This window comes from Mesorhizobium humile (assembly GCF_033977215.1).
Classification (GTDB): Bacteria; Pseudomonadota; Alphaproteobacteria; order Rhizobiales; family Rhizobiaceae; genus Mesorhizobium; species Mesorhizobium humile.
The window spans coordinates 1-108,461 of record NZ_JAVIIV010000018.1; the positions used below are offsets into that span (position 1 = coordinate 1).

Here is a 108,461-nt window from a genome sequence, read left to right on the forward strand (position 1 = left end):
ACAAAGACATGCTTAAAATCAAACACTTAAAGCAGGTCGCGTGAATCCTTTTTCACGCGACCTGCTTTAAGGATTCCCGCTTGGGGCATTTTCGGCGCTTTAGACCCACCGGGGATCAGGCATAGGTTCCGCAAACTCGCCAGTCACTTGGGTTCGACGAAGGCATAGTGCCGGGTCGTTACCTCTCCCCTGTCGACACGCCGCGGATGAACGCCGTCGCACTCAAGTGGCTGACATGCGGCCCAATCTCATATCTCCCCGAAGTAGCGGGCGCGGGCATGATCGTCTGACGGAGCTTCGGGGCCTAAGCCCAATGCATCCGGAATGCGTGAGGAATCGCGGGCAAAGAGCGCGAAGGCGTGGTCGCGCCGCCGGTCAGCCGCATCTCCGCGTTCGAACAGTAGCGTGGTTTGCATCTCCTCCAATCGTCGCATCCTGCCGTAAAAATCATCGTGGTCGCTCGCGTATGCCTCCGCGGCCAATCGCCAATCGGAACTCTCCAGCAATCGGTCTCTCAGCAGCCGAACGTCCCGAAGCGTCCGCGACAGGCCCCTGCCCCAGGCGGGGTCGGTAGCAGCCGCCGCATCACCGATGAGGACGACGCCATCTCGATAAGGGCTGCCGACCCATCGATGCGAACCGTCGAAACTGGCGAATGGACCTGCCTGCCTTGCTCCGTCGAACCAATGGCTGGGTGCCCCCACCTCCTGAAGTTGCCGTATCATCTCCTCAACAGAATGGCGACCTGACAGGCGCTTCGGCAGGACATCTTTGTGGTAGACGAGATAGACGCGATTGCGCTTGGGCGCGATGCGCATCGCGATCACCATGCGCCCGCCCTTGGGGTCATAGAAGAGATTGACCGTGTTTGCCGGTGTCCGCGCCTCGTCGGCGAGGAACTCCGAATAGTTGATGTCACCCTCCATGATCATGCCCGCCGTGAACAGCTGGCACTCGTCGTGCCGCACCTCGAAGCCGAGAAGCGAGCGCAGCCGTGAATCTCGGCCGTCCGCTAGAACGACCAGGCGGGCAGAGAGTCCTCTGATGTCGTCGCCTATGTGGACCCGTGGCACCTCTCCAGAAGTCACACCAGACGCCAAATGTCCGCGCCTGACCTCGGCTCCGAGCGCCTCGGCTTGCTTCAAGAGAACCGCTTGCATTTCCGAATGGGGAAACGTCATGCAGCAGGTGGCAGCCGGGGTCGTCGCGCGCAGATCCCGAATCGCAGGTGGCGAGCCATTGGTAAATGTCGAAAAGTAGGCTGTCTCGATGGCGCAGTCCTTAAGAAGCAGATCGTAAATACCCAAGCCCTTCGCCTCGAGGCTGCCCCATGGCATGAGGACTTCGCCGCGAATGCGGTCCCTGAACTCCTCTTGCTGCTCGAGAATGAGGGTTCGGATGCCGCGGCCAGCAAGGGCGATGGCCAGCGACGAACCTGCAAGCCCGCCACCAACGACGATCAGATCGTAGTCAGCACCGCCGTTTGACAATAGAGTCCCGCTGGTTTTCCCGTGTGACGTGGCTCGCAGTCGATGAATATTTGTATTTTCTAATATAATGAGCTTACATCGGTCTTAAGTCAAATCCCGGGACTTGGTGCGGTGGCTGTTGCTGATTGGCACGGAGCCGCTTCATTGCCGGCGCCGTTGGTCGACCATCCCGTCAACAGCCATGTGATGTCGGTCGATGTTGACCGCCTGCGCAAGGCGCCGATCCGCATCCTCACCTCCGGCGGCGCCGAGAAGACCGAGGCGTTGCTCGGCGCCATGAACCTGATCGCGCCGACCATCCTGATCACCGACGAGGAAAGTGCGCGGCGCATGCTGGCCGCGCATGAGGCCTAGCCAGCGGGCATAAATTCGCCGCGCACGGTTCGTGATGCCTTCGCGGGGGATTTCAAGGATTTAATGGTCGGAGTGGCCGGATTCGAACCGACGACCCCTTGACCCCCAGTCAAGTGCGCTACCGGGCTGCGCTACACTCCGGACCGCGCAAAGCCCTATATTCTCAAAGGGTGGAGTGCAAGGGCCAGTCGGGCAAAATCCTCGAAATTGTAGGCTGACCAGCCAGACCTGATCTGTTGGGCGTCGGTGGAAATCGGTAAGCTTTCCTGATCTCTCGGAGAAAACCTCAGTGTCGTTGGCGAATGGCGCCGTACCGGGAATTCCTGATCGCGCAGACGGCGCTCAGAGCGTGATTGCTCGGTTTCGCCCGCACTGGGCGCAGATGGGGATTACCAGGGTCGCCAATGTGACCGGGCTTGATCGCATAGGCATACCGGTGGTGATGGTGTGCCGCCCCAACGCCCGATCGCTGGCTGTTTCACAAGGCAAGGGCATCGACCTGGAATCGGCCACGGCTTCGGGCCTCATGGAAGCGGCGGAACTTTACCATGCGGAGCACATCGAGCGCCCGCTGAAACTCGGCAGCATGGCTGAGCTCTCCCAATCGCATCGGTTCGCCGAGATTGGGAGGCTGGCTCGCATCACCGGCAGGGCATTCACGAAGGACATTGTGACGCTGTGGATTGAAGGCCAGGAGATGATCTCCGGCGGGAAGCGCTGGCTGCCATACGAGTCGGTGCGGGCCAACTTCACTGTGCCACCGCCTCCTGGAAGCGGCTTCTTCGATTGCAGCAGCAATGGGCTCGCCTCGGGAAATACAGCCGATGAAGCGATCCACCACGGGGTTTGCGAAATCATCGAACGCGACGCGACTGCCTTGTGGAACCGGATACCGTCCGCCAGCCGCCGGCGCACCGGCGTCGACCTCGGCAGTGCGCCGGACGGCCCGTGTCGCGAAGTGTTGAAGAAACTGGAAGGCGCGGACTTCGACGTCGCGGCGTGGGAAACGACCTCCGACATCGGCGTGCCGGCCTTTTTCTGCCTGATCGCGGATCGCCGGGACCGCAACAGCCACTATGGCATAGGCGCGGCAGCACACCCGCTGCCGGAGACCGCCTTGCTGAAGGCGCTTATCGAGGCCGCTCAGGTGCGAACGACCTACGTATCGGCGGCACGAGACGATCTGACCGCCGAGGAATATAGCGAAGCCTACCGGGACAAACGCCGCCGGCAGGCAGAGAGATTGCTGGCCGAACGATCCAGCACGAGGCGACTTGGCTCTGCCGGGGAGAGGGCTGCACACGGGATTGCCCGCAATGTGGCCTGGCTGGTCGAAAGGCTGCAGGCGGCAGGCGTAAGCGAGATCATCGCCGTCGATCTGTCCAAGGAGGATATCGGCCTGCCTGTGGTTCGCGTTGTGATACCTGGCCTCGAAGGCCCCGACGACCATGACGCCTATATGCCGGGCAAACGAGCCCGCCGAATGTCGGATGGCGGACCGTGAATCCGATCGTCTTTTGCGGCCCAAGCCTGCGCGCGCATGACATCGCGTCTTACGACGGATTCGAATTCCGCCCTCCCGTGCGACAGGGAGATCTTTATGCCGCCACGCGCGACCGCCCCAGGGCAATCGGCGTCATCGACGGTTATTTCGACGGTCAGCCGGCTGTCTTGCACAAGGAGATACTTTGGGCCTTGACGCAAGGGATCGCCATATTCGGCGCGTCCAGCATGGGCGCGCTCCGCGCCGCGGAATTGCACTCGTTCGGCATGCGCGGCGTCGGGCGTATTTTCGAAGCCTATCGCGACGGCGAGCTCACCGACGACGACGAGGTCGCGCTCATTCATGGTCCGCCGGAGACCGGCTACATCCATCTGAGCGAGCCGATGGTCAATATCCGCGCGACGCTCGAGCAGGCGGTTGCAGAAGGTATCATCGACAGACCGACAGGGGCGCGCCTTGCGGCTTCGTCAAAGGCACGCTTCTACCGGGAAAGAACCTGGCCTGACGTGCTGGCGGACATCGGCGATCACCGTACGGAGCAGGAATTGGCGACCTGGCTGCGAACGGGCAAGGTCGACAGGAAGCGCCAAGACGGGCTGGAGCTGCTGAAGGAGATGGACGCATTTATCCGCAGTGGGGCTGCGCAGGGGCCTCCCGACTTCCATTTCGAATGGACGGAGAATTGGCACAATGCGTCCTGGCGCAACGAAACCGCGCAGCCGGGCGGAACGGCTGAAGAGGCTGCCATTCTCGATGAGCTTCGGTTGCGTGGCGACTATGCGCAATTGCGCCGCGAGGCGCTGCTTCGTCTGCTGGCCCGCGGCGAGCAGGCGGCACCGGATCGCCAGGCGGTCAAGCGTGCGATGGGCGATTTTCGCTCGCGGCGCGGGCTTATGCGGCAGACGGACGTCGTCGACTGGGCGCGCGACAATGGAATGGATCTTCCCGGTCTTGATCGCATGATCGAGGATGATGCGGCCGTCGAGACGCTCGCGCGAGATCGCGATGCCGAACTGCACCGAGCCATCCTAGACCGACTGCGCGAACTGGGTCTCTACCCCGACTATCGAGACAAGGCTCTGGCCAGGCAGCGGGCACCGTCGCTGTCCGCGCCGGTGCCGCGTGCCCTGCTCGCAGCCTGGTTTTTCGAGAAACGACTCGGCCGCGCCGTGCCTCGAGACATTGACGACTATGCCATCTCCATCGGATTGCCTGGCATCGAGGAATTCTACGACCTGCTGGCGCATGAGTATGCTTTCATGGTCGGCCGCGGCTCGTCCGATGACTCTGGCCTGACCGATGAAAACGGGCTAACTTGAAACCGCATTCGCCGACGATATCGCAGCCAGTTTGACGTGCATGCCTTTGTCCATGCGAGGGGACAAGCGTGACATCTGGAGAGGAAGGCTCTGTATTCAAGAACGGGACGCGCTTCCGGCTATTCGCCCAGGCGCCGTTCCTGGAAGCTTTTCGTCGGCCCGAAATCGTGCTCGTGTCTTCGCCGGCGGGGTCGGTCGGCCCTGGCCCGGGCGACGGGCGCATGTATGTCGTCGACCCTATTGGCAAGGCGTTTGCCTACGGTCTTGCGGAAAATGTCCGCGGCGACCCGCTCTATCTGATGCCACCTTGGCGTGGCGACGTCTTTCCCCCGGCGTTTCCCGATCTCGACGGGCATTTCGATCACATCGGCCCGGACGATCCGACATTCGAGGCGGCGCATCTGTTCGGCTCGGTGCGTTTCACGCTGGACGTGTGGGAGAAATATTTCGGCCATCCCATCAGATGGCATTTCCGGCGCGACCTCGACCGCCTGGAACTGGTGATACAGCGCAATCTGCACGAAAACGCCTTCATGGGTTACGGCTTTCTGGAGGTCGGCATCCACGAGACGCCGGATGGCCAGGTGGAGCCGTTCACCCTCAACTTCGACGTTGTCGCCCACGAGGTCGGCCACTGCGTCATCTATTCCATCATCGGCGTGCCCGACCTCGGGACGGCCAGCGCGGAATATTACGGCTTTCACGAATCCTCGGCCGACCTCGCTGCGCTCATCACCGCCCTGCATTTCGATTCAGTCATAGATGAGCTGTTGGAAACCAGTCACGGCAATCTCTACACGCACAATCTCGTCAACCGCATCGCCGAGTTATCCTCCAACAGCCAGATCAGGCTCGCGGCCAACCCGCTGTCGATGCTGGATTTCGTCCAGGGCTGGAGCGACGAGCATGCTCTCGCCCAGCCGCTCACTGGCGCGATGTTCGACATTTTTGTCGACCTTTTCCACGAAGAGCTGGTCGCGAGGGGTCTGATCACCCAAAGCCAGGAAGATCTGTCCGACCGGCTGGAGGACAGTCCCGACTATTTTCGCGCCATCCAGCCGATGTTCGACGAAGCCTATGCGGCGTCGCCTTTGGCGTTTCGCGAAGCACTGGTCGCTTCGCGCGACGAGCTCGGCATGCTTCTCGCCGAAACCTGGCGGCGGCTTTCGCCGGACGATCTCAGCTACGCGGAAGTCGGATACACGTTGCGCGCCGTTGACAGGCTGATGACAGGCGGACGCTGGCGCACGATCATCGACGTCAACCTCAACCGTCGCGCGATCGGTTTTGTAAGCGCCGGCCCCAAGATCAAGCCGTTTGGGCCCAAAAGCCACTTCGGTTTGCCGAGGGTGTTCGTGCCGGCACGTCATGGCGCTTGTTGTGCACGGCATCTGCGTGTTGCGAGACAGACGGGAACGCGAGACAGACTGGCAAGAAGCAGGGCCGGCGTTCTTTGAGTCAGATGAGGAGGAATGCTCAATGCCTTACGTCGTGACGGAAATCATGGACGACATTGAATTGTTGCAGGCTCATGTAGACAGCATATCCAAAAAGCGAGGCAGGATCGTAAGCGTATTATGGCGTGAAAGCGATCGCACTTATGTTGTGACGCATGAGGTGGAAGGGACTGAGAAACAAAATAGAAGCCAAAAGGCCGCATGATGCCAAGAAATCATACTGTTTGACACTAGATATATGATCCAGGAACCGGAGGGTTGCGGCTATGGTAGAGAGCCTTCTTAGCGTGTCGGGTATTAATCTATTCGGCCATTTTGTAATCGATCTGCAGGTTGTGAACCCACTTCTGAATCCTATCGTGGCGCAGGTGGCGACCGCCAAGAACATACCGGCATTGACTGGCAACAAGGTCGTGAATGGTGTGCGTCTGGCGGATAAGAGCAAGATTGTTGTCTGGAAACAGAAGGTCCTGGATCAGATCGGCGTGTACACGGTAGGCGGCGCTGACGGTCGGTGGACCAAGGATGACACGCCGGCCGGTGCAATAATCCAGGTGACCGGCGGGAATAGCTTCGTCGGCTATTTCATGAAGCTTGAGGGCGGGTTCGAATTCATCGGGCGCCGCCCGGGCGCCGCAAACCGAAGCGGGAAGAACAGGCTCCTTGAGGACCAACTGCAAAACGGCAGGTTTGCAAGGATATATGGCTTCAGTTTTGAGGGCAGCTACTACGACCTGCCAAGGCCCATAATATTCCTTGTGCACGGTGATGGAGAACTCGTCGCGGAAGATCTCGGCACGTTCAGTCCCGCCCGTTCACCCAGTCCGACCGGACTGACGGGCCTCGCGGCAGCCGACTTCGATTTCGCCGATGGCTTGCGCGTCTGGTCCTACGACAAGGCCGACTACACAGTGCGCATGGATGTCGAGACAGGCATGTTCGAGGATGTGCTGCTTGCGGCGACACTCGGCGGCGGCGGACCGGGCGGCATGGACAGTGCCGGCATGAGCGCACGCGGGATGAGTGCAAGGGGAATGAGCGCGCGTGGCATGAGCGCAAGGGGAATGAGCGCGCGCGGCATGAGCGCCCGCGGCGGTGGCAACAGCGATTGACCTGCATGCAATGAATGCCTGACGGAGCGGGGCTTCTTCACGGTGCCAAGGGTTGGCCGCGGCTAGCGATCAACCAGGCGGAGCTCTTCCGCACCCGGATCGCGCGTGCGTTGCATTAGAAGCAGCTAATTCCTTTAAATCTCAGCAATATTCCTTTGAGCACGTCCTTCTTTCTCGGCTGCTGTTAGCGATTTCAGCGTGCTATGCTGCAGTGCCCGGTGGTTGCTGGGAACGCCGGCGGGAAGAGCAATGGTCACAAGCCGATTCGAGCTGCTTAATCGAAAGCTGTCGGCGATCGTCTATGCGGACGTGCACGGCTACAGCCGCCTTATGGATCAGGATGAGGCAGGGACGGTTGTCCGCCTGACCCAATCGCTCAGCTTCATCCGCGGCCTGGTTGGCGATTATGGCGGTTCAGTTGTCGATACTGCCGGCGACGGCGTGGTGGCTTTGTTCCCTAGCCCGACCCTGGCATTGCATTTCGCGGTCGAGATGCAGCGGGAACTGTCCAACGAGACCGTGTGGTCAGGCGGCGAGGATCCCATCGCCTACCGGATCGGCATTACCGTTGGAGACACGATCGCAAGCGATGGTGAGATCTATGGCCACAGCATCAATTTGGCCGCTCGAATCCAGTCGCTGGCGGAGCCGCGCGGCATATGCATCGCCGAATCCGTTCGCCAATTCGTTCGCGGTGAGGCGGAGTGTTCGTTCCGGTCGCTGGGCAAGCAAAAGCTGAAGAACATTGCTGAAGAGGTCGAGGTCTTCGCGGTCGACTTCGAATTGGCACATGCGGAGCCAAGGGAGTCGGCGCCACACTTTGTCCCTGCGACTGAGCGTTTCGTGCCGGAGAGTTCACTGGCGGTCTTGCCGCTTGAGAACGTTTCGGGTGACCCAGCGGACCTTCATTTGTGCCAGGGTGTCGTCGCGGACCTCATTTCCAACCTGTGCCGGTTCCGTAACTTGATGGTGATTGCTCGGCACTCGACATTGGCCGTCGTCACGCAGACACGATCGCTGCGCGAGATCGCCAATCAACTGGGTGTTCGCTATCTCCTGACGGGAAGCCTGCGCCGTGCGGGCACTCGTCTCCGGGTTGCGATGGACCTGGTTGAGGCGCAAACCGAGCATACAATCTGGTCGGAACGCTACGACGGTAGCATTGAGGATATCTTCGCCTTCCAGGACGACGTTACCGCGACGACCGCTTCGCGGCTGGCCGTGCATATCGACATGGCTGAGAGACGGCGGCTGATGTCGCAAAATCATCCCAACATTCATGCCTACGGCATGATCCTGCGCGGGCAGGATCTCAGCTTCCGCTTCCGACCGGAGAGCAATTGGCATGCCAGGCGGCTTTATGAGCAGGCGAGGTCGCTCGATCCTCGCTATGCCCGCAGCTATGCAGCGCTGTCACGGACGTTCAACGTCGAATGGCGCTATGCGTGGACCAATGATCCGGAAGCTGCGCTGAACGAGGCGTTGAAGCTCGCGAGTCTGGCCGTGCTGCACGATGACCTCGATGCACGCGGTTACTCGGAGATGGGCCTGGCCCACCTCTACAAGAAAGAGCACGATCCAGCGATCGCCGCCTACGAACGTGCTCTGCAGCTCAATCCCAACGACGCCGACCTGCTGGCCGAGATGGGCGACTGCCTTGTCTATGTTCGGCAGGCGGAGCGGTCCGTGAAGCTGCTGGAGCGGGCGATGCGGCTGAACCCTTACTACCCCGACGCTTATCTTTGGTATCTGGGCGACGCCTATTTTCAGCTGGGCGAATATGAAAAAACGATAGAGACGCTGCAAAAGATGCGGGATGGCTCCGAGAGCCATCGGCTTATGGCGGCGAGCCATGCCTATCTCGGGAACACCCAGGAAGCGGAAAGGCATGCCCGTGCGCTGCTGGAGGTGCACCCGAATTTCACCACCGAGCAATGGCGGAAAGTTCCTCCGCACAAATATCCCGAGGACACTGAGCTGCTTGTCGATGGCCTGCGCAAAGCAGGGTTAAAATAGCGCGGCGACAGGAGCGTGCCGCGCGATAGACGCCGCGGCCGCTGCCGGAACGGGAACTCGCGCCAGCCTCAATTCCCGTTGGTGCCGATACTCCAGAGCGATGGCGCCCCAGACCAGCCCGAGCAGCAGGTAGAGATGGCGCCAGTGGTCGATGTCGATGAAGGTGCCTAGCCCGATATTGCCGAGATAGGCGACATAGGCGCAAAGCAGATAGGGCTGCCATGGCCGGTCGCGCAACAGGATGCGGAAGCCGGCGCCGATCGTCCAGAGCGTCAGCGTCAGGAACGAGACGAAGCCAAGCCAGCCGTAATCCATCAGCGCCTTCAGCCAGATGTCGTGCGTGTCCTCGCCGTAGATCGTGCCGAAAACCAGCGGACCGATGCCGAACGGGTGTTCCATCGCCAGCTGGAAGCCGATCGCGTAGCGGGCGAAGCGACCGAGCCGTGCCGAGTCGTAGCTCTGCTCGAGCTGCGCGCGCTGGGTGAACATATCCGACACGCCGGGCAGTTGCAGGATGACCAGGAAGGCGATGATCAGCAGCGCCACGGCCGCGATCGTCATCACCACGACCCGCAACCGGAACTTGCCGCTGGCGCTCTGCAGGAAGAGGCACGCGGTGAGCAGCACCGCCGACACCGCGAACATGCCCCAGGCGCCGCGCGAGAAGGAGAAGAAGATGCCGGCGGTGATGATGAGCAGCGGCAAGGCGAGCAGCGGCATGCGCGACACCGGGCCGGTCAAGAGCAGGTAGAGCAGGTAAGTGCCGGGCAGCACCAGGAACGGCCCGAACACGTTCGGGTCCTGGAAGGCGCCGGCGGCTCGGTCGTATTTGGTGAACATTTCCGCGCCGGGAAAGGCATGGAAATAACCGGCGATGCCAAGCAGCGACGTCGCCACCGCCGATACGACATAGGCGATGAAGATCAGCCGGTAGAGGCTCGGTTGAACCGAGGTCACCGAGGCAAAGAACACCGCGCTGAAGGCGAGAAACAGCGAGACGGCGAGATAGAGCGGCGTGTTGGCGAGATCCGCCATCTGCGTCATGGCAATCATGCCGCCGATGTTCATCGCCACCAGCAGCACCAGCAGCGGAACGATCGCGCGCGAGATTCGAAGACCGAAGAGCGCCCAGACCGCGATCAGCCCGGCCATGTAGATTTCGTAAGGCGCGGGTTCACTGATGACGAAGCCGGAGAGCAGGATGCCGATGCCGATCGCGGCCGACGCGATCAGAGAAATCAGCTTGGCGTTGACCGCTGACGCCGGCAACTCATGGGCGATGGCGCTCAATAGGCATTTTCCGTGTTGAGCAGGCGGATCGGCGTGAGGAACAGGATGCGCAGGTCGAACAGCATCGACCAGTTCTCGATGTAATAGAGGTCGTATTCGGTGCGCATGCGGATCTTTTCGTTGGTGTCCATCTCGCCGCGCCAGCCGTTGATCTGCGCCCAGCCGGTGACGCCGGGCTTGACCTTGTGGCGGGCGAAGTAGCCGTCGACCACCTCGTTGTAGAGCAGATTGTGCGACTGCGCGGCGATGGCATGCGGGCGCGGCCCGACCAGCGACAGCGAGCCGAGCAACGAATTGAAGAACTGCGGCAGCTCGTCGATCGAGGTCTTGCGGATGAAGCGGCCGACACGGGTGACGCGCGGATCGTTCTTGGTCACCGTCTGCTTGGCGGTCGGATCCGACCGGTCGGCATACATCGAGCGGAACTTGTAGACCTCGATGATCTCGTTGTTGAAGCCGTGCCGCTTCTGCTTGAACAGCACCGGGCCCTTGCTGTCGAGCTTGATGGCGATCGCGGTGGCGAGCATCACCGGCGAAAAGAGGATGATGCCGACGAGCGAGAAGACGATGTCGAAGGCGCGCTTGGCGACCGAATCCCAGTCGTTGATCGGCTTGTCGAAGATGTCGAGCATCGGCACCGAGCCGATATAGGAGTAGGCGCGCGGCCGGAACTGTAGCGCGTTGGAATGCGCCGAAAGCCGGATGTCGACCGGCAGCACCCAGAGTTTCTTCAGAAGCTGCAAGACGCGCGATTCGGCGGTCAGCGGCAGCGACACGATCAGCATGTCGATGCGAGCGATGCGGGCGAATTCGATGAGCTCCGAGATCGTGCCGAGCTTGGGATAGCCGGCGACGATCGGCGGCGAGCGCTTGTCGTTGCGGTCGTCGAAGATGCCGCAGATGCGGATGTCGTTGTAGGGCTGCTTCTCGACCGAGCGTATCAGCTGTTCGGCCGCCTTGCCGCCGCCGACGATCAAGGCGCGGCGCTCCATCCGGCCGTCACGCGCCCAGCGCCGGATCAGGCTGGACATCACGAGTCTCAGGCCGAAGATCAACACGAAGCCGACCGCGAACCAGGTGCCGAACAGCAGGCGCGAATAGTCTTCCGACGCCTTGATGGCGAAGGCGGTGAGCGCCATCAGCGCGAAGCTGCCGGCCCAGACCAGCAGCACGCGGCCGAAATTGGCGAGCGGGCGCATCAGCGCCGCGATCTGATAGCAGTCGGTCACGTCGAGCAGCACCACGGCCAGGAACGACGTCGCCGCGATCGCCAGCGGATATTGCCAGGCCAGATAGTTGAAGAAACCGACATAGTAGAAATAGACGCCGAGACCCGACAGGAACAGCATGGCGAACTCGACCATGCGCAGCACGCCGCTGACCATGATCGGCGACATGGTATCGCGCCGGTATTGCGAGGCGACCTGGCGCGCCACATCATTGATGCCGCCAGGCTTTTCGCTTCCGGCGGGAGCGTCGTGGTTGCGCACCGCATCTATGGAAAAGCGGTGCGCGGGGTCGATTTCATTCATGGGAACTGTCCGCGAGCTTCGCGCAACTGCATAGCAAAAGAGAGCTAAGAAAGCCTTGAAACAACCGGTGGTTTTGGAGCCGTTCGGGCGGCCGCAAGCCTATCTGTTCAGCGCGGAGAAATAGGCCTTCTCGATTTCGGCCGCCATCACATCGGCTCCGAAGCGGGCTTTGAGCTCGTCCGTCTGCGGCATCTGTCCGCGATAGGCGTCGAAATCGCCGAGCGCCGTCTGCATCTTGGCCGCGAGTTGCGAGGGGTCGGGGCGGATCAGGGCAGGGGAGTTTTCGCCGAAGATTTCCGGAATGCCGCCGACCGCCGTCGCGATCATCGGCATGCCGGCAGCGAGAGCCTCGAGCACGATGTAGGGCATCGCCTCCGCGCGAGACGGCACGACGATCGACTCGGCCAGCGCGAAAGCGTCTCTTGCCGGCATGGGCGGCAGGAATCGGACGTGGTTTTTGAGGCCGAGCCGCTCGACCTGCGCATGGTAGCGCGGCAGGTCGTCGCCGTCGCCGACCATCACGGCGCTCAGCGGACGGCCCGACTCGCTGCCGGCCAAAGCCAGCGAATCGATGAAGATATCGGGACCTTTCAGGTCGCGCATCATGCCGATGTACAGGAAATCTGCGGCATTCGCCGCGGTCGCCACCGGTTCGAATTCGGCGGCGCGCAGGCCGTTATAGACCAGCCGGTTGGGTATGGGCGGCTCGCCGACCTTGCGGCGATAGGTGTTGCGCTCGTAGTCGGAAACGAACAGCAGGCAGTCGGTGAAGCGCGCCATGAAGCGCTCCAGGCCGAAGAACAGTTTTCCTGTCGCCGTCGTCTCGTCATAGTGGAGGGAGCCGCCATGCGGCGAATAGAGGCGGGCAACGCGAAACCTTGATACCCGCAACAATGAGCCGAACAGCCGGGCATAGGCGCCACCCTTGGCGCCATGTCCGTGCAGCACGTCCGGCCGCAATTCCTGGATGATTCGATAGGTGCGCCAGGCCGAGGCGAGGTCGCCCGGACCGACATGCCGTTGCATCGGCGTGCGATGGATGCCAAGCGCGAGGCTGTCCTTCATCGCCTCGAACAAGCGTTCCTCATAGTCGCCGCCGGTGGTCGAGTCGCAGACGATTCCCACCGCGTGGCCGGCGGCGACCTGCGCCTCGGCCAGGTCGCGCACGTGCCGGAAGATTCCTCCGACAGGTGAGCGAAAGCAGTGGACGATCCTGAGGTTCACCGCCACGACGGGTTTTTCAGAACAGGCGTTCGCGAACGTATATGGTGTCGCCGGGCAGGAGCGGATCGGATGTCAGCACCCGTCCGGTCATCACCTTGCCGTTGATGTCGCGGGTGATGTCGACGCTCCCCTGATTGGCGCGCGGCGTGAAGCCGCCGGCGATGGCGACCGCCTTTTGCACCGTGAGTCCCGGCACATAGGAATACTGGCCGGCAGCGCCCACTTCGCCCATGACGAAGATCGGCCGGTAGCGGTCGATCTCGACCGAGACGTCGGGATCGCGCAGATAGCCTTGGCGCAGCTTGTCGGCGATCTCCTTTTCCAACTGCTGCGCGGTGTGGCCGCGCGCCGGCACAGAGCCGACCAGCGGGAAGGAGAGATAGCCGGACTGGTCGACGCTGTAGGTGTTGGTCAAACCGTCTTGCTCGAACACCGTGACACGGACGCGGTCGCCGGCGCCGAGCCGATAAGGCTGGTCGAGCACTTCATGGAAGGCGGCGGGTGTCGGGCGGTAGCTCGAGCAGCCGGTGAGCAGCGACAGGGCAAGCAAAGCGCGAAAGAGGGAAGCATTGCTTTTCATGACCGGCCAGGAACCTTCATCGCTCTTGCCGCAAGCCGCGGCCAACCCCAGGAAAGTGCGACCGTTATCATCCTGTTAGGGTTAATGGGCGGTAAAGGAGTGTGCTGCGGGAGAGCGGAGATCGGCAAAAAGCCCAATTGTTCTATTGCTTTCGCCCAATCTTCTTTGAGTGCTCTCTAATAAGCATCCATTCTGATCTTAACGGGTGAGTTACCATAGTTGTTTACGGTCCGTCCTCGACTCAAAGTTCGGAGCAGGATGCATGTCCGTTCAGTCCGCGGCCGCAGACGTCGATGTCGATCTGAGACAGCTCTTTGCCAGTCTGGCGAGGAACTGGGTGCGCATTGTCTTCGTGACGCTTCTGGTCACCGGGCTGGCCTTTGCCTTCGCCTGGCTCGCGACGCCCTATTACAAGGCGACAGCCAAGCTGGAGATCGGCTCGCGCGAATCGGAATACACCCGGCCGCCAGGCACCAACGATGACGAAAAGCCGATTCTCGACGAGCAGGGCGTCGCGACCCAGGTCCAGATCATTTCCTCGCCCGACATCCTCAAGCAGGTGGCGACCAAGCTCAACCTGGACAAGCTGCCGGAGTTCGACGAAACGCTGAAGATGTCGACGCTCGGGCGCATGCTCGTTCTTGTCGGCTTGAAAAGCGATCCCTTCGATATTCCGCCGGAAGAGCGCGTGCTGAATGCCATGCACGACAAGCTCAACGTCTACGCCGTTGAGAAGACGCGCGCGATCGCCATCGAGTTCGCCTCGAAGGATCCCAAGCTTGCCGCCGACATCGCGAACGGCATCGCCAACGCCTATATCGCCTCGAAGGGCGACGCCAAGCTCGAATCGAATGCCGCCGCTACCGACTTCCTGGCGCCGGAAATCGCGGACCTGCAGAATCGCGTCAAGGACGCCGAGGCCAAGGTCGCGGCGTTCCGCGCCCAGTCCGACCTTTTGATGGGTGGCAACAATGCGGTGCTTCCGACCCAGCAGCTCGCCGAGCTGTCGAGCGAGTTGTCGCGCGTGCGCGCCAGCCGCGCCGCCGCCGAAGCGAGCGCCGAAAGCGTGCGCCGGGCGCTGCAGAATGGCGGTTCGCTGGACAGCGTGCCGGAAGTCCTGTCTTCCGATCTGATCCAGCGCCTGCGTGAGCGCCAGGTGGAACTCAGGGCTAATATCGCCGACCTTTCCACGACCCTGCTGGACAACCACCCGCGCATCCGGGCGCTGAAGTCGCAACTGGCCGATCTCGACGGCCAGATTGGCAACGAGGCGCAAAAGATCATCCGTGGCCTGGCCGCCCAGGCCCAGACGGCCAAGGCCCGCGAGGATCAGCTGGTCGCGGACGTCAACACGCTGAAAGCCGCGTCGGCCCGCGCCGGCGAGCAGCAGGTGCAGCTGGACGCCTTGCAGCGCGACGCGAATGTTCAGCGCCAACAGCTTGAATCCTATATGACAAGCTACAATGCGGTGGCCTCGCGCAAGGATCGCAAATACTCGCCTGTCGCGGCGAGCCTGATTGCCAGCGCCCAGGTGCCGTCCCAGCCCTATTTCCCGAAGATCGGGCCGATCACCGGTGCCGCCGCCGCCGCTTCGCTGCTGCTGATGGCGATCGGCACGCTGCTTGGCGAGCTGTTCTCGGGCCGCGCCATGCGTCCGGCCGCCGGTGCCCGCTTCGCCGATATCGAGCAGGTGGCGATGCCCGTGGCCAGAGTGGAACCGACGGTCGTTGAGGCTCACGACGGAGGTCGGGCCTTTGCGCCTTACGAGGAAGCTGCGGCGGGGCATTCGATTGCGGATTCGGAACTCCCGAGGCCGGCCGAGCGCGATCTGGCGGAGGCTCGCGCTGCGGCTGTCAAGCAGGCTGGGCCCAGCGAATTGACCCCGGAACCAAGGCAATCCAGGCTCGGCGAGATCGATGTCGACAAGGCCGCGGAGAAGCTGATCGCTTCCGGCGCCGCGCGCGCGATCTTCGTGTCGCCGGAAGGCGACGAGGCGGCCGCGTCCGCCGTGCTCGTGGCGCGCGAAGTATCCGACGCCGGTCTGCGTGTGCTGCTGCTCGATCTCACCGCATCGGGCGCGGCGTCGCTGCCGATGCTGGACACGAGCCTGTTCCCCGGCATAACCAATCTGCTTGCGTCCGAAGCGCAGTTCAGCGACGTCATCCATCCCGATCTCTATTCGGATGCGCATGTCATTCCGGTCGGCACCGCCGACCCTGTCCGCGCCATGCGCGCCGCCGACCGGCTGCCGATCATCATGCAGTCGCTCACCACGGCCTATGATCTCGTCGTGGTCGAGTGCGGCCCGGCCGACGCGCAAGGCATTGGCCGCCTGGTCGGCGACGGCACCGAAGTCTTCCTGTCGATGCTGGAGGCCGACGACCAGGTGACGCAGGCCGCGGTCAAGCTGATCGAGAACGGCTACCCGAACCTGACGCTGGTCACGCCGGTCGGCCACGAACCGCCGGGAACCCCGGTGCCGGGACGCCGCTCGGCGGCTTGAACGCCGCGCGAAAACGCGACGGGGTGTCGAAGCAACCGTGCGTCCGATTAAAGCGTGGTGATCAGTTGTCGTCTTCGGCTGGGACGGGCGCGGCCTGACCGGCCGCCTTGCGGCGCAGCATCTTGGTCAGCTTCCAGACCGTCGGGTTGTTCTTGATGAAGGCCTTGGCGCGCGCGCCTTGCCGCATCGTCGTCGCCAATGCGCGGCCTTTCAGCGTCAACGGCGCAAGCACCTCGAAATGCTGGATCTCGATATCGCACCAGAGCCGTTTGTAAGGCTCGTCGCCGACCGAGAAGTCATACACCTCGAAGCCGAGCTCGGAGGCTTCCTGGATGTTGTCGAAGAACAGGAAATCGCCGGGGCTGGCGAAGGCGAGGTCGTCCTCGGCGATGGCGCCGAACTCGCAGATCAGCCGCTTGCCAGAGCGGCTGGAGCCAGTGACCGCACGCAGTTTTCCCGCCACGTCCAGGCCGTGCAGCAGGAAGGAGGGATTTTCCTCGCTCAGCGCATCGGTAAACAGCGCCCGGAAGAAGTCGCGCACTTGCCTGTCGCCGAAGACATCGGCGATGCCCATCTTGGCGAAGCGTACTTCCTTCATATCGAGGAAGGCGTCGAGCAGCCTGTCGACCTCCTCGCTGGTGCCTGCCTCGATCCGGCGGAAGGGGCCGACAGCCTCGAACTTGCGTGTCTGCGAGCGGTGCTTCTTGCGCTTGCGCTTACCGCTCGCGCGCGACAAGAGCGCGTCGAACCCGCCGTCGAGGTCGACCGCGAGCGCGAGGTTCGGACTTGGAAAGCCGGGCAGCGCGGCGAGCGGGTTGGCAACGCCATCGAGGTCGGGCAGCAGCCTTTCCAGCGAGATCAGGTCGATGTCCGGCCGCGTTTGCACGATCGCCTTGAACGCCGAGCGGATCGCCTGGCCGTCGATGACAGGCAGGAAACGTGGATCGGCGGCGGCGAAATTGCCGTTGGCGTGGCGCCCGCCGGCGAAACGGGCAACCTTGAACGGGCCGCGTCTTACGATCTCCAGGGCCAGGGATAGCGCCGGGCGGCCATCGCAGGCCAGCGTCGCAAAAACCATGTCGGCGCCGGTTGCGGTCGCCCAGTTGCCCACCCAGGATGCGCTTTGCGCCGGCGCGAACAGCGCCGAGGTGCAGAATTGAACATAGTCGGCAAGCCCGGCGCCGTCCCTTGCGGTCGCAGTCCACCGACCCTGATCGGCTCGCATGGGGCGCGCGGAAATCTCATTGGTCGCGACCCGGTTGCCGTCAAATGACGCGGTGGCGTCAACCATACCTCAATCCTTAAGACGTATTGGTTCCGGCTTGGGGGTTCGCATAGGCGCAATTCGTGCTTGCATGAGCCTAGGCGCAAAAGGTGAAGGAATGATCGACGGGGGCGAGGCAATCCGGAAACTGGCGTTGAACCTTGCCCGCTACTCCGGTCTCGCGCCCCTGGCGCGGCCGTTTGTCGGCGGCATCGGCGCTATCCTGATGCTGCACCGTGTCACCGCGACGCCGGAAAAGCCGAACAGCGTCAATCGGCACCTGAACATCGCTCCGGCCTTCCTCGACAGGCTGATCGTTGACATGAAGGGGCGGGGTTATACCTTTGTTTCCCTTGATGAAGCGATCGAACGCATCAAGACGGGCGGCAAGGGCGGCCAGTTCGCAACGATCACCGCCGACGACGCCTATCGCGACAACATGACCGAGGCGCTTCCGGTGCTGCAAAAGCACGCCGCGCCGATCACCATCTATGTCGCCCCCGGCTTGATCGACGGCGCCGTCGATCTCTGGTGGGACGTGATCGAGGACATTGTCGACACCAGTTCGCGCCTGACGCTGACCAGGGGGGGCAAGCCGACGCTGATCGATTGCTCGACGCCAGGCAGGAAGATCCAAGCCATTGCCCGGCTGAACGCCTGGCTGACCCTGGAAGTCTCCGAGGAAAAGCAGGGCGCCGCGCTGCGCGAGCTAGCCCGTTCGAACGGGCTCGAATTCGGCTCGGGCCGCCCATGCGCCTTGATGAATTGGGATGAACTTCGCAGCATGGCAGCGCACCCGCTGGTGACCATCGGCGCGCACACCATCAACCATCGGAACTTGAAGCGACTGTCCGAAGCCGATGCGCGCCATGAGATCGGCGACGTCCGCCGCATCCTTAAGGAAAGGCTCGGCGAGGAGCCGCGTCATCTGGCTTACCCGTATGGCTATGCGAGCGCCGTCGGCTGCCGCGAGGTGGGCTTCGCCCGCGGCGCAGGCTATGCCTCGGCGGTGACCACGCGGCATGGTGTGCTGCGCGCCGAGCATGCCGGCTTCCTGCACGCGCTGCCGCGCATCTCCGTCAATGGCCGCTATCAGAGCGTGGCGCATATCCGCACGATGCTGTCCGGCATCACGACGCCGCTCGCCAATGCGGGCAAGATGGTGGTGACCATCTAAGGCTGCGTCAGCCCTTCGGGCCGGGCTCCAGTATCAGCCATTTGATGATGCCCATGGCAGGCAGCACCCACAACAGGCCGCTGAACAGGAAGAACAACAGATGCGCGACAGGGCCGTATTCGGCGAGCCTGGTGACCGCGACGGCCGACGCGATCAGCGCGTAGATGATGACCAGCGCCACCAGCAATATGGTTCCGATCAGCTTTTTCAGGCGAATGGGCATGTCGCGGTTCCGTTGACCCGCTTCGCTTAGGCCGAATGAAGAGGGCGCGCAACCGTCGCGGCCCGGCGCGACGGCGTGCCGCGCTGTCCAGTCTTGCCAGTTGGGCGACCTTGGTCCACCAATCGCGCGTTTCAACCGCCGGGAAAGCGAAATGGCTGCCATCACCGCCACGGCCCCCTATGCCGCACGCGACCGCGACCTGCATAACCGCGCCCTGGTGCGCGGCTGGCTCTACGCCGTGCTGCTTGTGCTGTTCGCCCTGGTGCTGGTCGGCGGTTCCACGCGTCTCACCGGCTCGGGGCTGTCGATCACTGAGTGGCAGCCGATCCACGGCGTCATCCCGCCGCTCAACGACGCCGAATGGCAGGAAGAGTTCCAGCGTTACCAGCAGATCCCGCAATATACCGAGATCAACAAGGGTATGAGCGTCGACGACTTCAAGTCGATCTTCTGGTGGGAGTGGGCGCACCGCATCCTGGCGCGCAGCGTCGGCGTCGTCTTTGCCTTGCCGCTGCTGTTCTTCTGGGCGACACGCCGCATCGAACGTGGCCTCGGGCTGAAGCTCGTCGGCATCCTGGCGCTCGGCGGGTTGCAAGGCGCCATCGGCTGGTGGATGGTGGCTTCCGGCCTGGCGGACCGCGTCTCGGTCAGTCAATACCGGCTGGCGACACACCTGACGCTTGCCGCGCTCATCTTCACAGCCACCATGGTGGTCGCGCGCGGGCTGGCGCCGCATTCGGAGCCCGCCGCCGACCGGCCGACGCAGCGGCTTGCCGGCTTCATCGTGCTTTTGGCGCTGGTCCAGATCTATCTTGGCGGATTGGTCGCCGGGCTCCACGCGGGGCTTAGCTACAACACATGGCCGCTGATGGACGGAAAGCTGATCCCGTCCGACCTGCTTCTCCTGAAACCCGCCTGGCTGAACTTCTTCGAAAATCCGAAAACGGTTCAGTTCGTCCACCGGCTCGGCGCCTATACGGTCCTTGTCGTGGCGCTCTGGCACATGATCGCGACGTGGCGGCGCCAGCCCGGCACCACCCATGCCCGCCGGGCCACGCTTCTGTTCGCGCTGGTGGTCGTCCAGGCCTCGATCGGCATCGGCACGCTCTTGATGCAGGTGCCGCTGCACATGGCGTTGACGCATCAGGCGATCGCGCTTGTGTTGCTCGGCTTCGCTGCCGCGCACTGGCGCGGCACCAAGGGCGCCTATCCGCTTCCGACCGAAATTGCCGTCAGAGGCTGAGGCGAACCTTTCGAACTGCTTCAGCGACGGCTAGCTCGCGTTTTTCGTCGACCGCGTTCTTGTCCTCGCGATGCCAAGCGGCCGACAGGCAGCCATAGGCGATCGCATGGTCGAGGATGGCGCGTGGCGACTGTCCGAGCGTCTTTCCAAACACGTCGGCCATATGCGCGATCCGGCGCGGATCGAGGCAGAGGTCGTCGCGGTCGAGCGGGTTGTAGAAGATGTTCGCCGCGTCGAAGCCGGGATCGCCGAGCACGCCCTTTGGGTCGATCGCCAGCCAGCCGCGCGGCCCGAACAGGATGTTGTCGTGGTGCAGGTCGCCATGCAGCGGGCGCACGGCATGCGGGTCGGCAAGCAACCGCTCGGCTATATTGGCAGCGTCGACATAGAGGCTGTGCCGCCCGGCTTCCTGATCGGTCTTGGCCGCTCGAAACAAGCTGACATACCGTTCCCGCAAGGGCTGCAGGTCGGCCGGAGGCGTGTGCTCGGAGGGCGACAGCAGCTTCCCCATAATGTCGGCGGCAATCGCCGTCGCGACATCGTCGCCATATTCCGCAAGATGCTCGGAAAGCAGTCGGTCGCCGGCATATTCGAGCAGCATGCGATTGCCGTCACGGCCGAGCAGGCGCACGGCGCCTTCGCCGCCCCGCCAGGCAAGGTAATGCTCGCCGCGCAGCTCGTCGGCGACGTCGTCGAAGGGTTTCAGGTCCTTGACGATTGCCGGCGAACCATCCTCGCGCGTCACCTTCCAGATCCGGCTGGAAAACGTCTCTTCAATGAGTTCGGGAGCGCTGAGCTTCCAGCGCTCGGGAAACGCTTGCATTGCCGCTCAGTGCTTGATGCCGAGCATCAGGTCGAGGTTCTGCACCGCGGCGCCCGACGCGCCCTTGCCGAGATTGTCGTAGACGGCCATCAGCAGCGCCTGCGCCCGCTCGTCATTGGCGAACACGTAGACCTTCATCCGGTTGGTGCCGTTGTAGACCTCCGGGTCGATCTCCGGCATGCGCTCCATGTGCGTGTAGGGCGCGACCTCGACCACGCCGCCGTCGATCGAGGCATAATGGTCGGCGATCGCCGCATGAAGCTCCGCCCCTGTCGGCACGCGGTCGAGACCGCCGAGCTGCAGCGGCACCACGGTGATCATGCCTTGCGCGAAATTGCCCACTGCTGGCTGCATGATCGGGTCGTGCGACAGCTTCGCATAGGTTCTGAGCTCCGGCACATGCTTATGCTGCAGCGTCAGACCGTAAGGCAGGAACTCGGGCGCGTCCTCGCCCTTGCCGACATAGTCCTCGATCATCGGCCGGCCGCCGCCGGAATAGCCGGAGATGCCGTTGACGGTGACCGGGAAGTCGGCAGGCAGCAGGCCGGCCGCAACCAGCGGCCGCAGCGTCGCGATCGGCCCTTGCGGCCAGCAGCCGGGATTGGCGATGCGCTTCGCGCTGGCTATCTTCTTCGCCTGGTCCTTGTCCATTTCGGCGAAGCCATATTCCCAGCCCTCCGCCACGCGATGCGCGGTCGAGGCGTCAATCACCTTCGTGGTGTCGTTCGTGATCAGCGACACGCTTTCCTTGGCCGCCGCATCCGGCAGGCAAAGGATCGCGACATCGGCCGCGTTGAGGAACTCGGCGCGGGCGGCGGCCTCTTTGCGGCGCTCCGTCGGGATGGAGATGATCTCCAGGTCGCCGCGGTCGGCCAGCAGCGCCCTGATCTGCAGGCCCGTCGTGCCGTGTTCGCCGTCAATGAAGATTTTCGGTTTCATCGCTTGCCAGATTCCTTGCGATTCCAATGCTATATGCCGTTGGCATGATTTATTGCGGCATGATTGCCGTTGCTCAGTTCGTCAAGCCGCGCCTTTCGCTCCGCCAACAGGCCGAGATAATGCATGGCGATGATCGATCCGGCGATCGCCGTTATATCGGCATGATCATAGGCCGGCGCAACCTCGACGACGTCGGCGCCGACGATGTCGATCTGGCCGAGCTGGCGCAGCGTCGACAGCATCTTGGCCGAAGACGGGCCGCCTGCCACCGGCGTGCCGGTGCCGGGCGCGAAGGCCGGATCGAGGCAGTCGATATCGAAGGTGAGATAGGTCTTCTTGCCGCCGGTGCGCTCGACGATCGCGTAGGCGATGTCGGAGGCGCGCATTTCCTCGACCTCGTGGCCATAGAGGATTTTTATACCGAACGTGTCCGGCGCATGGGTGCGGATGCCGATCTGGATCGAGCGATCGGGGTCGATGATGCCTTCATTCACCGCGCGGGCGACGAAGGAGCCATGGTCGATGCGCTTGCCGTCGTCGGGCCAGGTGTCCTGGTGCGCGTCGAACTGCACCAGCGCCATCGGCCCGTGGATCGCGGCATGCGCCTTGAGCAGCGGCCAGGTGACGAAATGGTCGCCGCCGAGCGTCAAAAGGAACGCGCCTGATTTCAGGATCTTGGCCGCCTCGCGCTCGATCGTGCCGGGGGTCTTCTGGTGATTGCCGCTGTCGAGCAGGCAATCGCCATAGTCCACCACTGAAAGGTGCTCGAACAGGTCGCGCGAGAACGGGTACTGCGGGTCGTTGTCGAGGATCGCAGAGGCGCGGCGAATAGCCTGCGGCCCGAAGCGGGCGCCGGGCCGGTTGGTGACGGCGGCGTCGAAGGGAATGCCCCACACGACGGCGTCCGCGTCCTTCACGTCCTTCGCGTATTTGCGCCGCATGAACGACAGCGCGCCGGCATAGGTCGGCTCGAGCGACGCGCCCGTTTTGGAACGGGCGGTGAAGGCGTGGTCGATCTCATTGTTCGCCATTAGGAATCCTCGGTTTTCATCGGGGCAGCCACAACTACAGAACCGGCACGCAACATGCCAGTCACAGCTTGCGGAATGGAAGCGGCGCTCGGCGAGTGCCACGCCAACACAGGATCTGTATCATTATGGCTGAGACGGCTCTGCTCAATCTTGCGTCCGCACCCACGGCGACCCGTGTCGGCACGACCGCCGGCGAGCGCTTCCTGGTGCTGGATTCCTGGCGCGGCATCTGCGCGCTGCTGGTGGCGCTGTTCCACTTCCCGACGACCTCGATGATTTCGCAGAGCGCCTTTGTCGGGGGCTCCTACCTGTTCGTCGATTTCTTCTTCGTGCTGTCCGGCTTCGTCATCGCCAGCGCCTACGGCAGTCGCTTGAACAAGGAGGACGACCTTGCCCGCTTCGCGCTGGTGCGCTTCGGCCGCATCTATCCGTTGCATCTCCTGATGCTTGCCGCTTTCGCAGGCTTCGAGGCGCTGCGGCTCGTGCTGCCGGCACTGCACGGAACCGGTCCCGCGCCCTTCACCGCCGGTTTCGACCTGAAAAGCCTCATCGCCAACCTCTTCCTTGTGCAGGGCATGGGCGTCGAGGATCATCTGAGCTGGAACGCGCCGAGCTGGAGCATCTCGGCCGAGTTCTTCACCTATCTGCTTTTTGCCGCCGTCGTCTTCACCACCGGCCAGCGCGCCTGGATATGGTTCGTCGCCGCCGCGGTGACGGCGCCCCTTTTCCTGCTTGCGGTCTCGACGCGTCATATGGACGTGTCCTTCGATTTCGGCTTCATCCGCTGCCTTTACGGCTTCTCGCTCGGTGCGTTGCTTGCCTGGTTTCAGCACGATTCCATTGCAGAGGCGCGACAGGCGCTGAGCGGCGGGGCAGGGCGCCTCGCCTGGACGCTGGCCGAACTGGCGATGATCGCGGGGATCGCCTTGTTCGTCTCCACTGCCGGCACCAACGACCTTGGCATTGCGGCGCCGGTCGTCTTCGCGCTGGCGCTTTATCTTTTTGCCCATGAAGGCGGCTTGGTCAGCGCCGTGCTGCGCAGCCGGCCGATGCTGCTGTTCGGCTCGCTCTCCTATTCGATCTACATGGTCCACATCTTCGTCCAGGCGCGCATGATCAATGTCGGCGGCCTGATCGAACGCAAGCTCGGGCTCGGCATCGTCGGCGACCTGATGCTGCGCGGCGACCATGCGACCGGCTTCGGCGCCGGCTCGCCCTGGATCGGCTTCGCGGCCCTGATCGCCATGTTGATCGCGGTCATCGTCGCGTCGTGGTTCACCTGGCGCTTCGTCGAAATGCCTGCGCTTGCCTGGTTCCGCCGCCTTTCCAGGCGGATTTGACGAACTTTGATGCGAAACAGCTAGCCGGCTTCGTTCACCGCCCTGTCATGGGCATCGCTTAACCGGGTCGCGACCCGGAACGGAGCGATTCCCCCGATGCGAACACTCTGGATGAGCCTTGCCTTTTCCGCCGCCCTTGCCACCATTGCCGGACAAAGCTTAGCCGGCGAGACACGCGCTGCCCAAATCCTCGACCGCTTCGAGCATGCCAACCAGTGGCGCGATCATGTGATGATCGCTGCGCACCGTGCCGGCAGCATGCAGGCCGGCAAGACGCTTTACGCAGAGAATTCGCTTGCCGCGGTCGAAGGCTCGATCGCGATCGGCGCCGAGATCGTCGAGGTCGACGTCCGGCGCGCGAAAGACGGCGAATTCGTCATCATGCATGACAGCTGGCTCGACCGCACGACCACCTGCACTGGCGAGGTGGTGAAATACACGCTGGCCGAGCTGAAGAAATGCCGGCTGGTCATCGAGGGCACGGGCGTCGTCACCAACGAGACGGTGTCGACGCTGCGCGAGATGCTGCTGACGACCAGGGACAGAATCCTGATCAACCTCGACAACAAGCTGGAGGTGACCGACCTGCCGGGCATGATCGCCGAGGCGCGCGATCTCGGCATGGCCGATCAGGTCATCGTCAAGGAGAACCTCTGGAACCGGCAGCGCATCGATGCCGCGAGCGCAGCACTTGCCAAGGCCGGCGGCGGCTTCCAGTTCATGCCGATCCTCGCCGACGACGCCGTCCACGATGCGGGCTTCGCCGGCGAGGTCGACAAGGCTTTCGCGCCCCGCGCCATCGAATTGATCAATTGGCGCAACGGCGCCGAGACGCTGACGTCGACCGGCGGCCCGCTGTTCAGCAACCATATGCGGGCGGAAGCGGCCAGAGGCGACTGGCATCTCTGGGCCGACACTTACGCCATCGTCAACAAGCCGGGTGGATTCCTCGCCGGCGGCCGCGGCGACGAGCTCGCCGTCGCCGCCAGCCTGCCGCGCGAAGCCTGGGGCTTTTGGGTCGACCGCGGCGCGACGATCATCCAGACGGATGAGCCGAAAGCGGCGATCGAGTGGCTGGCGGCCAATGGTTTTCGCGTGCCTTATACGACGGACATCAAGCAGGCCGAGCCGGCGCATACGGCGAGCATTAATTAGAGCCGGCGCGGGTGCAGCCGATCTCCCCGCTTGTGGGGGAGATCAGCCAATCAAGCCGCCTTCGCGACCCCATCCAATTCCCGCAGCACATCCGCCGACAGCCTCAGATCCGCAGCCGCAAGATTCTCCCGCAAATGCCCGACCGACGATGTGCCCGGGATCAGCAGGATGTTCGGCGAGCGCTGCAGCAGCCACGCCAGCGCCACCTGCATCGGCGTCGCGCCAAGCCGTTCGGCGACACCGGATAAGGTCGACGATTGCAGCGGGCTGAAGCCGCCGAGCGGGAAGAACGGCACATAGGCGATGCCATCGCGCGCTAGTTCGTCGATCAGCGCGTCGTCGTCCCGGTGTGCCAGATTGTACTGGTTCTGCACGCAGACAATGTCGCAGATCTCGCGGCCTTCCGCGATCTGCGCGCGGGTGACGTTGCTTAGGCCGATATGGCGCACCAGGCCTTTGCGCTGAAGCTCGGCTAGCTTGGTGACCTGCGCCTCGATGGAGCCCTCCGCTGGACCATGCACCCCGAACATGATGCGCAGATTGACGACGTCCATCACCTCGAGGCCAAGATTGCGAAGATTGTCGTGTACGGCCTGTTCGAGCTCATCGGCTGTGAAGGCCGGCAGCCAGGAGGCGTCTTCGCCACGACGGGCGCCGATCTTGGTGACGATGGTGAGATCGTCGGGGTAGGGCGATAGCGCCTCGCGGATCAGCTTGTTGGTGACGTACGGACCGTAATAGTCGCTGGTGTCGATATGATTCACGCCTTGCGCCACTGCCTCGCGCAGCACCGCGATCGCCGCGTCATGGTCCTTCGGCGGACCGAACACGCCTTTGCCAGCAAGCTGCATGGCGCCATAGCCGATGCGATGAACCGTGCGGTTGCCGAGTTTATAGGTGCCGGATTTGTCTACGCTGGACATTGCAGTTCTCCTTCGTTGTCGGTGAGGGAGATAGGACATGGCTGCTGTCCCGATAACCGGATATAATTGGCACACCTTGTACGGAATTTAGAACAATGGCGGCTGACCTCAACGATCTTCAGGCGTTCATGGCCGTGGCGCGCGCCGGCGGTTTTCGCGAAGGAGCCCGTGTGACGGCGGGCAGTGCGTCCGCGCTCAGCGAAGCCATCCGCCGTCTGGAAACGCAGCTTGGTGTCAGGCTCTTCAACCGCACCACGCGCAGCGTCGCTTTGACCGAGGCTGGTGCCGGCCTGCTGGCGCGGCTCGGCCCCGCATTGGGCGAGGTGGAAGCCGCACTCGATGTGGTGAACGGCTTTCGCGACCGGCCCGCCGGAACCTTGCGGCTCAACGTGCCGATAAGCGCCTCGCGGCTGGTGCTGCCAAGAATCGTCCCGGGATTTCTGGCGGCCTATCCTGCCATTCGCCTGGAGGTGATTGCCGAGGAGAACTTTGTCGATCTGCTGGTGGCGGGCTGCGATGCCGGCATCCGCTATGACGAGCGGCTGGAGCAGGACATGATCGCCGTGCCGATCGGGCCGCGCACGCAGCGCTTCACGACCTCCGCCGCGCCGGCCTACCTTGATCGGTACGGTCGGCCGCAGCATCCCCGTGACCTGCTTGGCCATGCCTGTGTGCGCGGCCGCTTCCCGAGCGGAGTCATGACGCCCTGGGAGTTCGAGCGGGATGGTGAGGTGGTGCGAGTCGATCCCACGGGACCATTGGTCGTCAGCATCGGTGGAGGCGTCGATCTCGCCGTCGATGCGGCGATCGCCGGCGTCGGCATCCTTTGGCTCTTCGAGGATTGGGTGCGCCCATATTTCGAGAGCGGCGTGCTGGAGCCGGTACTGGAGCCGTGGTGGCAAAACTTCTCGGGGCCGTTCCTCTATTATCCCGGCCGCCGTCTGGTACCGGCGCCGCTGCGTGCCTTCATCGACTACATCAAATCGACGGCCGGGCACTGGTAGTGGAAACAAAAAGGCCGCCCGGAGGCGGCCTTTCGAAAGCTTGGAACCCGTAAAGCTTAGCGCTTGGAGAACTGGAAGCTGCGGCGGGCCTTCGCCTTGCCGTACTTCTTGCGTTCGACCACGCGGCTGTCGCGGGTCAGGAAGCCGCCCTTCTTGAGCACCGAGCGCAGGCCCGGCTCATAGTAGGTCAGCGCCTTGGAGATGCCGTGACGCACCGCACCCGCCTGGCCCGAGAGGCCGCCGCCGATGACGGTGGCGACGATGTCGTACTGGCCGGCGCGGTTGGCCGCGACGATCGGCTGGTTGAGGATCATCTGCAGCACGGGACGCGCGAAATAGCTCGCGAATTCCTTGTCGTTGACGGTGATCTTGCCGGAGCCCGGCTTCACCCAGACGCGCGCGATGGCGTTCTTGCGCTTGCCGGTGGCGTAGGCGCGGCCCGACTTGTCGAGCTTCTGGACATGCACGGGCGCGGCCGGCTGCGCGGCGACGGTGCCGAGTTCTGCGAGCGAGGAAAGCTCAGCCATTACGAAGCCCTCTTGTTCTTGGAGTTCAGCTTGGCCACGTCGAGCGTGACGGGCTGCTGGGCGGTGTGCGGATGCTCGGCGCCAGCGTAGACGCGGAGATTCTTCATCTGGCGGCGGCCAAGCGGGCCGCGCGGGATCATGCGCTCGACGGCCTTCTCGACGACGCGCTCGGGGAAACGGCCCTCGAGTAGCTGGCGCGCGGTGCGCTCCTTGATGCCGCCGGGATGGCCGGTGTGCCAGTAGTAGACCTTGTCGGTGTACTTCTTGCCGGTGAACACCACCTTGTCGGCATTGATGACGATGACGTTGTCGCCATCATCGACATGCGGGGTGAAGGTGGGCTTGTGCTTGCCGCGCAGATGGTTGGCGATGACGGTGGCCAGACGACCGACGACGAGACCTTCGGCGTCGATCAGCACCCACTTCTTCACCACATCCGCAGGCTTCTGCGAAAAGGTAGCCATGGTTTTGCTCTCACGTTGACCTTTCCAATCAGGAAAGGCGTTTCTTGTTGCTTGGATTGACGGAAGAGCCGGAGCCGACCCGCCAATAACAAAACGGCGGCCTTTGCGGGCCGCTGCTTCGGGTCGGCTTATAGGCGAGGGCGCTTAACGCGTCAAGGCGATCAAAAACCAGCCTGGCGGATAAAATGATGCAAAAACAATGGTTTGGTAAGGTGGTATTATTTTACCGCATCATTGTCGCGTTTCCTCGGGATCGAATAGGTGCCCGTGGCGTGGGCGACGGTGTGACCGTCCGGGCCTGCCACGATATCGATGTCGAATACCATCAGGTTCTTGCCGAGCTTCAGAATCCGGCAATGGCCATCGATCGGACCGGCTTCGGCCTTGCGCATGAAGTTGATGTCGAGGTTGACCGTCACCGAAAGCGCGTCCGGTCCGGCATGGCTGAGCACGCAGACGTAGCCGCCGATGTCGGCCAGCGTGAACAGCGACGGACCCGAGACCGTGCCGCCTGGGCGCAGATGCCGCCCGTCGGCGTTGAGCCGCACCGTGCAGCCGCCTGGAAACACGTCGATCGCCTCGTAGGAGGTGAAATTGTCGTTGAGCTGCGGATAGACGCTTGCCATCAGCGCATTGACTTGCGCCGCGTTGAGCACTGGCTTCAGATCGCTTTGGGCTGGCATCGGCGCGTCCTATATGAATGAGCGGCTCCGGGCGGTGCGCCTGGACCAAACGGTGCGACGGAGAAAACACGTCTCGCGGCTGTTCTTCAACCGGCAGCGTGCTAGTTCTGTTGCTCCATAAGCACGAGGATTAGAAGTGGCCGAAGTCGTCGCCATCAACCCCGCCGTCGCTGACGGCCCCGTTCTTGTCAGCCAGGACAAGGGCATCTTGCGCCTCACGCTGGCCAGCCCACCGGCCAACGCGCTGTCGCTGGCCACGATGGCGGCGCTGCAGGCCGAGTTCGATCGCGTCAAGGCCGACAAATCCGTGCGCGTCATCATCCTCGCGGCATCGGGAAAAGTGTTCTGCGCCGGTCACGATCTCAAGGAAATGACGGCGCATCGCGCTGAAGCGGACCGCGGCAAGGCCTTTTTCGAAAAGACCTTCGCGGCCTGCGCAACCTTGATGCAAACGATCGTGCGCCACCCGAAGCCGGTGATCGCCGAGGTCGACGGTCTCGCCACCGCAGCCGGCCTGCAACTGGTCGCCAGCTGCGACCTTGCCATTGCCTCGCACGAGGCGAGTTTCTGCACGCCTGGCGTCAACATCGGCCTGTTCTGCTCGACGCCGATGGTGGCGCTGTCGCGCAACGTCTCGCGCAAGCAGGCGATGGAGATGCTGCTGACCGGCGAAACGATCGACGCCGCGACCGCCAAGGAATTCGGCCTGATCAACCGCATCGTGCCGCGCGAATATCTGAATCAGGTTGTCAACAAATACGCGCAAACCATTGCATCCAAATCCTCTTTGGTGGTCAAGACCGGCAAGGAAGCATTCTACGCCCAGGCTGAAATGGGGCTGGCCGACGCCTATGCCCATACCGGCCGCGTGATGGTCGAGAACATGCTGGCGCGCGACGCTGAGGAAGGCATCGGCGCCTTCATCGGCAAGCGCAAGCCTGAATGGACCGACGAGTAGCCAACTTGAATGGAGCCGTGCCATTCCATCGCTGAAGGTTCGACGTGGCTGCCCGCAAGCAACTGACGCGGCTGAAAGCGCCTTATCTCAAGCGCATCCTGCTTGAGCCATCGCGCGTCACGGATTGGGAAAAATATCCCTGGAACCTGCCGATCTTCCACGGCCGCGAATTCGAGTTTGAATTCACGAGCGCCATCACCATCATTGTCGGCGAGAACGGCACCGGCAAATCGACGCTGCTGGAAGCGATCGGCGCGTTGGCTGGTTACGACGAAGCCGGCGGTGGCAAGGGCTACCGCCCGGTCGACCATTCCATTGCGATCGACAAAAGCGGCGCGTCCCTTGCCGACACGCTGCGCGGCCATTGGCTGCCGAAGGTCACCGCCGGTTGGTTCTTCCGGGCTGAATCCTTCTATTCCGTCGCACGCTATCTCGACCGGGCGGCTCTCGAAGATCCGTTCAAGCCACCGCCGCCCGATTTCCTCTCCTGGTCGCATGGCGAGGGCTTTATCCGTTTCTTCGAGGAGCGTTGCCGCCGGCAAGGCATCTATATCCTCGACGAGCCCGAAAGCGCGCTGTCGCCCACGCGCCAGATCGAACTCTTGAAACTGCTCCGGCGCATGGAGCAGTCGGGCAGCGCGCAGGTGATCATGGCCACGCACTCGCCTTTGTTGATGGCTTGTCCGAACGCGCGGCTCTTCCGCGTCAGGCGCTCCGGGCTGGACCTCGTCGATTTTCAGGACACCGATCATTTTCGCATGATGCGCGACTTCTGCAGCGATCCGGCTGCCTTTCTCGCCGAAGCGCTGTATGAGGACGAACCATGAACCACGATACCTACGACAACAGCTATATCGCCGGCATCCTGAATTCGGTGAAGACGATCGCCATCGTCGGCGCTTCGCCCAACGATGTGCGGCCAAGCTACTTCGTGCTGAAATATCTTTTGGCCAAGGGCTTTTCGGTAGTGCCGATCAATCCCGGTCATGCCGGCAAGCAGATCCTCGGACAGACGGTTTATGCCAGCCTCGCCGACCTGCCGCTGCCGGTCGACATGGTGGACATCTTTCGCGCTTCCTCAGCGGTGCCGGGCATCGTCGACCAGGTGCTGAAGCTTGACCCGCTGCCCAAGGTCGTCTGGATGCAACTTGGCGTGCGCCACGACGAGGCGGCGGCCCGTGCCGAAGCCGCCGGCATCAAGGTGGTGATGAACCGCTGCCCGAAGATCGAATACGGCAAGCTGTCCGGCGAGATCGGATGGACCGGGGTCAACTCCGGCGTGCTGTCATCGAAAAAACCCTTGATGCGCCAGGGGTTTCAGAGCTTCGGCGTAAGGCAGAAATAGGCGCGCGGTAATTCGCGCAAAATTATTCCGGGAAGAATTGGATTTTTCCTGGCGTTCGTCGCAGATCGCACGCCGAAAGGTATTTTCTTCTTTGCATTCCCATTCGGGCTTCGGCATGAATGCCCGGCGATTTTCGAAAGATTTGAGAGGGAGGTTTCGATGACCCGTACGCCTGGTTTCAACACGCTCGCTGTTCATGCCGGCGCAAAGCCCGATCCGGCAACCGGCGCACGCGCCACGCCGATCTACCAGACCACCTCCTTTGTCTTCGACGATGCCGACCATGCCGCCTCGCTGTTCGGGCTGAAGGCCTTCGGCAACATCTACACCCGCATCATGAATCCGACGCAGGCGGTTCTCGAGGAACGCGTCGCGGCACTGGAAGGCGGCACGGCGGCGCTCGCCGTCGCTTCGGGCCACGCCGCCCAGGTCATCGTCTTCCACAATCTGATGCAGCCGGGTGACAACTTCATCGCCGCCAACAAGCTCTATGGCGGTTCGATCAACCAGTTCGGCCATGCCTTCAAGAATTTCGGCTGGGAAGTTCGCTGGGCCGAAGCAAACGATCCGGCGACTTTCGAAAGCCAGATCGACGACAGGACCAAGGCGATCTTCATCGAGAGCCTTGCCAACCCCGGCGGCGTCTTCGTCGATATCGACAAGATCGGCGACATCGCCCGCAAGCACGGCCTGCCGTTGATCGTCGACAACACGTTGGCCTCGCCCTATCTGGTCCGGCCGATCGAGCACGGCGCCGATATCGTCGTGCATTCGCTGACCAAGTTCATCGGCGGCCATGGCAATTCCATCGGCGGCGTCATCGTCGATGGTGGCACCTTCGACTGGTCGAAGTCCGGCAAATACCCGATGCTGTCGGAGCCGCGGCCCGAATATGGCGGCCTCGTCCTGCACGAGACCTTCGGCAATTTCGCCTTCGCCATTGCCGCGCGCGTGCTCGGCCTGCGCGACATCGGCCCGGCGATCTCGCCGTTCAACGCCTTCCTGATCCTGACCGGCTTGGAAACACTGCCGCTGCGCATGCAGCGCCATTGTGACAACGCGGTGAGCATCGCGGCTTGGCTTTCGAACCATCCGAAAGTCGCGTGGGTGAACTATCCCGGACTGCCGAGCGACAAGAACAATGCCTTGCAGAAGAAGTACTCGCCGCAAGGCGCCGGCGCTGTGTTCACCTTCGGCCTCAAGGGCGGCTACGAAGCCGGCATCAAATTCGTCGAGGCGCTGGAGCTGTTCTCGCATCTCGCCAATGTCGGTGACACCAAGTCGCTGGTCATCCATCCGGCTTCGACCACGCACCGCCAGCTGTCCGATGAGCAGAAGGTCAAGGCCGGCGCCGGGCCGGACACGGTGCGGCTGTCGATCGGCATAGAAGACGTCAACGACATCGTCGCCGATCTCGAGCAAGCGCTCGGCAAGGTCTGATATGTCGGCCTTCCTTGCGGTCAATGTCGACAGCGTCGAACCGGAGGCCGGCGCGCCGGCCCCGGATCGCGTGCTGTCGGGCGATCCGAAATTCCGCACCTGGAATGTCGAGGAGCGCGAGGGCGGCCTCTATGCCGGCATCTGGGAAGCGACGCCGGGCAAATGGCGCATCGTCTATGACGAATGGGAGTTCTGCCACATCCTGTCCGGCATGTCGGTGATCGCCGAGGACGGCGGCGAGGCACGTACTGTGAGGGCCGGCGACAGCTTCGTGCTGAGGCCTGGCTTCAAGGGCACATGGGAGGTGCTGGAGACGACGCGCAAGGAATATGTGATCCGGCTTTGACGGCTTCGGCCGGTTCACAGCAGTCTATCGATATCGCCGTCGGAAAAGCCGCATTGGCTCATCATCTCCCGGTGCCACGGGCAGCCGAGCAGTTCATTCAGGCACCGATCCACTTCTTGACGTAGCGCGGTACTGCTCTTGGCCAGCGCGAAGGCGCCGGCGGCGGGCTGCTTCTCGGATGCCGGAACATCGACGACGTCGAGCCGCGCAGCGGCTCGCTGGGCGATGTAACCGCGATGCGCCATGGCGACGCTGGCATAAGCCTGCACCGCGCCCTTTGCCACGGCCTCCGCTGCCTGTGCCTGCGTCGCGAATATCCTGACCCGATCGGGCGGAACGCCGTTCTGCAAAGCGGTTTGATGCTGGATCTGATCCGCTATTACGGCAAGTATCGCTGAAGGGTGCCGGGCGAGGGAGCGGTAGCCCTTCAGCCCTAACGGATTATCCTTGGCGACCATCAGTCCGTCAGGCAGCGACCAAATCGGCCGTGTAAAGTCCACGAGCCTTTTGCGCTCGCCCGAGACGAACAGACCTGTCGTCATGTCCCAGCGACCGTCGGCCACTCCGGGCAGCAGTTCGGCGAACTCCGCCTCGATCGGCGAGAAGTCCCCCAGGTCGAGCATCTGGCAAATTTTCGAGGCGAGCTTTGCATCGCAGCCATCGACCCTGCCGGAAGCATCGGTGAAGCAGAAGGGAGGTTCCTGCAGGAACGCGTATCTCATTTCGTGGTTTCTCGAAGAGCAACCCTCAGTCTCTCCAGCCCATGGAAATGATAGGTGTCGCGGAAACGCGGCGCTTCTGCCAGGCGCAGATCCGGCAGTCGGTCGAACAGCGTCTTCAGCGACACCTGCAGCTCCAGCCTGGCCAGCGGTGCGCCGATGCAGAAATGGATGCCGGCGCCGAAGGAGACATTCTTCTGGTCCGCGCGGGCCGGATTGAAGGTTTCGGGCTCGGCAAAGGCCAACGGGTCGTGATTGGCCATGCCGAGCAGGAGCGCGACCATCTCGCCGGGCTTGACCAGGATACCCGGCGAAACTTCGATCTCCTCATAGGCATAGCGCAGGAACATATGCAGCGGCGCGTCGAAGCGCAGGCATTCTTCGACCGCCGCGACATTGGCCTCGGGTGTCGCAAAGAAGCGGCGCGGATCGCCGCCTTGCGCCAGGATCGAGCGCACCGCATTGCCGGTCTGGTGCACGGTCGCTTCATGGCCGGCATTGAGAAGCAGGATGGCCGAGGAAACCAGCTCGTCCTCGGAAAGCTTCTGGCCGTTGTCCTGTGCCTCGATCAGCAGCGAAAGCAGGTCGTCGCCCGGCTTCTTGCGCCGCTCGGCCACGTAGCCGCGTAGGAAAGCCTCGAAATCTCGCGCGGCGCGGTTGGCCGTGTCCTCGGTCTCGCGCGTGCGGCCATGCATATACATGGCGACCATCCGATGCGACCAGTCGAGCAGTTGCGGCCCCATCTCGACCGGAACGCCGAGCATTTCGGCGATGATCGTGATCGGCAAGGGCGAGGCGTAAGCGGGCAGAAGGTCGACGCCGTTTGGCTCGAAGCGGTCGATCAATTCGTTGGCCAGCACCTCGATGCGCGGCCTGAGCCGCTCGACCTGGCGCGAGACGAAGGCGCGGTTGACCAGCGTTCTGAGCCGCGTATGCACCGGCGGCTCGAGCTCCAGCATGGAATTGGCCTCGATCGCGTCGAAGGCCGCAAGATGCGAACGGTCGTCACCAACGCCGCGGCTGTCGGGAATCCCGGCCGGATTCTGGCGACCGAAACGGCGGTCGCGCAGCAGGCGGTTGACGTCATCGAAGCCGCCGAAACACCAGAAGCCGTAGTCTTCCCAGAAGAACGCGTTGGCAGCGTCATGCAGGAAGGCATAGGCCTCATAGGGGCTCTGGACGAAGGCCGGCTCATGCGGGTCGAGACGCAGGTGGCGGCTGGTCTGGTCGAAGGCGAGATAGGCTGGCATCATGCTGGATCATTACCGCGCCTTGTCAGGCCGATGCTAGACCATGTCTTGGCGCCCGCAACTCAGAAGCGTTGAGCCAGGCCGCAGCCTTGCGCGGGTTCGACACACCATCACGCGGACGACCCAACCGTTAATGCCCTGTCTTCAGGATGCCTGCGACCTTGGTGGCGATCGCCGCGTCGAGCGCCGGCCAATCCGCCAGCAACTCGCGCGGAAAACGATAGGTCAGGCTGAGGTCGTCACCGACCTGGATGTCGCGCTCGCAGGGCGCCAGCGATTCCTCCGCGCTCGGACCGCTGAGGCAGCGGGCGACGAACGGGTCCTTGCCGGGGCGTTCGGCGACGGCCAGCACCTCGTTGAGATAGCCTGATTTTTCCGTAAAGGCGTAAACCGTCGTGCCGCCTGGGCCGGGCGTGCCCGGCTTTTCGATCAGCGCGCTGTAGATCGGCGCGAAGCGGCCGCTCATGTCGCGCGACATCATCCGCGGCTCGAATGACAGGAAAATGATCTTCCTGGTCGTCGTGTGGTTGAAGTCGTCGCGCGCGGCCGTGCTGTAGCCGTCCATTTCGGGATAGCGCAGATAGAGGTCGAGCCGCGAGGCGATGCCGTCGCGCCTCGCCTGGTCGAAGCGGATGAAGTTTGCCGGCACTCTGATCAGATTGTTGCCCATGACGACCTGACGCACCGTCGCGTCATCCGTATAGCCAGCCATGGCGATCGACCGTCCAAGCCATTTGCCGCCGACGCTGATGGCCACCGAAAGCAGCGCCAGCGCCGCGAAGACGTAGAAGACCCGCCTCATCAAGGTCGAATCGACGACCGCGAAGTCCGGGCTCTCGGCGACATTTGCCTGTCTCATTGCTCTTTCCCGATCCGCCTGCCTGTCCTTCGGCGGCACAGCCTACGCGGCACGGCTCTTGCAGCGCGTTGGCACGACTGTGCGTTTTCATGGTAAATGGTTGGTAAACATGGGTCCCGTTGTGCTTGTTCTTTACGCTTTTGCGGTTGGTCTCACGGCCTGCGGGCTGTCCGGATCTGTCATGGAACTGCTGTCGGGCCGGCGCCTGGCCTTTGCCGAACCCTATGTTTCGCCTGTTCATATCCTGCGTTCGCTGGCGGCAACGGCTTGCGCCGGGCCGTTCATGCTCACCAACGAGGCTTTGGCCGCCCGCCGCGAAGGCCGCATCGGCACGATGGCGCTGTTGTCCTGCGGTTGCACGGCCATCGCCTGGGCGCTGGCGCTCGGCGTCGTGCTCATCGCCATTGCATCCTGGGCGACGGCCAACCTAGGGTCTTTCGAGTTCGCTGGTTGAGACGAATCGGAGACGAAAATGCCGGTCTATGCGATCGATGGGAAGGCGCCTGAGTTCGAGGACGCCGGTACGAACTGGATTGCACCGGACGCGACGCTGATCGGCAACATCACGATTGGCCGCAATGTCGGCTTCTGGTTTGGCGTCGTTATTCGCGGCGATGGCGAGCTCATTGCGATCGGCGCCGACACCAATGTGCAGGAACATACGATCATGCACACCGATCCCGGCTTTCCGCTGACCATCGGCGAAGGCTGCACGATCGGCCACAGGGCGCTGCTGCATGGCTGCACTGTCGGCGACAACAGCCTCATCGGCATGGGCGCCATCGTGCTCAACGGCGCCAGGATCGGCAACAACTCGCTGGTCGGCGCCGGCGCGCTGGTGACCGAAAACAAGGTTTTTCCGGACAATTCGCTGATCGTCGGTTCGCCCGCCAAGGTGATAAGGACGCTGGACGAAGCGGCGATCGAGCGGCTGCGCGTCTCGGCCGCACATTACGTGGCCAACGCAAAACGCTTCAAGGCCAAGCTGAAGCCAGTGTGACGGCGGCAGCAACTCCGCGCGACCTCATCCGGGGCGGCTGTTCATCGCTTCGCGCAGCAGAAAAGCGCCGGCCTCGAAACCAGCCCCTTCCGCGCCTTCCAGCGCTGTTTCGCAGTCGTCGATGCGAGTCCTCAGCAAAGGGTCCGCGCCCGCGAGCAGCAGCAGATGGATCGCCCCGGCATCACGCCGGGACACCGCATAGTGCAGGGGCGTCCAGTCGTTCACGCCGCGCATATCCGGGTCTGCGCCATGCCCAAGCAGGATATGGATGACGTCCAGCCTGTCCGGCCGCTCCGTCGACAGCGCCGCAATGATCGAAGGAAACCCGGCAGGATCTTCATAATTCGGGTTCGAGCCGGCATCGAGCAAGGCGGTGATGAATGTGGCCGGGCTCCAGTAGATGGCATATTCCAGCGGATGACCAAGGCCGAGCTCGAACGGCATCCGCTCGTCGAACCAGCGTGTCGAGCCGCCAAGCGCTTTGCCAAGCCCCTCGAAGTCGCCCGCCTTGAAGGCGCCGTCTATAGCCATGAACAGCCGATGTCTGGCGCCGCGATCCTCAGGGAGTTCCAGCATCGCCTTGATCCGCAATGAACGAGGCATTCTGCTCCCATCCGCCTCGCTCGAAAAGGGCGCACCGGCGCCGCGTCGACAGGCGGCCCAAAAAATAGCGGAGCCGGCCCCGGGGACAGGGGCCGGCTCCTAAAACCCGGTCGTTGGGGACGGGGAGGGTGGGGACTCGACCGGGCTTTCTCCTTGGGTATGTCGCCGCGTCACGGCGACGTACCCGATGGCTTTGGCGCTCTAGCGGACGCTGGCGACGGCGTCCTCGCGGCCGTCGTTGATCGTCTCCCAAACGCCCGAATTCTCCGTCGATTGACGCTTGAGGTAGGTGTAGACCGTGTCGTTCCAGGCGAGCACCTTCGGCTCGAGATTGTCGAGAATGAATTCGCCGAGGCTGGTGCGCACCGTGAGCACCGCATGGCCGTCGCCATTCGGCTGGCGCACCACCGTCATCAAAAGATTGCCGGCCGGCACGCCGACGGCCATCAACTCGCGGCGCTTCTCCAGCGCGTAGTCCTCGCAGTCGCCATAGCCGTTGTCGGGATAGGCCCAGTATTCCTCGACACCGTAGATCTCCATATCGGTGCGCGGCTTGACCCGGACGTTGACCGAATTGTTGACGTTGACGATCGTCGCCCACAGCTTGCGCGTCAGCTCGACCGGCGGACCCTTCGGCGTCCGTTGGTTGCATTCGACCGGAATGCGCTGGCAGAAATCGTAGTGGCCGACCGGCTGGGTGGTGCGGCCACCCGTATGCATGAAAGCCGGTCCTGCGCTTGCCGTGCCCCACGCGGAAAGCTGCATCGCCATTGCCAAGAGCAACAGCTTGCCCCTCGTCATTTTCATTGTTGTAGTCTCCCCGTTCGAAGGAGACTGTGCCACGTTGGGATTTATTTGACGCAAAAACCCGAAGTAGATATTGAGTAAAACCTCAGTAGAATAAACATAAAATTTGAACTATCTCGATCTTGGATTGTTCAGATTCCACCCGGTTCGCACGAGATCCTGGTGACGCGCCGGGCGGTGCCAAAGGCAGGCAACAAAAAACCGGCCGTTAACGGCCGGTTCGCTTCGCGCTTGCGGTACGGTCGCGTCAAGAGCGCGGCGCGTTGAATTCCTGATCGAGCGTTTCCGGCCGCTGGATGACCGCGAACTCGATGGCGACGCCGTCCTCGAAATGGCGCACCACCTGGCCGCGCATCGTGCCGAGCGTGACCTGGACGCCGATGGCCGGCTTGACGTCGATCTCGATCGCCGCGCCGGAGAGCGACAGGTCGATGATGCGGCACTGATACTGGCGCCCGTCGGTAAGCTGCAGGACGCTCATCGGATTACGCGGCGCCACGCGCTCGTGGCGGCGGTCCTCGGGCAGGTCGAGCTCATGCTTGTTGGCAAGCCAGGTGAGCTGCGCGGCAAGCTTGTCCTTCTTGCGATCCGAGGCGATGACGGTCATGGCGAAACCGTCCTGTGAGGTGCGCGTCACGATGCCTTCGACACGGCCGATATGGTCGATATAGGCGATCACCTTCTCGCCCGGCATGCCGATACGGTCGGTGCGCAACGCGACGTTGCCGGGCGACATGTCGATCACCTGGCATGGATGCTCGGTACGGTCTTCCAGCATGAAGCGCCCGTAAATCTTGACGCGGACACGCTGAAAGTTGCGCCGCTCAGCTCGTGACGGCGCATATTCTACCGCCGCTGACCTCATGACTGGCTACACCCTGTTGGCATTCCACGCGACGATGCGAGGAATTTCGCCCGAAAAACTACAGCAAAGCAGGTTAACAAACGGGAAAAATCGGCCGCGAAAGCCTGGGCCTGGAGGCTCGCGCGACGCAGAAAAATCAACCGCGAGCGAGGAGAAAATCCCGCGCGGCCAGGCTCACTCGTGACGTCCGCCGTCGAGGACGACGAGATGGCGGATGCGGCGCACGCGGCCGAGCGCCGAAATGGTCTCCGGAGGATCGAATTCCGCCGGAACGAGCGAGGGGACGTCGATCGCCGGACGGTTCTTCAGGAACATCGGCTCCTTGTCGGGATCTATCACCCGGATCGTATCGATGAGCGCATCGGCGAGCGGATCGGCGCCAAGCCAGAACGGCTTGTCGGCAGTGCTGATGATGCCGAGGCAGCGCGGGTTTTCGGCACCCCCGTCCAACGGCAGCGCCAGGAGCTCGAATTTGTGGGACCGGCCGTTGCGGCTGAACCCCTCATAGGTCATGAGCAGAACCGATTTCTGATTGAAAACGCCCTGCATGAGCCGCGATACAAGCCGCTGATCCTTCTCGCGCCAAAGCGAAGGGAAGGAGAATCCCTTGAGCTCTCGGCCATAGTAGGCGCAGAGCCGCGTGCCCGCGAGCCGGAACACCGCCGCGCCGCGCGTGTCGCGCTCCAGGATGAAGGTGTCGGCCAAAAGCGACTTGATGTCGGCCGGCTCCACCTCCGATCGCTTTGGGGCGAGGCGACCATCACGCAGCCGGTTCCAATATTGGAACAGCGCGATTGATCCTTTTTCTTTCATGTCCATTCCGCTCCGCACAATCTGTCTTTTGATGTCCCATCGGCGAACAGACAGGGCGCCCTCCGATGACCTTCATGCGGTGCGGAGCAGGATGCGTGCCAGTATCGTTAACGTTTGTTCACGCCTCGGGATCGTTAAGGTTAACAAGTGGTTTACGTTGTGCGCCGCCGAAGCCTGTGGCACACCAAAACCACTCCAAAACGGTCGTTCCTGCAGCGATCGGCAGCACTTCAGTCACGAGTTTATGGGGAGCAGGGGACTCGACCGGCCGTTCAGGGAAATCCTGGACGGCCTTCTTTTTTGATTCGCCCCGTTCTGATTCGCTCCTTTTCCGATCTGGGCTGTGGCGATTAGCCGTTTGTGATTCGAAAGGGCGTGATCTACATGCTCGCCGAAAACCCCTAAGCCCGAGACCCGCAAAGGCGCATGAGCGAGCCTGTAAGCCCCACCGAAACCGAACCGACGCGGGACGAGGCCCCCGAGCCGAGGCGCCGCGAACCGGTGTTCAACCTGCCGCCGGTGGTGCTCGCCGTGATCGGCATATGCGCGGCCGTCTATCTGCTGCAGCAATATGTGCTGAACGAAACGCAGCAAATGACGCTGCTCTATGACGGTGCCTTCATTCCGGTGCTGTACACGGGCCAGTACGGCTTCGACTGGTTCCTGTTCACGCGTCCGTTCACCTATGCGTTCATGCACGGGGGCTTTGCCCATATCGCCATCAACATGATCTGGCTTGCAGCCTTCGGCTCGCCGCTCGCCAATCGTCTCGGCGCGCTGCGTTTCGCGGTGTTCTATGCCGTGACCGGGCTGGCCGCGGTCGCTCTGTTCTGGGCGCTGCATCCCTATGGCGAGGCGCCGCTCGTCGGTGCCTCGGGCGCGATCTCCGGCATGATGGGCGCGGCCGCGCGCTATGGCTTCCGCGTCGACCGCTCGTCGGGCAGTGCGGCCTTCGCCGGTGAGCCGTTACCGATCGCATCCGTGCTGCGCTCGCGTGGCGTCATGACCTTTCTCGGCGTTTGGATGGTGATCAATCTTGCCACGGGCCTGCTTGGCTTCGCGCCGGGCATCGATGGTCAGATCGCCTGGGAAGCCCATATCGGCGGCTTCGTCGCCGGCTTTTTCGGACTGCGTTTTTTCGACCGTCCGCAGGCTGCCGCCTAGTCCTTAGGCGCACTTGAAATGCAGCCAATCACGGCGCACGATGTTCGCTAAGCACCCGGCGTCTTTCTGAGGGCGCCGGGGCTCAAAAGCCGGTCAGGGCGGGGAGCCGGCGTCAACGGCAGTGGAGGACGCCATGACGGTTAAGGCAATTCTTGAAAGCAAAGGCCATGACGTGTTCACGCTCGGGCCCAATGAAAAACTCAGCGAGGCCATTCGCATGCTGGCCGAGCACAGGATCGGCGCGCTCGTCATCACCAATGGCGATCGCAAGATCGTCGGCATTCTGTCGGAGCGCGATATCGTCAGGGTGGTGGCCAGGGAAGGCGCTGCCGCGCTCGACATCGCCGTGCGCTCGGCGATGACGCCGAAGGTCAAGATCTGCAACGAAAACCACACGGTCAACGAGGTCATGGAGATCATGACGCGTGGCCGCTTCCGCCATCTGCCGGTGGAAAAGGCCGGCCAGCTCGACGGCATCGTCTCCATCGGCGACGTGGTCAAGCGCCGCATCGAGGATGTCGAGCGCGAAGCCGAAGAGATGAAGGCCTACATCGCTACTGCCTAAGCAGGCAAGGCGAGGAAACCGCCGGCTGTTTCCAGCCGGCGGTGCGACGCGTTCTATCGGTTGTCGAGCTCGGCGCGGACGAGTTGGAGCCCGCGTCGTGTGATGCGGTAAGGGCCGCCATCCGTCGAGGAAACCGCTTTCTTGCGCCTCAATTTTCGAAAGAGCTCCAGGTCGAAGCCCGGATAACGCCAGCCGTCGCGGGTCAGGCACTGGACCGAGGCGATCTTCCTACTCTCGTTCTTTTCGATTTCGATACGCCCGCCCTGCGCGAGCAGGTGCAGGATGCGCTGTTCGTTGCGCGATATGTCCATTGAAGAATTCCCGGGAAAAACAACAAAAGCCGCCGCCGCGAGACATCGCGGCACGGGGTTTCAGGTTTTTCTGCCCTGCCTCGCCTAAGAGGTCAGGGCTTCACCGGGACTGAGCGTAAGTGGACATCCACTCTCCATTGGGGTGGACGCTTCTTAGGCGAAAGCGCAGGAAAAGGCCAGCGGACGGCTTTGCGCTTGTCTCGCCGGGCGGTTTGCACTAGCGAAGTTGCTCGTCAAATTATCCGTTTGCGCATATTCGCGAATTCTAAGATACGCAGGCCTCCATGAGCATCATCGATACCCGCACCCCCGACGCGAAACGTCTGATCCCCGGCGCCACCGGCGACTGGGAAATCATCATCGGGCTCGAAGTGCATGCGCAAGTGATCTCGGAAGCCAAGCTCTTTTCCGGCGCCTCGACCTCGTTCGGCGCGGCGCCCAATGCCAATGTCAGCCTGGTCGACGCGGCGATGCCCGGCATGCTGCCGGTCATCAACGAGGAATGCGTCAAGCAGGCGATCCGCACCGGGCTGGGCCTGAAGGCCGCGATCAACCACAAGTCGGTCTTCGACCGGAAGAACTATTTCTATCCGGACTTGCCGCAGGGCTACCAGATCTCGCAGTTCAAGCAGCCGATCGTCGGCGAGGGCAAGGTGATCGTCTCGGTCGGCCCTGATCGCCAGGGCGAGTTCGAGGATATCGAGGTCGGCATCGAGCGCCTGCATCTGGAACAGGATGCCGGCAAGTCGATGCACGACCAGCACCCGACCATGTCCTATGTCGATCTCAACCGCTCCGGCGTGGCGCTGATGGAGATCGTCTCCAAGCCCGATATCCGTTCGGCCGACGAAGCCAAGGCCTATGTCACCAAGCTGCGCTCGATCATGCGCTATCTCGGCACCTGCGACGGCAATATGGACGAAGGCTCGCTGCGCGCCGACGTCAACGTCTCGGTGCGCCGTCCGGGCGGTGCCTTCGGCACGCGTTGCGAGATCAAGAACATGAACTCGATCCGCTTCATCGGCCAGGCCATTGAATATGAGGCGCGCCGCCAGATCGCCATTCTGGAGGACGGCGGCAAGATCGATCAGGAGACGCGCCTGTTCGACGCTGTCAAAGGTGAGACGCGTTCGATGCGTTCCAAGGAAGAAGCGCATGACTATCGCTATTTCCCGGATCCCGACCTTTTGCCGCTGGAGTTCGACCAGGCCTATGTCGATGCGCTCGCCAAGGGCCTGCCGGAGCTGCCCGACGACAAGAAGGCTCGGCTGGTCGATGTGCTCGGCCTCTCGGCCTACGACGCCTCGGTCCTGGTTTCGGAAAAGCCGATCGCGGACTATTTCGAGAAGGTGGCCTCGGGCCGCGACGGCAAGCTCGCCGCCAACTGGGTCATCAACGATCTCCTGGGCCAGCTGAACAAAGCCGGCAAGGACATTGAAAATGCTCCGGTTTCGCCCGAGCAGCTCGGCGCTGTTCTCGACCTGATCAAGGAAGGCACGATCTCCGGCAAGATCGCCAAGGACCTGTTCGAGATCGTCTGGAACGAGGGCGGCGACCCGCGCCAGCTCGTCGAGAGCCGCGGCATGAAGCAGGTCACCGACACCGGCGCCATCGAGAAGGCGGTCGACGAGGTGATCGCCGCCAACCCGGACAAGGCCGAGCAGGCGCGCGCCAAGCCGACCATGGCCGGCTGGTTCGTCGGCCAGGTGATGAAGGCCACCGGCGGCAAGGCCAACCCGCAGGCGGTCAACGATCTCGTCAAGGCCAAGCTCGGCATCGAATAGGCCGATGTTCGTCCGCACCGCCAGCGAGCGAGACCTTGTTGCGGTGCGTGCGCTGCTGGTCGAGACGTGGCACGCGACCTACGACGCCATCTACGGCGCCGAGCGGGTTGCGGCGATCACCGATGACTGGCATTCGATCGCCTCGCTCAAGGCGCGGCTTATGCGGCCGAATTCCGAGTTCCTGGTCGCCGACGATGGCAAGCGGCTCGGTGGCATGGCTTTCGCCGCCGCCACCACCGACCCGAAGATCGTGCTTCTGAACCAGCTCTACGTGCATCCGGCCTGCCAGCGGCAGGGGATTGGCCGGTTGCTGCTCGATGAGGTCGAGGCCAGCTTCCCGGAGATGCGCACGCTGCGCCTCGAGGTCGAGGAAGCGAACGCCGGGGCCATCGCCTTCTACGAGGCGAACGGGTTCAGGCATGCAGGCAGGACCGCGGATTGCGGCGGCGGTTCGGGGTGGCCCGCGCTCATCCTGGAGAAGCGGCTCGGCTAGATCGGCTGCGAGCATGCCTGGTCATCGCGCGGTTTTGATTTGATCGCGGCGATCCGCGCGATCAAGGCTGCTCCTCGCGGTAGCACCCTCCACAACGCAGAGGCGTCGCCCGCAATGGGGGATTGCCATGCCGAGCTTGCCGGAATTGATGCCGACCGAGGTGTCGGATGAGACTTTTGGCGGCGTGACCTATCACGTCGCGGGCGAACTGGTGCCGGTGCTGTCGGTCGATGTGACCAACATGCCGGTCTATTTCGAACACCACATCCTGCTCTGGAAGAACACCACCATCACCATCGGCCTGAAGTCGCTGAAGGGCGCGCTGAAGCGCATGATCGCCGGCATGCAGATCTTCGTCACCGAGGCGTCCGGGCCGGGCGTCATCGCCTTCAGCCGCGACGGGCCGGGCCATATCGTGCCGATCCATCTCCGGCGCGGCGAGGAGATCCAGGTGCGCGAACATCAGTTTCTGGCCGCGACCGCCAGCGTCGACTACACTTTCGAGCGCGTGCGCGGGCTGGGAACGATGCTGTTCGGCCAGAGCGGCTTCTTCATCGATCGCTTCCGTGGCGAGACCGGCGACGGCATCGTCTGGCTGCACGGCTACGGCAATGTCTTCGAAAAGGTGCTGGCGCCCGGCGAAACCATCGACATCGAGCCCGGCGGCTGGCTGTTCAAGGACGCTTCGGTGAAGATGGATACGAGGATAGACCGCCTTTCCAGCGGCTTCTTCGGCGCAGCCATGAATTTCGTCGTCAATCGCTTCACCGGGCCGGGCCGCGTCGGCATCCAGTCGATGTATCTGCATATGCCGTCGGAAGAGTAGGCGGCTCGATCAAACGAACTTGGCCGATCAGGCGGAAGCGATCTCCACATTGTCGATCAGTCGCGTCGTGCCGAGCCAGGCTGCCGCGAGCATGCGGCCGTCATGGCCTCGCCGCCAGGGTTCGAGCGTGACGCTCGCGCGGGCGGCGACGTAGTCGACCTTTTGGAAGCCGGCGGAGACCAGGGCCTTCGCGGCGGCGGTGGTGGCGTCGGCTTCATCCGTGCCGGTCGAAAGCGCCGCCGCCGTACGGCGCAGGATCACGTTGAGCTTGCGCGCGATGTCGAGCTCGGCCTCGCCCAGATAGGCGTTGCGTGACGACATGGCGAGGCCGTGGGCGTCGCGCACCGTCGGCGCGCCGACGATCTCGACGGGCAGGTCGAGATCGCGGCAGAGCTGCCTGACGACGCAAAGCTGCTGGTAATCCTTCTCGCCGAACACGGCGCAATCGGGCGCCGCCTGCAGGAAGAGCTTGGCCACCACGGTCGCGACGCCGTCGAAGAAATTCGGCCTGAAGTCGGTCTCCAGGCCGCGGGAGGGGCCGCCGACAGAGATTTTCGTGGCGAAACCGGAGGGGTACATTTCGCTCACGCCTGGTGTGAAGGCGAGATGCGCGCCAGCGTCCCGCAACCGGTCAAGATCGCGCGCCAGCTGGCGCGGATATTTGTCGAGATCTTCCGTCGGCGCGAACTGCGTTGGATTGACGAAGATCGAGACGACGCAGCGTTCGGCCCGTTCGAGCGCGATCCGGACCAGCGAGATATGGCCGTCATGCAGCGCGCCCATGGTCGGCACCATGGCCACCTTGAGGCCTGCCCGCCGCCAGTCCCGGACCTGCGCCCGAAGGGCGGTGACGCTGTCGACGACGATTGGCGCGTTCATGTCTTGTCCTTGCCGGAGACCGTCTTGAAGACGTGGTCGGGGCCAGGGAAGGCGCGGCTGCGCACCTCGGCTGCGTAGCGCGCCGCCGCATCCGCTATCGCGCTGCGCAAGTTGGCGTATTCCTTGACGAATTTCGGCACGCGGTCGACGGTCATGCCGACCATGTCGTCGATCACCAGGATCTGGCCGTCGCAGTCGGCACTGGCGCCGATGCCGATGGTCGGTATGGAAATATGACGGGTGAGCTTCGCGGCCACGGTCTCCATCGTGCCCTCGATGACGACCGAGAAGGCGCCTGCTTCTTCCACCGCTTTGGCATCGCTGAGCAGCGCGGCGATATTATCCTGCGTCCGGCCCTTGATCTTGTAACCACCGTCCTTCTCCACCGACTGCGGTTGCAGGCCGATATGGCCCATGACCGGTATTCCCTCTGCGACGATCGCGGCGATCCGGGAGGCCATGTCGACGCCGCCTTCGAGCTTCACGGCCTGGCAGCCTGTTTCCTTCACGATCCGCCTTGCCGACGCCACGGCTAGCTCCGGCGAGGCCTCATAGCTGCCCGCCGGCATGTCGACGACGACGCAGGCTTTGGCCGAGCCGCGCATCACGGCCTGGCCGTGCGCGATCATCATCTCCAGCGAGGCGCCGAGCGTCGTGGCGTGGCCATGCAGGACCATGGCGACGCTGTCGCCGACCAGCAGCAGATCGACATGTGGATCGAGCAAGCAGGCGACGGGATAGGTATAGGCGGTAAGGCAGACGATCGGCACGCCGCCCTTGCGGCGGCGAATGTCTTCGGCGCTGATCCGGCTATCGGCCGACGGATCCCGGGTCAATCGTCACCTCCCTAGAGCATGATGCCGAAAAGTGTGTAGCGGCTTTCGGACGACACCATGCTCTGGGGCGCGCCCGAAACGGGCGGGCCGAGCTTTAGAAAGACAGGTTACGCTTGGCAAGCCACGTTGCCGCCGGCGACGCAACTGCATCGATTTAATGCATGTCGCCCAGAAGTGTGGAGCGATTCTGGGGCGACGACATGCATCAAGATAACGCACGAAGCATTTACGTTCGGGGCATGGCAAAACCCTTGCCTTCGCGGTGGCGTGACGCCATAAGCAGGGGGAAAAGGCGCAGCCGCTGCCGCCGCGAGGATCTGGATGAAAACTTTCCTGCTGCAGTTTTTCACCTGGTGGAACAGCCAGACGCTCGGCACCCGCTTCCACACTTGGCGCTTCGGCAAAAAGGTCGGCGAGGACGAAGCCGGCAACGTCTACTATGAGGGCGGCGTCGATTCGGAAGGCCGCACCCGCCGTTGGGTCATCTATCGCGACTATTCGGAAGCCTCGAAGATCCCGCCGGGCTGGCATGGCTGGATCCACCATCGCGTCGACACCGCGCCTTCGAGCGAGAGCTACAAGGCTCGCGAGTGGCAGAAGCAGCATCGGCCGAACCTGACCGGAACGCCCGGCGCCTATCGTCCGCAGGGTTCCATCCTGACCAACCAGCATCGCCCGCAGGTGACCGGCGACTACGACGCCTGGACGCCCGGATCGTAATCCGCGTCCACGACGCCGCTTCGGTCCTTTGTCGCCACAATTGGCGTTTAGCTGCTTGCTGATAGCGCAGCGTCGATTAGCCTTGGGCATTGAAGAATCACCCGGGCACAACCACCGGTATTTTGCATGAGCTCTTTCGGCCACATATCAAAGGCGCTGATCGCGGCGACGTCCATTCTGGTTACCGCGACAACGGTCTTCGCCGCGGCGCCGGCCGCGGCGCCCGCGGCCTCTGACCGCGTCACCAATGCGGTGGCCGAGTTCGCCGGCATTGACAAGATCACCGGTCGCATCATCACCTTCGACGTCTATATCGACGAAACCGTGCAGTTCGGCGCTTTGCAGGTGACGCCTCGCGTCTGTTATTCGCGGCCGGATACGGAGCAGCCGAAGACCGATTCCTTCGTCGAGGTCGACGAGATCACGCTTGACCGCAAGATCCGCCGCATCTTCACCGGCTGGATGTTTGCCGAAAGCCCCGGCCTCAACGCCGTTGAGCACGCCGTGTATGACGTGTGGCTCAAGGGTTGCAAGCAGAAGTCGGACGTGCCGCCGCCGACTGCGGCCAAGGCCGACACGGCCAAGCCGAAGGACCAGGCCGCCAAGCCTAAGGCTGCGGCGCAGCCGGCCGACGCCGCGCCCGAGCCGGCTGACGAAGAGCCCTCCACCACCAACTGATATCGGAACCTGCCCGCCCTTGAGCCGTTCCAAATCGGCGAAGGCAAGGAGGATTCCGCGATGACCGCCAAACCGATTACGGCCAACAAGCAGGAGCTTCTCGATATCGAGAAGGGCTTTTGGTCAGGCGATTCCGCCTATTATGAAGCCAACGCCGACGTGGAGTGCCTGGTGGCGTTCCCGCGGATGGCGCAGGCGATGACCAACGCCGATCTGGCAAAGACCGCCGCCAAGCCCAACAAATGGCGCGACCTCGACATCAAGCTGAAGGGCATGGTCGAGCCGGGCAGCGATATCGTCATGCTCACTTACGAAGCGCACGCGACACGGGAAAACGGCGAGCCCTATGCGGCGCTCGTCAGCACCGGTTATGTCCATCGCGCCGACGGATGGAAGATGATGTTCCATTCGCAAACGCCGATCGAGGCGGCAGAGCAAGCTCAAGGATAAAAGACGGCCTCGCCCTTCAGCGCTTCGGCGAGCAGCTTCTCATACTGGCCGCGCGGCACGTCGACGGCGCCGAAGCGCTTCAAATGCTCGGTGGTGAATTGCGTGTCGAGCAGCGCGAAGCCGCGCGCCTTCAGCCGCTCGACGAGATGGTAGAGACAAGTCTTCGACGCGTCGGTCTCCCTGGCGAACATGCTTTCGCCGAAGAACACACGTCCGAGCGAGACGCCGTAGAGGCCACCGACCAGCCGTTCCTCGCGCCACGCCTCGACCGAATGGCAGTGGCCAAGGCGATAGAGGTCGACATAGGCTTCGCGGATCGGCGCGTTGATCCAGGTCGAGCGGCGCTCCTCGCGCTTTTCGGCGCAGCCGTCGATCGTCGCCTCGAAATCGAAGTCGTAGCGTATCTCGAACGGATGCTTGCGGATCGTCTTCTTCAGGCTGCGCGGTGTGTGGAACCCGTCCAGTGGAATGATGCCGCGCGTTTCCGGCCGCACCCAGAACACTTCCGGGTCGTTGGCGCTCTCGGCCATTGGGAACACGCCAGAGGCGTAGGCCCTGAGCAGCAGGTCGGTCGGAATGCGATAGCCTGGCGCGTAGGGGCGAGTCATCGCATCCCCGTGCTATTCACCCTTGGCCAGGTATTTTTCCAGCCAGTGGATGTCGTAGTCGCCATTGGCGATGTCGGGATTGCCGACCAGGTCGCGAAACAGCGGCAGCGTCGTCTTGATGCCGTCGACGACGAATTCGTCGAGCGCGCGGCGCAGCCGCATCATGCATTCGACGCGGTTGCGGCCGTGCACGATCAGCTTGCCGATCAGGCTGTCGTAATAGGGCGGGATCTTGTAGCCGGAATAGACGCCGGAATCGACACGGATGCCGAGGCCGCCGGGCGTGTGGAAATGCGTGATCGTGCCGGGCGAGGGCGTGAAGGTACGCGGATCTTCGGCGTTGATGCGGCACTCGATGGCATGGCCGTTGAACTTGATGTCCTCTTGCCTGACCGACAGTCCGCCGCCCGAGGCGACGCGGATCTGTTCGTGCACGAGGTCGATGCCGGTGATCGCTTCAGTCACCGGATGCTCGACCTGAAGACGCGTGTTCATCTCGATGAAATAGAACTCGCCATTCTCGTAGAGGAACTCGATCGTGCCGGCGCCCGAATAGCCGAGATCGGCGATGGCCTTGGCGCAGATGCCGCCGATGCGCGAACGCTCCTCGGCATTGAGCGCGGGGGAATTGGCTTCCTCCCAGACCTTCTGGTGCCGCCGCTGCAGCGAGCAGTCGCGCTCGCCGAAATGCACGCCGCGGCCGGCGCCGTCGCCGAACACCTGCACCTCGATATGGCGCGGCTTCTCCAGATATTTCTCGATATAGACGGCGTCATCGCCGAACGCCGCGCCCGCTTCCGACTTGGCCGTCTGCAGGGCGACTTCGAGGTCCGCTTCGGTATGCGCCACCTTCATGCCGCGGCCGCCGCCGCCGGCGGAAGCCTTAATGATCACCGGATAGCCGATCTCGGCGGCGACGCGCCTGGCTTCCTTGTCGTCGCTGATCGCGCCGTCGGATCCCGGCACGACCGGAATGCCGAGCCGCTTTGCCGTGCGCTTGGCCTCGATCTTGTCGCCCATGATGCGGATATGGTCACCCGAGGGGCCGATGAAGGTGATGTTGTGGGCGGCCAGAATGTCGGCGAACTTGGCATTCTCCGACAGGAAGCCGTAGCCAGGATGCACGGCGTCGGCGCCGGTGATCTCGCAGGCGGCGACGATCTGGTGGATGTTGAGATAGCTTTCGCGCGAGGGCGGCGGGCCGATGCAGACGCTCTCGTCGGCAAGCCGGACATGCATGGCGTCGGAATCCGCGGTCGAGTGGACCACCACCGTCTGGATGCCGAGCTCCTTGCAGGCGCGCAGCACCCTCAGAGCGATTTCGCCGCGATTGGCGATGAGGATCTTCTGGAACATCTGGCTGTTCCCGGCCCTACTCAAGAACCACCAGCGGCATGCCGTATTCGACCGGCTGGGCATCCTCGATGAGAATCGCCGTCACCGTGCCGGCGCGCGGCGAGGGTATCTGGTTCATCGTCTTCATCGCTTCGATGATGAGCAGCGTCTGGCCTTCCTTGACCTTCTGGCCGACTTCGATGAACGCCTTGGCGTCGGGCGAGGGCGCCAGATAGGCGGTGCCGACCATCGGCGAGGGCACCGCGTTCTTGGACACGTCGGCGGCAACGGCTGCAGTTGCGGGCTGAGCCGCCACCGCGGCAACAGGAGCAACCGCGCTATGCGGCGCGGCGACGGCATGCACGGCCTGCGCCTGGCGCGAGACGCGCACCTTGAGGTCGCCGAGTTCGACCTCGATCTCGGTCAAGTTGGTGTCGTTCAGAATGCCCGCCAGATCGCGGATCAGCTGCTGGTCAACACCGGTCTTTTTTATCGACATTTTCGAGCCTTCTGTTTGGGGGCCGGTCACAGGCGAGCAGCCAGTGCCTGCAGCGCGAGCGTGTAGCCGAGGGGCCCGAACCCGCAGATCATGCCGACAGCGACCGGCGCGACCATGGAGACGTGGCGGAAGGGCTCCCGCGCGTGGATGTTGGAAAGATGGACTTCCGCGACCGGCAGCGGTGCTACGGCGCGGATGGCGTCGTGAATGGCGATCGACGTGTGGCTGTAGGCGCCCGGATTGATGACGATGCCTGCCGCCTTCTCGCCGGCTTCCTGGATCCAGTCGACCAGGTCGCCCTCATGATTGGATTGGCGAAAATCGATCTCGAGCCCGAGCGCGGCGCCGGCCGCCTTGCAGTCCTCTGCGATGGCCGCAAGTGTCTTGCCGCCATAAATCCCCGGCTCGCGCTTGCCGAGCGCATTGAGGTTGGGACCGTTGAGGACGAAAATCGTTTTCAATATGCCGACCTTGTTCTGCGCCGACCCCAAGCCGGCGCACTGGGTCTCTATAATGGGCATAACCGCCCGCGAAAAGAGCGCAAGTGCGTTCTTTCGCTGTCCACAACGGCCGGCTTCTGCACGCGCACGCGCTTACAGCGCGCTCTTGGCCTCTTCGATCTTTTCCGCCAGAACCTGCTGGCCGAGCGCTCCGAAGATCACCTCGTTACCAACCACATAGGACGGCGTGCCGGTGATCGACAGTTTCGTCGCAAGGTCATAGGTGCGCGAAAGCGTTTCGGCGATGCGCGGGTCCTTCATCTTCTCGCGCAGCGTCGCCTCGTCGGCGCCGAGCGAAAGCGCCACCTTGATGGCGGTCGCTTCGGTGGCGCGGCCCTGGCCGCCGAGCAGCGCGGTGTGGAACTCGCCGTATTTCTCCGGATGCATCAGGTGGAACGCCATGGAGACGACGCTGGCCTTCTGCGAATCCGGGCTGAGGATCGGGAACTCCTTGAGCACGAAGCGCAGGTCCGAGTCGGACTTGGTCAATGCCTTCATGTCCTCGATGGCGCGTTTGCAGAAGCCGCAATTGTAATCGTAGAACTCGACGATCGTGACCTTGCCCTTCGGGTTGCCGACGACGCCGTCGAAGGTGGAGTTGAAGATCTCGTCCTTGGAGTTCTTGATCACGCCGAGCGCCGCGAGCCGCTGCTCTTCCTTCTGCTTGGCCTCGAGCGCGTCCTGCACCTCGAGCAGAACTTCCGGGTTCTTCAAGAGATAATCGCGGATGATGCCTTCGACCTCCTTGCGATCGATCTTGGTGTCGGCAGCGGCCTTGGTGTCGGTGGAGGACGTAACCTGGGCGACTTGCACGGTGTCGGCCCTCGCGGCTTGCGGGTTTCCCGCCACGAAGCCGAAGGCCAGCATGCCGAGCGCCACCGCCAGACCGCCAGCACTGCCAAGCAGGATTGCCTTGTTCATATCGTCGTTCCTTTTGCCCATTCCGGTCCGCCTTGGTCGCCGCCAACGCCCGGGAGGTTCATTTGAGTTTGTTCGATGGCGTGTAGTTTACAATATCCTGCGCGCGGACCCAGCGGGGTTCGCCGCGCTTCAATTTCTGTTGAGCGCGCATGGCGAAGATCTTAGCGTTTTTGTAGTCGCCCGCATAATAGTGGCCCTCGGCGGTGGCAAGATCGGCGGCCGGAATGTCGCCGAGTTCGCCATAAGCCTGCGCCAGAAAGCGGTAAGCGTCGGCATTCTCCCTTTCCCGCGCGACCCCATTGTTGAGCTGGGTCACCGCCTTCTGGATCGAATCGGGCGTTCCCACCGCCATTAGCGCCTGGCCGAGCGAGACCAATAGCAATCCGGAGCGCGCCGGATCGAGGCTGACCGCCTTGGCATAGGCGTCCGCCGCGTCCTTCGGTTTGTTGGCCTTCATCAGGATATCGCCGCGCAATTCCTGGAAATAGGGGTTCTTCGGTTGTTCCTTGATCAGCGCCGCCGTCTTGGTGAGCGCCGCGCCGGGATTGCCGAAGAGATAGGTCTGCTGCGCATCGCCATAGCGCGAGGCGAGGCTGGCCGGGTTCTTGCGCATCAGCCGCGCGACGGCCGCCTGGCCTTGCATATAGGCGGCGATCTTGATGCGCATCATGTCGTGCCGCTGCTGCAAGGCAGGCGGGTCGACAACGTTGACGAACGGGCTCTGCTTGACGAGCACTTCCAGGTTGGCGATGCGCTCCTGCGGCATCGGATGGCTGATCCGGTAGGGGTCGACCTGGGTGCCGGCGAGCGAGAGCGCGCTCTGGAAGCGGCCGAAGGTCTTCAGCATGCCCATGCCGGACTGGCCGGTGGCGTTGAGATAGGTGATCGCCGAACGGTCGGCGGTGATCTCTTCGGTGCGCTGATAGGCAAGGATCGAGCGCTGCGCCATCTCGCCGCCGCCCGCGGCGACGCCCATGCCGGCGCCGGCAAGGCCACGGCTGTTGGTGGTGGCGCCGGCAACCATGGCGCCGGCGCCAAGCAGGGTGGCGATGATGGCCATGGTCTTGGCGCGGTCGAGCTGGTCGCGCAATTTCTGCTGGTGGCCGCCGGCAATATGGCCGGCCTCGTGCGCGATGACGCCGATGATCTCGTTCGGCGTTTCGGCAGTCACCAGCGCGCCGGTGTTGATGAACAGTCGCCGCCCGGTGACGAAGGCGTTGAAACTCTGGTCGTTGACCAGAACGATGTCGATGCCGTCATTGGCGAGCCCCGCGGCCTTGAAGATCGGCCGGGCATAGTCGCGCACCAGCGCCTCGATCTCGGCATCGCGCACCACCGGCACGCCTTGCGCGAAGGCGCTGACCGAGCTCGAGACCGCAACCGCGGCGGCCAGCATAAGGGTCGCGAAGCCGCGCGCGGTTCGGCTGAGGGAGGTCGATTCGCCAATCGATGGTCGGGGTCGGCTCAACATAAGGTCCACTGGTAGACGAGCGGGCGAAAGATGAAAAGTCGGCGCCGGTAACTTCCTGCGCGCTTGTGATCCCCACATCAATCGGGCATTTGTGCGGCGCCGTCCTCGAACCGGGGCGGTTCACGGGCAAATCCGCGACGGTTTCCGCTCGGATTTCGTCGCAGGGCAGTTGGAAGAGGTCAAATGGTCGTTTCGCTTTCGCGCCGAGGGGAAGTCGAGCCGTTCCACGCCATGGACATCCTGGCCGAAGCCAACCGGCTGAAGGCCACCGGCGTGCCTGTGGTGTCGATGGCCGTCGGCCAGCCGTCGGATCCCGCGCCGGTCGGCGTCCGCGAGGCGGCGGCCGCGGCGCTCAGGCATGGCCGCATCGGCTACACCGACGCCTTGGGTCTCGCCGATCTGCGCAAGGCGATCGCGGCGCATTATGGCGAGCATTACGGGATCGACGTCGCGCCGTCGCGCATTGCCGTCACGACCGGCTCATCGGCCGCCTTCAACCTCGCTTTCCTGGCCATGTTCGACCCGGGCGACCGTGTCGCCATCGCCGCACCCGGCTATCCGGCCTACCGCAACATCATGGCCGCGCTCGGCATCGAGATCGTCGAGATCGAGCTCGGCGCGGATGCCTATCTGCATGCCGAGCATCTCAAGGCCGCGCATCGCGAGAAGCCGCTGAAGGGCGTGCTGTTTGCCAGCCCCGCCAATCCGACCGGCGCGGTGATCCCGGCTGAGGAACTCGCGACGCTGGTGGAGGCGGCCGAGGAACTTGGCATCGCCGTGATCTCCGACGAAATCTATCACCGGCTGGCCTACGCTGCGCCCGATGTCACCGCGCTGGCGCATGGCGCCGGCGTGACCGTGATCAATTCCTTCTCGAAATACTATTGCATGACCGGCTGGCGCATCGGCTGGATGGTGCTGCCGGAAGAGCTGGTGCGGCCGATAGAACGTGTCGCCCAGAGCCTCTATATCTCGCCTCCGGAACTGTCGCAGATCGCGGCGATCGAGGCGTTCAAGGCGACGCCGGAGCTGGAAAAGGTGAAGGCGCGCTATGCCTGGAACCGTGACCTCCTGATGAAGCGCCTGCCGGAACTCGGCTTCGCGCTCGCCGCGCCGATGGATGGCGCCTTCTATGCCTTCTGCGATGTCACCCGCCACACCAATGACAGCATGGCTTTCGCGCGCAAAATGCTGGCCGAGGCGCATGTCGCGGCGACGCCCGGCCGTGATTTCGACCCGCTGCAGGGCCATCGCACCATGCGCTTTTCCTATGCCGGCAGCCATGACGACATGGTCGAGGCGCTGGGGCGCATTGAACGCTGGTTGAAATAGAAGCCATGCCGGAACTCGAGCAAGCACTGGCCGAAGTGGCCGCCGAGATGGCTGAGCGCACCGATCGCGGCGAGGTGGCGACCTACATCCCGCAGCTCGGCAAGGTCGATCCGAAGAAATTCGGCATCGCCGCCGTGACCAATGACGGCCGCGTCATCCTTGCCGGCGAAGCCGATCAGCCCTTTTCGATCCAGAGCGTGTCGAAAGTCTTCACGCTCACGTTGGCGCTGGGCAAGGTCGGCGATGCGCTATGGCATCGCGTCGGCCGCGAGCCGTCCGGCAACCCGTTCAACTCCATCGTCCAGCTCGAGCATGAGAACGGTATCCCGCGCAATCCGTTTATCAATGCCGGGGCCATCGTCGTCTCCGACGTCCTGCTCGCGGGCCACCAGCCGCGCGAGGCGATCGGCGAAATCCTGCGTTTCATCCAGTTCCTTGCCGATGACGAGACGATCATCATCGATCGTGAGGTCGCGGCATCCGAGCGGGCCACCGGCTACCGCAACTTCGCCCTGGCCAACTACATGAAATCCTTCGGCAATCTCCATCACGAACCGGAGCTGGCGCTGGGGGTCTATTTCCACCATTGCGCGATCGCCATGAGCTGCCGCCAGCTCGCCATGGCCGGCCGGTTCCTCGCCAATGGCGGCCGGAACCCGGCGACCGGACATTCGGTCGTGTCGACTGAGCGGGCGCGCCGCATCGGCGCCCTGATGCTGACCTGCGGCCACTATGACGGTTCCGGCGATTTCGCCTTCCGCGTAGGCATACCGGGCAAAAGCGGTGTCGGCGGTGGCATTCTCGGCATCGTGCCTGGGGTAGCTTCGCTGGCGGTCTGGTCGCCCGGCCTCAACGAGAACGGCAACTCCAAGCTCGGCTCCATCGCGCTGGAGAAGCTTGCCCGGATGATGAACTGGTCGATCTTCGCGCCGTAAAATGAAAAATCCCGCGCCGAGAGTGGCGCGGGATTCTTTTAAAAGATCAACTTAACAGCCTGAAAGGTTTAGAAAAAACCCTTGCGCTGCCACCAGCCGGCGCGCTTCGGTTTGTCTTCGGCCTTGGCCTCGCCGGACACGTTAGAGGAGACGACGGGAACAACCGGCGCGTCGACCGACTGCGGCTTGCGGCGGGTCGGATGCGCACTGGCGGCAGGCTCGGCCTCCGCTGGAGCGGCGGGCGCCGGCTCGGGCGGGGCGGCCACGGGCGCGACCTGGGCCTCGGCAACAGGCTCCGACACCGTCTCGGCCACGGTTTCCTCGGCCACCTTCTTTGCTCGCGAACGGCGGGGCTTCTTCGGCTTCTCGGCCACCTCGGCGTCGTCATTGGCGGCCGCTGGAGCGGCAGGCTGTTCGGGCGCGGCTGCCACGACCGGCTCGCCGGCGGCATCCTCGCTTTCCGCTGCTTCGTCCTCGGTGTCGCCGACAGTCTCGCCGGCAACCGCCTCCGAAGCCTCGTCCTCGCGGCGGCTGCGCTTGCCGCCGCGCTTGCCGCGCCGCCGCTTCTTGGCCGAACCGTCCTCGGTTGCCGCCGCGGCTTCATCGCCGGCGGTCACGTCCTGAGCCGCTTCTTCGATCGCATCCGTGGCATCGTCGGTTGCTTCGCCCGCTTCCGCCGGTGCCACGGCGTCGCCGGTCAGCTCACGGTCGCGATCCCTGCCGCCACGCCGCCGACGGCGCTTGCGGCGCCTGCGACCATCGCCGTCCTCGGACCGCTGCTGGTGCTGACCCTGCTGCTGCGGCTGGCGCGGCTGTTCGGCCTGCACCGAAACCTCTTCTTCCTCTTCCTCGATGACGATCTCGTCCTCGGGCTCTTCCGGCTCGACATAGGCCGGCAGGCTGCGCACCTCGACAAAGCCTTCCGGCTTTTCGGCAACGGCGCCGCGGAAGATCGCGTAGTGCTGGGTGCCGAGTGTCTCGTCGGCCTCGATCGTGATCGTCAGGCCGAAGCGGGCTTCGAGCTCCACCAGATTGGCGCGCTTGTGGTTGAGCACATAAAGCGCGGTCACGGCGGGCGTGCGCACGATGATGTGGCTGCGCGAATCCTTGAGCAGGAATTCCTCGATCGCCCGCACCACCATCAGCGCCACGGAGGAGTCGGAGCGCACATGGCCGGTGCCGCCGCAATGCGGGCAGGGCTTCATGGTCGATTCCAGCACGCTGGCGCGGATGCGCTGGCGCGACATCTCCATCAGGCCGAAATGCGAGATGCGGCCGACCTGGATACGGGCGCGGTCGTTCTTGAGGTGATCCTTCAGCCGCTTCTCGACGGAGCGGTTGTTGCGGTTCTCCTCCATGTCGATGAAGTCGATGACGATGAGGCCGGCAAGGTCGCGCAGCCTCAGTTGCCGCGCGACTTCCTCGGCCGCTTCCAGATTGGTGTGGAGCGCGGTCTCCTCGATCGAATGCTCCTTGGTGGAGCGGCCGGAGTTGACGTCGATCGAAACCAGCGCCTCTGTCTGGTTGATGATGATGTAGCCGCCGCTCTTCAGCGTCACCTGCGGCTGCAGCATGCGGTCGAGCTGCGCCTCGATGCCGTTGCGCACGAAGATCGGCGTGGTGTCGCGGAACGGCTGAACCACCTTGGCGTGGCTCGGCATCAGCATGCGCATGAAGTCCTTGGCCTCGCGGTAGCCGTCTTCGCCGGAAACCAGGATTTCGTCGATGTCCTTGTTGTAGAGGTCGCGCACCGAGCGCTTGATCAGGCTGCCTTCCTCGTAGACCAGGGCAGGGGCCGAGGACTGCAGCGTCAGGTTGCGGACGTTTTCCCAAAGCCGCATCAGGTATTCGTAGTCGCGCTTGATTTCGGCCTTGGTGCGGCTTTCGCCGGCGGTGCGCAGGATGACGCCCATGCCCTGCGGCACTTCAAGATCGGCCACGACCTCCTTCAGGCGCTTGCGGTCCTGTGCGTTGGTGATCTTGCGCGATATGCCGCCGCCGCGCGCCGTGTTCGGCATCAGCACCGAATAGCGGCCGGCAAGCGAGAGGTACGTGGTGAGCGCCGCGCCCTTGTTGCCGCGCTCTTCCTTGACCACCTGCACCAAAAGGATCTGGCGGCGCTTGATGACTTCCTGGATCTTGTACTGGCGTCGCACCGGCTTGCGGCGGTTGCGGATTTCCTCGAGCGCATCTTCGGCGCCGACCGATTCGACCTCGTGCTCGTCCGAATGCGAGGACGAGACCTCCTCCAGCATGCCGCGATCATTGTCGCTGGCGGCGGCCTCGCCGCTCTGCTCGGGCTGGTCCGTCTGCGGGACCGCTTCGGAAATCACGTCGGCTTCGACGTTCGCCGCGATCGAGGTGGGGCCGCCTTCCGATGGCTTCCCATCATCGTCGTCGGCTGATTCTTCAGCCGTTTCCAGTGCGGCGCCGACGGCCTCGGAGGTCGTTTCCGCGTTTTCCGCTTGGACATCGGCGGTCTCGCCGCCGGCATCCTCGCTTCCGACAGCCTCGGCAGCGGTTTCCTCGGTCGCTATGGCCTCTGCCGGGCTTTCCCCGCTTTCGGGGGAAGCAGCGACTTCGGCATCGTGCTTGTGCTCACCGCGGTCGCGGTTCTTGCCGCCGCGCCGCCGGCTGCGTCGGCCACCGCGATCGCGCGCCTGCTGCTCTTCGCCGTTCTCGGCCTCCTCGTCGTCTTCGTCTTCGGCTTCCTGCGCCTCGGCGCGCAGCAGGGCCTGACGGTCGGCGACCGGGATCTGGTAATAATCGGGATGAATTTCGCTGAAGGCGAGAAAACCGTGACGGTTGCCGCCATACTCGACAAAGGCTGCCTGGAGGGAAGGTTCGACGCGCGTTACGCGGGCGAGGTAGATGTTTCCTTTGAGCTGCTTCTTGTCCTGGGATTCAAAGTCGAATTCTTCGATGCGGTTACCGCGAACGACAACAACGCGTGTTTCCTCCGGGTGGGAGGCGTCTATCAGCATCTTGTTGGGCATTATTTTGTTTCCTGCCGGCAGCCGACGGCCGCAGCTGGCGTGGCAATGCCCGCCGCTGTGCGCCTGTATCTGTGTGCATGCCGGATAATTGAACGTCCGCCGGCCGCCGCTTGAGCGCAATGGCGGTGCCGCCCGCAGCCATTGTGGCGCGGTTTGATGCGGACCTTTCCATGATTGCGCTTGAAGCCATCGGCACCCAGCAGAACCTTTTGAACCAAAGCCCGGGTTGAGCCGGACCAGCTTGTTTGCTCACGAAGAGCCGGCGCGGGGGCAACCCGGCCGTTTTCCTCACGCAAGCGATTCCCCCGCCACGAGGGCACGCTTGCGAAATTCGTCGCGACCACCTGAGCCTGGAAGGGTAACGGAGCCGCCTTTGCATCCGACCTGTGGCAGGAAACTGCTGAGGCGAGCGGTTCCAGGATTGCAGTGATCCAACGTCGCTTTTATGATTTGGCGGGATGGAAGGCAACCCCGATTTCGGATGCCGGCAAAAAGCGCTTCCGCAGGGGAAGGTGTCTTTCGTCGCGCTCTCTGAAAGGCTTGGTTAACCTTCTCTGAATACCAATCGTTAATCGGGTTGGTGGCCTGACAGGCACTTTGCAAGAAGGTTGGGCGCAATGCGTCAAACCGGGAGCGACGGATAAGAGATGGGACCGGCGGGCGCCGCAGACAAGAGGAGTGGGGCCGGCGGGCATTTCCCGCGCCTGGCCTGGGCCGCCTTGCTGCTGGCTGTGTTGTTCTGCCTCACTGCCGGCGCGCATGCCGACGACCTGCTTGGCGCGACCGGCTACAAGATGGCCGGCGACGCCACGAAGATGCGCATCGTCGTGAATTTCGACCGCGAGCCGGATGTCAAATGGTTCCTGCTGCGCGGCCCCAATCGCCTGGTCGTCGACCTGCCTCGCACGCGATTCGCCGTCGACGCCAAGGATGTGAAGCCGCGCGGCCTTGTGCGGGCTGTTCGCTATGGCGATCAGGGACATGGCTCGCGCCTGATCCTTACCGGCAAGGGCCCTTTCGTCGTCGACAAGCTCGACGTGCTCAAGAATGACGACGGCAGCGGCTACCGCATCGCCATCGATATGTCGGCCGCCTCCGAGCGGGAGTTCGACGAAGCTCTCGCCAATCAGTCGCTGACCACTGGCTCGACGGTTTCGACCGAAAAGGGCGAGCGGGTCGGCACCGGACCGGTCTCGGCGCCCGGCCATCGCTTCACGGTGGTTATCGATCCCGGCCATGGCGGCGTCGATGGCGGCGCAGAAAGCTCCGCCGGCACGATCGAGAAGGACGTCACGCTCGCTTTTGCCGAGGAGCTGCGCGACAAGCTGGCCGCGGCCGGCAAATACGATGTCTTCATGACACGCGACAACGACGTGTACCTGGCGCTGGACGAACGCGTGCGCATCGCGCGCCAGCACGAGGCCGATCTCCTGATCTCCATCCATGCCGATACGATCGCCGTCAAAGGCCTTCGCGGCGCCACGGTCTACACGCTCTCGGACAAGGCCTCCGATCCGGAAGCCCAGGCGCTCGCCGATCGCGAGAACCTGTCCGACCAGTTCGCCGGAATGAAGATCGAGGACGACAACAAGGAAGTCACCGACATCCTGATCGACCTGATCCGCCGTGAAACGCATGGTTTCTCGATGAGCTTCGCCCACACGCTGGTCGGCCAGTTGTCGACCAGCGTCGGCCTTATCAACAATCCGCAGCGCTCGGCCGGCTTCAGGGTGCTCAAGGCCCCGGACGTGCCGTCCGTCCTGGTCGAGCTCGGCTACCTCTCCAACGTCAAGGATGAGGCGCAGTTGCTCAACGCCGACTGGCGCGGCAAGGCGGCGCAAAGCATAACCAACGCGGTCGCCCTGTTTGCCGCCGCCAAGGCCGGAACCGCGACGGGCGGCTGACCCGCACCCGCCCACAACCGTCGGACGTCTACAACCGCAAGCAGCGTTGCATGACGACAACACCCGGCGTTATTATTCGGCAACCGAGTCCTCAAATTTCGCGCTGCCGTATTTTGTCCACATGGTCGCGACATGGGTTTTTGATTGCGGATTGGGACCGCTCCGGGAAGCTTGCGCGGCAGGCGGCTTCGTTTAGGAAAATCCCGAACCTCGGACTGGAGCGGGCATGATTCGTCTCATCGGCTATTTCTTTGGCGTCGGCACGACGCTGGCGCTGCTGGTGGCTGCTGGTATCGCTATTTATATCAGCCATGTGGCGAAGGACCTGCCCGACTACGAGGTTCTGGCCAAGTATGAGCCGCCGGTGACGACGCGCATCCATGCCTCCGACGGCGCCCTGATGGCCGAATATGCGCGCGAGCGGCGTCTCTACCTGCCGATCCAGGCCATCCCGGACCGCGTCAAGGCCGCTTTCATGTCGGCCGAGGACAAGAACTTCTACAACCATCCCGGCATCGACATCACCGGCCTCGGCCGCGCCATAATCGTCAACCTGCAGAATTTCGGTTCCGGCCGGCGGCAGGTCGGCGCCTCGACCATCACCCAGCAGGTGGCGAAGAACTTCCTGCTCACCTCCGACCAGACCTATGAGCGCAAGATCAAGGAGATGATCCTGGCCTTCCGCATCGAGCAGGCCTATTCCAAGGACCGCATCCTCGAGCTCTATCTCAACGAAATCTTCTTCGGCTTCGGCGCCTATGGCGTCGCCGGCGCCGCGCTCACCTATTTCGACAAGTCGGTCAACGAATTGACGGTTGCGGAGGCCGCCTATCTCGCCTCGCTGCCGAAGGGCCCGAACAACTACCATCCCTTCAAGCATGCCGACCGCGCAATCGAGCGCCGCAATTGGGTCATCGACCAGATGGTCGAGAATGGCTATGTCACCCGCGAGGAAGGCGACAAGGCCAAGGCCGAGCCGCTCGGCGTCAAGCCCCGCCGCAATGGCTCGTATCTGTTCGCCGGCGAGTATTTCACCGAGGAAGTCCGCCGCCAGATTATCGCCCGCTATGGCGAGAACGCGCTTTACGAGGGCGGACTGTCGGTGCGCACGACGCTCGATCCGAATATCCAGCTCATCGCCCGCAAGTCGTTGCAGAACGGCCTGCTCAAATACGACATGCTGCGCGGCTATCGCGGACCGGTGACGCATATCGACGTCTCCGGCGACTGGGGCGTGCCGCTCGGCAATGTGAAGGGTCTCGAGGATGTTCCGGAATGGACGCTGGCCGTCGTGCTCGACAGTTCGGCGAGTGGCCTGACCATCGGCATCCAGCCGACGCGGCAGGTTTCCGGCGATCTGGTCAAGGAACGCGTCCAGGGCACCGTCAGCAAGGAAGACATGGGCTTCGCCATGCGCCACTTCGTCAACGGCAAGTCCGTCAGGGCGAAGTCCCCGGCGGAAGTGCTGGAACCCGGCGACGTGATCTTCGTGCAGAAGAATGACGGCTCCGACAATACCTACATGCTGCGCCAGGTGCCGGAGGTCGAGGGCGGCCTTGTCGCCATGGATCCGCACACCGGCCGCGTGCTCGCCATGGTCGGCGGCTTCTCCTACGCGCAGTCGGAATTCAACCGCGCCACCCAGGCGATGCGCCAGCCCGGTTCCTCGTTCAAGCCGATCGTCTATTCGGCGGCGCTCGACAACGGCTACACGCCGGCCTCGGTGATCATGGACGGCCCGATCACCATCCAGAGCGGCAACACCACCTGGACGCCGAAGAATTATGACGGCACGGTCGCGGGGCCGGCAACCTTGCGCTCCGGTATCGAGAAGTCGCGAAACCTGATGACCGTGCGACTCGCCAACGACATGGGCATGAAGCTGGTCGTGGAATATGCCGAGCGCTTCGGCGTCTACGATCATCTGGCGCCCTATCTGCCGATGGCGCTGGGTTCCGGCGAAACGACCGTCATGCGCATGGTTTCGGCCTATTCGATCATGGCCAATGGCGGCAAGTCGATCAAACCGTCGCTGATCGACCGCATCCAGGACCGCTACGGCAAGACGGTGTTCAAACAGGACGAGCGCGGCTGCGAGGGCTGCAACGCCGCCGAATGGAAGAACCAGCCCGAGCCGGAGCTGGTCGACAACTCCGAGCAGGTGCTCGACCCGATGACCGCCTACCAGATCACCTCGATGATGGAGGGCGTCGTGCAGCGCGGTACCGGCGCCACCATCGGCGAGCTTGGTCGTCACATCGCCGGCAAGACCGGCACGACCAATGACGAGAAGGACGCCTGGTTCATCGGCTTCACGCCAAACCTCGTCGTCGGTCTCTACATGGGCTACGACACGCCGCGCGGCCTCGGCAAGGGCGCCACGGGTGGCGGTCTCGCCGCCCCGATCTTCAAGGATTTCATGCGCGTGGCGCTTGACGGCAAGCCGAACACTGACTTCCAGGTTCCGGACGGCATGAAGCTCATCGCCATCAACCGGAAGACCGGCATGCGCGCCGCCGAAGGCGATCCCAACACCATCGTTGAAGCGTTCAAGCCCGGCACCGGCCCGGCCGACAGCTACTGGGTGATCGGCATGGGCGCCGATGGCTCGAACGGGTCGGGCGGGGCGCTGTCGCCGCAGGCCAACCAGGCCATCCAGGACGGCGGCGGCGGGCTTTACTGACGTCGAAATGCTTCTCGAATGGGTCGGCCAGCCGCCGGCCCATTTCGCTTTACAGGCGGCGATGCCGTGCCTATGTATCGCGCCTATTCCAAAAAACCGAAAGAACAGGACCGGACGAAGAGCCATGCGCGCGGAAACGCTCAACATTGTCGACGAGATCAGGCAGGCGATAACCCTGCTGAGGAGGCATCTTTGACTGGGATCAGGCTGTAAAGCGGCTTGAATACCTGAATTCGCGTGCAGAGGATTCCAGCCTCTGGAATGATCCGATCGAAGCGCAGAAGCTGATGCGCGAGCGCCAGGAGCTTGAGGACGGCATCGCCGCCGTCAAGGGGATGACCCAGGCTCTGGAAGACAATATCGGCCTGATCGAGCTCGGCGAAGAAGAGGGCGACGACGGCATCATCGCGGAAGCGGAGGCGGCGTTGCGTTCGATGCAGGGCGAGGCGAAGGCCCGCCAGGTCGAGACGCTGCTCTCGGGCGAGGCCGACGCCAACGACACCTATCTCGAAATCCATGCCGGCGCCGGTGGCACCGAGAGCCAGGACTGGGCCTCGATGCTCCTGCGCATGTACACGCGCTGGGCCGAGCGCCGCCGCTTCAAGGTCGAGGTGCTGGAAGTCCATGACGGCGAAGAAGCGGGCATCAAGTCCGCCACCGTGCTGATCAAGGGTCACAACGCCTATGGCTGGCTGAAGACGGAATCCGGCGTCCATCGCCTGGTGCGTATTTCGCCCTATGACAGCAATGCGCGCCGCCACACGTCGTTCTCCAGTATCTGGGTCTATCCTGTCGTCGACGACAAGATAGAGATCGACGTTTCGGAATCCGATGTCCGCATCGATACCTATCGTTCATCCGGCTCGGGCGGGCAGCACGTCAACACCACGGATTCGGCTGTGCGCATCACCCATATCGCCACCGGCATCGCGGTCGCCTGCCAGGCGGAGCGTTCGCAGCACAAGAACAAGGCCAAGGCCTGGGAAATGCTGCGCTCGCGCCTCTACGAGGAAGAGCTGAAGAAGCGCGAAGCGGTCGCCAATGCGACCGAGGCCTCCAAGAGCGATATCGGCTGGGGCCATCAGATCCGCTCCTATGTGTTGCAGCCCTATCAGTTGGTGAAGGATCTGCGCACCGGCGTCGAGAGCACTTCGCCGTCGAGCGTGCTCGACGGCGATCTCGACGAGTTCATGGAAGCATCGCTGTCGCACCGCATCGAAGGTGGTGCGGGCGAAGCGGTGGCGGACCTCGACTAGTGCATATGCGTTGCCGGAGCGGAGGAAGCCGGTGTCTCAAACACTAGCGGGAAAATGCTTCTGCGGCGCAGTTCACTATCAGGTTGCGGACGAATTTGTTTACGCGGCGAACTGCCATTGCTCGAACTGCCGGCGCGCGACCGGGTCGGCGTTCAAGCCCTTCGCCGGCATCGAGCGCGAAAAGTTCCGTCTCGTCGCGGGCGATGACAGGCTGCTGATCTTCGGCGACGAGAGCGGCCACGACGCGCATTGCGGGCGATGCGGCTCGCTCATCGATTCGTTGGTCCGCGACGGCGCCTATGTGCATGTCGCCATGGGCACGCTGGTCGACGATCCGACCATACGACCGACCGCGCACATCTTTGTCGGGTCGAAGGCGAAGTGGTTCACAATCACCGACGACCTTCCGCAGTATGATGGGCATGTTCCCGGCTGAAACGTCTGGAACCAGCTTGAGCCGAATCCCGTTGTCCGGCACCGGTTCCGTGCGGCTAACCGGTCGTTAACCAAGCCGGCGCACGTTTCTGAATGGCAGAGGCTGGCGGGAATTGTCGCATCGCCGTTGCAAGCGGTTGCTTGCGCCAGTCGAGGAATCAGCCCAGCTTTCGTGCTGGGGTTAAAAGCATTTATGGCCGGATGCGGCATATCTGCGACCGACGATCCGGCCACTGGGAAGACACGTTCCGGGAACGGGCAAGCGAAAACGCTTGATGCTCGAAAGGAATGTTTCGATGTCTGCTGCCATATCAAGATCGGCCCAAGCCGTTCGACCGGCTGGCCGACTTTTGTTCTCCCTGTTCGCTGTTGGAGCTATCTCGGTGCTGGCGCTGCCGGCCATCGCGCACGACGCCCAAGCCACGGCGGTGATGCCGCAAGGCTGGAAATATCCCTTTGCCTGCTGTGCCAACTTCGATTGCAAGGAGGTGCCGCAGTCTTCGATCAGCGAGCGGCCCGAAGGCTATGTCATAAAAGGCACGGGCGAGGTGGTGGCCTATAGCGACAAGCGGGTCAAGAATTCGCCCGACGGCGAGTACCACTGGTGCGCGCATCAGGCAGGGCTCGACGCCGGCAAGACCATCTGCCTGTTCGTGCCGCCGCCCTCTTACTAGACCTCGCGAGCTAGACCTCGCGAGCCAAACGCGAGGCGCGAGAGGGCTTCGAGCGCGCCAGCATGTCTGCCGAAGCTGCTGACAGACGGTTGTCAGGATCACTTCTTTATGTTGCCCTGCTGCCAGTGGAATCCGGGGTGGCGGCGGGCAATTGAGAGGTGAGGTGATGACCATCAAGGGAAGCTGCCACTGCAAGGCGACAACCTTCGAGGTTGCCGAGGCGCCGCGGACGGTGACGCAATGCACATGCTCGTTCTGCTCGAAGCGGGGGTCGTTATGGGCATACTATGTGCCGTCGCAATTCAAGCTCACGAGCCCGCCCGAGAATGTCTCCTTCTATCGCTGGGGCTCGAAGACCGTAAAGCACGGTTTCTGCGCCACTTGCGGCTGTGGCACCTTCACCGAAACGCCCGATTGGTCGACCGGAAAGCCGGACTTCGACAACCCGAAGATCAGCGTCAATTCGCGCCTGTTCGACGATTTCGACCTGGATAAGGTCGAGGTGGTGGTCATCGACGGCAAGAATCTGTGGTAGACGCGAAGCGGGAACGGCCGCCGAGCTTCGCAGGCCGCACTCCCGTTCCGTTTTTCGCCGCATTTCATGCTACAAGGCTGCGGAAGGGCTGATTTGGCACGGCCGAAAGGCCGTGAATTGGAGAGGGACCAATCTCATGAAGAAGACTGTGCTCGTCGCCGTGGCGACGGCTCTACTGGTGAGCGCCTGCACCACCACCGATCCGTATACCGGCGACCAGAAGGTCTCCAACACGGCGGCCGGTGCCGGCCTTGGCGCGCTGGCGGGCGCCAGCCTCGGTCTGCTGGCCGGCGGCAATGACCGCCGCAACGCGTTGATCGGCGCCGGCATCGGCGCGCTCGCCGGCGGCGCGATCGGCGCGACGATGGACCAGAACGAGGCCGAGCTTCGCCGTCAGCTGCAGGGCACCGGCGTCAGCGTTACCCGCAGCGGCGACCAGATTATCCTCAACATGCCGTCCGATATCACCTTCAACGTCGACCAGGACGCGGTGAAGCCGGGCTTCTATCCGGTGCTGAATTCGGTCGCGCTGGTGCTGAAGAAGTTCCGCCAGACCACGGTGGACGTTTTCGGCCATACCGACTCGACCGGCGGCGATCAGCACAATTTCGATCTGTCGCAGCGTCGCGCGCTTGCAGTCGCCAATTACCTGTCCGGCCAGGGCGTCGATCAGCGCCGCTTCGCAGTCACCGGCTTCGGCAAGACGCGCCCGATCGCATCCAACGCGACGGCCGCTGGCCGCGAACAGAACCGGCGCGTCGAAATCCAGCTGTCGCCGCTCACGTAAGACGAACCGCGCCGGCAGCATAAGTCCATCAATAAAAAACGGCCCCGCATGGGGCCGTTTTTTATTGGCTCGGGCCAGGGATGGGTCGAAAGTCTTAGGACATTAGCTTTTTCTAATTGATACTTTTCTAGAACCGGTGAAAGGACTACCATCTTCGTGTTCCAGAGGGGATGGGGTGGTCAATCGGCCGCGCAATCAACATCTGCCGCCCCGGTCTTGCACGGCCAGATCAAGGGAATCTGGGAGGAATTCATGACAAGAACAGCTCGTTTGGGGCGCTGCGGCGTCCTTGTTTTGACTGGCCTTTTGGGCGCATGGCTTGGAGCCGCCACGGCCCAGGCCGAGGACGCCAACAAGGCCGACATCGAGGCCTTGAAGAAGTCGCTGGCCAAGTATGAAGACTACACGGCAGCCGTCCGCGACCTCTATTTGTCGACGGTCGGCTGCGTCCACTATAGCGGCGAGAAGATAGACGGCGCCATGTACTATCCGAAGGGCGCGATGGGCATCCATTTCGTCAACGTCCCGAGCATCGGCAAGCCGCTCGATCCTATGAAGCCCAATGTCCTGATCTACGAGCCAACCAAGAAAGGTCTCAAACTGGTCGGCGTGGAATGGCTGGTGCCGTTGACGCCGGACGTGAAGGAAGCTCCGAAGCTGTTCGGCCAGAAATTCATGGGGCCGATGGAAGGACACTACCCGCTCATCCCGAGGGAGTTTGTCCACTACGACCTGCATGCCTGGCTGTTCAGGGACAATCCGAACGGCATGTTCACCCCGACGAACCCGAAGGTGACATGCAACAGGGCCGACTTCCCGATGCTGGAGAAGCCGACCAAGATGATGCCTGGGCCGATGTAGGGCACGGCGAGCAAACGGTACAAAAACGAAACGGCCCCGGTCGGGGCCGTTTCATTCTGCCGTAGCGGTCCGGAACTCAGACCTTCGCGACGATCCGCATGAAGGCCGGCACGTCGTCGCCGAAGCCGACGGTTGCGTCGTCTTCTTCCTGACGATGGCGGCCGGGGCGGTCGCGCTGCGGACGGGCGTCGCCGCGCTGCTCGTGATGGTTGCCCGAACCCTTGCGCTCGTTCTCGGAACGAATCGCGTCCTTGCGGGCGCGGCGTTCGGCGATATCGGCCACTTCAGCGACAGGCTGCTCTTCGCGCGCCGCATCGGGCGTCTCGTCGCGCTTGGCGTGACGGTCCTTCTTGCGCTCGCCGCGTTCTTTGCGATCGTCCTTGCGGTCCTCGTCCTTGCGGCCGGCCCGACGCGGCGCGCCGCGGCCGCGCCGCGGCTGCTCCTCGCCCTCGCTTTCGGTCACGGTCGACAGGTCGCCGTCATGCCACTCGATCTTGGTGCCGATCAGCCTTTCGATGGCATCGACGTATTTCGTGTCCGAGCGCGTCGCGATGGTGAAGGATTTTCCGGAGCGGCCGGCGCGGCCGGTGCGGCCGATGCGGTGGACATAGTCCTCCGCGTGGATCGGCACGTCGTAGTTGAAGACGTGGCTGACATCGGGAATGTCGAGGCCGCGCGCGGCGACGTCGGACGCAACCAGATAACGCAACTTGCCGTCGCGGAAGTTGGCGAGCATCTGCATGCGCGCCCGCTGATCCATGTCGCCATGCAGCGCGCCCGCATCGAAATCATATTTCAGCAACGAGCGGAAAAGCTCCGACACCTCGATCTTGCGGTTGCAGAAGATGATGGCGTTCTTCAGCTCGGCGTCTTCGGCCTTCATGAGATTGCGCAGCGTCTCGCGCTTGTCCCAGGGTTTTGAGCCCGACTTGACCAGCCGCTGGATGATGTTGGTTGCGGCGGATGCGGCCTTGGAAACCTCGACGCGAACCGGCGCGTGCAGGAATTTTTCGGTGAGCTTGGTGATCTCCGGCGGCATCGTCGCCGAGAAGAACAAAGTCTGGCGCGTGAACGGGATCATCTCGCAGATGCGTTCGATATCCGGGATGAAGCCCATGTCGAGCATGCGGTCGGCCTCGTCGATGACGAGGATCTCGACGCCGTTGAGCAACAGCTTGCCGCGCTCGCGGTGGTCGAGCAAGCGGCCGGGCGTTGCGATCAATACGTCGGCGCCACGCTCGAGCTTCTTGTCCTGTTCGTCGAAGGAGACGCCGCCGATCAAAAGCGCGATGTTGAGCTTATGGTTCTTGCCGTATTTGATGAAGTTCTCCTCGACCTGCGCGGCCAGCTCACGGGTCGGTTCGAGGATCAGCGTGCGCGGCATGCGGGCCCGCGCTCGGCCCTTTTCCAGGCGCGTCAGCATCGGCAGCACAAAGGAAGCGGTCTTGCCGGTGCCGGTCTGGGCGATACCCAGCACGTCCTTGCCGAGCAGCGCATGCGGGATGGCGCCGGCCTGGATCGGCGTCGGCTGGGTATAACCGGCATCGGTGACTGCGGAGAGGACCTTCGGCGACAGGCCGAGGTCCGAGAATGTCAATGCTTCTTGAGCGATCGTGGTGTCTGAGGACAAGTGTTTGTTGTCTTTGTTGGTTGGGAAAATCGCGACACAGGAGCCGCGACAGGCGCCGCGCGCCTGCAAGATCGGTGTTGCAGTTAGGCGCAAGTCCTCGATTTGTCAACAGAAACGGACGGAAATACAGCGATTGTGAAGACGTAACCTTAATCGCGATGCTTAATCGAAACAGTATCGCCGCGCCGGCTCAGTAGCGGAACTGCTCGGCAAGGATACGCTCGTTCCATGAATGGTTCGGATCGAACAGCAAAGTTGCCGTCGCCGTCGGCGATTCCCGCACGGTGATGGAGGCCACCGCCTTGACCTCGGTGTGGTCGGCCGCGGCATTCACCGGGCGCTTTTCGGCTTCCAGGATGTCGAAGCGTATGGTCGCTTTGTTGGACAGCAGCGCTCCGCGCCAGCGGCGCGGCCGGAAAGGGCTCACTGGCGTCAGCGCCAAGAGCGGCGCATCAAGCGGCAGGATCGGCCCATGCGCCGACAGATTGTAGGCGGTGGAGCCGGCGGGCGTGGCGATCATCACGCCATCGCAATTCAGCTCCTCCAGCCGCACCTGTCCGTCGACGGTGATACGGATCTTCGCCGTCTGGTAGGACTGGCGCCACAGCGCCACCTCGTTGATGGCCGGCGCCGAAACGGATTCGCCGTCATGTGTCACAGCGACCATTTCCAGCGGGCGGATCGTCTCGGCGACCGCGGCGGCGATGCGCTCCTCGAGGCCGCCGGCGCGATATTCGTTCATCAGGAAGCCGATGGTGCCACGGTTCATGCCGTAGACCTTCTTGCCCGTGCTCATCGTGTCGCGCAGCGTCTGCAGGAGAAAGCCGTCGCCGCCAAGCGCAATGATGATCTCGGCCTCCGCGACTGGCACCTGCCCGTAGCGCGCCGACAGGCTTTCCAGCGCGGCGCGGGCGTCGTCGGTATCGGAAGAAACGAAGGCGAAACGGCTGGCGGCTTTGCTCATGGCTCCCGGAGGGCGACCGTCTGCGGGGCCGCGCCGGCGACGGCGTAGCATGCGCCGCCCATATCTGTGAAGGGCGCGGCGCTGGCCGGTGGGTTACACCCCGGCAATCGCGCTTCGTGACAGTCGCGACATGAATGTGATGGCTGCTATGGTTAAGACGAAGCTTAAACACTCGTAAAGCCGGATCGTTCATGTTAGCCGACAGGAGATGGGTTGGCGGGGGCTGGCCAGTCGAGAGACCTGTCTATTGCCGGTAACGCGTCTGATCATAGTCTTCCTGATGATGGGAAGTTTCGCGCTCATGTTCGCCGAATTGGTGCGCCATTCGGAAGAGATGAGCCAGCGGCCGCAGCCGACGGCTTCCCGTTGCGGCGACGCTACGGGAACACCTTGTCCGCAAAGGGCGCTGTAAGCTTCGCTTCCCGGATCGCTCAGCCGCCCCGCAGGTGGCAGCCGGCCTTGCGTTTGCCCGCGACATACTCGTCGATGAGTTGGCGGTAGCGCACCTTGCCGAAGCTCGGAAAATGGCCGCCATGTACGACCGAGACATCGAGGTCGCGCATGGCGAGCAGCGTCCCGACATAGTCCTCGATATCGGAGTGATAGACGTCGTCGATCAGCGGCCCGTCATAGACGATGTCGCCCGACAGCAGGATGCCGGTCTTCCTCTCATAAAGCGCGATGCCGCCGGGCGAATGTCCCGGTGTGTGGATGACCTCGAAGGCGCGGTCGCCGAGATCGACGACATCGCCGTGCTCGAGCAGCCGGGCCGCCGGCGCGGGCAGGATGCGGTAGCGTGCCGTATCCCAGCCTTCTGGCGCGCCATCGAACATCTCCTCATTGGCGTAACGGTCAGCGACCGTCCATTCGTTGCGGGGATCGGCGAGGATTTGCGCTTCGGCGGTATGCACGCAGCGGTCCGGGAATTCGTGATGGCAGCCGATATGGTCGAAATGCGTGTGGCTGGCGACGCAGGTGAGCCTGCGCTCGCTGACCAGCGGCACGTGGTGCCGCAGGCTGAAATGGCCGAGGCCGGTGTCGAACAACAGGTCGCGGTCGCGCCCGCGCACATGCCAGATGTTGCAGCGGAAGAACGGCTTTATCCAGGGTTCATGGATGAGCGTGATATTGTCGCCCATGCGGATGGTTTCGTACCAGTCCGCAGCGCCGATGACCGGAAGCATACCCATGGATCAGTCCGCCAGCAGGATGATGTCTTGAGCGTTGCATGAAACCGGGACCGTGTCGCCTGCCTGGACGGTGGCGGAAGCGGGAGCCTTGGCGATAAACTGCAATGCCGGGTCCTGCATCGAGATGGCGAGCACGCGCTTGAAGCTGCCCTGGAAGACGACATCGCCCACCTTGGCCATGCCCAGCGCGACATCGCCTTTCGCGTCGCCGAGAACGAGATGCTCCGGCCGGATCGCGAGCGCGAGAGTGGTGCCGGCAGGTGAAGCGCCGGGCAGTGAAATCGACCCCACCGCCGTCGAGGCCGTGACGATCCCGTTCCTCGCCTCGGCCACTGTGCCGGCAAGGAGGGTGCTTTCACCCATGAAGGTGGCGGAAAAGCGCGTTGCCGGCCGCGCATAGACCCGCTCGGGCGGGCCCTCGTCCTCGATGCGGCCGTCATTCATCACCACGCAATGGTCGGCGAGCGCCATCGCTTCTTCCTGGTCGTGGGTGACATGGATGAAGGCGGTGCCGACGCGCTTCTGGATCGCCTTCAACTCGTCCTGCATCTGCCGCCGCAGCTTGAGATCCAGCGCGCCGAGCGGCTCGTCGAGCAAAAGCACCGCCGGCTCGATGACCAGCGCGCGGGCGAGCGCCACGCGCTGGCGCTGGCCACCGGAAAGCTGATGCGGCTTCTTGTCGAAGGCGGTGGCCAGTCCGACGAGGGCCAGCGCATCGCGCGCCTTCGCCGCCCGCGTCGCGCCATCGACGCCCTGCATGCGCAGCCCGAAGCCGACATTGCCGCCGACGCTCATATGCGGAAACAGCGCATAGTCTTGGAACACGGTCGTCGTCGGGCGCTTGGCCGGCGGCACGGCCGTGCAATCCTGGCCACGAATGAAGACCTTGCCTTCGCTTGGATTGACGAAGCCGCCGAGGATCGAAAGCAAGGTCGTCTTGCCGGAGCCCGAGGGGCCAAGCAGGATCGTGTAACTGCCTGGTTCGATCGCCAGCGAAACGTTCTTCAGCACCGGAAGCTGGCCGAAACGGTGCGAGACGCTGCGGATATCGACCAAGGGTGCGCTCATGCCGGCTTTCTCCGCAACAGCGTCAGTTCGAAAAACACCACCAGGACGATGGAGACGGCAAAGACCAGCGAGCCGACGGCATTGGTCTTGGGGTTGAGGCCGGAGCGCAGCAGGTTCCAGATCTCCACCGGCAGCGTCGTCTCGAAACGGGTGAGCAGGAAGGAGATGACGAACTCGTCCCAGGAAAACGTCATCGACAGGAAGAAGCCGGCGAAGATCGCCGGCGCCATCACCGGCACGGTGATCATCAAAAGCACCTTCCATTCGGCGGCGCCCAGGTCGCGCGCGGCGCGCTCTATGTTGATCTGGTGATCGCCCATCTGGCTGTAGATGATGGCGAAGCAGAGCGGCAGGTTGATCACGACATGGCCGATGCCGGCCGCAAGCAGCGATTTCGGCACGCCGGCCCAGTTGAACAGCACCAGCAGGCCCATGCCAATGATCAGATAGCTGATGGTGAGCGGCAGCGTGATCAGCCCGCGCAGGATGGCCGAGCCCGGCAGCACGAAGCGCGCGAAGCCCCAGGCCGAGAGGAAGCCGAGCGTGACCGAAGCAAGCGAGGATAGCACCGCGACCAGCAGCGAGTTGACCAAGGCCGAGGTGAGCCGCGCATCGGAGAGCACCGCCTGGTACCAGCGCAGCGACGGCCCGGTGAAGGGCGGGATCGGGAAGGAGGTGGCCTGCAGCGAAAACAGCACCAGAACGACCACCGGCAGGAAGATGAAGCCGTAGACGGCGATGGCGTAGACCCAGGCGGCGAGGCGGACGGCGGCGCGCATGGTCAGGCCCGCTCGATCTTCAGCCAGCGGGCGCAGGCGAGATAGGCGATGGTGACGACCGCCATCAGGATGATCGACAGCGCTGAGGCCAGCGGGAAATCGCCGCGGCGGCCGATCTGCATCATGACGAGCTGAGGCATGACCAGCTCGTTGTTGCCGCCCAGGATCTGAGGCGTGATGTAGTCGCCGATGCAAAGCACGAAAGTGAGGAAGGCGCCGACCATGATGCCGGGCAAAGTCAGCGGCAGCACGACATGCAGGAAGGTGCGCACTGGCCCGGCGCCGAGATCGGCGGCAGCCTTGCGGTAGCTCGGGCTGAGCTGCTTGAGGTTGGCGAAGATGGTCAGCGTCAAAAGCATGACGAAGAAGTGCACGAAGCCGGTGACGGTGGCGAAACGCGTGTTGGCGAGCTGCAGCGGCTCGCCGATCAGGCCGACGCCGGTCAGCGCCCGGTTGATGACGCCGTTCTGCGCCAGCACCAGCAGCCAGGAATAGGAGCGTACGACATAGGAGGTCCAGAACGGCAGCACGGCCAGCATCAGCGCCAGCCGCTGCCAGCGTTCCGGCACCATCTCGGCAAGGATCCAGGCAAAGGGATAGGCAAGCAGGATCGAAACCACGGTGACGATCGCCGTGACCTCCAGCGAGTTGACCATCGCCCGCCAATAGGACGGGTCGGTGAAGAACTGGCTGTAATTGGCTAAAGTGAAGCCGCCGCCTTCATGCGCCGTGAGGCTGGAAAACCCCATGGCGATGAAGGGCAGCACGAAGAATGCACACGTCCATGCCAGCGCCGGCGCGACCAGCGCCCAGGGCAGGGCACGCGACTTGTTTCCCGCGAACGCCATCGGCCGATCTACTGCGCCTGCAGCATCCCGGTCCACATGTCCTGCATCTTCTTGTCGAGATCGGCGTTCGGCGCCGGATAGGCCTGGGCGCGGGCAAGGAAGCCGGGCTGCTCGTCGAAGCGCAGGATCTTCTTCTGCTCATCGCTCAGCGCTGCCTTTTTGTTCGCTGGCATGCCCCAGTAGCAGGACGAGGTGGCAAGCCGCGCCTGGCCCTCCGGGCTCATGATGTACTGGATGAATTTCAGCGCCATGTCCTTGTTCTTGGAATCCCTGAACATGGCGAGCGACTGCGACCACAACACCGCGCCTTCCTTCGGGATCGAGAAGTCGAGCGCCGGGTTTTCCTTGGCAAGACCGGCCGTCACCCATTCGCCGCCGCCGACCAGTATGTCGACTTCGCCGGTGGCCAAGGCGGTCTGGCTGGCGGTGACCTCGCCGACCAGCTTGGCGTTGGCCTTCATCTTGAGGAGTTCGGCCTTGAGAGCGGGCAGGTCGGCCTCGGTAAGGTCGGCCGTCTTCTTGCCTATCGCGAGCGCCGCCATGCCGATCACCGGCAGGTAATAGTCGTAGATCGCGACCTTGCCCTTGTATTTGTCGCTGGTGAGCGAGGCCAGCGACTGCATGTCGGCCGGATCGACCTTGGTCTTGTTGAAGCCGATCGTGTTGTAACCGAACTTCTCGGTGATGCCGTAGCGCTTGCCGTCGACGATTGTGGACTTGTCCATCTTCACTTCCGGGAAGAGGTCGGCGAAGGGCAGCTTGTCCCCGGGCAACGGCTCGAATAGGCCCTTCTCGACGCCGCGCGGCACGTCGATGCTGTCGATCACCATCACGTCCCAGTCACCAGGCTGCGACTGCTCGACGATGGCGAGGCCTGCGCCCGTGCCTTCGAATTCCTTGACGTTGACCTTGACGTCGTTGGCCTTCTCGAAAGGTTCGAGCAGCGCCGGATCTGCATGGTCGCACCAGATCAGCGCGTTGAGATCGGCAGCCTGGGCGCCGCCCGCCGCGAGCAGCAATGCGGCCGCCGCGCAGGCGGATGCGAGGTTGGACTTCAGGGTGGAAAGCGGAGTCCGGGCATTGATGGTCATCGAGTGTTCTCCCTGCCTAGCTGGCTTGTTGGAAGAAAAGTTGAACCAATTCTAAAATTGAGTCAATTATGATTTTGTGGCAGGGAGGCCGATATGAGCGGATTGCGCGAACGACAGAAGGCGGACCGGCACCGCCGCATCATCGATGCGGCGACGGCGCTGTTCCGCGAGGCCGGCTATGAAGGCGCCAAGATCGAGGCGATCGCCGCGCAAGCGGAAGTCTCGATCGGCACCATCTACAATTACTACCAGAACAAGGGCGACATCCTCGGCGCCATCGTCTCGCTGGAAGTCAACGAGGTGCTGAATGCCGGGCGAGGGGTGGTCGCCAGCCCGCCGGCCAATGTCGGCGACGCGCTGGACACGCTGATCGGCATCTATATCGAGCACTCGCTGAATTATCTCAGCAAGGAGATGTGGCGCCAGGCGATGGCGATCTCGACGCAATTGCCCGACAGCCCCTTCGGCCAGGCCTACACCGCGCTCGACCGAGACCTGACCGAGCAGATAAGCGCGCTGATCGCGCGCCTGCAGCACATCGGCCTAGTGCGCCCGGACATCGACGGCCCGGCGGTAGGCGAGCTGATCTTCAACAACATGAACATGATGTTCATCGAGTTCGTGAAACGCGACGAGGCGAAGATACCGGAGCTGCGCGCGGCGATCCGAAGGCAGAACAGGGTGCTGGTGGCGGCGATTGGAGTGTAAATGCCTTGGCCCTGACGGAAGCGGCCCGGCCGTATAGCTGGACAAGCCGAATCCTTGGCGAAAGTAGGATCAGCGTGGCATCGACGGCAATGCACCGGTCGTCGCGACAAGGTCCTGTCTCGCGTTCGGCCATGTGCGGCGGAAGATCATTGCCATGAAGACGATCATCGCGATCTGTCCGACAGGAATGAAAGTCGTCATGGTCAGGTCGCGGGCCAACAACGGTGTGGCCCAGACCACCGCAAGGATCGATTTCTCCCAGGGCGCAAAACCTGTTTCCAATCCATGGGCGATAAAGAAAGCCAGCGCCGGCCCGAGCAGCATCATGTCGTAATCCAGCGCATAGGGTGTCGACAGAAGAGCGCCGGTCATCAAGGCGGCCGCCGCCAGCCGCTGGTCGACGCGGGCGAACCACATCCAGGCGACCATCGCGGCACAGCCCAAGGTGGAAACAGCCTGCACGCCATAAGCGAGCGGAATCGAGCCGCCCCACATGCGCACCGCTGAGAAAACCGTTTGAATCTTATACCAGCCGGTTGCGCCTTGTTCGGAAATGACGACGCGCGAGAAATGCATCATGTCGAAGAAACCGCGCCAGGTTTCCCAGCCGAAGGCCCACGCCGTTCCCAGTGTCATCGCGACAATCGTTGCGCCCGCGGCAACGATCGCGCGCCAGTAGCCACCAGCCAGAAGCGCGATGGGAATGAGCAAACCAAACTGCGGTTTGTAGGCAAGCAAGCCGAACAGGATCCCGGCCACGACCGGCCGTCGCTCCAGCGCCAACAATGCCAGAGCCATCAAGCCGGCACTGAGGAAGCCGTTGTGTCCATGACCGATATTGACGAAGACCGCGGGAAAAGCCGCCGCCACCAACAGGCAGTCCTGGATGGGCGCAATGCGACGTACCGCCACCAGATAGAGCAGCAAGGTCGATGCCTGCCACAACAGCAGCGACAAGGCATAGGGGAGCAGGGCGAAGACCGCCGCGACGACCAGGAAGTAAGGTGGATAGCCCCAGTGAAAGAAGCCCGACGTCGGCGAGAAATAGTCTTGCTGCCGACGTTGGTGCGCCACGTTGTCGAAGGGTTCTTCCGGATGGCCTTCAAGCACGAAGCGCCCCGCCGTCCAGACTTGCGAATAGTCAGTACCCAAGGGACGATCAAAACGATCGACGCGCCCGTTCGAAGTCGCAAATAGGAAGACCATCAACAGGACGTAAAAGGTCAGCAAAGTGACGGAGATCATACGGACCCGTTCCCGGGTCAGCCAATCGCCAGTGCGCAGATGTCCGAGCATGATCTGGGTCCAGCGTCGGCACGGCCGACAGCCAAGACTGCACCGTTTTGCCTAAGATTCTGTTGACGGGTCAAACTCGCGGAAAGCCCCGCTGCGCTTCTGCGCCAAAATGGCGCGCTGCATCGACTGGGTCATTTGCGCTCGCCGGAACAAGAGTTTTCTCGGGGCGAACGGGCGCAGGATGGTGCCCCCGGCAGGGATCGAACCCGCGACCTTCGGTTTACAAAACCGCTGCTCTACCAGCTGAGCTACAAGGGCACGGCGCTCCGGTAGCACATTTCGTGCGCCAGTAAAGACAAAACTCCGTTTTGGGTTGCTAATGGACCGCAGCCGAGCCGGCATCCTGAAAATCCGTGCGCCGCTTCCTACATCTCATACAGGTGCAATCGCATCGAACGGGGTGCCGCCATGATCAGATTCGTCATCATCCTGCCGCTCATCGTCGTGACCTGGCTTCTGCTGGTGAAGGCCGTCAGCGATCTGAAGAAGGCCAATATCGACTGGACCGGCGTCGCCACCTTCGTCGGCTTCATCGTGCTGGCCTTCTGGCTGAGGCATGTCACGGGAATGGGGTGAAGGGAGTGAGTAGGGAGTAGTCGGTAGTGAGTAGGATAGCCAGCTAGTCACTGCTCACTACTCACTACCGACTACTAACTCGAAACCCTCGAACCTTTTGCCGTTTCGCCACCGATCTCCATCATCATCATCATGGCAGGGTGGTCATCATCCTTTGACGCCTAAACCTGTTGCTTTCGAAGGGCGGCCTCGGCCGCCCTTTTCATTTATTACGCAACCTGGCCGGCGGCCGACCGGCAACAGCCGCCGGCTGCTCCGGAAAAAATCAAAAAATCTTCGAACCTTTTTGCGCGTCGACGCGACCCATGTTCAAGAGGCGGATGGTTCGCCTCTCCAACGAAATCAAGGAGATCGTCATGTTCAAGCGCACCATCGTTTCGGGCCTCATCGCCACCACCGTCGCAGCCGGCTCGCTCGTCGGCACGGTCCAGCCTTCGGCGGCTCACAACCATCACAACCGCGAACTCGGCATCGGCATCGCCGCGGGCGTCGGCGGCTTCGTCCTCGGCAGCATGCTTGCCCAGCAGCAGCCCCGCACGGTCTATGTCGAGGAAGACGGCGGCTATGAGGGTTCCTGGCACGTCCGCCGCTGCATGGCCCGCTACGGCAGCTACGATCCGGATTCGAACACCTACATCGGCTATGACGGCTACCCGCACTATTGCCATCTGTAAGAGAAGGCGGGCCAGGAAAGAGGGGCTGCACGCGGCCCCTTTTCTTGCGTTTGAGCGTTAGACGCTAGCCTGATTGGGTCGATTTGAAGCGGACTACTTTCCTGCCTCGCCGACTTAGGAATTGGGCTTCAGCTCCGGCATCGCCAATCCCGCCGCCTTGCAGGCGCCGCTGACCGAGACGTCGTTTATCGCGACGAGTTCGAAGCTGTTCCCGGTATCGGGATAGATCTTGCCGATGAAAGGCTCGTTGCCGCCGGGAGAGCCCTTGTCGTCCACATAGCCGCACACCACGATTTCGTGGCGGCCGTTCAAACTGCGCTCGCCGGCAAGCATCGTTCCAAATTTGGCGGAGATGGGGTTTTTCAAATGCTGGCGGACGCCGGCGGTGATGATCTCTTCCATCGCCAACGAGATCGGAACGGGGTCGACCAGCGGGTTGCCGCTGGGGCCAGCTATGGGCTCGACCGGCGCCGGTGCCGCCGCCACGCATCCGCAAAGCGAAGCGGCGGATAGGAGGTAAACTGTTTTCCGCATCCGTGCCCTTTCGCATGCATCCCGACGCTCCGGCAAGACGTTCAAGCCCGGCGGTCCGGCCTGGCTAACGCCTGGGGCTCCTGCCAAGCAACCAGCGATGTACAGCGATTTTGCAAACGATTAGTCTGGCTTTGGCGCCAAGGAGGGTGGCATGGACCAGCAGGATCCCAAGGAAGAACGGGTCGAACCGGTTTTCCGCAACGGCACCATCACCATCGTCGGCATCCTGCTTGCGTTTTCGCTAGGCTTCATCACGCATTGGGCGGCCAACCCGATCCCCTGGCAGACCTACCATCTGATTGCCGTCCTGCCGATCTTGGTCGGTATTGCGCTGCAGATCCGGGCGCTTGCCATTCTGCTCGACATCAAATCCCTCCAGCGAAGCATTCATGACCGCGCCAGTCGGATATTCATCGCCGGCCTCATCTTGGCGGCCTGTGGCGTTGGGCTGGCCATCCTGCTCGATTTCTTCGACATTTCGGCTAAGAGCGCCTTGCCGGGCGCGTCCTAATACGCTTTCACGCCGCCGATCATCTTCGTCACCTCGACCGCCGCGTCGCGCACCATCGGACCGATCTCGGCCAGCCGCTCGGGCGTGACCCGCACCGTCGGGCCGGACACCGAAACGCCGCCGATCGGCTCGCCATATTCGTTGAAGATGGCGGCGGCCACGCAGCGCATGCCGGGGTGGCGTTCCTCGTCGTCGACCGACCAGCCGCGGCGCTTGATGGTCGCAAGGTCGTGCGCCAGTGCCGAGATGTCGGAGAGCGTCTTGTCGGTGTAGCGCTGCAGGCCTGCCTTGCGCAGGATGGCCGCGACCCGTTCCGGCTCGAGATGCGCCAGCACCGCCTTGCCGATGCCGGAAGCATGGAAGGGGCTGCGCGTGCCCGGCCGGAAGAAGGCGCGGATCGCCTGATGTGTCTCGACCTGGCTGACGAAGACGACGCAATCGTCCTCGGCGACACCCAGATTGGCGGTTTCGCCGGTCTTTTCCATCAGCTCCTGCATGACGATGCGGGCGCGGTCGACGAGCTTGCGCCGGCGCAGGAAGGCCGCGCCCATGCGGTAGGTCTCGACGCCGACCGACCAGAGCTGGTCGGTTGTGTCGAATTCGACCATGCCGTGGTTCTCCAGCGTCGTCAGCATGCGATAGGCGGTGGAGGCGGCAATGCCGCTTTGCGCCGCGATTTCGCTGAGCGACAGGCCGCTGGCCTCGGCGACAATCGCGAGGATCCGCAGCGCCCGGTCGAGCGACTGCACCGACGCTGCTTCGGATGGACCGTTGAAGGCGCGCGGCCGGCCGCGCTGGCGTTTTTCCGTCGTTTCCATGGGCGGCATTCTCGCCGATTTGACGCTGGATGCAATGAAAAAGTTTTTCAGTGGTTGTCGCTGCGGGTTTTCTGGAAAACGAAAAATGAAATTAAATCAGGTAGTAATCGGTGTTTTCTATAAATGAAAAAATATTCTGAAAAAATTGAAAAATCAAAAGCGCGCTGTCACTATCAAGCCAACCAACGAAATGGAGGCTTGTCATGGCCAGGATGCGCGCTGTCGACGCAGCGGTTCTCGTTCTCGAAAAGGAAGGCATCACCAATGCCTTCGGCGTGCCCGGTGCTGCGATCAACCCGCTCTATTCGGCGCTGAAGGCCCGCGGCACCATCCGCCACGTGCTCGCCCGCCATGTCGAGGGCGCCTCGCACATGGCCGAAGGCTATACGCGGGCCAAAGCCGGCAATATCGGGCTCTGCATCGGCACTTCCGGTCCGGCCGGCACCGACATGATCACCGGCCTCTACTCGGCTTCAGCGGACTCCATCCCGATCCTCTGCATCACCGGGCAGGCGCCGCGCGCGCGCCTCAACAAGGAAGATTTCCAGGCCGTCGACATCGCTTCGATCGCGGCACCCGTCGCCAAATGGGCCGTCACCGTCATGGAGCCCTATCTGGTGCCGATGACGCTGCAGAAGGCGTTCCATCTGATGCGCTCCTCGCGGCCGGGCCCGGTGCTGGTCGACCTGCCGCTCGACGTGCAACTCGCCGAGATCGAATTCGATATCGACGCCTACGAGCCGCTCGCTCCCTTCAAGCCGGCAATCACGCGCGCCCAGGCCGAGAAGGCCCTCGCAATGCTCAACGAAGCGGAAAAGCCGCTGATCGTCGCCGGCGGCGGCATCATCAACGCCGATGCTTCCGACCTTTTGATCGAGTTCGCCGAAGTCACCGGCGTGCCGGTCATCCCGACGCTGATGGGCTGGGGCTCGATCCCCGACGACCACCGGTTGATGGCCGGCATGTGCGGCCTACAGACCTCGCACCGCTACGGCAATGCGACGATGCTTGCCGCCGACTTCGTCTTCGGTATCGGCAACCGCTGGGCCAACCGCCACACCGGCTCGGTCGATGTCTACACCAAGGGCAAGAAGTTCATCCACGTCGACATCGAGCCCACCCAGATCGGCCGCGTCTTCGCGCCGGATCTCGGCCTCGTCTCGGATGCGGGGGCGGCGCTGAAGATCCTGCTCGACGTCGCCACCGAATGGCGCACGGCCGGCAAGCTGCGCGACTGGTCGGGCTGGGCCAAGGAGTGCCAGCAGCGCAAGAAGACGATGAAGCGAAAGACGCATTTCGAGCAGGTGCCGCTCAAGCCGCAGCGCGTCTATGAGGAGATGAACAAGGCCTTTGCCCGCGACACCACCTATGTCACCACGATCGGCCTGTCGCAGATCGCCGGCGCGCAGTTCCTGCACGTCTACAAGCCGCGCAACTGGATCAATTGCGGCCAGGCCGGCCCGCTCGGCTGGACGCTGCCGGCGGCGCTCGGCGTGCGCGCGGCCGATCCGGATCGCGACATCGTCGCGCTTTCCGGCGATTACGACTTCCAGTTCATGATCGAGGAGCTGGCTGTCGGCGCGCAGCACAAGCTGCCTTACATCCACGTCGTGGTGAACAACGCCTATCTCGGCCTGATCCGCCAGGCGCAGCGTGGTTTTTCGATGGACTACGAGGTGAGCCTCGCCTTCGAGAACGTCAACCGCGCGGGCGACCCGGAGGCGGGCTACGGCGTCGATCACGTCGCGGTCGCCGAGGCGATGGGCTGCAAGGCGGTCCGCGTGAGGAAGCCCGAGGAATTCGCCGGCGCCTTCAAGGAGGCGCAGCGGCTGATGAAGGAGCACCAGGTCCCGGTCGTCCTCGAATTCATCCTCGAGCGCGTCACCAACATTTCCATGGGCACGGAAATCGACAAGATCACGGAATTCGAAGATCTTGCCGAAAGCCATGAGGATGCTCCTACAGCTATAGTGATGTTGGATTAAGCTGAGCGGAAAAGGAGAAAAAAATGCCGCGTTTTTCAGCCAATCTTTCGATGCTCTTCGGCGAGCACGAATTCCTCGATCGTTTCGATGCCGCCGCCCGCACGGGCTTCAAGGGCGTCGAATATATCGGCCCCTATGACCATGCGCCTGACGTCGTCGCGGCGCGCCTGAAGAAGAACGGCCTCAGCCAGGTTCTCTTCAACCTGCCGGCCGGCGACTGGGCGAAGGGCGAGCGCGGCATCGCCGTGCTACCGGAGCGCGTGCCGGAATTCCGCCAGGGAGTCGCCAAGGCGATCACCTATGCCCATGCGCTGGGCTGCGAGCAGATCAATTGCCTGGCCGGCATCGCGCCGCAGGGCGCCGACCGAGCGGTGCTGGAAAACGTCTTTGCCGAAAACCTCGCCTTCGCGGCGGAAAAGCTGGAACAGGCCGGCATCAGGCTGCTGATCGAGCCGATCAACACCCGCGACATCCCCGGCTTCTTCCTGAATTATTCCGACCAGGCGCTGGCGCTGATCGACCGCATCGGCTCGAAGAACGTGTTCCTGCAATATGACATCTACCACATGCAGATCATGGAGGGGGATCTCGCCCGGACCATCGAGGCGAACCTGCCCCGCATCGCGCATATCCAGCTTGCGGACAATCCCGGCCGTCACGAGCCGGGGACGGGCGAGATCAACTATCCCTTCCTCTACGACCACATTGACCGTTTGGGTTATTCCGGCTGGATCGGCGCCGAATACAAGCCCAAGGCCGGCACGGAAGCCGGGCTCGGCTGGTTCAGCGAATTCGCCGGGCGGGGGAGTGCGGCAGCTTAAGAGCCGGCGTCGAAGCTGCCATCTCCCCCCAAGAGGGGGAGATGGCCGGCAGGCCAGAGAGGGGCGCGAAGGAACGCAGCCTCAACAAATACTGACGGAGCAAATCAATGGAAACCATCGGTTTCATCGGCCTCGGCATCATGGGCGCGCCAATGGCGGGGCATCTTCTCGACGCGGGCTATCACGTCATCGCCAGCGATCACCGCTCGAAGCCGCCGGCCGATCTCATTGCCAAGGGCCTGAAGACCACCACTGGCCACGACGCCGTGGCCAAGGCCGCCGACATCATCATCACCATGGTCCCGGATACTCCGCAGGTGGCCGACGTGCTGTTCGGCGAGAACGGCGTCGCCGCTGGCCTGTCCAAGGGCAAGCTCGTCATCGACATGAGCTCGATCTCGCCGATCGCGACCAAGGAATTCGCCCAAAAAATCAACGATCTCGGCTGCGACTATCTCGACGCGCCGGTGTCGGGCGGCGAGGTCGGCGCCAAGGCGGCATCGCTCACCATCATGGTCGGCGGCGAGGACAAGGCCTTCGAGCGCGCCAGGCCGGTGTTCGAGAAGATGGGTAAGAACATCACTCTGGTCGGCCCGAACGGCGTCGGCCAGACCACCAAGGTCGCCAACCAGATCGTCGTGGCGCTGACCATCGAAGCCGTCGGCGAAGCGCTGGTTTTCGCCTCGAAGGCCGGCGCCGACCCCGCCAAGGTCCGTCAGGCGCTGATGGGCGGGCTCGCAGCTTCGCGCATCCTCGAAGTGCATGGCGAGCGCATGGTCAAGCGCACCTTCGCGCCGGGCTTCCGCATCGAACTGCACCAGAAAGACCTCAACCTGGCGCTTGAGGGCGCCAAGGTGCTCGGCGTGTCACTGCCCAACACGTCGACCACGCAGCAACTGTTCAATTCCTGCGCCGCCAATGGCGGCGGCAAGGAGGACCACTCGGCGCTGGTCAGGGCGCTGGAGCGGATGGCGGCGCATGAGGTAGGTGGGGAGGCAGCGCAAACCGAAGGCAAGGCAGCTTAGGTCAGGAGAGGGCGGCTCAACGTTCCCACGCCGCCTGCTCTTTTCCTGTCAGAGAACGGGTTCCTGCGTCATCGCTGGAGCCCGTTTTCGCTTCGATGCCCAGGCACGGATCTGGGCTCAGCGCTTCAGGAATGCGTTTGCCGCGTAGAGGCTCACCGCCGCCGCATTCGACACGTTGAGCGAGTGGATCGCGCCGGGCATGTCGAGGCGGGCCAGCGCGGTTACCGTCTCGCGGGTTTTCTGGCGCAGGCCCTTGCCTTCAGCGCCCAGCACCAGCGCGATTTTATCGCCGTCGAAGGTTTTTTCGAGCTCCGCCTGCCCTTCGGAATCGAGCCCGATCGTCTGGAAGCCGGCCTCGTGCAACTGCTCCAGCGCATCGGCGAGGTTCTTCACTTCGATCTGATCGATATGTTCCAGCGCGCCCGAGGCGGATTTTGCCAGCACGCCGGATTCCTGCGGACTGTGGCGGGCGGTCGTGATCAGTGCGCCGGCGCCGAAAGCGACCGCGGAACGCAGGATCGCGCCGACATTGTGCGGGTCCGTCACCTGGTCGAGCACCAGCACCAACCTGGTGTCGCCGAGCGCGTCGAGACGCTTCGGCTTGAGCGGCTCGGCCTCGATCAGCACGCCTTGATGCACGGCGTCCGATCCGGTGATCCTGTCGATGTCCTTCGGCTCGACCAGTTCTGCCTTGAAGGGCAGGGCGGCAAGGTCGGTTATCGCCAGCCGCTCGGCGGCGTTGCGGGTCACCAGCATCTTTCTGATCTTGCGGCGCGGATTGTCGAGCGCGGCCCGCACGGTATGCAGGCCGTAAAGCCGCACCAGTCCGTCGGTGGGTGCTTCGCCCGGCGGCACCGGCTGGCGCGGCCGGAATACCGGCGCGCCGCCCGCCTTCTGATCGCGATGCGCACGCCTAAGCTTGGCGTAATGGGTGTCCTTGCGTGTGCCGGGCTTGTTGCTTTTATCGTCGCTCATGGCGGCCTCTATAGCCGTCTCGTCCGGCTAAGGATATGGGCTGTGGAAATGAATGCCGGACATACTCGAAAAACCCTCGCCGCGCCGGTTGACACCCACCGGCCTTGCCGCCATAAGGCGCTTCGCTGATTTCGGAGAAGATCTAACTCGGGCTCCGGATTGGCGAAAATGCCTCGTTGCATGGCTCCGGCGGCAGACTGGAGAGGTGCCCGAGTGGTTAAAGGGGACGGACTGTAAATCCGTTGGCTTAGCCTACGTTGGTTCGAATCCAACCCTCTCCACCACTGCCGGCCCGGAAGCCCTGAACGAACAAGTCTCGGACCGAAAGTGCATGGCGCTTTTCGGGTGAATCCGGTACTTCAGTGTAAGGCGCGGGTATAGCTCAGTGGTAGAGCAGCAGCCTTCCAAGCTGAATATGCGGGTTCGATTCCCGCTACCCGCTCCAGATTTCCTGCCCTGCCATTCGCATAAAAAGCGCCGCGCGCCGTAGCGCGCAGCGCATTGCCTTTCTTCCAACCGCTTAGCTGTTGAAGGCCGAAGCGACCTGATGGTTCTGCGGGATCTGGCCGTTCGGCGTCAGCTTGTCGACGATACCGGGCAGCGCCGTGGAGAGCTGCTGCAGCAATTCCTGCTCGTTCATGCCGGTGCGCTGCGCGATCTCGCGGATCACCGCCGGGCCGAGCGCCGAGCCGAGATCGCCTGGGTTGATTGACTGGTTCTGGCCGGTGCCGACCCAGGAGTCGGCGACGTTGCCATGGCCGGCATCCTTCAGCTTGTCGAGCAGTCCGCCGAGACCGCCAAGCAGGCCGCCATCGGCGGACGTGTCGGTTCCCGCAGGCGTCGGCGCCGGCGCTTGCGGCGCGGCCGCCTCTTCGCCTCTGCCGCTCAGCATCTTGCCGACCAGCAGCGCGCCGAGCGCGATCATCAGGGGTTTGGTGATATTGCCGCCCGGAACGGCGTTGTCGAAAAGGCCCATCGTGGATCTCCTTGTCCAGCCAAGTCCGCCCCGCCTCAGAATGGCGCAAACGGAACGAATTTCAAGCTGTCTTGAGCTTTTGACAATCATGTGACCATGATGGCGCGGCGGGGAAACTGGAGGGAATTATGGGCATCATCAGCTGGATTATTCTGGGCCTTATCGCCGGCTTCATCGGCAGCAAGATCGTCAACAAGACCGGCGAGGGCATGATCATGGATATCGTGCTCGGCATTGTCGGAGCCATCGTTGGCGGACTGATCTTCAGCGCCTTCGGCTCGGCGGGTGTCACCGGCCTCAATATCTGGAGCCTTATCGTGGCCGTGATCGGCTCGATCGTCGTGCTCTGGGCCTATCACCAGATCTCCGGCAAGCGCACGCTGTAAGGAACCAATGCGCGGCAGCTGAAAGGCTGCCGCCGATGGACTTGTCTAGGGCCGGCCGCGCGGGCGCGCCGTGGCCGGCTGGTTTGCTTTGGATCGTCAGGCGGGGCAGTTCGGCAATGGCGGTGCAGATCGAAGGGCTTGCCGTTACCTACTATCCAATTCCGAAAAGCGGCACCAGCAGCATCAAATACGCGCTCATGGCGCTTGGCGACAAACACGCCGCGCTTGCCGCGGATCCGGACAACGAGGTCCACACTCATCTGGCGACGAATTGGGTCGATCCCTTCGCGCCGGTCTATGATGGGATGGGCGGCAAGTTCACCATCGTCCGCGACCCGCTTGAGCGGCTTCTATCCGCCTATTCCAGCAGGATACTGGACGCCAACGTCCTGACCCGGCCCTCGGCAAAGGCTGAAATGCTCGCGAGCTTCGGGCTACCGTCCGATCCGGATCTCGATACTTTTGTCCTGAATGTCGAAAAATACAGCGCATGCTCGTGGGAGATCCAGTTCCACGTCGCCTCGCCCCGCTGTTTTGTCGGCTCCAGCCTGTTTCTGTTCGAGCATGTCTTCAGGTTCGAGGAGATGGACAAGGTTGCGGATTTCCTGTCCTCCGTCAGCGGCAAAACAGTCGGCATGCCTCGATTGCAGACGGCCAGACACAAGGTCAGCCCGTCGGATCTGTCACCGGCCGCTCTGGCGAAGGCCATGCGCTTCTGCCGCTACGACTATGGCTTCCTGGTCGATTACTACGATTCGGCAAGATGGGGCGGCATTCCCGATGGCGATCCCGCCGAAACCTCCACGCTGCATGTCAAGGGCGATCCCACGGCGCTGCGCGACGGCCGCCTCGTCTATCCGCGAACGCTGCGCAACTTCGTTGATTTCTTGGTGCAGCGCCCGCTGAAGAGTACGGTAAAGCGCGTTGGGTGATGCGGTAACGGCTAGGCGACCATGGCCAGCCGGCGCTTGCGTTCGTCGAGCGAGACGATCGTCAGGCCGCTGGCCATGACCAAAAGGATGCCGCAGACGGCGAGCGCGTTGGGGAACTGCCCGAACACCAGCAAGCCCGAAATGACAGCCCAGACGGTGAAGCAGTAATAGAAGGGCGCGACCGCGCTTGTCGGGCCTACCCGGTAGGCCATGAAGATGAAGAAATGGCCGAAGATCAGGAACAGGCCCGCTCCGGCGATAAGCAACAGATGACGTCCTTCCGGCATCACCCATTGCTCGGACACGAGATGCGCCGCACCTGAGCCGACCAGCACCACCACGACAGCCGAGATGGCGACGATCATGCCGGGCACCTCGGCGCCCACCTTGCGGCCGGCAAGGTCGCGCACCGCCGCGAAGGCGGCGTTGCCGAGCGCCAGCAGCGCATAGACCGAAATACCTTGCATGGTCGGCTGCGCCACCATCAGCGCTCCGACAAAGCCAAGGCCGATCAGCGCCATGCGCGTGGCGCCGATCCTTTCGCCGAACAGCATTGAGGAGCCGACCAGCACGATGAGCGGCGTGACCTGGCCGAGCGCGGTGGAATCCGCGATCTGCATGTTGGCCAGGGCGACGACATAGCAAAGGATTGCCAGGAGCTCGAACAGGTTGCGGCGCAGCACCTTGCGCTCGAAGAGCAGGGGGATCTGCCTCGCATAGCCCAGCATCAGAAGCAGCGGTACGCCCCACAGCGTGGCGGCAGCACCCCGCAACAGGAGCACTTCATAAGGCGGCAGCCCGGCGGTCGCGAGCTTCATCATCGTGTCGTTGATGAGGTAGGACCCCGTCGAGACGATCATGAACAGCGGAGCGCGGATATTGGATGGAATGAACTGCATTTGGCGAACAAGATCAGAGCGGCGCGGCGGCGGCAATGGGCCAGCCCGGAGCCTTTGATTTTACGCACGGCACCCCTATATCCGCGCCATATCCCCCTGAAATCGACCATTTGTTCGGGTCGGCGGGAATCCGCTCGGCCACAAGGCACTTGTGTTTTTCGGCCGTTGTCGCTAATCGCCCCGCATTCGACTGAACTGAAGGTCAAGGCCGTCCAAGGAAAGAGACTATGGCAAAAGGTAAATTCGAGCGCACCAAGCCGCATGTGAACATTGGCACGATCGGTCACGTCGATCATGGCAAGACGTCGCTGACGGCGGCGATCACGAAGTATTTTGGCGAATACAAGCGCTATGACCAGATCGACGCGGCGCCGGAAGAGAAGGCGCGCGGCATCACGATCTCGACGGCGCACGTCGAGTATGAGACGGCCAACCGTCACTATGCCCATGTCGACTGCCCCGGCCACGCCGACTATGTGAAGAACATGATCACGGGTGCCGCGCAGATGGACGGCGCGATCCTGGTTGTTTCGGCCGCCGACGGCCCGATGCCGCAGACCCGCGAGCACATCCTGCTTGCCCGCCAGGTCGGCGTGCCCTCGATCGTTGTGTTCCTGAACAAGGTCGACCAGGTCGACGACGCCGAGCTTCTGGAGCTGGTCGAGCTCGAGGTTCGCGAGCTTCTGTCGAAGAACGAGTTCCCCGGCGACGACATTCCGATCGTCAAGGGTTCGGCGCTGGCTGCGTTGGAAGACAGCAACAAGACCATCGGCGAGGACGCCATCCGCGAGCTGATGGCTCAGGTCGACGCCTACATCCCGACGCCGGTTCGTCCGCTGGACAAGCCGTTCCTGATGCCGATCGAGGACGTGTTCTCGATCTCGGGCCGCGGCACGGTGGTGACCGGCCGCGTCGAGCGCGGCGTGGTCAAGGTCGGCGAGGAACTGGAGATCGTCGGCATTCGTCCGACCACCAAGACGACCTGCACGGGCGTCGAGATGTTCCGCAAGCTGCTCGACCAGGGCCAGGCCGGCGACAACATCGGCGCGCTGCTGCGCGGCGTCGACCGTGAAGGTGTCGAGCGCGGCCAGGTTCTGGCCAAGCCCGGCACGGTGAAGCCGCACAAGAAGTTCGTGGCCGAAGCCTACATCCTGACCAAGGACGAGGGCGGCCGTCACACGCCGTTCTTCACCAACTACCGTCCGCAGTTCTACTTCCGCACGACGGACGTGACGGGCATCGTGACGCTGCCGGCCGGCACCGAGATGGTGATGCCTGGCGACAACATCACCGTCGACGTCGAGCTGATCGTGCCGATCGCGATGGAAGAGAAGCTGCGCTTCGCCATCCGTGAAGGCGGCCGCACCGTCGGTGCCGGCATCGTCGTCACCATCAAAGAGTAATTTGGACTGAAACCGATCTGTCGCGGGCGCGGGAGCTGCCCGCGCCGCGCCAGAACAAGGAATTGACGCATGAACGGACAGAATATCCGCATCCGCCTTAAGGCGTTTGACCACCGGGTGCTCGACGCCTCGACGCGCGAAATCGTGTCGACCGCCAAGCGCACCGGCGCCAACGTTCGCGGCCCCATTCCGCTGCCGACGCGGATCGAAAAATTCACGGTCAACCGGTCGCCCCACGTCGACAAGAAGAGCCGCGAGCAGTTCGAGATGCGCACGCACAAGCGTCTGCTCGACATCGTCGATCCGACCCCGCAGACGGTCGATGCTTTGATGAAGCTCGATCTGGCCGCCGGTGTCGACGTCGAGATCAAGCTCTAAGGGAATTGAGAGCGCGGTAAGGGGCGGTGCCCCTGGCCCGGAACTCTAAAGGAATTGAACCGATGCGTTCAGGTGTGATTGCAAAGAAGGTGGGAATGACCCGCATCTATAACGATGCCGGCGAACACGTTCCCGTCACCGTTCTCCAGATGGAGAACTGCCAGGTCGTGGCCCAGCGCACGCAGGAGAAGAACGGCTACACCGCCGTCCAGCTCGGCGTTGGCCTTGCCAAGGTGAAGAACACGTCGAAGGCGATGCGCGGCCATTTCGCCGCCGCCTCCGTCGAGCCCAAGGCCAAGGTCGCCGAGTTCCGCGTCTCCGCCGACAACATGATCGACGTCGGCGCCGAGCTGACGGTCGAGCATTTCGTCGCCGGCCAGAAGGTCGACGTCACCGGCACCTCGACCGGTAAGGGTTTTCAGGGCGTGATCAAGCGGCACCACATGGGCGGTGGCCGTGCCACGCACGGTAACTCGGTCTCGCACCGCACGCACGGCTCGACCGGCCAGCGCCAGGACCCCGGCAAGGTGTTCAAGGGCAAGAAGATGGCCGGCCACATGGGCGACACCCGCGTCACCACGCAGAATGTGGAGGTCGTCTCGACCGACGCCGACCGCGGCCTGATCCTGATCCGCGGCGCGGTTCCCGGCGTCAAGGGCGCCTGGATCCTGGTTCGCGACGCCGCCAAGGTTGCGCTGCCGGCCAATGCGCCGAAGCCTGCCGCGATCCGTGCCGCTGCCGCCAAGAACGAAGCCCCGGCCACTGAGGGAGCCGAATAATGGATCTCAAGATCACAACGCTGGGCGGCAAGGACGCCGGCAAGGTGAAGCTCTCCGAGGAGATTTTCGGCCTTGACCCGCGCGAGGACATCCTGCAGCGCGTCGTGCGCTGGCAGCTCGCCAAGAAGCAGCAGGGCACGCACAAGGCCAAGGGCCGCGCCGAAATCGCGCGCACCGGCGCCAAGATGTACAAGCAGAAGGGTACGGGCCGCGCCCGTCACCATTCGGCTCGCGCTCCGCAGTTCCGCGGCGGCGGCAAGGCACACGGCCCGGTCGTTCGCAGCCATGAGCATGAGTTGCCGAAGAAGGTCCGCGCGCTTGGCCTCAAGCACGCTCTCTCGGCCAAGGCCAAGAGCTCTTCGCTGATCATCGTCGACGAGCTGAAGCTCACCGAAGCCAAGACCAAGGCGCTGGTGGCGAACCTCGAGACGCTCGGGCTGACCAACGCCCTGGTGATCGGCGGCGCCGAGCTTGACCAGAACTTCAAGCTGGCCGCGACCAACATTCCGAACATCGACGTACTGCCCATCCAGGGCATCAACGTCTACGACATTCTGCGCCGCGGCACGCTGGTCCTTTCGAAGGCCGCCGTCGAGGCTCTCGAGGAGCGCTTTAAATGACCGACCTTCGTCACTACGACGTGATCGTCTCGCCGGCGATCACCGAAAAGTCGACCATGGCTTCCGAGCAGAACCAGGTCGTCTTCAACGTCGCCAAGAAGGCGTCGAAGCCGGAAATCAAGGCTGCCGTGGAAGCTCTCTTCGGCGTCAAGGTGACGGCTGTGAACACGCTCGTCCGCAAGGGCAAGATCAAGCGCTTCCGCGGCACCGTTGGCCGCCAGGGCGACGTCAAGAAGGCGGTTGTGACGCTGGCCGACGGCCAGTCGATCGACGTCGCGACGGGTCTCTGAGCAAGGCCGCGAGGACAAGACAATGGCACTTAAGAAATTCAACCCGGTAACGCCGAGCACCCGCCAGCTGGTCATCGTCGACCGCTCGGGCCTCTACAAGGGCAAGCCCGTCAAGGGCTTGACAGAAGGCCTGACCAAGTCGGGCGGCCGCAACAACTACGGCCGCATCACGGCCCGCTTCATCGGCGGCGGTCACAAGCGTTCGTACCGCATCATCGACTTCAAGCGTAAGAAGTACGATGTCGTCGGCACGGTCGAGCGTATCGAATACGATCCGAACCGCACCGCCTTCATCGCGCTGATCAAGTATGACGACGGCGAGCTGTCCTACATCCTGGCCCCGCAGCGTCTTGCCGCCGGCGATAAGGTTGTGGCCGGCGAAGCAGTCGACGTGAAGCCGGGCAACGCGATGCCGCTGGCCTCGATGCCGGTCGGCACGATCGTCCACAACATCGAGCTGAAGCCGGGCAAGGGCGGCCAGGTCGCCCGTTCGGCTGGCGGTTACGCCCAGCTCGTCGGTCGCGACCAGGGCATGGCTATCTTGCGCCTCAACTCGGGCGAGCAGCGTGTCGTGCACGGCTCCTGCATGGCTACCGTCGGCGCTGTGTCGAACCCCGACCACGGCAACATCAACGACGGTAAGGCCGGTCGCACCGTGTGGCGCGGCAAGCGCCCGCACAATCGCGGCGTGACCATGAACCCGGTCGACCATCCGCACGGCGGCGGCGAAGGCCGCACCTCGGGTGGCCGTCATCCGGTTTCGCCCTGGGGCAAGCCGACCAAGGGCAAGAAGACGCGGTCCAACAAGGCGACCGACAAGTTCATCCTGCGCTCGCGTCATCAGCGCAAGAGCTAAGAAGAGGTAACGCCAAGTGACTCGTTCGATTTGGAAAGGCCCCTTCATCGACGGCTACCTTCTCAAGAAGGTGGACAAGGTTCGTGAAGGTGGTCGCAATGAGGTGATCAAGATGTGGAGCCGTCGCTCCACCATCCTGCCGCAGTTCGTCGGCCTCACCTTCGGTGTCTACAACGGCCAGAAGCACGTTCCCGTCTCGGTGAACGAGGACATGGTCGGCCACAAGTTCGGTGAATTCGCTCCGACCCGGACCTATTACGGTCATGGCGCGGATAAGAAGGCGAAGAGGAAATAATCATGGGCAAGGCCAAAGCTCCGCGCAGGCTTGCTGATAACGAGGCTCGTGCCGTTCTGCGCACGATCCGTATCAGCCCGCAGAAGCTCAACCTGGTTGCCGCGCTGATCCGCGGCAAGAAGGTGGCGACAGCGCTTTCCGACCTCGAATTCTCGGCCAAGCGGATTTCCGGCACGGTCAAGAAGACGCTGGAATCGGCGATCGCCAACGCGGAAAACAATCACGACCTCGACGTCGACGCTCTCATCGTGGCGGAAGCCTATGTCGGCAAGTCGATCGTCATGAAGCGTTTCCACGCTCGTGGCCGGGGCCGCGCCAGCCGTATCGAAAAGCCGTTCTCGCACCTCACGATCGTCGTTCGTGAAGTCGAGGAAAAAGGGGAGGCCGCATAATGGGCCAGAAAGTCAATCCGATCGGGCTGCGTCTCGGCATCAACCGTACCTGGGATTCGCGCTGGTTCGCGAACACCGGCGAGTACGGCCAGCTGCTGCACGAGGACCTCAAGATCCGCAAGTATCTTGAGAAGGAACTCAAGCAGGCCGCGATCTCGAAGGTCGTGATCGAGCGTCCGCACAAGAAGTGCCGCGTCACCATCCACGCCGCGCGTCCGGGCCTCATCATCGGCAAGAAGGGCGCCGACATCGAGAAGCTTCGCAAGAAGCTGACCGAGATGACGAAGTCCGAAACGCATCTCAACATCGTTGAAGTGCGCAAGCCGGAAATCGACGCCACGCTGATCGCCCAGTCGATCGCCCAGCAGCTCGAGCGCCGCATCGCGTTCCGCCGCGCCATGAAGCGCGCCGTTCAGTCGGCCATGCGCCTCGGCGCCGAAGGCATCCGCATCAACTGCTCCGGCCGTCTCGGCGGCGCCGAAATCGCGCGCATGGAGTGGTACCGCGAGGGCCGCGTGCCGCTGCATACGCTGCGCGCGGATGTCGACTACGGCACGGCCGAGGCGAACACGGCCTACGGCATCTGCGGCGTCAAGGTGTGGGTGTTCAAGGGCGAGATCCTCGAGCACGACCCGATGGCTTCCGAGCGCCGTGCGACCGAAGGTGATGCCGCGCATGGCGGCGGCGGTGCCGGCGGTGAGCGCGAACGCGGTCGTCGTCGCGAGAACGCCTGAGACATTTGAGAATTTGGAGTTAGAACGATGCTGCAGCCAAAGCGCACAAAGTTCCGCAAGCAGTTCAAGGGCCGTATCCACGGTACCGCCAAGGGCGGCACCAATCTGGATTTCGGCGGTTTCGGGCTGAAGGCGCTTGAGCCGAACCGCGTCACCGCGCGTGAGATCGAGGCGGCCCGCCGTGCGATCACCCGCGAGATGAAGCGCGCCGGTCGCGTCTGGATCCGGGTGTTCCCGGACCTGCCGGTCACCTCGAAGCCGACCGAAGTCCGCATGGGTAAGGGCAAGGGCGCCGTTGACTACTGGGCGGCGCGCGTCAAGCCCGGCCGCATCATGTTCGAGATCGACGGCGTCAGCGAGGAGACCGCGCGTGAAGCGTTGCGTCTCGGTGCCGCCAAGCTCTCGGTCAAGACGCGCTTCGTGCAGCGCATCGCAGAATAAGGACAGGCGATCATGAAAGCCGAAGACATCCGGACCAAGACCCAGGATCAGCTGAGCGACGACCTGGCAGCCCTCAAGAAGGAGCAGTTCAACCTGCGCTTCCAGAAGGCCACCGGCCAGCTAGAGAAGACCGCGCGCGTGAGACAGGTCCGCAAGGACATCGCGCGCATCAAGACCATCGCCGCGGAAAAATCCGCGGCCAAGAAGGCTTAAGGACGAGAACCATGCCAAAGCGCATCCTGCAGGGCACCGTCGTCAGCGACAAGAATGAGAAGACGGTCGTGGTCAAGGTCGAGCGTCGCTTCACCCATCCGGTGATGAAGAAGACCGTGCGCATGACCAAGAAGTACAAGGCGCACGACGAGAACAACGCCCACAAGGTCGGCGACCAGGTGTTCATCCAGGAATCGAAGCCGATTTCGAAGGACAAGCGCTGGATTGTCGTCTCTTCGGATCAGGCTTGATCCGGGCGAACGAACCGAATTTTGGACAGACCGGGGAGGGGTGAAGCACCCGTCCCGTTAGAAAAGAAGAAGGCGGCCAGTCATGATTCAGATGCAAACAAACCTCGACGTCGCGGACAATTCCGGCGCCCGTCGTGTCATGTGCATCAAGGTGCTGGGCGGCTCGAAGCGGAAGTATGCATCCGTCGGCGACATCATCGTGGTGTCGATCAAGGAAGCCATTCCGCGCGGCCGCGTTAAGAAGGGCGATGTGATGAAGGCGGTCGTTGTTCGCACGGCCAAGGACATCCGCCGCCCGGACGGCAGCGTGATCCGTTTCGACAAGAACGCGGCCGTTCTCGTCGACAATAAGAAAGAGCCGATCGGCACCCGTATCTTCGGACCGGTTCCGCGCGAGCTGCGCGCCAAGAACCACATGAAGATCATCTCGCTCGCGCCTGAAGTGCTGTAAGGAGCCGGACCAATGCAAAAGATCAAAAAAGGCGACAAGGTCGTCGTGCTTGCCGGCAAGGACAAGGGCCGTTCGGGCGAAGTCCTGTCGGTGCAGCCGAAGGAAGACACCGCGGTCGTCCGCGGCGTGAACCTCATTCGCCGTCACCAGAAGCAGACCCAGTCCCAAGAGGGCGGGATCATCACCAAGGAAGCGCCGATCCACCTGTCGAATATCGCGCTGGCCGACCCCAAGGACGGCAAGCCGACCCGCGTCGGCTTCACCATCCAGAAGGATGGCAAGAAGGTGCGCGTCGCCAAGCGTTCGGGAGAAGTCATCAATGGCTAAGGCTGAAACCAAGCAGGCAACTGCCAAGAACGAGCCGCGCCTCAAGAAGGTCTACAACGAGACCATCCGCAAGGCGATGCAGGAGCAGTTCGGTTACGACAACGAGATGCAGGTTCCGCGCATCGACAAGATCGTGCTGAACATGGGTGTCGGCGAGGCAACCGCGGACTCCAAGAAGCCCTCGGTCGCGGCCGAGGACCTGGCGATGATCGCCGGCCAGAAGGCCGTCGTCACCCGCGCCCGCAACTCGATTGCCGGCTTCAAGGTGCGCGAGAACATGCCGATCGGCGCCAAGGTCACGTTGCGCAAGGAACGCATGTACGAGTTCCTCGACCGCCTCGTGAACATCGCGCTGCCGCGCGTTCGCGACTTTCGTGGACTGAACCCGAAGAGCTTTGACGGCCGTGGCAACTACGCCATGGGCATCAAGGAACACATCGTGTTCCCGGAGATCAACTACGACAAGGTTGATCAGGTCTGGGGCATGGACGTCATCGTTTGTACGACGGCGAAGACGGACGACGAGGCAAGAGCGCTGCTCAAGGCCTTCAACTTCCCCTTCCGCCAGTAACGGCAGCGAAAAAGGAAACATCTGAAATGGCAAAGACCAGCTCAGTCGAGAAGAACAACCGGCGCCGCAAGCTCGCCGATCAGTACGCCGCCAAGCGCACGGCGCTCAAGGCCATCATCATGGATCAGTCCAAGCCGATGGAAGAGCGTTTCCGCGCTCAGTTGAAGCTTTCGGCGCTGCCGCGCAACTCGGCCAAGATCCGTATCCGCAACCGCTGCGAAGTGACGGGCCGTCCGCGCGCCTATTATCGCAAGCTGAAGCTTTCGCGTATCGCGCTTCGCGATCTGGGCAACACCGGCCAAATCCCGGGCCTGGTCAAGTCGAGCTGGTAAGGAGACACTGAGATGTCATTGAGCGATCCTCTCGGCGATATGCTGACCCGCATCCGCAACGCCTATGGCCGCAAGAAGTCGAGCGTCTCGACTCCGGCCTCGCGTCTGCGCGCCCGCGTCCTCGAAGTGCTGAAGTCGGAAGGCTATATCCGCGACTACAGCCAGACCGATTTCGAAAACGGCAAGTCGGAAATCGAGATCGAGCTGAAATATTTCGACGGCGCCCCGGTCGTGCGCGAAATCGCGCGCGTCTCGAAGCCTGGCCGTCGCGTCTATGTCTCGGCCAAGTCGATCCCGCACGTCGCCAACGGCCTCGGCATCGCCATCCTTTCGACGCCGAAGGGCGTCATGGCCGACCATGAAGCGCGTGAGCAGAATGTCGGCGGCGAGATCCTCTGCCAGATCTTCTGATCGGCCAAGAGATTGATGAATGGGCTTCGGTTCTCGGGATCGCGCCCGGGAACTGGAACCTGAAACGAAAGAAGTGACGAGGACAACAAAATGTCTCGTATCGGAAAAAAACCCGTTTCGCTGCCGCAGGGCGTGACCGCGTCCGTCAACGGCCAGACCGTGACGGCTAAGGGCCCCAAGGGCGAATTGAAGTTCGTGGTGAACGACGAAGTGCTGGTGAAGATGGAGAACAACGAGATCTCCGTCGAGCCGCGTGACCAGACCAAGAACGCCCGCTCCAAGTGGGGCATGTCGCGCACGCAGATCGTCAACATCCTGCAGGGCGTGAAGGACGGCTTCGAGAAGAAGCTCGAGATCACCGGCGTCGGCTATCGCGCCGCCCTGCAGGGCAAGAACCTGCAGCTGGCGCTCGGCTTCAGCCACGACGTGGTCTATCAGACGCCGCAGGGCATCACCATCACGGTGCCGAAGCCGACCGAAATCACGGTCTCGGGCATCGACAAGCAGCAGGTTGGCCAGGTCGCCGCCGAGATCCGCGAGTATCGCGGCCCCGAGCCCTACAAGGGCAAGGGCGTGCGCTATTCCGACGAGCGCATCGTGCGCAAGGAAGGCAAGAAGAAGTAATAAGCCTGGCCCGGGAAAGTTACAGACTTTTCTGAAAGGGCCGGAGAAGTGTAACGCCGCGGGGAGCGGCCGCGGGAGGCTTGGCCTACCGCACAGGGTTGCCCCCGTTTTCTGAAGGCAAGGAACTGACATTATGGCAAGCCCCAAAGAAACCATCCAGCGCCGCGCGCAGCGCGTGCGCCGCCAGCTGAAGAAGGTCGCCGGCGAGCGTCCGCGGCTTTCGGTGCACCGCACCTCGAAGAACATCTACGTCCAGGTGATCGACGACGCCAACGGCCACACGCTGGCCGCAGCCTCGACGCTCGAGAAGGACCTCAAGGGTTCGCTCAAGACCGGCGCCGACACCGCTGCCGCTGCCGCGGTCGGCAAGCTGATCGCCGAGCGCGCCACGAAGGCCGGCGTCAAGGAAGTCGTCTTCGACCGCGGCCCGTACATCTATCATGGCCGCGTCAAGGCGCTGGCCGAGGCTGCCCGCGAGGGTGGTCTGAGCTTCTAATGCATGATCCCGAACCGGGAGGTCCGCGCAGCGAAAAGTTGCAGACTTTTCGGACAAGATCATGCAAAGGAGAAATTCGCCGCTGGCGACCCGCATGAGGCGTCGGCAAACAGCAACCCGTGCTTCCGGAAAAGAACAAGGAACAGGATATGGCACAGGAACGTAGAGAAGGCGGCCGCGGCCGCGAGCGTGAAGAGCGCGACGACGGCATGGTGGACAAGCTTGTCCACATCAACCGCGTCGCCAAGGTGGTGAAGGGTGGCCGTCGTTTCGGCTTCGCCGCTCTCGTCGTCGTCGGCGACCAGAAGGGTCGCGTCGGCTTCGGCCACGGCAAGGCGCGCGAAGTGCCGGAAGCGATCCGCAAGGCGACTGAATCGGCCAAGCGCGACATGATCTTCGTGCCGCTGCGTTCGGGCCGCACGCTGCATCACGACGTCGAGGGCCGTTGGGGCGCCGGACGCGTTCTGCTGCGCGCCGCCAAGCAGGGTACCGGCATCATCGCCGGCGGTCCGATGCGCGCCGTCTTCGAGACGCTCGGCATGCATGACGTGGTCGCCAAGTCGATGGGTTCGTCGAACCCCTACAACATGGTTCGCGCCACCTTCGACGCGCTGAAGAGCCAGATGCATCCGAAGGATGTGGCTGCCGCACGCGGCATCAAGTACTCGACCCTTCAGGCCCGCCGCGGCACCGCCGTTGCGGCTGAAGAATAGTCGACGCTGACCAGGGATTTCGACCATGGCCAAGAAAGCTACCAAGACCATCACCGTCGAGCAGATCGGCTCCCCGATCCGCCGGCCGAAGGAGCAGCGCGCGACGCTGGTCGGCCTCGGCCTGAACAAGATGCACAAGCGGCGCACGCTGGAAGACACCCCTTCCGTGCGCGGCATGATCGCCGCCGTCCAGCACCTCGTCCGCGTCGTGGACGAGGCCTGAACGGAAGCGCAGGAGAAGAATGATGAAACTCAACGATCTGCGTGACAAGGACGGCGCCACGCACTCCAGGAAGCGCCTCGGTCGCGGCATCGGCTCCGGCTCGGGCAAGACCGCCGGTCGCGGCGTCAAGGGTCAGAAGGCCCGCTCGGGCGTTGCCATCAACGGCTTCGAGGGTGGCCAGATGCCGCTCTACCGGCGTCTGCCCAAGCGCGGCTTCAACAACCTGTTCGGCAAGAGCTTCGCGGTTGTGTCGCTGGCCAAGATCCAGGCGGCGATCGACGCCAAGAAGCTCGACGCCAAGGCGGCCGTGACGGCCGAGGCCCTGGTTGCCGCCGGCGTCATCCGCCGCGTCAAGGACGGCGTGCGCGTGCTGTCCGACGGCGAGCTCAAGGCCAAGCTCTCCTTCGACGTGGCCGGTGCCTCCAAGGCCGCGATCGAGAAGATCGAGAAGGCCGGCGGTTCGGTGAAGCTGCCGGAAGCGGCCGCCGCCGAGTAACGGCGATTTGAAGCGCGGCCGACCGGGATGACTTCGCATTTTCCGTCGAACCGCGCTTTGACCAGATGAATTGGGCGGCCGCGTCAACGCGGCCGCTTGCATGTTTACGGTCCGGAGCTTATCTCGTGGGCTTCGGTGACACGCGCTGCCTGAGCTGCGGGCATCGAGCGTGACATGGAAATTAATGAAGTAGAGCGTGATGTCGTCCGAAGACCGCTTCACACTTTTCGGCATCATGCTCTAGCGGAGAATCAGGCATGGCCTCGGCTGCTGAACAACTAGCCTCCAATCTGAATTTCGCGGCCTTCGCCAAGGCCGAGGATCTCAAGAAGCGCATCTGGTTCACCATCGGCGCGCTGCTCGTCTACCGCCTCGGCACCTACATCCCGCTTCCCGGCATCAACCCCGACGCTTTCGCCCAGGCCTTCTCCTCGCAGAGCAAGGGCGTGCTCGGCATGTTCAACATGTTCGCCGGCGGCGCCGTGCAGCGCATGGCGATCTTCGCGCTGGGCATCATGCCTTACATCTCCGCCTCCATCATCATGCAGCTGATGACCTCGGTCATCCCGTCGCTGGAAACGCTGAAGAAGGAAGGCGAGCAGGGCCGCAAGATCATCAACCAGTACACGCGCTACGGCACCGTGCTCCTGGCGCTGATCCAGGCCTACGGCATTTCGATCGGTCTCGAGGGCGGCAACGGCATCGTCAACGATCCCGGCATGTTCTTCCGCATCTCGACGGTCGTCACGCTGGTCGGCGGCACCATGTTCCTGATGTGGCTCGGTGAGCAGATCACCGCGCGCGGCATTGGCAACGGCATTTCGCTGATCATCTTCTCCGGCATCGTCGCCGGCCTGCCGCGGGCGATCTCCGGCACGCTGGAACTTGGCCGTACCGGCGCGTTGTCGACGGGCCTCATCCTCGCGATCATCGTGCTGGCCATCGTCGTCATTGCGCTGATCGTTTTCTTCGAGCGCGCGCAGCGCCGCCTGCTCATCCAGTATCCGAAGCGCCAGGTCGGCAATCGCATGTTCCAGGGCGATACCTCGCACCTGCCGCTGAAGCTCAACACCTCGGGCGTCATCCCGCCGATCTTCGCGTCCTCGCTGCTGCTTCTGCCGGCGACGGTCGCGGGCTTCTCGCAGGCGACGAACCTGCCGGCCTGGGCAAGCACGATCCTGGCCTCGCTCGGCCATGGCCAGCCGCTCTACATGATCTTCTATGCGGGCATGATCGTCTTCTTCGCCTTCTTCTACACGGCGATCGTCTTCAACCCGAAGGACACGGCCGACCAGCTCAAGAAGCACTCCGGCTTCATTCCGGGCTATCGTCCGGGCGAGCGCACCGCCGAATATATCGACTATGTTCTGACGCGTATCACCGTCATCGGCGCCATCTACCTGGTGCTGGTCTGTTTGCTGCCGGAGTTTCTGATTTCGGCGACTGGCGTACCTTTCTACCTCGGTGGCACATCGCTTCTGATCGTGGTCAGTGTCACGCTCGACACGGTGGCGCAGATTCAGGGTCACCTGATCGCGCACCAGTATGAGGGCCTGATCAAGAAGTCGAAGTTGCGCGGGGGGAAGAGGAGCAGATGAGGCTGATTTTGCTTGGGCCGCCAGGAGCGGGCAAGGGGACGCAAGCACAAAGACTGGTAGAACAACACGGCATACCGCAGCTCTCGACGGGTGACATGTTGCGTGCCGCAGTCCAGGCCGGAACCGAGGTCGGCAAGCGTGCCAAGGCGGTGATGGATGCCGGTGAGCTGGTCTCCGATGCGATCGTCAACGCCATCGTCGCCGAGCGAATCGATCAGCCGGACTGCGCCAAGGGTTTCATCCTCGACGGTTATCCGCGCACGCTGGTTCAGGCCGACGCGGTCGAGGCCATGCTCGCCGAGCGCGGCATTGCGCTCGACACCGTCGTCGAGCTCGTCGTCGACGACAAGGCGCTGGTTGGGCGAATCGTCAAACGCGCCGAGGATGCCAAGGCCGCCGGCCAGCCGGTGCGCAAGGACGATAACCCGGCGGTGTTCGAAGAACGCCTGCGCGAATACTACAAGAAGACGGCGCCGCTGATCGGCTACTACTACGCCAAAGGCAAGCTCAAGACCGTCGACGGCATGGCCGGCATCGATGCGGTCACCGCCGAGATCGGCAAGGTGCTCGCGGCCGCGGTGAAGTAGGCCGGGCCGGCAATTGAAGATTGCGCTTGACTGGAGTGGGCCCTTGGGGTATGGCGGCCCGTCTTCCTATCAGGCATGGACTTTGCTTGCCCTTGCGGGCAAGGCATCCGCTTTGAACCAGGAAACTCCCGCAAGGGCCGGCCTCCACCGGACGCGGGGCAACTTCGACAGCGCCGGACATGCCCGGCCCACATGGAAAAAGAGAAGAAAATGGCTCGTATAGCCGGCGTCAACATTCCGACCAACAAGCGCGTCGTCATCGCGCTTCAGTACATTCACGGCATCGGCAAGAAGTTTGCCCAGGAGATCGTCGACAAGGTCGGCATCCCGGCGGACCGCCGCGTCAACCAGCTGACCGACGCGGAAGTGCTGCAGATCCGCGAGACGATCGACCGCGACTACCAGGTCGAAGGCGACCTGCGCCGCGAAGTCTCGATGAACATCAAGCGGCTCATGGACCTCGGCTGCTACCGCGGCCTGCGTCATCGCCGCTCGCTGCCGGTTCGCGGCCAGCGCACGCACACCAATGCGCGCACCCGCAAGGGCCCGGCTAAGGCGATCGCCGGCAAGAAGAAGTAATTGAGCGAATAGCGAGTAGCCATTAGCGAGTAGGGCCCCTATTCGCTAATCCCTACTCACTACTCGCTTTCCCAGGTGGAGCCGCTGGCATTACGGCGGTGTAGAGATCAACTGAAAGGACTACCATGGCCAAGGAAGCCGCTCGTGTTCGCCGTCGCGAACGCAAGAACATCTCGTCGGGCGTTGCCCACGTCAATTCGACCTTCAACAACACCATGATCACCATCACCGACGCGCAGGGCAATTCGATTGCCTGGTCGTCGGCTGGAGCCCAGGGCTTCAAGGGTTCGCGCAAGTCGACCCCGTTCGCTGCCCAGATGGCTGCCGAGGACGTCGCCAAGAAGGCACAGGAACACGGCATGCGCATGCTCGAGGTCGAGGTCTGTGGACCCGGCTCCGGCCGTGAATCGGCGCTCCGCGCGCTGCAGGCCGCGGGCTTCACCATCACCTCGATCCGCGACGTGACGCCGATCCCGCACAATGGCTGCCGTCCGCGCAAGAAGCGCCGCGTCTGATTTTTAAGCGCCGCGCGAACGCCATGGCGTTCCTCCGCGGTTTTCCGTGTCGCCCGCCACGATTGGATGGTGGCGGGGCAAAGGAAGGAAGATATTTATGATCCAGAAAAACTGGCAGGAACTGATCAAGCCGAACAAGATCGAGTTCTCGTCGAAGAAGAAGACGCTGACCACGCTGGTGGCCGAGCCGCTCGAGCGCGGCTTCGGCTTGACGCTCGGCAACGCGCTGCGGCGCGTGCTTCTGTCTTCGCTGCGCGGCGCTGCTGTCACCGCCGTGCAGATCGACGGCGTGCTGCATGAATTCTCGTCCATCGCCGGTGTGCGCGAGGACGTGACCGACATCGTGCTCAACATCAAGGAAATCGCCATCCGCATGGAAGGCGATGGTCCCAAGCGCATGGTCGTTCGCAAGCAGGGCCCGGGTGCGGTGCTCGCAGGCGACATCCAGACCGTGGGCGACGTCGAGATCCTCAACCCCGACCACGTCATCTGCACGCTGGACGAGGGCGCCGAGATCCGCATGGAGTTCACCGTCGACACCGGCAAGGGCTATGTGCCGGCCGAGCGCAACCGCGCCGAGGACGCGCCGATCGGCCTGATCCCGGTCGACAGCCTCTACTCGCCGGTCAAGAAGGTCTCCTACAAGGTCGAGAACACCCGCGAGGGCCAGGTGCTCGACTACGACAAGCTGACCATGAGCATCGAGACCAACGGCTCGATCTCGGGCGAGGATGCGGTCGCTTTCGCCGCCCGCATCCTGCAGGACCAGCTTGCGCTGTTCGTCAACTTCGACGAGCCGCAGAAGGAAGTTGCCGCCGAAGCCGTCACAGAGCTCGCCTTCAACCCGGCGCTGCTCAAGAAGGTCGACGAGCTCGAGCTTTCGGTGCGTTCGGCAAACTGCCTGAAGAACGACAACATCGTCTATATCGGCGACCTGATCCAGAAGACCGAAGCCGAGATGCTGCGCACCCCGAACTTCGGCCGCAAGTCGCTGAACGAGATCAAGGAAGTGCTGGCGGCCATGGGCCTGCACCTCGGCATGGAAGTGCCGGACTGGCCGCCGGAAAACATCGAAGACCTCGCCAAGCGTTACGAAGACCAATATTGAGCATGAATTCCAAGGATCGGCGGCGAGAGCCGCTCGATCCGACGGTCATGCGGAAAACCATCAGAGGCCGTGGCCTCTCGAACAACTGAAGAAGGAAAAGAGCCATGCGCCACGGTTTCAAAGGCCGTCGTTTCGCCCGCAGCATCAGCCACCGCAAGTCGATGTTCGCCAACCTCGCCGTGTCTCTGATCGAGCACGAGCAGATCGTCACCACCCTGCCGAAGGCAAAGGACCTGCGTCCGATCGTCGAGAAGCTGGTGACGCTCGGCAAGCGCGGCGATCTGCACGCCCGCCGCCAGGTGATCGCGCAGATCGGTAATGAAGGCGTCGTCAAGCGCCTGTTCGAGACCCTCGCTCCGCGCTACGCCACCCGCAACGGCGGCTACCTGCGCATCATGAAGGCGGGCTTCCGCAAAGGCGACAACGCCGCCATGGCGGTCATCGAATTCGTCGATCGCGACACCTCGGCCAAGGGCGCCGGCGACCGCGCCCGTCTCGAGGCTGAAGGCGCCAATGAGGAAGCCGCTGCCGCCTGAGGCCAGCGTTTTCATCAATGACTTCAAGGGGCCTACGGGCCCCTTTTGCATTTGGAAGAGGTTTGAGCCGGGCGCGTGGAATTTCACTTCCAGCTTCACGCTTTTGCGCGACAAGTGTCGCAATTATGTGCATTAGCCTTTCATTCTGCACAATCGTCGAGACAATGGCGCCCGATCTGGAGGGATTCGAAAATGCAGCTCAAACGACTGTTTCTTGTTGCCGCCCTGGCCGTCTTCGCCGCGGCACCGGCCACAAGACAGGCTTTTGCCGAGGACGCCGCCAAGCCGGCCGATCCGGGTCTTTCCGACGTGCTGACCGATCTCTTGCATGGCGTCGAAGGCGAGAACGGCACGTCCAGCCCGGACAAGCGCGTGCCGTTCGGCCGCGAGCAAGTGCAGCTCTCATTCGCGCCGCTGGTCAAGCAGACGGCCCCGGCCGTCGTCAATGTCTATGCCTCGCAGACCGCCAAGGTGACCTCGCCCTTCGAGGGCGATCCCTTCTTCGAGGAATTCTTCGGCCGCGCCCAGCCGCGCGCGCAGTCCTCGCTGGGCTCCGGCGTGCTGGTCGATCCGAGCGGTGTGATCGTCACCAACTTCCACGTCATCAAGGACGCCGACGAGGTGAAGGTTGCAACCGCGGACGGACGCGAGTTCACCTCCAAGGTCATGCTCAAGGACGAGACGCTCGATCTCGCCGTGCTCAAGATCTCGGCCGACAAGCCGTTCCCGGTGATCGCCATCGGCGATTCCGACGCGCTTGAGGTCGGCGACCTGGTGCTCGCCATCGGCAACCCGTTCGGCGTCGGCCAGACCACCACCAGCGGCATCGTCTCGGCGCTTGCCCGCAGCCATATCGGCGTCTCGGATTCGGGCTATTTCATCCAGACCGATGCCGCCATCAATCCCGGCAACTCGGGCGGCGCCCTTATCAACATGGGCGGCCAACTGGTCGGCATCAACACGGCGATCTACAGCCGCAGCGGTGGCTCGATCGGCATCGGCTTCGCCATTCCCTCGAACATGGTCCGCGCCTTCGCCGACGCCGCCAAGGCCGGCCTCGATTTCTTCGAGCGTCCCTATATCGGCGCCGAATTCGAGATGGTGACGCCGCAGATCGCCGAATCGCTCGGCATGGAGAAGCCGACCGGCGCCCTGGTGTCGTCGGTTGACGCCACGGGGCCGGCGGGCAAGGCGGGGCTCAAGGCGGGCGATGTCATCCTATCGCTCAACAACACGCCGGTCGAAAGCATCGAGGCCCTCGACTACCGCATGGCGACGCTGTCGATCGGTACCAAGGCGACCTTCGCCGTGCTGAGCAAGGGGCAGCAGGCGACGTTGGAAATCCCACTGGAGCGCGCGCCGGAAGGCGCCAAGCCCAGTGAAGTGACCTTGCGTGGCCGCAGTCCCTTTTCCGGCGCCAAGGTCGCGGAACTGTCGCCCAGGCTTGCCCAGAGGCTTGGCCTGCGCACCGATCTCAAGGGCGTCACCGTCATCGATATCAGCCGCGATTCGCCGGCTGCCGATTTCGGCTTCCAGCCCGGCGATATCGTGCGCGAGGTGAACGGCACCACCATCGACACCGCGGCGACGCTGGCACAGGTTGCCCAGCAGGACACGCGCTGGTGGCGCTTTACCGTCGAGCGTGGCGGGCAGATACTGCGTCAGGTATTGCGTTATTGAGGCGATCCAAGGGATCGTCCTCTAGCCTTGAAGACATGAATGGCCGATCTGTTCAGTTCCGATGAACCGGAGAAAGCGCCACCTGGACGGCCGCTTGCCGACCGATTGCGCCCCAAAAACCTCGGCGAGGTCGTCGGCCAGGAGCATCTGACTGGCCCCGACGGCGCGCTGACCAGGCTGATCGATTCCGGTTCGCTCGGCTCGATGATCTTCTGGGGTCCGCCCGGCACTGGCAAGACGACCGTGGCGCGGCTGCTGGCCGGTGAGACCAATCTTGCCTTCGAGCAGATCTCGGCCGTGTTTTCCGGCGTCGCGGACCTCAAGAAAGTCTTCGAGGCGGCGAAGCTGAGGCGCTCCAACGGCCGCCAGACGCTGCTCTTCGTCGACGAGATCCATCGCTTCAACCGCGCCCAGCAGGACGGTTTCCTCCCGGTGATGGAAGACGGCACGGTGGTGCTGGTGGGCGCCACGACGGAGAACCCGTCCTTCGAGCTGAACGCAGCGCTTCTGTCGCGCGCGCGTGTGCTGGTGTTCCGTTCGCTGGGCGAGGAAAGCATCGCCAAGCTTCTGGCGCGGGCGGAAGAAACCGAGGGCAGGGCGCTGCCGCTCGATGACGAAGCGCGTGCCATGCTCATCCGCATGGCTGACGGCGACGGCCGCGCCTCGCTAACGCTGGCCGAGGAAGTCTGGCGCGCCGCCAAGAAAGGCGAAGTGTTCGGCCCGGAGGGCCTGCAGCGCGTCATCCAGCGCCGCGCCCCGATCTACGACAAGGGCCAGGACGGCCATTACAATCTGATCTCGGCGCTGCATAAATCGGTGCGCGGCTCCGATCCGGATGCCGCGCTCTACTATCTTGCCCGCATGTTCGATGCCGGCGAGGACCCGCTCTACCTCGGCCGCCGGCTCGTGCGCATGGCGGTGGAGGATATCGGGCTCGCCGATCCGCAAGCGCTTGTAGTCGCCAATGCAGCCAAGGACGCCTATGACTATCTGGGTTCTCCCGAAGGCGAGCTCGCCTTCGCCCAGGCCGCCGTCTATCTGGCCACCGCGCCGAAATCCAACGCCGTCTACAACGCCTTCAAGGCCGCGACCGCGGCCGCCAAGGAGTTCGGCTCGCTGCTGCCGCCCAAGCACATCCTCAACGCGCCCACCAAGCTGATGAAGCAGGAGGATTACGGCGCCGGCTATCGCTACGACCATGACGAGCCGGACGCGTTTTCGGGCCAGGACTATTTTCCGGAAAAGATGGGTCGGCG

Annotated in this window: 120 protein-coding genes, 4 tRNA genes and 1 pseudogene (1 of these 125 running past the window's edge); 79 read left to right on the plus strand and 46 right to left on the minus strand. The window is 63.1% G+C overall.

What is annotated here, in order from left to right; translation table 11 throughout:
* Positions 1–248: 248 nt before the first annotated feature.
* The gene (locus tag RFM52_RS23675; protein ID WP_320298066.1) at positions 249–1,490 is read right to left on the minus strand and encodes an FAD-dependent oxidoreductase; all 1,242 of its coding nucleotides are present in this window, start codon (positions 1,488–1,490) and stop codon (positions 249–251) included.
* 156 nt (positions 1,491–1,646) lie between these two features.
* On the opposite strand from RFM52_RS23675, the pseudogene RFM52_RS23680 reads away from it, so the two are divergent.
* Positions 1,647–1,844: pseudogene (locus RFM52_RS23680) on the plus strand (sugar-binding domain-containing protein); the annotation flags it as partial.
* A 64-nt stretch (positions 1,845–1,908) separates the two neighbouring features.
* On the opposite strand, the gene RFM52_RS23685 reads toward RFM52_RS23680, so the two are convergent.
* Positions 1,909–1,985, minus strand: a tRNA-Pro gene (locus RFM52_RS23685).
* Positions 1,986–2,133: 148 nt separating this feature from the next.
* Here RFM52_RS23685 and RFM52_RS23690 point away from each other — a divergent pair.
* From RFM52_RS23690 to RFM52_RS23715, 6 genes are all read left to right on the plus strand, one after another.
* The gene (locus RFM52_RS23690; protein ID WP_320298065.1) at positions 2,134–3,348 is read left to right on the plus strand and encodes a YcaO-like family protein; all 1,215 of its coding nucleotides are present in this window, start codon (positions 2,134–2,136) and stop codon (positions 3,346–3,348) included.
* A complete protein-coding gene (locus tag RFM52_RS23695; protein WP_320298064.1) occupies positions 3,345–4,667 on the plus strand; it encodes a TfuA-like protein in 1,323 nt (440 codons plus the stop codon). Before RFM52_RS23690 ends, RFM52_RS23695 begins: the two co-directional genes overlap by 4 nt.
* A 68-nt stretch (positions 4,668–4,735) precedes the next feature.
* Complete coding sequence (locus RFM52_RS23700; RefSeq protein WP_320298063.1) at positions 4,736–6,124, plus strand: gluzincin family metallopeptidase; 1,389 nt, start codon at positions 4,736–4,738, stop codon at positions 6,122–6,124.
* A 22-nt stretch (positions 6,125–6,146) separates the two neighbouring features.
* On the plus strand, positions 6,147–6,329 hold the full coding sequence (locus RFM52_RS23705; RefSeq protein WP_320298062.1) for a hypothetical protein: 183 nt from the start codon (positions 6,147–6,149) through the stop codon (positions 6,327–6,329).
* A gap of 61 nt (positions 6,330–6,390) precedes the next feature.
* Positions 6,391–7,236, plus strand: coding sequence for a hypothetical protein (locus RFM52_RS23710; RefSeq protein ID WP_320298061.1), 846 nt, complete (start codon positions 6,391–6,393; stop codon positions 7,234–7,236).
* 249 nt (positions 7,237–7,485) lie between these two features.
* A complete protein-coding gene (locus RFM52_RS23715) occupies positions 7,486–9,252 on the plus strand; it encodes a tetratricopeptide repeat protein (RefSeq protein WP_320298060.1) in 1,767 nt (588 codons plus the stop codon).
* Here the strand turns inward: RFM52_RS23715 and RFM52_RS23720 are convergent.
* The 4 genes from RFM52_RS23720 to RFM52_RS23735 form a co-directional block, all read right to left on the minus strand.
* Positions 9,244–10,542, minus strand: coding sequence for an O-antigen ligase family protein (locus RFM52_RS23720; protein ID WP_320298059.1), 1,299 nt, complete (start codon positions 10,540–10,542; stop codon positions 9,244–9,246). The genes RFM52_RS23715 and RFM52_RS23720 overlap by 9 nt on opposite strands.
* Positions 10,539–12,074 carry an undecaprenyl-phosphate glucose phosphotransferase gene (locus RFM52_RS23725; protein ID WP_320298058.1) on the minus strand — a complete coding sequence of 512 codons (1,536 nt, stop codon included), beginning with the start codon at positions 12,072–12,074 and terminating at the stop codon, positions 10,539–10,541. Before RFM52_RS23725 ends, RFM52_RS23720 begins: the two co-directional genes overlap by 4 nt.
* A gap of 99 nt (positions 12,075–12,173) precedes the next feature.
* A complete protein-coding gene (locus RFM52_RS23730; RefSeq protein WP_320298057.1) occupies positions 12,174–13,304 on the minus strand; it encodes a glycosyltransferase in 1,131 nt (376 codons plus the stop codon).
* Positions 13,305–13,314: 10 nt separating this feature from the next.
* Positions 13,315–13,878: a polysaccharide biosynthesis/export family protein gene (locus RFM52_RS23735; RefSeq protein ID WP_320298056.1), complete on the minus strand. Its 564-nt coding sequence runs from the start codon at positions 13,876–13,878 to the stop codon at positions 13,315–13,317.
* Positions 13,879–14,140: 262 nt separating this feature from the next.
* Between RFM52_RS23735 and RFM52_RS23740 the strand changes: the two genes are divergently transcribed.
* Positions 14,141–16,381, plus strand: a complete 2,241-nt coding sequence (locus RFM52_RS23740) for a GumC family protein (RefSeq protein WP_320298055.1) — start codon at positions 14,141–14,143, stop codon at positions 16,379–16,381.
* A gap of 61 nt (positions 16,382–16,442) precedes the next feature.
* Here RFM52_RS23740 and RFM52_RS23745 read toward each other — a convergent pair whose 3' ends face one another.
* Positions 16,443–17,672 carry a GNAT family N-acetyltransferase gene (locus RFM52_RS23745; protein WP_320298054.1) on the minus strand — a complete coding sequence of 410 codons (1,230 nt, stop codon included), beginning with the start codon at positions 17,670–17,672 and terminating at the stop codon, positions 16,443–16,445.
* Positions 17,673–17,763: 91 nt separating this feature from the next.
* Here RFM52_RS23745 and RFM52_RS23750 point away from each other — a divergent pair, with 91 nt between their 5' ends.
* Positions 17,764–18,822: a polysaccharide deacetylase family protein gene (locus tag RFM52_RS23750; protein WP_320298082.1), complete on the plus strand. Its 1,059-nt coding sequence runs from the start codon at positions 17,764–17,766 to the stop codon at positions 18,820–18,822.
* A 7-nt stretch (positions 18,823–18,829) separates the two neighbouring features.
* On the opposite strand, the gene RFM52_RS23755 is transcribed toward RFM52_RS23750, so the two are convergent.
* Positions 18,830–19,045 carry a DUF2842 domain-containing protein gene (locus RFM52_RS23755; RefSeq protein ID WP_320298053.1) on the minus strand — a complete coding sequence of 72 codons (216 nt, stop codon included), beginning with the start codon at positions 19,043–19,045 and terminating at the stop codon, positions 18,830–18,832.
* Positions 19,046–19,196: 151 nt separating this feature from the next.
* On the opposite strand from RFM52_RS23755, the gene RFM52_RS23760 reads away from it, so the two are divergent.
* A complete protein-coding gene (locus tag RFM52_RS23760) occupies positions 19,197–20,288 on the plus strand; it encodes a COX15/CtaA family protein (RefSeq protein WP_320298052.1) in 1,092 nt (363 codons plus the stop codon).
* Here RFM52_RS23760 and RFM52_RS23765 read toward each other — a convergent pair.
* Genes RFM52_RS23765 through speB form a run of 3 tightly spaced genes read right to left on the minus strand, consistent with a single transcriptional unit; the run spans position 20,278 to position 23,081 of the window.
* Complete coding sequence (locus RFM52_RS23765) at positions 20,278–21,111, minus strand: aminoglycoside phosphotransferase family protein (protein ID WP_320298051.1); 834 nt, start codon at positions 21,109–21,111, stop codon at positions 20,278–20,280. The genes RFM52_RS23760 and RFM52_RS23765 overlap by 11 nt on opposite strands.
* A 6-nt stretch (positions 21,112–21,117) precedes the next feature.
* Positions 21,118–22,050, minus strand: a complete 933-nt coding sequence (argC, locus tag RFM52_RS23770) for an N-acetyl-gamma-glutamyl-phosphate reductase (protein WP_320298050.1) — start codon at positions 22,048–22,050, stop codon at positions 21,118–21,120.
* Between the two features lie 29 nt (positions 22,051–22,079).
* A complete protein-coding gene (gene speB / locus RFM52_RS23775; RefSeq protein WP_320298049.1) occupies positions 22,080–23,081 on the minus strand; it encodes an agmatinase in 1,002 nt (333 codons plus the stop codon).
* Positions 23,082–23,206: 125 nt separating this feature from the next.
* Here speB and RFM52_RS23780 point away from each other — a divergent pair, with 125 nt between their 5' ends.
* Positions 23,207–24,421, plus strand: a complete 1,215-nt coding sequence (locus RFM52_RS23780) for an acyltransferase family protein (RefSeq protein ID WP_320298048.1) — start codon at positions 23,207–23,209, stop codon at positions 24,419–24,421.
* Between the two features lie 96 nt (positions 24,422–24,517).
* Positions 24,518–25,576 (plus strand): glycerophosphodiester phosphodiesterase family protein, encoded by a 1,059-nt coding sequence (locus RFM52_RS23785; RefSeq protein ID WP_320298047.1) that lies wholly within the window; start codon positions 24,518–24,520, stop codon positions 25,574–25,576.
* A 50-nt stretch (positions 25,577–25,626) separates the two neighbouring features.
* On the opposite strand, the gene RFM52_RS23790 is transcribed toward RFM52_RS23785, so the two are convergent.
* On the minus strand, positions 25,627–26,499 hold the full coding sequence (locus tag RFM52_RS23790; RefSeq protein WP_320298046.1) for an aldo/keto reductase family oxidoreductase: 873 nt from the start codon (positions 26,497–26,499) through the stop codon (positions 25,627–25,629).
* A 95-nt stretch (positions 26,500–26,594) separates the two neighbouring features.
* Here RFM52_RS23790 and RFM52_RS23795 point away from each other — a divergent pair, with 95 nt between their 5' ends.
* Complete coding sequence (locus RFM52_RS23795; RefSeq protein WP_320298045.1) at positions 26,595–27,503, plus strand: LysR family transcriptional regulator; 909 nt, start codon at positions 26,595–26,597, stop codon at positions 27,501–27,503.
* 56 nt (positions 27,504–27,559) lie between these two features.
* Here RFM52_RS23795 and rpsI read toward each other — a convergent pair whose 3' ends face one another.
* From rpsI to RFM52_RS23810, 3 genes are all read right to left on the minus strand, one after another.
* Positions 27,560–28,030 carry a 30S ribosomal protein S9 gene (gene rpsI / locus RFM52_RS23800; RefSeq protein WP_040983171.1) on the minus strand — a complete coding sequence of 157 codons (471 nt, stop codon included), beginning with the start codon at positions 28,028–28,030 and terminating at the stop codon, positions 27,560–27,562.
* A complete protein-coding gene (gene rplM / locus RFM52_RS23805; protein WP_040983169.1) occupies positions 28,030–28,494 on the minus strand; it encodes a 50S ribosomal protein L13 in 465 nt (154 codons plus the stop codon). Before rplM ends, rpsI begins: the two co-directional genes overlap by 1 nt.
* Positions 28,495–28,712: 218 nt before the next feature.
* Positions 28,713–29,177 carry a PaaI family thioesterase gene (locus tag RFM52_RS23810; RefSeq protein ID WP_320298044.1) on the minus strand — a complete coding sequence of 155 codons (465 nt, stop codon included), beginning with the start codon at positions 29,175–29,177 and terminating at the stop codon, positions 28,713–28,715.
* A 136-nt stretch (positions 29,178–29,313) separates the two neighbouring features.
* Here RFM52_RS23810 and RFM52_RS23815 point away from each other — a divergent pair, with 136 nt between their 5' ends.
* From RFM52_RS23815 to RFM52_RS23835, 5 genes are all read left to right on the plus strand, one after another.
* Positions 29,314–30,135, plus strand: coding sequence for an enoyl-CoA hydratase (locus RFM52_RS23815; RefSeq protein WP_320298043.1), 822 nt, complete (start codon positions 29,314–29,316; stop codon positions 30,133–30,135).
* A 44-nt stretch (positions 30,136–30,179) separates the two neighbouring features.
* Complete coding sequence (locus tag RFM52_RS23820; RefSeq protein ID WP_320298042.1) at positions 30,180–30,962, plus strand: AAA family ATPase; 783 nt, start codon at positions 30,180–30,182, stop codon at positions 30,960–30,962.
* Positions 30,959–31,480 carry a CoA-binding protein gene (locus RFM52_RS23825; RefSeq protein ID WP_320298041.1) on the plus strand — a complete coding sequence of 174 codons (522 nt, stop codon included), beginning with the start codon at positions 30,959–30,961 and terminating at the stop codon, positions 31,478–31,480. Before RFM52_RS23820 ends, RFM52_RS23825 begins: the two co-directional genes overlap by 4 nt.
* Before the next feature lie 159 nt (positions 31,481–31,639).
* Entirely contained in the window at positions 31,640–32,920 is a 1,281-nt protein-coding gene (locus tag RFM52_RS23830; RefSeq protein ID WP_320298040.1) for an O-acetylhomoserine aminocarboxypropyltransferase, read from the plus strand.
* 1 nt (position 32,921) lies between these two features.
* The gene (locus tag RFM52_RS23835) at positions 32,922–33,266 is read left to right on the plus strand and encodes a cupin domain-containing protein (RefSeq protein WP_320298039.1); all 345 of its coding nucleotides are present in this window, start codon (positions 32,922–32,924) and stop codon (positions 33,264–33,266) included.
* A 14-nt stretch (positions 33,267–33,280) separates the two neighbouring features.
* On the opposite strand, the gene RFM52_RS23840 is transcribed toward RFM52_RS23835, so the two are convergent.
* The 3 genes from RFM52_RS23840 to RFM52_RS23850 form a co-directional block, all read right to left on the minus strand.
* Positions 33,281–33,988: a transporter substrate-binding domain-containing protein gene (locus RFM52_RS23840; RefSeq protein WP_320298038.1), complete on the minus strand. Its 708-nt coding sequence runs from the start codon at positions 33,986–33,988 to the stop codon at positions 33,281–33,283.
* The gene (locus RFM52_RS23845; protein ID WP_320298037.1) at positions 33,985–35,238 is read right to left on the minus strand and encodes a cytochrome P450; all 1,254 of its coding nucleotides are present in this window, start codon (positions 35,236–35,238) and stop codon (positions 33,985–33,987) included. The genes RFM52_RS23840 and RFM52_RS23845 overlap by 4 nt, the downstream gene beginning before the upstream one ends.
* A gap of 127 nt (positions 35,239–35,365) precedes the next feature.
* Positions 35,366–36,094, minus strand: coding sequence for a hypothetical protein (locus RFM52_RS23850; RefSeq protein WP_320298036.1), 729 nt, complete (start codon positions 36,092–36,094; stop codon positions 35,366–35,368).
* 109 nt (positions 36,095–36,203) lie between these two features.
* Here RFM52_RS23850 and RFM52_RS23855 point away from each other — a divergent pair, with 109 nt between their 5' ends.
* The gene (locus RFM52_RS23855; protein WP_320298081.1) at positions 36,204–36,548 is read left to right on the plus strand and encodes a DUF6949 family protein; all 345 of its coding nucleotides are present in this window, start codon (positions 36,204–36,206) and stop codon (positions 36,546–36,548) included.
* Positions 36,549–36,566: 18 nt separating this feature from the next.
* Positions 36,567–37,094, plus strand: coding sequence for a gamma carbonic anhydrase family protein (locus RFM52_RS23860; protein WP_320298035.1), 528 nt, complete (start codon positions 36,567–36,569; stop codon positions 37,092–37,094).
* 24 nt (positions 37,095–37,118) lie between these two features.
* Here the strand turns inward: RFM52_RS23860 and RFM52_RS23865 are convergent, their stop codons facing one another.
* The 4 genes from RFM52_RS23865 to RFM52_RS23880 form a co-directional block, all read right to left on the minus strand.
* The gene (locus tag RFM52_RS23865) at positions 37,119–37,697 is read right to left on the minus strand and encodes an ankyrin repeat domain-containing protein (RefSeq protein WP_320298034.1); all 579 of its coding nucleotides are present in this window, start codon (positions 37,695–37,697) and stop codon (positions 37,119–37,121) included.
* A 201-nt stretch (positions 37,698–37,898) separates the two neighbouring features.
* A complete protein-coding gene (locus RFM52_RS23870) occupies positions 37,899–38,504 on the minus strand; it encodes a transglutaminase-like cysteine peptidase (RefSeq protein WP_320298033.1) in 606 nt (201 codons plus the stop codon).
* 247 nt (positions 38,505–38,751) lie between these two features.
* On the minus strand, positions 38,752–39,369 hold the full coding sequence (locus RFM52_RS23875) for a PilZ domain-containing protein (protein WP_320298032.1): 618 nt from the start codon (positions 39,367–39,369) through the stop codon (positions 38,752–38,754).
* 174 nt (positions 39,370–39,543) lie between these two features.
* A complete protein-coding gene (locus RFM52_RS23880; RefSeq protein WP_320298031.1) occupies positions 39,544–40,182 on the minus strand; it encodes a PAS domain-containing protein in 639 nt (212 codons plus the stop codon).
* 426 nt (positions 40,183–40,608) lie between these two features.
* On the opposite strand from RFM52_RS23880, the gene RFM52_RS23885 reads away from it, so the two are divergent.
* Both RFM52_RS23885 and RFM52_RS23890 read left to right on the plus strand, forming a co-directional pair.
* A complete protein-coding gene (locus tag RFM52_RS23885) occupies positions 40,609–41,346 on the plus strand; it encodes a rhomboid family intramembrane serine protease (RefSeq protein ID WP_320298030.1) in 738 nt (245 codons plus the stop codon).
* Positions 41,347–41,479: 133 nt separating this feature from the next.
* Positions 41,480–41,911 carry a CBS domain-containing protein gene (locus RFM52_RS23890; RefSeq protein WP_320298029.1) on the plus strand — a complete coding sequence of 144 codons (432 nt, stop codon included), beginning with the start codon at positions 41,480–41,482 and terminating at the stop codon, positions 41,909–41,911.
* A gap of 53 nt (positions 41,912–41,964) precedes the next feature.
* Here the strand turns inward: RFM52_RS23890 and RFM52_RS23895 are convergent, their stop codons facing one another.
* Positions 41,965–42,222 carry a YjhX family toxin gene (locus RFM52_RS23895; RefSeq protein ID WP_127305754.1) on the minus strand — a complete coding sequence of 86 codons (258 nt, stop codon included), beginning with the start codon at positions 42,220–42,222 and terminating at the stop codon, positions 41,965–41,967.
* Positions 42,223–42,506: 284 nt separating this feature from the next.
* Between RFM52_RS23895 and gatB the strand changes: the two genes are divergently transcribed.
* From gatB to RFM52_RS23910, 3 genes are all read left to right on the plus strand, one after another.
* Positions 42,507–44,006: an Asp-tRNA(Asn)/Glu-tRNA(Gln) amidotransferase subunit GatB gene (gatB, locus tag RFM52_RS23900; protein ID WP_320298028.1), complete on the plus strand. Its 1,500-nt coding sequence runs from the start codon at positions 42,507–42,509 to the stop codon at positions 44,004–44,006.
* Positions 44,007–44,010: 4 nt separating this feature from the next.
* Positions 44,011–44,499, plus strand: a complete 489-nt coding sequence (locus tag RFM52_RS23905) for a GNAT family N-acetyltransferase (RefSeq protein WP_320298027.1) — start codon at positions 44,011–44,013, stop codon at positions 44,497–44,499.
* 127 nt (positions 44,500–44,626) lie between these two features.
* Positions 44,627–45,325, plus strand: a complete 699-nt coding sequence (locus RFM52_RS23910; protein ID WP_140646928.1) for an AIM24 family protein — start codon at positions 44,627–44,629, stop codon at positions 45,323–45,325.
* 27 nt (positions 45,326–45,352) lie between these two features.
* On the opposite strand, the gene panC is transcribed toward RFM52_RS23910, so the two are convergent.
* Entirely contained in the window at positions 45,353–46,204 is an 852-nt protein-coding gene (gene panC, locus RFM52_RS23915) for a pantoate--beta-alanine ligase (RefSeq protein WP_320298026.1), read from the minus strand.
* Entirely contained in the window at positions 46,201–47,040 is an 840-nt protein-coding gene (panB, locus tag RFM52_RS23920) for a 3-methyl-2-oxobutanoate hydroxymethyltransferase (RefSeq protein WP_320298025.1), read from the minus strand. The genes panC and panB overlap by 4 nt, the downstream gene beginning before the upstream one ends.
* A gap of 321 nt (positions 47,041–47,361) precedes the next feature.
* Here panB and RFM52_RS23925 point away from each other — a divergent pair, with 321 nt between their 5' ends.
* The 3 genes from RFM52_RS23925 (at position 47,362) to RFM52_RS23935 (ending at position 48,888) form a co-directional block, all read left to right on the plus strand.
* Positions 47,362–47,760, plus strand: a complete 399-nt coding sequence (locus RFM52_RS23925; RefSeq protein ID WP_320298024.1) for an NADH:ubiquinone oxidoreductase subunit NDUFA12 — start codon at positions 47,362–47,364, stop codon at positions 47,758–47,760.
* A 126-nt stretch (positions 47,761–47,886) separates the two neighbouring features.
* Entirely contained in the window at positions 47,887–48,438 is a 552-nt protein-coding gene (locus tag RFM52_RS23930) for a DUF2155 domain-containing protein (protein WP_320298023.1), read from the plus strand.
* A gap of 60 nt (positions 48,439–48,498) precedes the next feature.
* On the plus strand, positions 48,499–48,888 hold the full coding sequence (locus RFM52_RS23935) for a hypothetical protein (protein WP_320298022.1): 390 nt from the start codon (positions 48,499–48,501) through the stop codon (positions 48,886–48,888).
* Here RFM52_RS23935 and aat read toward each other — a convergent pair.
* The 6 genes from aat to RFM52_RS23965 all read right to left on the minus strand — a co-directional run bounded on the left by aat (position 48,879) and on the right by RFM52_RS23965 (position 54,222).
* Entirely contained in the window at positions 48,879–49,496 is a 618-nt protein-coding gene (aat, locus tag RFM52_RS23940; protein ID WP_140829649.1) for a leucyl/phenylalanyl-tRNA--protein transferase, read from the minus strand. The genes RFM52_RS23935 and aat overlap by 10 nt on opposite strands.
* A gap of 12 nt (positions 49,497–49,508) precedes the next feature.
* Positions 49,509–50,852, minus strand: coding sequence for an acetyl-CoA carboxylase biotin carboxylase subunit (accC, locus tag RFM52_RS23945; protein ID WP_320298021.1), 1,344 nt, complete (start codon positions 50,850–50,852; stop codon positions 49,509–49,511).
* 16 nt (positions 50,853–50,868) lie between these two features.
* On the minus strand, positions 50,869–51,330 hold the full coding sequence (gene accB, locus RFM52_RS23950; RefSeq protein ID WP_320298020.1) for an acetyl-CoA carboxylase biotin carboxyl carrier protein: 462 nt from the start codon (positions 51,328–51,330) through the stop codon (positions 50,869–50,871).
* A gap of 26 nt (positions 51,331–51,356) precedes the next feature.
* Complete coding sequence (aroQ, locus tag RFM52_RS23955; RefSeq protein WP_320298019.1) at positions 51,357–51,791, minus strand: type II 3-dehydroquinate dehydratase; 435 nt, start codon at positions 51,789–51,791, stop codon at positions 51,357–51,359.
* A 132-nt stretch (positions 51,792–51,923) separates the two neighbouring features.
* The gene (locus tag RFM52_RS23960; protein WP_320298018.1) at positions 51,924–52,751 is read right to left on the minus strand and encodes a DsbA family protein; all 828 of its coding nucleotides are present in this window, start codon (positions 52,749–52,751) and stop codon (positions 51,924–51,926) included.
* A 58-nt stretch (positions 52,752–52,809) separates the two neighbouring features.
* Positions 52,810–54,222, minus strand: a complete 1,413-nt coding sequence (locus tag RFM52_RS23965) for a M48 family metalloprotease (RefSeq protein ID WP_320298017.1) — start codon at positions 54,220–54,222, stop codon at positions 52,810–52,812.
* Positions 54,223–54,405: 183 nt separating this feature from the next.
* Between RFM52_RS23965 and RFM52_RS23970 the strand changes: the two genes are divergently transcribed.
* Entirely contained in the window at positions 54,406–55,554 is a 1,149-nt protein-coding gene (locus RFM52_RS23970; RefSeq protein ID WP_320298016.1) for a pyridoxal phosphate-dependent aminotransferase, read from the plus strand.
* 5 nt (positions 55,555–55,559) lie between these two features.
* Positions 55,560–56,489, plus strand: a complete 930-nt coding sequence (locus RFM52_RS23975; RefSeq protein ID WP_320298015.1) for a glutaminase — start codon at positions 55,560–55,562, stop codon at positions 56,487–56,489.
* Between the two features lie 68 nt (positions 56,490–56,557).
* Here the strand turns inward: RFM52_RS23975 and RFM52_RS23980 are convergent, their stop codons facing one another.
* A complete protein-coding gene (locus RFM52_RS23980; protein WP_320298014.1) occupies positions 56,558–59,485 on the minus strand; it encodes an Rne/Rng family ribonuclease in 2,928 nt (975 codons plus the stop codon).
* A gap of 647 nt (positions 59,486–60,132) precedes the next feature.
* On the opposite strand from RFM52_RS23980, the gene RFM52_RS23985 reads away from it, so the two are divergent.
* The 8 genes from RFM52_RS23985 to RFM52_RS24020 all read left to right on the plus strand — a co-directional run bounded on the left by RFM52_RS23985 (position 60,133) and on the right by RFM52_RS24020 (position 68,620).
* A complete protein-coding gene (locus tag RFM52_RS23985) occupies positions 60,133–61,389 on the plus strand; it encodes an N-acetylmuramoyl-L-alanine amidase (RefSeq protein WP_320298013.1) in 1,257 nt (418 codons plus the stop codon).
* A 226-nt stretch (positions 61,390–61,615) separates the two neighbouring features.
* Positions 61,616–64,072 (plus strand): penicillin-binding protein 1A, encoded by a 2,457-nt coding sequence (locus RFM52_RS23990; protein ID WP_320298012.1) that lies wholly within the window; start codon positions 61,616–61,618, stop codon positions 64,070–64,072.
* A 124-nt stretch (positions 64,073–64,196) separates the two neighbouring features.
* Positions 64,197–65,328 (plus strand): peptide chain release factor 2 gene (prfB, locus tag RFM52_RS23995; protein ID WP_320298011.1). Its coding sequence is split into 2 segments (ribosomal slippage): positions 64,197–64,262 and positions 64,264–65,328, totalling 1,131 coding nucleotides; the frame shifts between segments, so codons are not numbered across the junction.
* Between the two features lie 31 nt (positions 65,329–65,359).
* Entirely contained in the window at positions 65,360–65,764 is a 405-nt protein-coding gene (locus tag RFM52_RS24000; RefSeq protein WP_320298010.1) for a GFA family protein, read from the plus strand.
* A gap of 295 nt (positions 65,765–66,059) precedes the next feature.
* Positions 66,060–66,437, plus strand: a complete 378-nt coding sequence (locus tag RFM52_RS24005; RefSeq protein ID WP_320298009.1) for a hypothetical protein — start codon at positions 66,060–66,062, stop codon at positions 66,435–66,437.
* 166 nt (positions 66,438–66,603) lie between these two features.
* A complete protein-coding gene (locus tag RFM52_RS24010) occupies positions 66,604–66,972 on the plus strand; it encodes a GFA family protein (protein WP_140829676.1) in 369 nt (122 codons plus the stop codon).
* Positions 66,973–67,108: 136 nt separating this feature from the next.
* Positions 67,109–67,759: a YiaD family glycine zipper/OmpA-like lipoprotein gene (locus tag RFM52_RS24015; protein WP_320298008.1), complete on the plus strand. Its 651-nt coding sequence runs from the start codon at positions 67,109–67,111 to the stop codon at positions 67,757–67,759.
* Positions 67,760–68,011: 252 nt separating this feature from the next.
* Positions 68,012–68,620 carry a hypothetical protein gene (locus RFM52_RS24020; RefSeq protein ID WP_320298007.1) on the plus strand — a complete coding sequence of 203 codons (609 nt, stop codon included), beginning with the start codon at positions 68,012–68,014 and terminating at the stop codon, positions 68,618–68,620.
* A 76-nt stretch (positions 68,621–68,696) separates the two neighbouring features.
* On the opposite strand, the gene RFM52_RS24025 is transcribed toward RFM52_RS24020, so the two are convergent.
* From RFM52_RS24025 to RFM52_RS24055, 7 genes are all read right to left on the minus strand, one after another.
* On the minus strand, positions 68,697–70,250 hold the full coding sequence (locus tag RFM52_RS24025; RefSeq protein ID WP_320298006.1) for a DEAD/DEAH box helicase: 1,554 nt from the start codon (positions 70,248–70,250) through the stop codon (positions 68,697–68,699).
* Between the two features lie 190 nt (positions 70,251–70,440).
* Complete coding sequence (locus tag RFM52_RS24030) at positions 70,441–71,214, minus strand: NAD kinase (RefSeq protein WP_320298005.1); 774 nt, start codon at positions 71,212–71,214, stop codon at positions 70,441–70,443.
* A 431-nt stretch (positions 71,215–71,645) separates the two neighbouring features.
* Entirely contained in the window at positions 71,646–72,404 is a 759-nt protein-coding gene (locus RFM52_RS24035; protein ID WP_320298004.1) for an MBL fold metallo-hydrolase, read from the minus strand.
* Between the two features lie 3 nt (positions 72,405–72,407).
* On the minus strand, positions 72,408–73,472 hold the full coding sequence (locus RFM52_RS24040; RefSeq protein WP_320298003.1) for an ABC transporter ATP-binding protein: 1,065 nt from the start codon (positions 73,470–73,472) through the stop codon (positions 72,408–72,410).
* Positions 73,469–74,251, minus strand: a complete 783-nt coding sequence (locus RFM52_RS24045) for an ABC transporter permease (RefSeq protein ID WP_320298002.1) — start codon at positions 74,249–74,251, stop codon at positions 73,469–73,471. Before RFM52_RS24045 ends, RFM52_RS24040 begins: the two co-directional genes overlap by 4 nt.
* Positions 74,252–74,253: 2 nt before the next feature.
* Complete coding sequence (locus RFM52_RS24050) at positions 74,254–75,099, minus strand: ABC transporter permease (RefSeq protein ID WP_320298001.1); 846 nt, start codon at positions 75,097–75,099, stop codon at positions 74,254–74,256.
* Positions 75,100–75,107: 8 nt separating this feature from the next.
* Entirely contained in the window at positions 75,108–76,190 is a 1,083-nt protein-coding gene (locus tag RFM52_RS24055) for a polyamine ABC transporter substrate-binding protein (RefSeq protein WP_320298000.1), read from the minus strand.
* Positions 76,191–76,283: 93 nt separating this feature from the next.
* Here RFM52_RS24055 and RFM52_RS24060 point away from each other — a divergent pair, with 93 nt between their 5' ends.
* Positions 76,284–76,898, plus strand: coding sequence for a TetR/AcrR family transcriptional regulator (locus RFM52_RS24060; RefSeq protein ID WP_320297999.1), 615 nt, complete (start codon positions 76,284–76,286; stop codon positions 76,896–76,898).
* Positions 76,899–76,967: 69 nt separating this feature from the next.
* On the opposite strand, the gene RFM52_RS24065 is transcribed toward RFM52_RS24060, so the two are convergent.
* Positions 76,968–78,194: a glycosyltransferase family 87 protein gene (locus tag RFM52_RS24065; RefSeq protein WP_320297998.1), complete on the minus strand. Its 1,227-nt coding sequence runs from the start codon at positions 78,192–78,194 to the stop codon at positions 76,968–76,970.
* A 182-nt stretch (positions 78,195–78,376) separates the two neighbouring features.
* Positions 78,377–78,452: transfer RNA gene (locus RFM52_RS24070), tRNA-Thr, on the minus strand.
* Between the two features lie 150 nt (positions 78,453–78,602).
* Between RFM52_RS24070 and RFM52_RS24075 the strand changes: the two genes are divergently transcribed.
* Both RFM52_RS24075 and RFM52_RS24080 read left to right on the plus strand, forming a co-directional pair.
* Positions 78,603–78,770 carry a hypothetical protein gene (locus tag RFM52_RS24075; RefSeq protein ID WP_278202583.1) on the plus strand — a complete coding sequence of 56 codons (168 nt, stop codon included), beginning with the start codon at positions 78,603–78,605 and terminating at the stop codon, positions 78,768–78,770.
* Between the two features lie 305 nt (positions 78,771–79,075).
* Positions 79,076–79,444, plus strand: coding sequence for a BA14K family protein (locus RFM52_RS24080; RefSeq protein ID WP_320297997.1), 369 nt, complete (start codon positions 79,076–79,078; stop codon positions 79,442–79,444).
* Between the two features lie 114 nt (positions 79,445–79,558).
* Here RFM52_RS24080 and RFM52_RS24085 read toward each other — a convergent pair whose 3' ends face one another.
* A complete protein-coding gene (locus RFM52_RS24085) occupies positions 79,559–79,846 on the minus strand; it encodes a hypothetical protein (protein ID WP_320297996.1) in 288 nt (95 codons plus the stop codon).
* Between the two features lie 283 nt (positions 79,847–80,129).
* On the opposite strand from RFM52_RS24085, the gene RFM52_RS24090 reads away from it, so the two are divergent.
* Entirely contained in the window at positions 80,130–80,489 is a 360-nt protein-coding gene (locus tag RFM52_RS24090) for a hypothetical protein (protein ID WP_320297995.1), read from the plus strand.
* Here RFM52_RS24090 and bhcR read toward each other — a convergent pair.
* Positions 80,486–81,307: an HTH-type transcriptional regulator BhcR gene (gene bhcR / locus RFM52_RS24095; protein WP_320297994.1), complete on the minus strand. Its 822-nt coding sequence runs from the start codon at positions 81,305–81,307 to the stop codon at positions 80,486–80,488. The two genes, RFM52_RS24090 and bhcR, sit on opposite strands and share 4 nt — an antisense overlap.
* Before the next feature lie 203 nt (positions 81,308–81,510).
* Between bhcR and gcl the strand changes: the two genes are divergently transcribed.
* From gcl to RFM52_RS24110, 3 genes are all read left to right on the plus strand, one after another.
* On the plus strand, positions 81,511–83,292 hold the full coding sequence (gene gcl, locus RFM52_RS24100; protein ID WP_320297993.1) for a glyoxylate carboligase: 1,782 nt from the start codon (positions 81,511–81,513) through the stop codon (positions 83,290–83,292).
* Positions 83,293–83,315: 23 nt separating this feature from the next.
* Entirely contained in the window at positions 83,316–84,113 is a 798-nt protein-coding gene (gene hyi, locus RFM52_RS24105; protein WP_320297992.1) for a hydroxypyruvate isomerase, read from the plus strand.
* 107 nt (positions 84,114–84,220) lie between these two features.
* Positions 84,221–85,138: a 2-hydroxy-3-oxopropionate reductase gene (locus RFM52_RS24110; RefSeq protein ID WP_320297991.1), complete on the plus strand. Its 918-nt coding sequence runs from the start codon at positions 84,221–84,223 to the stop codon at positions 85,136–85,138.
* A gap of 117 nt (positions 85,139–85,255) precedes the next feature.
* Here RFM52_RS24110 and rlmB read toward each other — a convergent pair whose 3' ends face one another.
* A complete protein-coding gene (gene rlmB, locus RFM52_RS24115) occupies positions 85,256–86,113 on the minus strand; it encodes a 23S rRNA (guanosine(2251)-2'-O)-methyltransferase RlmB (protein WP_320297990.1) in 858 nt (285 codons plus the stop codon).
* 199 nt (positions 86,114–86,312) lie between these two features.
* On the opposite strand from rlmB, the gene RFM52_RS24120 reads away from it, so the two are divergent.
* Positions 86,313–86,397, plus strand: a tRNA-Tyr gene (locus RFM52_RS24120).
* 87 nt (positions 86,398–86,484) lie between these two features.
* Positions 86,485–86,558: transfer RNA gene (locus tag RFM52_RS24125), tRNA-Gly, on the plus strand.
* A gap of 75 nt (positions 86,559–86,633) precedes the next feature.
* On the opposite strand, the gene RFM52_RS24130 is transcribed toward RFM52_RS24125, so the two are convergent.
* Entirely contained in the window at positions 86,634–87,089 is a 456-nt protein-coding gene (locus tag RFM52_RS24130; protein WP_320297989.1) for a YidB family protein, read from the minus strand.
* 128 nt (positions 87,090–87,217) lie between these two features.
* Between RFM52_RS24130 and RFM52_RS24135 the strand changes: the two genes are divergently transcribed.
* On the plus strand, positions 87,218–87,475 hold the full coding sequence (locus RFM52_RS24135) for a GlsB/YeaQ/YmgE family stress response membrane protein (RefSeq protein WP_320297988.1): 258 nt from the start codon (positions 87,218–87,220) through the stop codon (positions 87,473–87,475).
* Between the two features lie 116 nt (positions 87,476–87,591).
* On the plus strand, positions 87,592–88,407 hold the full coding sequence (locus tag RFM52_RS24140; protein ID WP_320297987.1) for a sulfotransferase family 2 domain-containing protein: 816 nt from the start codon (positions 87,592–87,594) through the stop codon (positions 88,405–88,407).
* 11 nt (positions 88,408–88,418) lie between these two features.
* On the opposite strand, the gene RFM52_RS24145 is transcribed toward RFM52_RS24140, so the two are convergent.
* Positions 88,419–89,306, minus strand: coding sequence for a DMT family transporter (locus tag RFM52_RS24145; protein ID WP_320297986.1), 888 nt, complete (start codon positions 89,304–89,306; stop codon positions 88,419–88,421).
* 227 nt (positions 89,307–89,533) lie between these two features.
* Here RFM52_RS24145 and tuf point away from each other — a divergent pair, with 227 nt between their 5' ends.
* The 30 genes from tuf to RFM52_RS24295 form a co-directional block, all read left to right on the plus strand.
* A complete protein-coding gene (gene tuf, locus RFM52_RS24150; protein WP_095765516.1) occupies positions 89,534–90,709 on the plus strand; it encodes an elongation factor Tu in 1,176 nt (391 codons plus the stop codon).
* Between the two features lie 69 nt (positions 90,710–90,778).
* Positions 90,779–91,087 carry a 30S ribosomal protein S10 gene (rpsJ, locus tag RFM52_RS24155; protein ID WP_006205468.1) on the plus strand — a complete coding sequence of 103 codons (309 nt, stop codon included), beginning with the start codon at positions 90,779–90,781 and terminating at the stop codon, positions 91,085–91,087.
* A 62-nt stretch (positions 91,088–91,149) separates the two neighbouring features.
* Positions 91,150–91,866: a 50S ribosomal protein L3 gene (rplC, locus tag RFM52_RS24160; protein WP_095765515.1), complete on the plus strand. Its 717-nt coding sequence runs from the start codon at positions 91,150–91,152 to the stop codon at positions 91,864–91,866.
* Positions 91,866–92,486, plus strand: coding sequence for a 50S ribosomal protein L4 (gene rplD, locus RFM52_RS24165; RefSeq protein WP_140784986.1), 621 nt, complete (start codon positions 91,866–91,868; stop codon positions 92,484–92,486). Before rplC ends, rplD begins: the two co-directional genes overlap by 1 nt.
* The gene (locus RFM52_RS24170) at positions 92,483–92,776 is read left to right on the plus strand and encodes a 50S ribosomal protein L23 (RefSeq protein WP_040983033.1); all 294 of its coding nucleotides are present in this window, start codon (positions 92,483–92,485) and stop codon (positions 92,774–92,776) included. The genes rplD and RFM52_RS24170 overlap by 4 nt, the downstream gene beginning before the upstream one ends.
* 22 nt (positions 92,777–92,798) lie before the next feature.
* Positions 92,799–93,632, plus strand: coding sequence for a 50S ribosomal protein L2 (gene rplB, locus RFM52_RS24175; protein ID WP_320297977.1), 834 nt, complete (start codon positions 92,799–92,801; stop codon positions 93,630–93,632).
* A gap of 16 nt (positions 93,633–93,648) precedes the next feature.
* Positions 93,649–93,927, plus strand: a complete 279-nt coding sequence (rpsS, locus tag RFM52_RS24180) for a 30S ribosomal protein S19 (protein WP_015317982.1) — start codon at positions 93,649–93,651, stop codon at positions 93,925–93,927.
* A 2-nt stretch (positions 93,928–93,929) separates the two neighbouring features.
* Complete coding sequence (rplV, locus tag RFM52_RS24185) at positions 93,930–94,319, plus strand: 50S ribosomal protein L22 (protein ID WP_006205462.1); 390 nt, start codon at positions 93,930–93,932, stop codon at positions 94,317–94,319.
* On the plus strand, positions 94,319–95,053 hold the full coding sequence (rpsC, locus tag RFM52_RS24190) for a 30S ribosomal protein S3 (protein ID WP_112129139.1): 735 nt from the start codon (positions 94,319–94,321) through the stop codon (positions 95,051–95,053). Before rplV ends, rpsC begins: the two co-directional genes overlap by 1 nt.
* A gap of 27 nt (positions 95,054–95,080) precedes the next feature.
* The gene (rplP, locus tag RFM52_RS24195; protein WP_027170364.1) at positions 95,081–95,494 is read left to right on the plus strand and encodes a 50S ribosomal protein L16; all 414 of its coding nucleotides are present in this window, start codon (positions 95,081–95,083) and stop codon (positions 95,492–95,494) included.
* A 12-nt stretch (positions 95,495–95,506) separates the two neighbouring features.
* Complete coding sequence (gene rpmC / locus RFM52_RS24200; RefSeq protein ID WP_320297976.1) at positions 95,507–95,707, plus strand: 50S ribosomal protein L29; 201 nt, start codon at positions 95,507–95,509, stop codon at positions 95,705–95,707.
* Positions 95,708–95,718: 11 nt separating this feature from the next.
* Positions 95,719–95,958, plus strand: coding sequence for a 30S ribosomal protein S17 (rpsQ, locus tag RFM52_RS24205; protein WP_010909280.1), 240 nt, complete (start codon positions 95,719–95,721; stop codon positions 95,956–95,958).
* Between the two features lie 82 nt (positions 95,959–96,040).
* A complete protein-coding gene (gene rplN / locus RFM52_RS24210; RefSeq protein ID WP_006205457.1) occupies positions 96,041–96,409 on the plus strand; it encodes a 50S ribosomal protein L14 in 369 nt (122 codons plus the stop codon).
* Positions 96,410–96,421: 12 nt separating this feature from the next.
* A complete protein-coding gene (gene rplX / locus RFM52_RS24215; protein WP_042642195.1) occupies positions 96,422–96,736 on the plus strand; it encodes a 50S ribosomal protein L24 in 315 nt (104 codons plus the stop codon).
* Positions 96,729–97,307 (plus strand): 50S ribosomal protein L5, encoded by a 579-nt coding sequence (rplE, locus tag RFM52_RS24220; protein WP_320297975.1) that lies wholly within the window; start codon positions 96,729–96,731, stop codon positions 97,305–97,307. Before rplX ends, rplE begins: the two co-directional genes overlap by 8 nt.
* Before the next feature lie 26 nt (positions 97,308–97,333).
* Positions 97,334–97,639 carry a 30S ribosomal protein S14 gene (rpsN, locus tag RFM52_RS24225; protein WP_042642199.1) on the plus strand — a complete coding sequence of 102 codons (306 nt, stop codon included), beginning with the start codon at positions 97,334–97,336 and terminating at the stop codon, positions 97,637–97,639.
* Positions 97,640–97,651: 12 nt separating this feature from the next.
* The gene (gene rpsH, locus RFM52_RS24230; RefSeq protein WP_027170358.1) at positions 97,652–98,050 is read left to right on the plus strand and encodes a 30S ribosomal protein S8; all 399 of its coding nucleotides are present in this window, start codon (positions 97,652–97,654) and stop codon (positions 98,048–98,050) included.
* A gap of 90 nt (positions 98,051–98,140) precedes the next feature.
* On the plus strand, positions 98,141–98,674 hold the full coding sequence (gene rplF / locus RFM52_RS24235) for a 50S ribosomal protein L6 (protein WP_320297974.1): 534 nt from the start codon (positions 98,141–98,143) through the stop codon (positions 98,672–98,674).
* Between the two features lie 133 nt (positions 98,675–98,807).
* Positions 98,808–99,170, plus strand: a complete 363-nt coding sequence (gene rplR, locus RFM52_RS24240; RefSeq protein WP_027170356.1) for a 50S ribosomal protein L18 — start codon at positions 98,808–98,810, stop codon at positions 99,168–99,170.
* Between the two features lie 149 nt (positions 99,171–99,319).
* Positions 99,320–99,883, plus strand: coding sequence for a 30S ribosomal protein S5 (rpsE, locus tag RFM52_RS24245; protein ID WP_032933400.1), 564 nt, complete (start codon positions 99,320–99,322; stop codon positions 99,881–99,883).
* 25 nt (positions 99,884–99,908) lie between these two features.
* Positions 99,909–100,106 (plus strand): 50S ribosomal protein L30, encoded by a 198-nt coding sequence (gene rpmD / locus RFM52_RS24250; RefSeq protein ID WP_027170355.1) that lies wholly within the window; start codon positions 99,909–99,911, stop codon positions 100,104–100,106.
* Positions 100,107–100,128: 22 nt separating this feature from the next.
* Positions 100,129–100,602, plus strand: a complete 474-nt coding sequence (gene rplO / locus RFM52_RS24255) for a 50S ribosomal protein L15 (RefSeq protein ID WP_320297973.1) — start codon at positions 100,129–100,131, stop codon at positions 100,600–100,602.
* Between the two features lie 257 nt (positions 100,603–100,859).
* Positions 100,860–102,200 (plus strand): preprotein translocase subunit SecY, encoded by a 1,341-nt coding sequence (gene secY, locus RFM52_RS24260; protein WP_320297972.1) that lies wholly within the window; start codon positions 100,860–100,862, stop codon positions 102,198–102,200.
* Positions 102,197–102,787, plus strand: coding sequence for an adenylate kinase (locus tag RFM52_RS24265; RefSeq protein ID WP_320297971.1), 591 nt, complete (start codon positions 102,197–102,199; stop codon positions 102,785–102,787). Before secY ends, RFM52_RS24265 begins: the two co-directional genes overlap by 4 nt.
* Before the next feature lie 210 nt (positions 102,788–102,997).
* On the plus strand, positions 102,998–103,366 hold the full coding sequence (gene rpsM / locus RFM52_RS24270; protein WP_027170351.1) for a 30S ribosomal protein S13: 369 nt from the start codon (positions 102,998–103,000) through the stop codon (positions 103,364–103,366).
* A 125-nt stretch (positions 103,367–103,491) separates the two neighbouring features.
* Positions 103,492–103,881: a 30S ribosomal protein S11 gene (gene rpsK / locus RFM52_RS24275; protein WP_006205444.1), complete on the plus strand. Its 390-nt coding sequence runs from the start codon at positions 103,492–103,494 to the stop codon at positions 103,879–103,881.
* Between the two features lie 97 nt (positions 103,882–103,978).
* Positions 103,979–104,989, plus strand: a complete 1,011-nt coding sequence (locus RFM52_RS24280; RefSeq protein WP_320297970.1) for a DNA-directed RNA polymerase subunit alpha — start codon at positions 103,979–103,981, stop codon at positions 104,987–104,989.
* Positions 104,990–105,093: 104 nt separating this feature from the next.
* Positions 105,094–105,525, plus strand: coding sequence for a 50S ribosomal protein L17 (gene rplQ, locus RFM52_RS24285; RefSeq protein ID WP_217570559.1), 432 nt, complete (start codon positions 105,094–105,096; stop codon positions 105,523–105,525).
* Between the two features lie 192 nt (positions 105,526–105,717).
* On the plus strand, positions 105,718–107,205 hold the full coding sequence (locus tag RFM52_RS24290) for a DegQ family serine endoprotease (protein ID WP_320297969.1): 1,488 nt from the start codon (positions 105,718–105,720) through the stop codon (positions 107,203–107,205).
* Between the two features lie 39 nt (positions 107,206–107,244).
* Positions 107,245–108,461, plus strand: the 5' portion of a protein-coding gene (locus tag RFM52_RS24295; RefSeq protein WP_320297968.1) for a replication-associated recombination protein A. The gene runs 94 nt beyond the window's last position; 1,217 of the gene's 1,311 nt are visible here — the first part of the coding sequence; its start codon is at positions 107,245–107,247; its stop codon lies beyond the right edge, outside the window.

Coding starts and splice junctions, on each gene's coding strand:
- RFM52_RS23905 (WP_320298027.1), top strand. CDS start 44,011: ATGTTCGTCCGCACCGCCAGCGAGCGAGACCTTGTTGCGGTGCGTGCG.
- rlmB (WP_320297990.1), bottom strand. CDS start 86,113: ATGAGCGACGATAAAAGCAACAAGCCCGGCACACGCAAGGACACCCAT.
- accB (WP_320298020.1), bottom strand. CDS start 51,330: ATGTCGATAAAAAAGACCGGTGTTGACCAGCAGCTGATCCGCGATCTG.
- rpsK (WP_006205444.1), top strand. CDS start 103,492: ATGGCCAAGGAAGCCGCTCGTGTTCGCCGTCGCGAACGCAAGAACATC.
- RFM52_RS24005 (WP_320298009.1), top strand. CDS start 66,060: ATGTCTGCTGCCATATCAAGATCGGCCCAAGCCGTTCGACCGGCTGGC.
- RFM52_RS24065 (WP_320297998.1), bottom strand. CDS start 78,194: ATGCTCGGACATCTGCGCACTGGCGATTGGCTGACCCGGGAACGGGTC.
- RFM52_RS23715 (WP_320298060.1), top strand. CDS start 7,486: ATGGTCACAAGCCGATTCGAGCTGCTTAATCGAAAGCTGTCGGCGATC.
- bhcR (WP_320297994.1), bottom strand. CDS start 81,307: ATGGAAACGACGGAAAAACGCCAGCGCGGCCGGCCGCGCGCCTTCAAC.
- rplN (WP_006205457.1), top strand. CDS start 96,041: ATGATTCAGATGCAAACAAACCTCGACGTCGCGGACAATTCCGGCGCC.
- RFM52_RS23855 (WP_320298081.1), top strand. CDS start 36,204: ATGGGTCCCGTTGTGCTTGTTCTTTACGCTTTTGCGGTTGGTCTCACG.
- RFM52_RS24015 (WP_320298008.1), top strand. CDS start 67,109: ATGAAGAAGACTGTGCTCGTCGCCGTGGCGACGGCTCTACTGGTGAGC.
- RFM52_RS23725 (WP_320298058.1), bottom strand. CDS start 12,074: ATGAATGAAATCGACCCCGCGCACCGCTTTTCCATAGATGCGGTGCGC.
- gcl (WP_320297993.1), top strand. CDS start 81,511: ATGGCCAGGATGCGCGCTGTCGACGCAGCGGTTCTCGTTCTCGAAAAG.
- RFM52_RS23980 (WP_320298014.1), bottom strand. CDS start 59,485: ATGCCCAACAAGATGCTGATAGACGCCTCCCACCCGGAGGAAACACGC.
- RFM52_RS23935 (WP_320298022.1), top strand. CDS start 48,499: ATGACCGCCAAACCGATTACGGCCAACAAGCAGGAGCTTCTCGATATC.
- RFM52_RS23825 (WP_320298041.1), top strand. CDS start 30,959: ATGAACCACGATACCTACGACAACAGCTATATCGCCGGCATCCTGAAT.
- RFM52_RS24010 (WP_140829676.1), top strand. CDS start 66,604: ATGACCATCAAGGGAAGCTGCCACTGCAAGGCGACAACCTTCGAGGTT.
- rplR (WP_027170356.1), top strand. CDS start 98,808: ATGGCAAGCCCCAAAGAAACCATCCAGCGCCGCGCGCAGCGCGTGCGC.
- RFM52_RS24040 (WP_320298003.1), bottom strand. CDS start 73,472: ATGAGCGCACCCTTGGTCGATATCCGCAGCGTCTCGCACCGTTTCGGC.
- tuf (WP_095765516.1), top strand. CDS start 89,534: ATGGCAAAAGGTAAATTCGAGCGCACCAAGCCGCATGTGAACATTGGC.
- RFM52_RS24050 (WP_320298001.1), bottom strand. CDS start 75,099: ATGGCGTTCGCGGGAAACAAGTCGCGTGCCCTGCCCTGGGCGCTGGTC.
- RFM52_RS23735 (WP_320298056.1), bottom strand. CDS start 13,878: ATGAAAAGCAATGCTTCCCTCTTTCGCGCTTTGCTTGCCCTGTCGCTG.
- rplC (WP_095765515.1), top strand. CDS start 91,150: ATGCGTTCAGGTGTGATTGCAAAGAAGGTGGGAATGACCCGCATCTAT.
- RFM52_RS23740 (WP_320298055.1), top strand. CDS start 14,141: ATGTCCGTTCAGTCCGCGGCCGCAGACGTCGATGTCGATCTGAGACAG.
- RFM52_RS23960 (WP_320298018.1), bottom strand. CDS start 52,751: ATGAACAAGGCAATCCTGCTTGGCAGTGCTGGCGGTCTGGCGGTGGCG.
- RFM52_RS23860 (WP_320298035.1), top strand. CDS start 36,567: ATGCCGGTCTATGCGATCGATGGGAAGGCGCCTGAGTTCGAGGACGCC.
- rplE (WP_320297975.1), top strand. CDS start 96,729: ATGGCTAAGGCTGAAACCAAGCAGGCAACTGCCAAGAACGAGCCGCGC.
- rpsN (WP_042642199.1), top strand. CDS start 97,334: ATGGCAAAGACCAGCTCAGTCGAGAAGAACAACCGGCGCCGCAAGCTC.
- RFM52_RS23780 (WP_320298048.1), top strand. CDS start 23,207: ATGGCTGAGACGGCTCTGCTCAATCTTGCGTCCGCACCCACGGCGACC.
- rplX (WP_042642195.1), top strand. CDS start 96,422: ATGCAAAAGATCAAAAAAGGCGACAAGGTCGTCGTGCTTGCCGGCAAG.
- rplQ (WP_217570559.1), top strand. CDS start 105,094: ATGCGCCACGGTTTCAAAGGCCGTCGTTTCGCCCGCAGCATCAGCCAC.
- RFM52_RS24080 (WP_320297997.1), top strand. CDS start 79,076: ATGTTCAAGAGGCGGATGGTTCGCCTCTCCAACGAAATCAAGGAGATC.
- RFM52_RS23750 (WP_320298082.1), top strand. CDS start 17,764: ATGATCGACGGGGGCGAGGCAATCCGGAAACTGGCGTTGAACCTTGCC.
- RFM52_RS23890 (WP_320298029.1), top strand. CDS start 41,480: ATGACGGTTAAGGCAATTCTTGAAAGCAAAGGCCATGACGTGTTCACG.
- RFM52_RS24045 (WP_320298002.1), bottom strand. CDS start 74,251: ATGCGCGCCGCCGTCCGCCTCGCCGCCTGGGTCTACGCCATCGCCGTC.
- rpsI (WP_040983171.1), bottom strand. CDS start 28,030: ATGGCTGAGCTTTCCTCGCTCGCAGAACTCGGCACCGTCGCCGCGCAG.
- accC (WP_320298021.1), bottom strand. CDS start 50,852: ATGTTCCAGAAGATCCTCATCGCCAATCGCGGCGAAATCGCTCTGAGG.
- RFM52_RS24290 (WP_320297969.1), top strand. CDS start 105,718: ATGCAGCTCAAACGACTGTTTCTTGTTGCCGCCCTGGCCGTCTTCGCC.
- panC (WP_320298026.1), bottom strand. CDS start 46,204: ATGAACGCGCCAATCGTCGTCGACAGCGTCACCGCCCTTCGGGCGCAG.
- RFM52_RS23895 (WP_127305754.1), bottom strand. CDS start 42,222: ATGGACATATCGCGCAACGAACAGCGCATCCTGCACCTGCTCGCGCAG.
- RFM52_RS24145 (WP_320297986.1), bottom strand. CDS start 89,306: ATGCAGTTCATTCCATCCAATATCCGCGCTCCGCTGTTCATGATCGTC.
- RFM52_RS24075 (WP_278202583.1), top strand. CDS start 78,603: ATGATCAGATTCGTCATCATCCTGCCGCTCATCGTCGTGACCTGGCTT.
- RFM52_RS24085 (WP_320297996.1), bottom strand. CDS start 79,846: ATGGAAGAGATCATCACCGCCGGCGTCCGCCAGCATTTGAAAAACCCC.
- RFM52_RS23755 (WP_320298053.1), bottom strand. CDS start 19,045: ATGCCCATTCGCCTGAAAAAGCTGATCGGAACCATATTGCTGGTGGCG.
- RFM52_RS23785 (WP_320298047.1), top strand. CDS start 24,518: ATGCGAACACTCTGGATGAGCCTTGCCTTTTCCGCCGCCCTTGCCACC.
- RFM52_RS23710 (WP_320298061.1), top strand. CDS start 6,391: ATGGTAGAGAGCCTTCTTAGCGTGTCGGGTATTAATCTATTCGGCCAT.
- RFM52_RS24035 (WP_320298004.1), bottom strand. CDS start 72,404: ATGGGTATGCTTCCGGTCATCGGCGCTGCGGACTGGTACGAAACCATC.
- RFM52_RS24030 (WP_320298005.1), bottom strand. CDS start 71,214: ATGAGCAAAGCCGCCAGCCGTTTCGCCTTCGTTTCTTCCGATACCGAC.
- argC (WP_320298050.1), bottom strand. CDS start 22,050: ATGAAACCGAAAATCTTCATTGACGGCGAACACGGCACGACGGGCCTG.
- RFM52_RS23975 (WP_320298015.1), top strand. CDS start 55,560: ATGCCGGAACTCGAGCAAGCACTGGCCGAAGTGGCCGCCGAGATGGCT.
- rplO (WP_320297973.1), top strand. CDS start 100,129: ATGAAACTCAACGATCTGCGTGACAAGGACGGCGCCACGCACTCCAGG.
- rpsC (WP_112129139.1), top strand. CDS start 94,319: ATGGGCCAGAAAGTCAATCCGATCGGGCTGCGTCTCGGCATCAACCGT.
- RFM52_RS24170 (WP_040983033.1), top strand. CDS start 92,483: ATGACCGACCTTCGTCACTACGACGTGATCGTCTCGCCGGCGATCACC.
- RFM52_RS23990 (WP_320298012.1), top strand. CDS start 61,616: ATGATTCGTCTCATCGGCTATTTCTTTGGCGTCGGCACGACGCTGGCG.
- RFM52_RS24280 (WP_320297970.1), top strand. CDS start 103,979: ATGATCCAGAAAAACTGGCAGGAACTGATCAAGCCGAACAAGATCGAG.
- rplF (WP_320297974.1), top strand. CDS start 98,141: ATGTCTCGTATCGGAAAAAAACCCGTTTCGCTGCCGCAGGGCGTGACC.
- rplM (WP_040983169.1), bottom strand. CDS start 28,494: ATGGCTACCTTTTCGCAGAAGCCTGCGGATGTGGTGAAGAAGTGGGTG.
- rpsE (WP_032933400.1), top strand. CDS start 99,320: ATGGCACAGGAACGTAGAGAAGGCGGCCGCGGCCGCGAGCGTGAAGAG.
- RFM52_RS24055 (WP_320298000.1), bottom strand. CDS start 76,190: ATGACCATCAATGCCCGGACTCCGCTTTCCACCCTGAAGTCCAACCTC.
- RFM52_RS24135 (WP_320297988.1), top strand. CDS start 87,218: ATGGGCATCATCAGCTGGATTATTCTGGGCCTTATCGCCGGCTTCATC.
- RFM52_RS23965 (WP_320298017.1), bottom strand. CDS start 54,222: ATGTTGAGCCGACCCCGACCATCGATTGGCGAATCGACCTCCCTCAGC.
- RFM52_RS23810 (WP_320298044.1), bottom strand. CDS start 29,177: ATGCCAGCCCAAAGCGATCTGAAGCCAGTGCTCAACGCGGCGCAAGTC.
- RFM52_RS23790 (WP_320298046.1), bottom strand. CDS start 26,499: ATGTCCAGCGTAGACAAATCCGGCACCTATAAACTCGGCAACCGCACG.
- RFM52_RS24020 (WP_320298007.1), top strand. CDS start 68,012: ATGACAAGAACAGCTCGTTTGGGGCGCTGCGGCGTCCTTGTTTTGACT.
- rpsM (WP_027170351.1), top strand. CDS start 102,998: ATGGCTCGTATAGCCGGCGTCAACATTCCGACCAACAAGCGCGTCGTC.
- rpsJ (WP_006205468.1), top strand. CDS start 90,779: ATGAACGGACAGAATATCCGCATCCGCCTTAAGGCGTTTGACCACCGG.
- RFM52_RS24090 (WP_320297995.1), top strand. CDS start 80,130: ATGGACCAGCAGGATCCCAAGGAAGAACGGGTCGAACCGGTTTTCCGC.
- rpmD (WP_027170355.1), top strand. CDS start 99,909: ATGGCCAAGAAAGCTACCAAGACCATCACCGTCGAGCAGATCGGCTCC.
- rpmC (WP_320297976.1), top strand. CDS start 95,507: ATGAAAGCCGAAGACATCCGGACCAAGACCCAGGATCAGCTGAGCGAC.
- hyi (WP_320297992.1), top strand. CDS start 83,316: ATGCCGCGTTTTTCAGCCAATCTTTCGATGCTCTTCGGCGAGCACGAA.
- RFM52_RS23985 (WP_320298013.1), top strand. CDS start 60,133: ATGGGACCGGCGGGCGCCGCAGACAAGAGGAGTGGGGCCGGCGGGCAT.
- rplB (WP_320297977.1), top strand. CDS start 92,799: ATGGCACTTAAGAAATTCAACCCGGTAACGCCGAGCACCCGCCAGCTG.
- RFM52_RS23910 (WP_140646928.1), top strand. CDS start 44,627: ATGCCGAGCTTGCCGGAATTGATGCCGACCGAGGTGTCGGATGAGACT.
- RFM52_RS24060 (WP_320297999.1), top strand. CDS start 76,284: ATGAGCGGATTGCGCGAACGACAGAAGGCGGACCGGCACCGCCGCATC.
- rplP (WP_027170364.1), top strand. CDS start 95,081: ATGCTGCAGCCAAAGCGCACAAAGTTCCGCAAGCAGTTCAAGGGCCGT.
- RFM52_RS23745 (WP_320298054.1), bottom strand. CDS start 17,672: ATGGTTGACGCCACCGCGTCATTTGACGGCAACCGGGTCGCGACCAAT.
- rplD (WP_140784986.1), top strand. CDS start 91,866: ATGGATCTCAAGATCACAACGCTGGGCGGCAAGGACGCCGGCAAGGTG.
- RFM52_RS24140 (WP_320297987.1), top strand. CDS start 87,592: ATGGCGGTGCAGATCGAAGGGCTTGCCGTTACCTACTATCCAATTCCG.
- RFM52_RS23795 (WP_320298045.1), top strand. CDS start 26,595: ATGGCGGCTGACCTCAACGATCTTCAGGCGTTCATGGCCGTGGCGCGC.
- RFM52_RS23970 (WP_320298016.1), top strand. CDS start 54,406: ATGGTCGTTTCGCTTTCGCGCCGAGGGGAAGTCGAGCCGTTCCACGCC.
- RFM52_RS23760 (WP_320298052.1), top strand. CDS start 19,197: ATGGCTGCCATCACCGCCACGGCCCCCTATGCCGCACGCGACCGCGAC.
- secY (WP_320297972.1), top strand. CDS start 100,860: ATGGCCTCGGCTGCTGAACAACTAGCCTCCAATCTGAATTTCGCGGCC.
- RFM52_RS23875 (WP_320298032.1), bottom strand. CDS start 39,369: ATGAGGTCAGCGGCGGTAGAATATGCGCCGTCACGAGCTGAGCGGCGC.
- RFM52_RS23845 (WP_320298037.1), bottom strand. CDS start 35,238: ATGATGCCAGCCTATCTCGCCTTCGACCAGACCAGCCGCCACCTGCGT.
- RFM52_RS23925 (WP_320298024.1), top strand. CDS start 47,362: ATGAAAACTTTCCTGCTGCAGTTTTTCACCTGGTGGAACAGCCAGACG.
- aat (WP_140829649.1), bottom strand. CDS start 49,496: ATGACTCGCCCCTACGCGCCAGGCTATCGCATTCCGACCGACCTGCTG.
- RFM52_RS23830 (WP_320298040.1), top strand. CDS start 31,640: ATGACCCGTACGCCTGGTTTCAACACGCTCGCTGTTCATGCCGGCGCA.
- RFM52_RS23885 (WP_320298030.1), top strand. CDS start 40,609: ATGAGCGAGCCTGTAAGCCCCACCGAAACCGAACCGACGCGGGACGAG.
- RFM52_RS23765 (WP_320298051.1), bottom strand. CDS start 21,111: ATGCAAGCGTTTCCCGAGCGCTGGAAGCTCAGCGCTCCCGAACTCATT.
- gatB (WP_320298028.1), top strand. CDS start 42,507: ATGAGCATCATCGATACCCGCACCCCCGACGCGAAACGTCTGATCCCC.
- rpsH (WP_027170358.1), top strand. CDS start 97,652: ATGTCATTGAGCGATCCTCTCGGCGATATGCTGACCCGCATCCGCAAC.
- RFM52_RS23850 (WP_320298036.1), bottom strand. CDS start 36,094: ATGAGACAGGCAAATGTCGCCGAGAGCCCGGACTTCGCGGTCGTCGAT.
- RFM52_RS23835 (WP_320298039.1), top strand. CDS start 32,922: ATGTCGGCCTTCCTTGCGGTCAATGTCGACAGCGTCGAACCGGAGGCC.
- RFM52_RS24265 (WP_320297971.1), top strand. CDS start 102,197: ATGAGGCTGATTTTGCTTGGGCCGCCAGGAGCGGGCAAGGGGACGCAA.
- RFM52_RS23930 (WP_320298023.1), top strand. CDS start 47,887: ATGAGCTCTTTCGGCCACATATCAAAGGCGCTGATCGCGGCGACGTCC.
- speB (WP_320298049.1), bottom strand. CDS start 23,081: ATGGCGAACAATGAGATCGACCACGCCTTCACCGCCCGTTCCAAAACG.
- RFM52_RS23705 (WP_320298062.1), top strand. CDS start 6,147: ATGCCTTACGTCGTGACGGAAATCATGGACGACATTGAATTGTTGCAG.
- rplV (WP_006205462.1), top strand. CDS start 93,930: ATGGGCAAGGCCAAAGCTCCGCGCAGGCTTGCTGATAACGAGGCTCGT.
- RFM52_RS23840 (WP_320298038.1), bottom strand. CDS start 33,988: ATGAGATACGCGTTCCTGCAGGAACCTCCCTTCTGCTTCACCGATGCT.
- RFM52_RS23865 (WP_320298034.1), bottom strand. CDS start 37,697: ATGCCTCGTTCATTGCGGATCAAGGCGATGCTGGAACTCCCTGAGGAT.
- RFM52_RS23880 (WP_320298031.1), bottom strand. CDS start 40,182: ATGAAAGAAAAAGGATCAATCGCGCTGTTCCAATATTGGAACCGGCTG.
- RFM52_RS24130 (WP_320297989.1), bottom strand. CDS start 87,089: ATGGGCCTTTTCGACAACGCCGTTCCGGGCGGCAATATCACCAAACCC.
- RFM52_RS23870 (WP_320298033.1), bottom strand. CDS start 38,504: ATGAAAATGACGAGGGGCAAGCTGTTGCTCTTGGCAATGGCGATGCAG.
- rpsQ (WP_010909280.1), top strand. CDS start 95,719: ATGCCAAAGCGCATCCTGCAGGGCACCGTCGTCAGCGACAAGAATGAG.
- RFM52_RS24110 (WP_320297991.1), top strand. CDS start 84,221: ATGGAAACCATCGGTTTCATCGGCCTCGGCATCATGGGCGCGCCAATG.